This window comes from Rhizobium sp. BK418 (assembly GCF_004341105.1).
Lineage (GTDB): Bacteria > Pseudomonadota > Alphaproteobacteria > Rhizobiales > Rhizobiaceae > Rhizobium.
In genome coordinates this window covers 341,488-454,643 of the sequence record NZ_SLZK01000003.1, presented here as the reverse complement: position 1 = coordinate 454,643, position 113,156 = coordinate 341,488, and the positions used below count along the sequence as shown (strand labels likewise).

The 113,156-nt window shown below is 59.7% G+C and carries 112 protein-coding genes (2 of these 112 only partly in view); 60 read left to right on the top strand and 52 right to left on the bottom strand.

What is annotated here, in order from left to right; genetic code table 11:
• Positions 1–547 carry the 5' portion of a ubiquinol-cytochrome c reductase iron-sulfur subunit gene (gene petA / locus EV281_RS13690; RefSeq protein ID WP_132653640.1) on the bottom strand. It extends 29 nt beyond the left edge of the window, so the window shows 547 of its 576 coding nt (coding positions 1–547); the start codon lies at positions 545–547; its stop codon lies beyond the left edge, outside the window.
• A 287-nt stretch (positions 548–834) separates the two neighbouring features.
• Here petA and EV281_RS13685 point away from each other — a divergent pair, with 287 nt between their 5' ends.
• The gene (locus tag EV281_RS13685; protein ID WP_132653639.1) at positions 835–1,764 is read left to right on the top strand and encodes an endonuclease/exonuclease/phosphatase family protein; all 930 of its coding nucleotides are present in this window, start codon (positions 835–837) and stop codon (positions 1,762–1,764) included.
• Here EV281_RS13685 and EV281_RS13680 read toward each other — a convergent pair.
• The gene (locus tag EV281_RS13680) at positions 1,735–3,633 is read right to left on the bottom strand and encodes an ABC transporter ATP-binding protein (RefSeq protein WP_132654298.1); all 1,899 of its coding nucleotides are present in this window, start codon (positions 3,631–3,633) and stop codon (positions 1,735–1,737) included. The genes EV281_RS13685 and EV281_RS13680 overlap by 30 nt on opposite strands.
• A 162-nt stretch (positions 3,634–3,795) precedes the next feature.
• Here EV281_RS13680 and EV281_RS13675 point away from each other — a divergent pair, with 162 nt between their 5' ends.
• Positions 3,796–4,047: a ribbon-helix-helix domain-containing protein gene (locus tag EV281_RS13675; protein ID WP_132653638.1), complete on the top strand. Its 252-nt coding sequence runs from the start codon at positions 3,796–3,798 to the stop codon at positions 4,045–4,047.
• Between the two features lie 61 nt (positions 4,048–4,108).
• Here the strand turns inward: EV281_RS13675 and EV281_RS13670 are convergent, their stop codons facing one another.
• The gene (locus EV281_RS13670) at positions 4,109–5,965 is read right to left on the bottom strand and encodes an ABC transporter ATP-binding protein (protein ID WP_132653637.1); all 1,857 of its coding nucleotides are present in this window, start codon (positions 5,963–5,965) and stop codon (positions 4,109–4,111) included.
• Positions 5,966–6,344: 379 nt separating this feature from the next.
• On the opposite strand from EV281_RS13670, the gene EV281_RS13665 reads away from it, so the two are divergent.
• Together EV281_RS13665 and EV281_RS13660 are read left to right on the top strand one after the other, a co-directional pair.
• Positions 6,345–6,806, top strand: a complete 462-nt coding sequence (locus EV281_RS13665) for a tRNA (cytidine(34)-2'-O)-methyltransferase (protein WP_132653636.1) — start codon at positions 6,345–6,347, stop codon at positions 6,804–6,806.
• Between the two features lie 188 nt (positions 6,807–6,994).
• Entirely contained in the window at positions 6,995–8,641 is a 1,647-nt protein-coding gene (locus EV281_RS13660; RefSeq protein WP_132653635.1) for a Na/Pi cotransporter family protein, read from the top strand.
• 2 nt (positions 8,642–8,643) lie between these two features.
• Here EV281_RS13660 and EV281_RS13655 read toward each other — a convergent pair whose 3' ends face one another.
• Positions 8,644–8,904 carry a hypothetical protein gene (locus tag EV281_RS13655; RefSeq protein ID WP_132653634.1) on the bottom strand — a complete coding sequence of 87 codons (261 nt, stop codon included), beginning with the start codon at positions 8,902–8,904 and terminating at the stop codon, positions 8,644–8,646.
• Between the two features lie 133 nt (positions 8,905–9,037).
• Between EV281_RS13655 and hemF the strand changes: the two genes are divergently transcribed.
• The 3 genes from hemF (at position 9,038) to EV281_RS13640 (ending at position 10,722) form a co-directional block, all read left to right on the top strand.
• Complete coding sequence (gene hemF / locus EV281_RS13650) at positions 9,038–9,949, top strand: oxygen-dependent coproporphyrinogen oxidase (RefSeq protein WP_132653633.1); 912 nt, start codon at positions 9,038–9,040, stop codon at positions 9,947–9,949.
• A gap of 186 nt (positions 9,950–10,135) precedes the next feature.
• Positions 10,136–10,411 (top strand): hypothetical protein, encoded by a 276-nt coding sequence (locus EV281_RS13645; protein WP_132653632.1) that lies wholly within the window; start codon positions 10,136–10,138, stop codon positions 10,409–10,411.
• 125 nt (positions 10,412–10,536) lie between these two features.
• A complete protein-coding gene (locus EV281_RS13640) occupies positions 10,537–10,722 on the top strand; it encodes a DUF1059 domain-containing protein (protein ID WP_132653631.1) in 186 nt (61 codons plus the stop codon).
• A 2-nt stretch (positions 10,723–10,724) separates the two neighbouring features.
• Here EV281_RS13640 and EV281_RS13635 read toward each other — a convergent pair whose 3' ends face one another.
• From EV281_RS13635 to EV281_RS13625, 3 genes are read right to left on the bottom strand one after another with little or no spacing between them, the layout of a single operon-like run.
• Positions 10,725–11,978 (bottom strand): CCA tRNA nucleotidyltransferase, encoded by a 1,254-nt coding sequence (locus EV281_RS13635; RefSeq protein WP_132653630.1) that lies wholly within the window; start codon positions 11,976–11,978, stop codon positions 10,725–10,727.
• On the bottom strand, positions 11,975–12,625 hold the full coding sequence (locus tag EV281_RS13630) for a CoA pyrophosphatase (protein WP_132653629.1): 651 nt from the start codon (positions 12,623–12,625) through the stop codon (positions 11,975–11,977). Before EV281_RS13630 ends, EV281_RS13635 begins: the two co-directional genes overlap by 4 nt.
• Positions 12,622–13,245 (bottom strand): DUF1285 domain-containing protein, encoded by a 624-nt coding sequence (locus tag EV281_RS13625; RefSeq protein WP_132653628.1) that lies wholly within the window; start codon positions 13,243–13,245, stop codon positions 12,622–12,624. The genes EV281_RS13630 and EV281_RS13625 overlap by 4 nt, the downstream gene beginning before the upstream one ends.
• A gap of 160 nt (positions 13,246–13,405) precedes the next feature.
• On the opposite strand from EV281_RS13625, the gene EV281_RS13620 reads away from it, so the two are divergent.
• Genes EV281_RS13620 through EV281_RS13600 form a run of 5 tightly spaced genes read left to right on the top strand, consistent with a single transcriptional unit; the run spans position 13,406 to position 20,653 of the window.
• On the top strand, positions 13,406–14,416 hold the full coding sequence (locus EV281_RS13620; RefSeq protein ID WP_132653627.1) for a MoxR family ATPase: 1,011 nt from the start codon (positions 13,406–13,408) through the stop codon (positions 14,414–14,416).
• Positions 14,417–14,429: 13 nt separating this feature from the next.
• Positions 14,430–15,350 carry a DUF58 domain-containing protein gene (locus EV281_RS13615; RefSeq protein WP_132653626.1) on the top strand — a complete coding sequence of 307 codons (921 nt, stop codon included), beginning with the start codon at positions 14,430–14,432 and terminating at the stop codon, positions 15,348–15,350.
• Entirely contained in the window at positions 15,347–18,160 is a 2,814-nt protein-coding gene (locus EV281_RS13610) for a DUF4159 domain-containing protein (RefSeq protein WP_132653625.1), read from the top strand. Before EV281_RS13615 ends, EV281_RS13610 begins: the two co-directional genes overlap by 4 nt.
• 1 nt (position 18,161) lies before the next feature.
• Complete coding sequence (locus EV281_RS13605) at positions 18,162–20,234, top strand: hypothetical protein (protein ID WP_132653624.1); 2,073 nt, start codon at positions 18,162–18,164, stop codon at positions 20,232–20,234.
• Between the two features lie 2 nt (positions 20,235–20,236).
• Positions 20,237–20,653: a GNAT family N-acetyltransferase gene (locus tag EV281_RS13600; RefSeq protein WP_132653623.1), complete on the top strand. Its 417-nt coding sequence runs from the start codon at positions 20,237–20,239 to the stop codon at positions 20,651–20,653.
• 95 nt (positions 20,654–20,748) lie between these two features.
• On the opposite strand, the gene EV281_RS13595 is transcribed toward EV281_RS13600, so the two are convergent.
• Complete coding sequence (locus tag EV281_RS13595; protein WP_132653622.1) at positions 20,749–21,255, bottom strand: N-acetyltransferase; 507 nt, start codon at positions 21,253–21,255, stop codon at positions 20,749–20,751.
• Positions 21,256–21,533: 278 nt separating this feature from the next.
• Between EV281_RS13595 and EV281_RS13590 the strand changes: the two genes are divergently transcribed.
• On the top strand, positions 21,534–22,523 hold the full coding sequence (locus EV281_RS13590; protein WP_132653621.1) for a glutathione S-transferase family protein: 990 nt from the start codon (positions 21,534–21,536) through the stop codon (positions 22,521–22,523).
• A 3-nt stretch (positions 22,524–22,526) separates the two neighbouring features.
• Here the strand turns inward: EV281_RS13590 and EV281_RS13585 are convergent, their stop codons facing one another.
• On the bottom strand, positions 22,527–23,006 hold the full coding sequence (locus EV281_RS13585) for an NUDIX domain-containing protein (RefSeq protein ID WP_132653620.1): 480 nt from the start codon (positions 23,004–23,006) through the stop codon (positions 22,527–22,529).
• Positions 23,007–23,074: 68 nt separating this feature from the next.
• On the opposite strand from EV281_RS13585, the gene EV281_RS13580 reads away from it, so the two are divergent.
• The 4 genes from EV281_RS13580 to EV281_RS13565 all read left to right on the top strand — a co-directional run bounded on the left by EV281_RS13580 (position 23,075) and on the right by EV281_RS13565 (position 26,269).
• Positions 23,075–23,983: a metallophosphoesterase gene (locus tag EV281_RS13580; protein WP_132653619.1), complete on the top strand. Its 909-nt coding sequence runs from the start codon at positions 23,075–23,077 to the stop codon at positions 23,981–23,983.
• 159 nt (positions 23,984–24,142) lie between these two features.
• Positions 24,143–24,703 carry a hypothetical protein gene (locus EV281_RS13575; RefSeq protein WP_132653618.1) on the top strand — a complete coding sequence of 187 codons (561 nt, stop codon included), beginning with the start codon at positions 24,143–24,145 and terminating at the stop codon, positions 24,701–24,703.
• 211 nt (positions 24,704–24,914) lie between these two features.
• Complete coding sequence (locus EV281_RS13570) at positions 24,915–25,427, top strand: RNA polymerase sigma factor (protein ID WP_132653617.1); 513 nt, start codon at positions 24,915–24,917, stop codon at positions 25,425–25,427.
• A gap of 5 nt (positions 25,428–25,432) precedes the next feature.
• Positions 25,433–26,269: an anti-sigma factor gene (locus EV281_RS13565; protein WP_132653616.1), complete on the top strand. Its 837-nt coding sequence runs from the start codon at positions 25,433–25,435 to the stop codon at positions 26,267–26,269.
• Positions 26,270–26,272: 3 nt separating this feature from the next.
• On the opposite strand, the gene EV281_RS13560 is transcribed toward EV281_RS13565, so the two are convergent.
• A complete protein-coding gene (locus EV281_RS13560) occupies positions 26,273–27,250 on the bottom strand; it encodes a zinc-binding dehydrogenase (RefSeq protein WP_132653615.1) in 978 nt (325 codons plus the stop codon).
• A gap of 96 nt (positions 27,251–27,346) precedes the next feature.
• Here EV281_RS13560 and EV281_RS13555 point away from each other — a divergent pair, with 96 nt between their 5' ends.
• Positions 27,347–27,736 (top strand): helix-turn-helix domain-containing protein, encoded by a 390-nt coding sequence (locus EV281_RS13555; RefSeq protein WP_132653614.1) that lies wholly within the window; start codon positions 27,347–27,349, stop codon positions 27,734–27,736.
• Positions 27,737–27,745: 9 nt separating this feature from the next.
• On the opposite strand, the gene leuA is transcribed toward EV281_RS13555, so the two are convergent.
• The 4 genes from leuA to EV281_RS13540 form a co-directional block, all read right to left on the bottom strand.
• The gene (leuA, locus tag EV281_RS13550) at positions 27,746–29,470 is read right to left on the bottom strand and encodes a 2-isopropylmalate synthase (RefSeq protein ID WP_132653613.1); all 1,725 of its coding nucleotides are present in this window, start codon (positions 29,468–29,470) and stop codon (positions 27,746–27,748) included.
• Positions 29,471–29,627: 157 nt separating this feature from the next.
• On the bottom strand, positions 29,628–29,753 hold the full coding sequence (locus EV281_RS32000) for a hypothetical protein (RefSeq protein WP_281026354.1): 126 nt from the start codon (positions 29,751–29,753) through the stop codon (positions 29,628–29,630).
• Positions 29,754–29,797: 44 nt separating this feature from the next.
• On the bottom strand, positions 29,798–30,982 hold the full coding sequence (locus tag EV281_RS13545; protein WP_132653612.1) for a benzoate/H(+) symporter BenE family transporter: 1,185 nt from the start codon (positions 30,980–30,982) through the stop codon (positions 29,798–29,800).
• A gap of 202 nt (positions 30,983–31,184) precedes the next feature.
• On the bottom strand, positions 31,185–31,772 hold the full coding sequence (locus EV281_RS13540; protein ID WP_132653611.1) for an ATP-dependent Clp protease proteolytic subunit: 588 nt from the start codon (positions 31,770–31,772) through the stop codon (positions 31,185–31,187).
• A gap of 158 nt (positions 31,773–31,930) precedes the next feature.
• Between EV281_RS13540 and EV281_RS13535 the strand changes: the two genes are divergently transcribed.
• Together EV281_RS13535 and EV281_RS13530 are read left to right on the top strand one after the other, a co-directional pair.
• Positions 31,931–32,641, top strand: a complete 711-nt coding sequence (locus EV281_RS13535) for a hypothetical protein (protein WP_132653610.1) — start codon at positions 31,931–31,933, stop codon at positions 32,639–32,641.
• Between the two features lie 99 nt (positions 32,642–32,740).
• On the top strand, positions 32,741–33,493 hold the full coding sequence (locus tag EV281_RS13530) for a DUF2076 domain-containing protein (RefSeq protein WP_132653609.1): 753 nt from the start codon (positions 32,741–32,743) through the stop codon (positions 33,491–33,493).
• A 138-nt stretch (positions 33,494–33,631) separates the two neighbouring features.
• Here EV281_RS13530 and queF read toward each other — a convergent pair whose 3' ends face one another.
• Both queF and emfA read right to left on the bottom strand, forming a co-directional pair.
• Positions 33,632–34,096, bottom strand: coding sequence for a preQ(1) synthase (gene queF, locus EV281_RS13525; RefSeq protein ID WP_132653608.1), 465 nt, complete (start codon positions 34,094–34,096; stop codon positions 33,632–33,634).
• Positions 34,096–35,010, bottom strand: coding sequence for a CDF family cation efflux transporter EmfA (gene emfA, locus EV281_RS13520; protein WP_132653607.1), 915 nt, complete (start codon positions 35,008–35,010; stop codon positions 34,096–34,098). Before emfA ends, queF begins: the two co-directional genes overlap by 1 nt.
• Positions 35,011–35,263: 253 nt before the next feature.
• Between emfA and EV281_RS13515 the strand changes: the two genes are divergently transcribed.
• The 4 genes from EV281_RS13515 to EV281_RS13500 all read left to right on the top strand — a co-directional run bounded on the left by EV281_RS13515 (position 35,264) and on the right by EV281_RS13500 (position 37,317).
• Positions 35,264–35,758 carry a MarR family transcriptional regulator gene (locus tag EV281_RS13515; protein ID WP_132654296.1) on the top strand — a complete coding sequence of 165 codons (495 nt, stop codon included), beginning with the start codon at positions 35,264–35,266 and terminating at the stop codon, positions 35,756–35,758.
• Complete coding sequence (locus EV281_RS13510) at positions 35,755–36,435, top strand: GNAT family N-acetyltransferase (protein WP_132653606.1); 681 nt, start codon at positions 35,755–35,757, stop codon at positions 36,433–36,435. Before EV281_RS13515 ends, EV281_RS13510 begins: the two co-directional genes overlap by 4 nt.
• A gap of 95 nt (positions 36,436–36,530) precedes the next feature.
• Positions 36,531–37,052: a hypothetical protein gene (locus EV281_RS13505; RefSeq protein WP_132653605.1), complete on the top strand. Its 522-nt coding sequence runs from the start codon at positions 36,531–36,533 to the stop codon at positions 37,050–37,052.
• Positions 37,053–37,152: 100 nt separating this feature from the next.
• Entirely contained in the window at positions 37,153–37,317 is a 165-nt protein-coding gene (locus tag EV281_RS13500) for a DUF1328 domain-containing protein (RefSeq protein WP_132653604.1), read from the top strand.
• Between the two features lie 69 nt (positions 37,318–37,386).
• Here EV281_RS13500 and EV281_RS13495 read toward each other — a convergent pair whose 3' ends face one another.
• The 3 genes from EV281_RS13495 to EV281_RS31120 form a co-directional block, all read right to left on the bottom strand.
• The gene (locus EV281_RS13495; protein WP_132653603.1) at positions 37,387–39,576 is read right to left on the bottom strand and encodes an anthranilate synthase; all 2,190 of its coding nucleotides are present in this window, start codon (positions 39,574–39,576) and stop codon (positions 37,387–37,389) included.
• 244 nt (positions 39,577–39,820) lie between these two features.
• Entirely contained in the window at positions 39,821–42,052 is a 2,232-nt protein-coding gene (locus EV281_RS13490; RefSeq protein ID WP_132653602.1) for a TonB-dependent hemoglobin/transferrin/lactoferrin family receptor, read from the bottom strand.
• On the bottom strand, positions 41,937–42,353 hold the full coding sequence (locus tag EV281_RS31120) for a hypothetical protein (RefSeq protein ID WP_165911877.1): 417 nt from the start codon (positions 42,351–42,353) through the stop codon (positions 41,937–41,939). Before EV281_RS31120 ends, EV281_RS13490 begins: the two co-directional genes overlap by 116 nt.
• Between EV281_RS31120 and EV281_RS13485 the strand changes: the two genes are divergently transcribed.
• Positions 42,332–43,249 (top strand): extensin family protein, encoded by a 918-nt coding sequence (locus tag EV281_RS13485; protein WP_132654294.1) that lies wholly within the window; start codon positions 42,332–42,334, stop codon positions 43,247–43,249. The two genes, EV281_RS31120 and EV281_RS13485, sit on opposite strands and share 22 nt — an antisense overlap.
• A 206-nt stretch (positions 43,250–43,455) precedes the next feature.
• Here EV281_RS13485 and EV281_RS13480 read toward each other — a convergent pair whose 3' ends face one another.
• Positions 43,456–45,135 (bottom strand): formate--tetrahydrofolate ligase, encoded by a 1,680-nt coding sequence (locus tag EV281_RS13480; protein ID WP_132653601.1) that lies wholly within the window; start codon positions 45,133–45,135, stop codon positions 43,456–43,458.
• A gap of 156 nt (positions 45,136–45,291) precedes the next feature.
• Between EV281_RS13480 and EV281_RS13475 the strand changes: the two genes are divergently transcribed.
• Positions 45,292–45,819, top strand: a complete 528-nt coding sequence (locus EV281_RS13475) for a TIGR00645 family protein (RefSeq protein WP_132653600.1) — start codon at positions 45,292–45,294, stop codon at positions 45,817–45,819.
• A gap of 86 nt (positions 45,820–45,905) precedes the next feature.
• On the opposite strand, the gene EV281_RS13470 is transcribed toward EV281_RS13475, so the two are convergent.
• Together EV281_RS13470 and putA are read right to left on the bottom strand one after the other, a co-directional pair.
• The gene (locus EV281_RS13470) at positions 45,906–47,582 is read right to left on the bottom strand and encodes a hypothetical protein (protein WP_132653599.1); all 1,677 of its coding nucleotides are present in this window, start codon (positions 47,580–47,582) and stop codon (positions 45,906–45,908) included.
• Between the two features lie 93 nt (positions 47,583–47,675).
• The gene (gene putA / locus EV281_RS13465; protein ID WP_132653598.1) at positions 47,676–50,792 is read right to left on the bottom strand and encodes a bifunctional proline dehydrogenase/L-glutamate gamma-semialdehyde dehydrogenase PutA; all 3,117 of its coding nucleotides are present in this window, start codon (positions 50,790–50,792) and stop codon (positions 47,676–47,678) included.
• 112 nt (positions 50,793–50,904) lie between these two features.
• Between putA and EV281_RS13460 the strand changes: the two genes are divergently transcribed.
• From EV281_RS13460 to EV281_RS13450, 3 genes are all read left to right on the top strand, one after another.
• Positions 50,905–51,366, top strand: a complete 462-nt coding sequence (locus EV281_RS13460) for an Lrp/AsnC ligand binding domain-containing protein (protein ID WP_007824522.1) — start codon at positions 50,905–50,907, stop codon at positions 51,364–51,366.
• Positions 51,367–51,511: 145 nt separating this feature from the next.
• The gene (locus EV281_RS13455) at positions 51,512–52,237 is read left to right on the top strand and encodes a LuxR family transcriptional regulator (protein WP_132653597.1); all 726 of its coding nucleotides are present in this window, start codon (positions 51,512–51,514) and stop codon (positions 52,235–52,237) included.
• Positions 52,238–52,283: 46 nt separating this feature from the next.
• Positions 52,284–52,745, top strand: a complete 462-nt coding sequence (locus EV281_RS13450) for a diguanylate cyclase (protein ID WP_132653596.1) — start codon at positions 52,284–52,286, stop codon at positions 52,743–52,745.
• An 11-nt stretch (positions 52,746–52,756) separates the two neighbouring features.
• On the opposite strand, the gene EV281_RS13445 is transcribed toward EV281_RS13450, so the two are convergent.
• The 3 genes from EV281_RS13445 to EV281_RS13435 all read right to left on the bottom strand — a co-directional run bounded on the left by EV281_RS13445 (position 52,757) and on the right by EV281_RS13435 (position 55,778).
• Complete coding sequence (locus EV281_RS13445; protein WP_132653595.1) at positions 52,757–53,878, bottom strand: DUF2333 family protein; 1,122 nt, start codon at positions 53,876–53,878, stop codon at positions 52,757–52,759.
• 150 nt (positions 53,879–54,028) lie between these two features.
• Positions 54,029–55,102: a hypothetical protein gene (locus tag EV281_RS13440; RefSeq protein ID WP_132653594.1), complete on the bottom strand. Its 1,074-nt coding sequence runs from the start codon at positions 55,100–55,102 to the stop codon at positions 54,029–54,031.
• Between the two features lie 73 nt (positions 55,103–55,175).
• Positions 55,176–55,778: a thymidine kinase gene (locus EV281_RS13435; RefSeq protein WP_132653593.1), complete on the bottom strand. Its 603-nt coding sequence runs from the start codon at positions 55,776–55,778 to the stop codon at positions 55,176–55,178.
• A 236-nt stretch (positions 55,779–56,014) separates the two neighbouring features.
• Between EV281_RS13435 and EV281_RS13430 the strand changes: the two genes are divergently transcribed.
• From EV281_RS13430 to EV281_RS13410, 5 genes are all read left to right on the top strand, one after another.
• Positions 56,015–56,971: a choline ABC transporter substrate-binding protein gene (locus EV281_RS13430; RefSeq protein WP_132653592.1), complete on the top strand. Its 957-nt coding sequence runs from the start codon at positions 56,015–56,017 to the stop codon at positions 56,969–56,971.
• Positions 56,972–57,048: 77 nt separating this feature from the next.
• Positions 57,049–57,894: a choline ABC transporter permease subunit gene (choW, locus tag EV281_RS13425; RefSeq protein ID WP_132653591.1), complete on the top strand. Its 846-nt coding sequence runs from the start codon at positions 57,049–57,051 to the stop codon at positions 57,892–57,894.
• Positions 57,891–58,937, top strand: coding sequence for a choline ABC transporter ATP-binding protein (gene choV / locus EV281_RS13420; RefSeq protein WP_132653590.1), 1,047 nt, complete (start codon positions 57,891–57,893; stop codon positions 58,935–58,937). Before choW ends, choV begins: the two co-directional genes overlap by 4 nt.
• A gap of 139 nt (positions 58,938–59,076) precedes the next feature.
• Positions 59,077–59,826, top strand: a complete 750-nt coding sequence (locus EV281_RS13415; protein ID WP_132653589.1) for a pyridoxamine 5'-phosphate oxidase family protein — start codon at positions 59,077–59,079, stop codon at positions 59,824–59,826.
• A gap of 114 nt (positions 59,827–59,940) precedes the next feature.
• The gene (locus tag EV281_RS13410) at positions 59,941–60,258 is read left to right on the top strand and encodes a metalloregulator ArsR/SmtB family transcription factor (protein ID WP_113208129.1); all 318 of its coding nucleotides are present in this window, start codon (positions 59,941–59,943) and stop codon (positions 60,256–60,258) included.
• Between the two features lie 241 nt (positions 60,259–60,499).
• Here EV281_RS13410 and EV281_RS13405 read toward each other — a convergent pair whose 3' ends face one another.
• Positions 60,500–62,470, bottom strand: a complete 1,971-nt coding sequence (locus EV281_RS13405; protein WP_132653588.1) for a PhoX family phosphatase — start codon at positions 62,468–62,470, stop codon at positions 60,500–60,502.
• A 248-nt stretch (positions 62,471–62,718) separates the two neighbouring features.
• Between EV281_RS13405 and EV281_RS13400 the strand changes: the two genes are divergently transcribed.
• The 3 genes from EV281_RS13400 (at position 62,719) to ade (ending at position 67,669) form a co-directional block, all read left to right on the top strand.
• Positions 62,719–64,047, top strand: a complete 1,329-nt coding sequence (locus EV281_RS13400) for an aspartate aminotransferase family protein (RefSeq protein WP_132653587.1) — start codon at positions 62,719–62,721, stop codon at positions 64,045–64,047.
• Between the two features lie 703 nt (positions 64,048–64,750).
• Positions 64,751–65,854 (top strand): branched-chain amino acid ABC transporter substrate-binding protein, encoded by a 1,104-nt coding sequence (locus EV281_RS13395; RefSeq protein WP_132653586.1) that lies wholly within the window; start codon positions 64,751–64,753, stop codon positions 65,852–65,854.
• 117 nt (positions 65,855–65,971) lie between these two features.
• Positions 65,972–67,669 carry an adenine deaminase gene (gene ade, locus EV281_RS13390; RefSeq protein ID WP_132653585.1) on the top strand — a complete coding sequence of 566 codons (1,698 nt, stop codon included), beginning with the start codon at positions 65,972–65,974 and terminating at the stop codon, positions 67,667–67,669.
• A gap of 4 nt (positions 67,670–67,673) precedes the next feature.
• Here the strand turns inward: ade and EV281_RS13385 are convergent, their stop codons facing one another.
• On the bottom strand, positions 67,674–69,323 hold the full coding sequence (locus EV281_RS13385; protein ID WP_132653584.1) for an alpha-glucosidase family protein: 1,650 nt from the start codon (positions 69,321–69,323) through the stop codon (positions 67,674–67,676).
• A 272-nt stretch (positions 69,324–69,595) separates the two neighbouring features.
• On the opposite strand from EV281_RS13385, the gene EV281_RS13380 reads away from it, so the two are divergent.
• The 6 genes from EV281_RS13380 (at position 69,596) to EV281_RS13355 (ending at position 76,074) form a co-directional block, all read left to right on the top strand.
• Positions 69,596–71,176 (top strand): peptide ABC transporter substrate-binding protein, encoded by a 1,581-nt coding sequence (locus EV281_RS13380; protein WP_132653583.1) that lies wholly within the window; start codon positions 69,596–69,598, stop codon positions 71,174–71,176.
• A 48-nt stretch (positions 71,177–71,224) separates the two neighbouring features.
• Complete coding sequence (locus EV281_RS13375) at positions 71,225–72,148, top strand: ABC transporter permease subunit (protein ID WP_132653582.1); 924 nt, start codon at positions 71,225–71,227, stop codon at positions 72,146–72,148.
• Positions 72,145–73,062 carry an ABC transporter permease subunit gene (locus tag EV281_RS13370; RefSeq protein WP_132653581.1) on the top strand — a complete coding sequence of 306 codons (918 nt, stop codon included), beginning with the start codon at positions 72,145–72,147 and terminating at the stop codon, positions 73,060–73,062. The genes EV281_RS13375 and EV281_RS13370 overlap by 4 nt, the downstream gene beginning before the upstream one ends.
• The gene (locus EV281_RS13365; RefSeq protein WP_132653580.1) at positions 73,063–74,070 is read left to right on the top strand and encodes an ABC transporter ATP-binding protein; all 1,008 of its coding nucleotides are present in this window, start codon (positions 73,063–73,065) and stop codon (positions 74,068–74,070) included.
• Positions 74,063–75,049, top strand: coding sequence for an oligopeptide/dipeptide ABC transporter ATP-binding protein (locus EV281_RS13360; protein WP_132653579.1), 987 nt, complete (start codon positions 74,063–74,065; stop codon positions 75,047–75,049). Before EV281_RS13365 ends, EV281_RS13360 begins: the two co-directional genes overlap by 8 nt.
• 113 nt (positions 75,050–75,162) lie before the next feature.
• Positions 75,163–76,074: a sugar kinase gene (locus EV281_RS13355; RefSeq protein ID WP_132653578.1), complete on the top strand. Its 912-nt coding sequence runs from the start codon at positions 75,163–75,165 to the stop codon at positions 76,072–76,074.
• A gap of 90 nt (positions 76,075–76,164) precedes the next feature.
• On the opposite strand, the gene EV281_RS13350 is transcribed toward EV281_RS13355, so the two are convergent.
• On the bottom strand, positions 76,165–76,356 hold the full coding sequence (locus EV281_RS13350; protein ID WP_132653577.1) for a DUF2735 domain-containing protein: 192 nt from the start codon (positions 76,354–76,356) through the stop codon (positions 76,165–76,167).
• 425 nt (positions 76,357–76,781) lie between these two features.
• On the opposite strand from EV281_RS13350, the gene EV281_RS13345 reads away from it, so the two are divergent.
• Both EV281_RS13345 and EV281_RS13340 read left to right on the top strand, forming a co-directional pair.
• Positions 76,782–77,822, top strand: coding sequence for a glutamine synthetase beta-grasp domain-containing protein (locus EV281_RS13345; protein WP_132653576.1), 1,041 nt, complete (start codon positions 76,782–76,784; stop codon positions 77,820–77,822).
• Between the two features lie 245 nt (positions 77,823–78,067).
• Entirely contained in the window at positions 78,068–79,252 is a 1,185-nt protein-coding gene (locus EV281_RS13340) for a glycosyltransferase family 1 protein (protein ID WP_132653575.1), read from the top strand.
• A gap of 129 nt (positions 79,253–79,381) precedes the next feature.
• Here the strand turns inward: EV281_RS13340 and der are convergent, their stop codons facing one another.
• The 3 genes from der to EV281_RS13325 form a co-directional block, all read right to left on the bottom strand.
• A complete protein-coding gene (der, locus tag EV281_RS13335; RefSeq protein WP_132653574.1) occupies positions 79,382–80,806 on the bottom strand; it encodes a ribosome biogenesis GTPase Der in 1,425 nt (474 codons plus the stop codon).
• A 15-nt stretch (positions 80,807–80,821) separates the two neighbouring features.
• The gene (locus EV281_RS13330; RefSeq protein WP_132653573.1) at positions 80,822–81,505 is read right to left on the bottom strand and encodes a tetratricopeptide repeat protein; all 684 of its coding nucleotides are present in this window, start codon (positions 81,503–81,505) and stop codon (positions 80,822–80,824) included.
• Positions 81,506–81,607: 102 nt separating this feature from the next.
• A complete protein-coding gene (locus tag EV281_RS13325) occupies positions 81,608–82,201 on the bottom strand; it encodes an NnrU family protein (RefSeq protein ID WP_132653572.1) in 594 nt (197 codons plus the stop codon).
• A 122-nt stretch (positions 82,202–82,323) separates the two neighbouring features.
• On the opposite strand from EV281_RS13325, the gene EV281_RS13320 reads away from it, so the two are divergent.
• Positions 82,324–83,331, top strand: a complete 1,008-nt coding sequence (locus EV281_RS13320; protein ID WP_132654292.1) for a polysaccharide deacetylase — start codon at positions 82,324–82,326, stop codon at positions 83,329–83,331.
• 105 nt (positions 83,332–83,436) lie between these two features.
• Here EV281_RS13320 and sbmA read toward each other — a convergent pair whose 3' ends face one another.
• The gene (gene sbmA / locus EV281_RS13315) at positions 83,437–84,702 is read right to left on the bottom strand and encodes a peptide antibiotic transporter SbmA (protein WP_132653571.1); all 1,266 of its coding nucleotides are present in this window, start codon (positions 84,700–84,702) and stop codon (positions 83,437–83,439) included.
• Between the two features lie 122 nt (positions 84,703–84,824).
• Complete coding sequence (locus EV281_RS13310) at positions 84,825–86,006, bottom strand: MFS transporter (RefSeq protein ID WP_184326811.1); 1,182 nt, start codon at positions 86,004–86,006, stop codon at positions 84,825–84,827.
• 161 nt (positions 86,007–86,167) lie between these two features.
• On the opposite strand from EV281_RS13310, the gene EV281_RS13305 reads away from it, so the two are divergent.
• A complete protein-coding gene (locus EV281_RS13305) occupies positions 86,168–86,773 on the top strand; it encodes a PadR family transcriptional regulator (protein WP_132653569.1) in 606 nt (201 codons plus the stop codon).
• 44 nt (positions 86,774–86,817) lie between these two features.
• Here EV281_RS13305 and EV281_RS13300 read toward each other — a convergent pair whose 3' ends face one another.
• The gene (locus EV281_RS13300; RefSeq protein WP_132653568.1) at positions 86,818–87,408 is read right to left on the bottom strand and encodes a TetR/AcrR family transcriptional regulator; all 591 of its coding nucleotides are present in this window, start codon (positions 87,406–87,408) and stop codon (positions 86,818–86,820) included.
• A gap of 192 nt (positions 87,409–87,600) precedes the next feature.
• Here EV281_RS13300 and EV281_RS13295 point away from each other — a divergent pair, with 192 nt between their 5' ends.
• On the top strand, positions 87,601–87,999 hold the full coding sequence (locus EV281_RS13295; RefSeq protein ID WP_132653567.1) for a RidA family protein: 399 nt from the start codon (positions 87,601–87,603) through the stop codon (positions 87,997–87,999).
• Between the two features lie 48 nt (positions 88,000–88,047).
• Here EV281_RS13295 and greA read toward each other — a convergent pair whose 3' ends face one another.
• The 5 genes from greA to EV281_RS13260 all read right to left on the bottom strand — a co-directional run bounded on the left by greA (position 88,048) and on the right by EV281_RS13260 (position 92,490).
• Complete coding sequence (gene greA / locus EV281_RS13290) at positions 88,048–88,530, bottom strand: transcription elongation factor GreA (protein ID WP_132653566.1); 483 nt, start codon at positions 88,528–88,530, stop codon at positions 88,048–88,050.
• 281 nt (positions 88,531–88,811) lie between these two features.
• A complete protein-coding gene (gene map, locus EV281_RS13275) occupies positions 88,812–89,561 on the bottom strand; it encodes a type I methionyl aminopeptidase (protein WP_132653564.1) in 750 nt (249 codons plus the stop codon).
• Between the two features lie 39 nt (positions 89,562–89,600).
• On the bottom strand, positions 89,601–90,662 hold the full coding sequence (locus EV281_RS13270) for an LLM class flavin-dependent oxidoreductase (RefSeq protein WP_132653563.1): 1,062 nt from the start codon (positions 90,660–90,662) through the stop codon (positions 89,601–89,603).
• Between the two features lie 194 nt (positions 90,663–90,856).
• Positions 90,857–92,119: an RNA polymerase sigma factor gene (locus EV281_RS13265; RefSeq protein WP_132653562.1), complete on the bottom strand. Its 1,263-nt coding sequence runs from the start codon at positions 92,117–92,119 to the stop codon at positions 90,857–90,859.
• Positions 92,116–92,490, bottom strand: coding sequence for a YciI family protein (locus EV281_RS13260; RefSeq protein WP_132653561.1), 375 nt, complete (start codon positions 92,488–92,490; stop codon positions 92,116–92,118). Before EV281_RS13260 ends, EV281_RS13265 begins: the two co-directional genes overlap by 4 nt.
• 204 nt (positions 92,491–92,694) lie before the next feature.
• On the opposite strand from EV281_RS13260, the gene EV281_RS31620 reads away from it, so the two are divergent.
• From EV281_RS31620 to EV281_RS31610, 3 genes are all read left to right on the top strand, one after another.
• Positions 92,695–92,871: a hypothetical protein gene (locus EV281_RS31620; protein WP_245508263.1), complete on the top strand. Its 177-nt coding sequence runs from the start codon at positions 92,695–92,697 to the stop codon at positions 92,869–92,871.
• A gap of 84 nt (positions 92,872–92,955) precedes the next feature.
• The gene (locus EV281_RS31615; RefSeq protein ID WP_245508262.1) at positions 92,956–93,456 is read left to right on the top strand and encodes a hypothetical protein; all 501 of its coding nucleotides are present in this window, start codon (positions 92,956–92,958) and stop codon (positions 93,454–93,456) included.
• Positions 93,453–93,656: a hypothetical protein gene (locus tag EV281_RS31610; protein WP_245508261.1), complete on the top strand. Its 204-nt coding sequence runs from the start codon at positions 93,453–93,455 to the stop codon at positions 93,654–93,656. The genes EV281_RS31615 and EV281_RS31610 overlap by 4 nt, the downstream gene beginning before the upstream one ends.
• Positions 93,657–93,711: 55 nt before the next feature.
• Here the strand turns inward: EV281_RS31610 and EV281_RS13250 are convergent, their stop codons facing one another.
• The gene (locus tag EV281_RS13250; protein WP_132653560.1) at positions 93,712–94,353 is read right to left on the bottom strand and encodes an HD domain-containing protein; all 642 of its coding nucleotides are present in this window, start codon (positions 94,351–94,353) and stop codon (positions 93,712–93,714) included.
• Positions 94,354–94,470: 117 nt separating this feature from the next.
• On the opposite strand from EV281_RS13250, the gene EV281_RS13245 reads away from it, so the two are divergent.
• Positions 94,471–95,442 carry a helix-turn-helix domain-containing protein gene (locus EV281_RS13245; protein WP_132653559.1) on the top strand — a complete coding sequence of 324 codons (972 nt, stop codon included), beginning with the start codon at positions 94,471–94,473 and terminating at the stop codon, positions 95,440–95,442.
• 4 nt (positions 95,443–95,446) lie between these two features.
• On the opposite strand, the gene glpK is transcribed toward EV281_RS13245, so the two are convergent.
• Complete coding sequence (gene glpK, locus EV281_RS13240) at positions 95,447–96,940, bottom strand: glycerol kinase GlpK (protein ID WP_132653558.1); 1,494 nt, start codon at positions 96,938–96,940, stop codon at positions 95,447–95,449.
• Between the two features lie 184 nt (positions 96,941–97,124).
• Between glpK and EV281_RS13235 the strand changes: the two genes are divergently transcribed.
• From EV281_RS13235 to xdhC, 4 genes are all read left to right on the top strand, one after another.
• Complete coding sequence (locus tag EV281_RS13235) at positions 97,125–97,901, top strand: 3-hydroxybutyrate dehydrogenase (RefSeq protein ID WP_132653557.1); 777 nt, start codon at positions 97,125–97,127, stop codon at positions 97,899–97,901.
• A gap of 28 nt (positions 97,902–97,929) precedes the next feature.
• Positions 97,930–99,396 (top strand): xanthine dehydrogenase small subunit, encoded by a 1,467-nt coding sequence (gene xdhA / locus EV281_RS13230; RefSeq protein WP_132653556.1) that lies wholly within the window; start codon positions 97,930–97,932, stop codon positions 99,394–99,396.
• A 181-nt stretch (positions 99,397–99,577) separates the two neighbouring features.
• Entirely contained in the window at positions 99,578–101,914 is a 2,337-nt protein-coding gene (gene xdhB / locus EV281_RS13225) for a xanthine dehydrogenase molybdopterin binding subunit (RefSeq protein WP_132653555.1), read from the top strand.
• Positions 101,915–101,916: 2 nt separating this feature from the next.
• A complete protein-coding gene (gene xdhC / locus EV281_RS13220; protein ID WP_132653554.1) occupies positions 101,917–102,768 on the top strand; it encodes a xanthine dehydrogenase accessory protein XdhC in 852 nt (283 codons plus the stop codon).
• On the opposite strand, the gene EV281_RS13215 is transcribed toward xdhC, so the two are convergent.
• Positions 102,744–102,941: a hypothetical protein gene (locus EV281_RS13215; RefSeq protein WP_132654290.1), complete on the bottom strand. Its 198-nt coding sequence runs from the start codon at positions 102,939–102,941 to the stop codon at positions 102,744–102,746. The two genes, xdhC and EV281_RS13215, sit on opposite strands and share 25 nt — an antisense overlap.
• A gap of 100 nt (positions 102,942–103,041) precedes the next feature.
• Here EV281_RS13215 and EV281_RS13210 point away from each other — a divergent pair, with 100 nt between their 5' ends.
• Entirely contained in the window at positions 103,042–103,938 is an 897-nt protein-coding gene (locus tag EV281_RS13210) for a LysR substrate-binding domain-containing protein (protein ID WP_132653553.1), read from the top strand.
• A 35-nt stretch (positions 103,939–103,973) separates the two neighbouring features.
• On the opposite strand, the gene EV281_RS13205 is transcribed toward EV281_RS13210, so the two are convergent.
• On the bottom strand, positions 103,974–104,306 hold the full coding sequence (locus EV281_RS13205) for a hypothetical protein (RefSeq protein ID WP_132653552.1): 333 nt from the start codon (positions 104,304–104,306) through the stop codon (positions 103,974–103,976).
• A gap of 481 nt (positions 104,307–104,787) precedes the next feature.
• The gene (locus EV281_RS31115) at positions 104,788–104,940 is read right to left on the bottom strand and encodes a hypothetical protein (protein WP_165911887.1); all 153 of its coding nucleotides are present in this window, start codon (positions 104,938–104,940) and stop codon (positions 104,788–104,790) included.
• 227 nt (positions 104,941–105,167) lie between these two features.
• On the opposite strand from EV281_RS31115, the gene EV281_RS13195 reads away from it, so the two are divergent.
• The 3 genes from EV281_RS13195 to EV281_RS13185 all read left to right on the top strand — a co-directional run bounded on the left by EV281_RS13195 (position 105,168) and on the right by EV281_RS13185 (position 108,953).
• Positions 105,168–106,406 carry a urate hydroxylase PuuD gene (locus EV281_RS13195; protein ID WP_132653550.1) on the top strand — a complete coding sequence of 413 codons (1,239 nt, stop codon included), beginning with the start codon at positions 105,168–105,170 and terminating at the stop codon, positions 106,404–106,406.
• Positions 106,403–107,725 carry a guanine deaminase gene (gene guaD, locus EV281_RS13190; RefSeq protein WP_132653549.1) on the top strand — a complete coding sequence of 441 codons (1,323 nt, stop codon included), beginning with the start codon at positions 106,403–106,405 and terminating at the stop codon, positions 107,723–107,725. The genes EV281_RS13195 and guaD overlap by 4 nt, the downstream gene beginning before the upstream one ends.
• 85 nt (positions 107,726–107,810) lie before the next feature.
• Positions 107,811–108,953 (top strand): alpha-hydroxy acid oxidase, encoded by a 1,143-nt coding sequence (locus EV281_RS13185; RefSeq protein ID WP_132654288.1) that lies wholly within the window; start codon positions 107,811–107,813, stop codon positions 108,951–108,953.
• 2 nt (positions 108,954–108,955) lie between these two features.
• Here EV281_RS13185 and EV281_RS13180 read toward each other — a convergent pair whose 3' ends face one another.
• The 8 genes in view from EV281_RS13180 to puuE are tightly spaced (at most 57 nt apart) and all read right to left on the bottom strand, a layout consistent with a single transcriptional unit that may run on beyond the window.
• Positions 108,956–109,696: a metallophosphoesterase family protein gene (locus tag EV281_RS13180; protein WP_132653548.1), complete on the bottom strand. Its 741-nt coding sequence runs from the start codon at positions 109,694–109,696 to the stop codon at positions 108,956–108,958.
• Between the two features lies 1 nt (position 109,697).
• Entirely contained in the window at positions 109,698–110,054 is a 357-nt protein-coding gene (gene uraH / locus EV281_RS13175; protein ID WP_132653547.1) for a hydroxyisourate hydrolase, read from the bottom strand.
• Positions 110,051–110,551: an ureidoglycolate lyase gene (locus tag EV281_RS13170; RefSeq protein WP_132653546.1), complete on the bottom strand. Its 501-nt coding sequence runs from the start codon at positions 110,549–110,551 to the stop codon at positions 110,051–110,053. Before EV281_RS13170 ends, uraH begins: the two co-directional genes overlap by 4 nt.
• A 4-nt stretch (positions 110,552–110,555) precedes the next feature.
• A complete protein-coding gene (locus EV281_RS13165) occupies positions 110,556–110,918 on the bottom strand; it encodes a HepT-like ribonuclease domain-containing protein (RefSeq protein WP_132653545.1) in 363 nt (120 codons plus the stop codon).
• The gene (locus EV281_RS13160) at positions 110,915–111,205 is read right to left on the bottom strand and encodes a nucleotidyltransferase family protein (RefSeq protein WP_132653544.1); all 291 of its coding nucleotides are present in this window, start codon (positions 111,203–111,205) and stop codon (positions 110,915–110,917) included. Before EV281_RS13160 ends, EV281_RS13165 begins: the two co-directional genes overlap by 4 nt.
• Before the next feature lie 57 nt (positions 111,206–111,262).
• Positions 111,263–112,285, bottom strand: a complete 1,023-nt coding sequence (alc, locus tag EV281_RS13155) for an allantoicase (protein WP_132653543.1) — start codon at positions 112,283–112,285, stop codon at positions 111,263–111,265.
• Positions 112,286–112,783 (bottom strand): 2-oxo-4-hydroxy-4-carboxy-5-ureidoimidazoline decarboxylase, encoded by a 498-nt coding sequence (gene uraD / locus EV281_RS13150; RefSeq protein WP_132653542.1) that lies wholly within the window; start codon positions 112,781–112,783, stop codon positions 112,286–112,288. It lies immediately after the preceding gene.
• A protein-coding gene (puuE, locus tag EV281_RS13145) for an allantoinase PuuE (RefSeq protein ID WP_132653541.1) crosses the window boundary here: on the bottom strand, positions 112,783–113,156 show its end. 550 nt of this gene lie beyond the right edge of the window; only the last 374 of its 924 coding nucleotides appear in the window; its start codon lies off the right edge, out of view; its stop codon occupies positions 112,783–112,785. The genes uraD and puuE overlap by 1 nt, the downstream gene beginning before the upstream one ends.

The following is a 113,156-nucleotide window of genomic DNA, read 5'->3' as shown; positions in this document are numbered from 1 at the left end:
CGAATGAAAAGGTCGGGATCGCCAGGTTCTGCGGCGCCGGACCTTTGCGGATGCGGCCGGCCGTATCGTAGACCGAGCCATGGCAGGGACAGAACCAACCATTGTACTCGCCAGCCTGACCGAGCGGAACGCAGCCGAGATGGGTGCAGGTGCCGATCATGACGATCCAATTTTCTTTGCCCTGGCCGCCAGAGCGGTCGGCACCGGTTGCCGGAGCGTCAGCAGGAAGGTTTGCATTGCGGGCGATTGGATCCTTGAGTTCCGAGAGCTGAACGTCAGCCGCGGCCTTCACTTCTTCCGGCGTACGGTTGCGGATGAAGATCGGCTTACCGCGCCACTTGACCGTCAGCGACATACCGGGCTCGAGGCTCGCGACATCGACTTCGATGGAAGCCAGTGCCAGCGTCGAAGCGTCCGGACGCATCTGGTCGATAAACGGCCAGGCAAACGAAACGGCCCCGACGGCACCCGCCATACCAGTAGTGAGATAAAGGAAATCACGGCGAGTGGGCTCTGAGGCCTCGCTTGTCGTTACGTGTTCGCTCACGGCTTAACCATCCTCTGCGCAATTGTCGCGGAAATCCGCCCTGCCCCTCCAGAGGCGACGAATCTATCACAACATATTTCGGCCATAGATTCCCCACCAATCCGGCGCGTTCTATGCTTGATCGCAAATTATGTCCAGCCTTGACAAGGGGACGAGGGCACAATGTCGCGGGAATTTTCAGTGAATTTTTTAAGGCAATCACTGGCTTGCGGCTTTGCTGCATTGCAACAAACCAAGGCCCGTGTTAGGCGCTGGTAAGTCTGCCATACGAATTTGGATTTGCGCCGATGAGGCATACAGTTTTCTGCGTATTGAGCGTCCTCATCACGATAATCCTGGCCCTCGTTTCGCTCCGGTATGTCACCGATTTCTGGCTGCTTTCCTTCGTTTACAGCTTCCAGATCCATCTGAGCCTCATCTGTGCCGTGGCCGCGGTCATTGCTCTGTTCGTCAAGCGGCACTGGTACGGCTTCCTGACGCTGGCGGTGGCGACCCTTCTGAATATCCACGGCGTCATCATGCTGCACGAATTCGCCGGCAGGACGCCTGCACAGGATGCCCCCCGGCTTTTCCGGCTAATGTCCTTCAATGTCGAGATCGACAATTGGATCAATAACGAAAAAATTGCCGATGCCGTGCTGGCATCGGGCGCTGACGTCGTCGACCTCATGGAAGCGGTGCCGATCTCCCCGCAGCTGCCACGGCTGCAGCAGATCTATCCTTACCGCATCGGCTGCGACACGATCGAGATCTGCGATACGCTGATCCTGTCAAAACGTCCTTTTACGCACTATGAATTTCAGGACCTCGGCAATCTCTGGAAGCGGCGGCTCGTGTCGGCGACGATCGATTTCGACGGAACGCCCGTCGATTTCCTGTTTGCGCACCTCACCAAGCCCTATTTCGATGATTTTCAGAATGAAGAGCTCGACGATTTGAAAACTGCCATGCAAAGCCACACGGGTGCATTGGTCGTTTCCGGGGACTTCAACTCGTCGATCATCGCACCGACCATCCAAAAACTGCTGCGCGGCACCGGCCTTACCACAGCCTTCCCCGAGCCGACGTCGTGGCCGGTTGCTGCCGGGCCGTTCGGTATCAGCATTGACCATATTTTCGCGAGACCGCCACTGCTCATCCGCTCGACGAGCCGGCTGGAAGACAGTCTCGGCTCGAACCACTACGGCCTAATCAGCGATTTCGTTCGCGAGTACTGAGCGGGTATCGTTGTCATCGGAAGCAAGGAAACCGCCTGACTGACGCGCCCAGAGCTCGGCATAAAGCCCGCCTTGCTTGAGGAGCGCATCATGCGTGCCTTCCTCGATGACCTTGCCGCGATCGATCACGACAAGTCTGTCGAGTGCCGCAATCGTCGAAAGCCGATGGGCGATCGCAAGAACTGTCTTGCCTTCCATCACACGGTTGAGGTTCGACTGGATCGCCTCTTCCACTTCCGAATCGAGCGCCGACGTCGCCTCGTCGAGAACGAGGATCGGCGCATCTTTGAGCATCACGCGCGCAATGGCGATGCGCTGGCGTTGGCCGCCCGAGAGCTTGACGCCGCGTTCGCCGACATGGGCATCGAAACCCTTGCGCCCCTGCTGATCCCGTAATTGCTCGATGAAATCGAGGGCCTCGGCGCGCCTGGCCGCTTCGATAAGCCGCCCCTCACCCGCATCCGGCCGGCCGAACAGGATATTGTCGCGCACGGATCGATGCAGCAGCGACGTATCCTGGCTGACCATGCCGATCTGCATGCGCAGCGATTCCTGCGTGACGGCAGCGATATCCTGACCGTCAATGAGGATGCGTCCGCTTTGAAGATCGTAGAGGCGCAGGAGAATATGCGCGAGCGTCGATTTGCCAGCGCCGGAGCGGCCGATGATGCCGACCTTTTCGCCAGGACGGATCGTCAGCGAAAAATTGTCGATGACCGCGTTTTCCTTGCCATAATCGAAGGACACATTCTCGAAGCGAATCCCCGGCTGCTTGACGACGAGTTCCGTCGCATCGGGGCGATTGACGAGATGCAGAGGCTGCGAAATCAGCTCGGCCGCGTTCTGAATGGTACCAAGATTGCGCATGATGCCATTGAACTGGGTCATCAGCCGCCCGAGCAGGAAGTTCAGCCTCAGGACCAGCGTCAGCGAAAAGGCGACCCCGCCCGAGCTGATCAGGCCGCGTAGCCACAAATCGACGCTGATCCCTCCCATGGTGACGATCATCAGACCCGACAGCAGCGCCATCGATGCGCGCACACCGGTGATGAAGCGCGTGAACTGCAACACCGTGTCCTGATAGGTGTTGAAGCCGTGAAGCATATAGCGATCGCTTTCTTCGTCGCGGGCGAAGAGCTTCAGCGTCTGGATATTGCTATAGGCATCGACGATGCGGCCATTGAGCAGAGAGGCTGCTTCTGCAGTTTCGCGCGAGTGATAGCGGATGCGCGGTACAAAATAGCGGGCAAGTACGCTGAAGGCCGCCAGCCAGAAGAGAACGACCGCCGCCAGTGAGAAATCGAGCTGCCCGACCAGAACGAGCGTAGTGGCGGCATAGATGCCAACGAACCAGACGCTTTCCATCAGCGACGTCACAAGATCGCCCGTCGCCTGCCCGGCTGACCAGACCTTGGTGACGATGCGGCCGGAAAAGTCGCTCTGGAAGAACGCAAGCGACTGGCGCGACACGTGCAGATAGGACTGCCAGCGCGCCAGGTTATAAAAACCCGGCGTGATGACCTGCTGGTCGATCAGCGCGATCAGAAAGGCGACAACGAAACGGACGATGCCAATCAGCGCCAGCATGCCGAAAAGCTCACCTCCATGTGCGGCAAGAAGCGTGCTCCAGCCGGCCCCGGGCTTGATCGTGCTGAGGATGTCGACCAGCCGCCCGACGAACCAGAAGAGGGCCGCCTCGATCGCCGCCGACATGCCGCCGAGCACCAGCATCGCGATAAAAGGCCACTTGGCTTGGCCGATGTAGAACCAAATGAATCCCAGTGTGTTGCGCGGCGGTTGAATATTGTCGCGGGCGCGGAACGGATCTATCCAGGTTTCAAACAGGCGAAGGATCGGAGTGAGCAGCATCACGGCGATATAGGCCCGTTCAGAATTGCGGCAAAGGGACCATAGGGCGGACGCAACCTAATATTTTCGTAATGATCGGTAATATCGGCGTCATCTGTCTTGATACGGGTAGAAGCGGCTACAATCTCGTGCCATGATCGCGTCTTACCGGAGACCGCAGATATGGAAACGAAAACGCTCAAGGCGCATCTTCCGCTTTCCCTTGCGGAAAAGCTCGACGCTCTGGCAGACGCGCTGGACGTGCCGCGCGACAGCATCGTGACGGAAGCCATAGCAAGCTGGATCGAACGTGAAGAGCGGCAGCGCATCTTCACGCTGCAATCGCTCGCGTCCAACTCGATTATCGTCGTGGAGCATCATCGCGTCATCGACTGGGCCGACAGCCTCTGCGCCGATCGGGGCCGCGCGCTCTGAACAGCAGTTCATGTTTCAGCCGAATAAAGCCCTCCCCACTCCTGCGGGGAAGGCTTTTTTGTTATTGGGCCGCCACCTCGGCCTCTTCCTCGTGATCGGCGAGGAAGCCGCCGGACTGGCGGTTCCAGAGGTCGGCATAGATGCCGCCGTGGCTCACCAGCTCGCTATGCGTGCCGCTTTCAATAATGCGGCCCTTGTCGAGCACGATTAGCCGGTCCATCTCGGTCAAGGTCGACAGGCGGTGGGCGATCGCGATCACCGTCTTGCCTTCCATCAGCGCAAAGAGGTTCTCCTGGATCGCCGCTTCCACTTCGGAATCGAGCGCCGAGGTCGCCTCGTCGAGCACCAGGATCGGCGCATCCTTCAGGAAGACGCGGGCGATCGCGATACGCTGCCGCTGGCCGCCGGAGAGCTTTACGCCACGCTCACCGACCTGCGCGTCGAGCCCCTTGCGACCCTGCATGTCGACAAGCCCTTCGATGAACTCCCAGGCATTCGCCCGCCTTGCCGCCTCGATGACTTCCTCATCCGTCGCATCAGGACGCCCATAGGCGATGTTGTCGCGGATAGAGCGGTGCAAGAGCGACGTATCTTGCGTTACCACTCCGATCAGCGCACGAAGGCTGTCCTGCGACACCTCGGAAATATCCTGGCCGTCGATTGTGATGCGGCCGGCCTCCAGGTCGTAGAAGCGCAGCAGCAGGTTCATCAAGGTCGTCTTGCCCGCACCTGAGCGCCCGACGAGACCGACCTTCTCGCCGGCCTCGATGTCGAGCGACAGGTTGTCAACGACGCCTTTGCCCTTTCCGTAGTGGAAGCCGACGCGTTCATAATGAATCGCACCCTTCTTCGCCGTCAGTTGCAGCGCCCCCGGCTTGTCGACGATATCGTGCTGCTTCGACATCATCTCCATGCCGTCATAGACCGTGCCGATGTTCTCAAAGAGCGCCGAAACTTCCCACATGATCCATTGAGACATGCCGTTGACGCGCATCGCAAGGCCGATAGCGATGGAAATTGCGCCGACCGAGATCGTACCGTTCAGCCACAGATAGATGGATAGGCTGGAAATGATGAACAGCGAGATGCAGTTGTTCATGTAGACGCTCATATGGAAGAGCGTCACCTTGCGCATCTGGCTGTGCACCGTATCCAGAAAGCTATCCATGCTTTCCCTGGCATAGACTTCCTCACGGCCTGCATGAGAAAACAGCTTTACGGTGGCAATGTTCGTGTAGCTGTCGACCACGCGGCCCGTCATCAGCGAGCGCGCATCCGCCTGTTGGGCAGCGATCTTGCGAAGCCGCGGCACGAAATAGGCGACAATGCCGATATAGACGCCGAGCCAGACAAGGATCGGCAGCATAAGTCGCCAGTCGGCAGCCGCGATAATGACTATCATCGACAGGAAATAGGTCACGACATAGACGAAGACGTCGAGGATCTTCATGACCGTTTCGCGCACGGCAAGCGACGTCTGCATGACCTTGGTGGCAACACGTCCGGCAAACTCATTGGCAAAGAAGGTCATGCTGTGGCGCAGAAGGAAGCGGTGCATCTGCCAGCGCGCAATCATCGGATAATTTCCGAGCATCATCTGGTGCATGATAAGCGAATCGAGACCGGCAACGAGCGGCAGGCCGATCAGCACCAGGGCGCCCATCCAAACGAGCTTATAGCCTTCATTTTGCAGAAAGGTCGCGCGGTCGGCGTTCGTCAGCCAGTCGACGATGTCGCCGAGAAACTGGAAAAGTGCCACTTCGCCGACGGCAATCAGCGCCGTCAGAAACGCCATGAGCGCAAGCCATCCCGCCGCCGGCTTTGTATAATGCCAGCAGAAGGCAAAAAGACCCTTCGGGGGAGCAACGGGCTCCTCGCTCGGAAAGGGATTAAGTCGCTGTTCAAACCAGCTAAACATGAAAATCGCTCCGGAACTCCGCGTTCCGGCCCCAGCTTCGCACCTCAAAGGCACATGCAAGCACATATGGGACCCGGAAGTTCAAGGGGCGAGGCCGTAGCGGCCGCGCAATGATCAAATGGGCAATGGGGAAGAAAAGCGCCTTACACGCGCCAGATCGCCAAGCGTCGTATCACGGGCGGGAGGCGCATCAGCACAAATATATCCATGTCGGCGCTCCCTGTTGGCGATTGAAGATATGCACCGATAACGCGAAAATGCCAGAATTTCCAGCCCTATCACACGGAAAGTGACTATTGAATATTCAAAAATCGTCTTGTTGCGTCAAAATCACAGTTCGGATAGGTCATTTTCGCACTATCGCAACGGACAACCTGTCATGGCAGCCCTTAGACTGGCGCTCTACCAGCCCGATATTCCGGGCAATACCGGCACAATCCTGCGCCTTGCCGCCTGCCTGGGCTTTGCGGTCGATATCATCGAGCCCGCCGGATTTGACATTTCGGACCGAAACCTGAAGCGCGCGGGCATGGATTATCTGGCCGCCGCCGCTTTCACCCGCCATGTCAACTGGGAGCGTTTCGAAGAATGGCGTGCCGGAACCGACCGCCGCCTGATCCTTGCCACAACAAAAGCATCACAGCGCTATACGGATTTCACCTTCCATCCCGACGACATCCTGTTGTTCGGCCGCGAAAGCGCCGGCGCGCCCGATCACGTCCACGAGCGCGCGGACGGGCGCATCCTGATCCCGATGGTGGAAGGCCAGCGCTCGATCAACCTTGCTGTCTCCGCCGCGATGATCGTTGGCGAGGCGATGAGGCAGATAGTCTGGGCGTGAACCGGCCCTTATGCCGATCCTCGACGCATAATATGTCGCAGACGCGGCTTTGAATTGGCGAAAAAGCGCTATATTAATTAGCCAAGCAATCAATAAATCTGCACAAGCAGTGAGATTCCAACGATTTACTCGACTACGAAAACGAATAGTTGAGTAAATGTTCTCAAGAAGAAGAAAAAAACAAGGCTATGGAATCCACGATCGTCATGATCAACCTGTTCGGCGCGATAGCGCTGCTGCTCTTCGGCCTCGCGCAGGTCAAGGACGGCGTCACGCGCGCCTTTGGAGCACGCCTGAGGACCGGCCTGGCAACCGGTACGGCAACCGGGCCGCGCTCGATATTGTCGGGCTTCCTGGCAACGATCGCCCTTCAGAGCTCGACCGCCACAGCCCTGATGACAGCCTCTTTCGTGGAACGCGATCTCATCAAGCCGCGCATGGCTCAGATTGTGCTGCTCGGCGCCAATGTCGGCACCGCGGTGACCGCCTGGATCGTCGCCACGGGCATTGAATGGCTTTCGCCTCTCCTCATCCTCGCCGGCATGGTGCTCTACCGAGGAAACTCCAGCGCCCGCCATGGCGGCGGCACGGCGTTGATCGGCATTGGCCTGATGCTGCTCTCCCTCTATCTGCTCGGCAGTGCGACGGAGCCGATGCGCAATTCACCGGCGCTGGCTGCCTTCATTGGGCTGCTCGGTGACGCGTGGCCCGTTGCCCTCGCTCTTTCGGCAGCACTTGCCTTCATCTCGTCGTCCAGCCTCGCGGTGGTCGTCCTGGTCCTCTCGCTTGCCGCGACAGGCATCGTATCGCCGGAACTCATCATCGTTCTCGTCCTCGGCGCCAACATAGGCGGCGCGATCCCGCCTGTCGTCGCCACCCTCTCCGGCCCCGCCTCAGCAAGGCGCGTCACACTCGGCAATCTGATCGTGCGAACCGTGGGCTGCCTGATCGCGCTGCCGCTTGCCGGTTACGCTGCACCGCTCCTGCAGATGCTGCCTTTCGGCCCGGCGAAACTGCCGGTCGATACGCATCTTATGTTCAACATCCTGCTCGCCGCCCTCGCCTGGCCTTTCTCCCGAGCACTCTCGACCCTGACCGCCCGCCTCGTGCCCGATGATGCGCAACTGGACCAGGGACCGAAATTCCTCGACATGCAGCAATTGTCGACGCCCGTCGTGGCGCTTGCGAATGCGACGCGTGAAGTGCTCGGCGTCGGCGACATCATCGAACGCATGCTGCTGCGCGCCTCGGACGCTTTCAAACACAACGACATGTCCATGCTCGCCGAAATTCCCGCGCTCGAAAAAAGAGTCGACCTGTTGCAGCAGGAAGTGAAGGTCTACCTTTCCAAGCTCGGACGTGGCGGTCTGAGCGATGAGAATGCGCGCCGCTCCATCGTCATCATCGACTATGCGATCAACCTGGAACATATCGGTGACATCATCGAAAAAGGCCTGCTGCAGCAGGTCGGCAAGAAGGCCTCGCTCGGCCTGAAATTCTCCGAAGACGGCTACAGCGAATTGCGGAAGCTGTTCGATCTGACGGTCGACAATCTGCGTGTGGCACAGACGATCTTTGTCACCCGCGATTTCAATCTGGCCCGGCAGATGATGGAAGTGAAGGTCGAGGTGCGTCACATGGAGAAGCAATCGGCCGAACGACATTTGGAGCGCCTGCGCGACGGTCGGACCGACAGCTTGCAGACGAGTTCGCTGCATCTCGACATGCTACGCGACCTGAAGCGCATCAATGCGCACATCGTTTCAGTAGCACATCCGATTCTCGACGAAAGCGGCTTACTGATCGAAAGCCGTCTGCGTGATGCGGCGGAATAGGTTCAGTCGGCAGATGGCAGGCGGCGCATGGTGAATTCGATCTGGTCGCCTTCGAGCTGGCGCCAGCTCTCGACTTCAGTCCAGTAGGCGGCTTTCGGATACTCGTCGAACCATTCGCGCGCCTTGGCACGGGCTTCGGTCAGCCCCATCCTGTAGGTTTCGCGGATGAAATGATCCTTCTGCCGGGCGGACGCTTCTGCCCGATGCCTTGCGATCCTGCGCTTCAAGCCTTCAAAGGGCGGAGGCCCTGGAATTTTCGCCATGAAACCTACCTCTGGATGGAAGGTAGTATCGAAATTCAGCCTTTGCGAGTCGAATCTTGCACGTGCCTCCTCTGCTGGCGGCCCTCTGCCTCACCTGCTAAACCAATGTTGAAATCAGGAAAGAGCGAATCGCATGGAAAGACCGGAACTGCCGATCGGCCTGCCCGAAGACATCGAGGACAAGAAAGCCGCCGCCCGAACATGGTTCGAAGGGCTGCGTAATACGATCTGCGCCTCCTTCGAAACGCTGGAAGATGAACTCGAAGGCCCTCTCTCCGATCAGGAGCCCGGCCGTTTCGTCGCCAAAGACTGGTCGCGCGAAAACGGCGCCGGCGGCGGTGGCCGCATGTCCATGATGGAGGGCCGTGTCTTCGAGAAGGTCGGCGTCCACACCTCCACCGTCTACGGCGAATTCGCCCCCGACTTTCGGGCGCAGATACCGGGCGCCAATGAGGATCCGCGCTTCTGGGCATCAGGCATTTCGCTGATCGCCCACCCCGTCAATCCCAACGTGCCGGCCGTTCACATGAATACCCGTATGGTCGTCACCACCAGCCGCTGGTTCGGCGGCGGCGCCGATCTGACGCCGGTACTCGGACGCCGCCGCACGCAGGAAGATGAAGACACACAGCTCTTCCACAAAGCCATGGAGATCACCTGCCGAAACCATGCGGTCGCCGATTATGACGTCTACAAGAAATGGTGCGACGACTATTTCTTCCTCAAGCATCGCAATGAAGCGCGCGGCGTCGGCGGCATCTTCTACGACTGGCTGCATTCTAGCGAGGAAGCCGGCGGCTGGGATGCCGATTTTGCCTTCACCCGCGATGTCGGCCGGGCCTTTTCCATGGTCTATCCCAAGATCGTTCGCTCAAACTTCAACAAGGAGTGGACCGAAGCCGATCGTGACGAACAATTGATTCGCCGTGGCCGCTATGTGGAGTTTAATCTGCTTTATGACCGGGGAACGATCTTCGGCCTGAAAACCGGCGGCAATGTCGAATCCATTCTCTCGTCCCTGCCGCCCGTCGTGCGCTGGCCCTAAGGCACGGCGCACAAACAGATTTAAGGGTGCATGTGCTCTGCAATAGTCGCGCCACATTCCGAGTTGGCGCGCGGCGTGCCGATAAAAATGAAATACTAATCCGGTAAAATCGCGTTGAAAGGCCTTCATCAGAGCTGAGTGCGTCCTAAGTTAGTCTCTGTGCGTTACAATCGGAGGAGGATTGTCATGACGGTACAAAGCGGCTCGTCTGCTTCTGCAGATATTCAGGAAACGTCCCGCGCAGTCGACGCGCCCGAGTTTCTAACGCGCATTGCCGAAGACCTAAGAGCGAAAAGCGGCTCCGACCTGCCGCTTTCCTGCTTTATCCAGCAGGTGAAATTGCAGCTCGCAGGCGGCAAGACTCCGGAAGAAATTCAAGAGCAGGCAACACGTGCTGCCAACAGCAACATGCCCGCTCACCTTTCGGACACCTACATGGCCTGGGCAATGCCCCACCCATAAGCAGAGCCTTTCGGCCGATGTCCAGTCGGCCGAAGTTTTTCCTCCTCGGAACCTTCTCCATTGCCGCACATTCGTCAATCGCGCGAAAGCGCGGTTGTTTGGCGTTCCAGAGACAGGAGAAGACCATGCGACTTTTCGAATGCGGTACACTCGTTCCCGGGTGCGACTGGCACACCAGGGCCGATAATGATGCTGAAGTCGTTCGCCGCGCCGTCGAGCATATGAGAACCACGCACGGTGAAACGATCATTCGCGAAAACATGGTGGACAATATCAAGGCACGCATCCGCGACGAAGCGAACGCGGCCTGATCTTATCTGGTAATCTCCGAAAGCCGGGCGAGCAGCGTCGCCCGGTCGGCGAAGAAATTCTCTTCCACCCACTGGTTTTCCAAGGTCGAGAGTATTTCGCCGACCTTCGGTCCGGCCTGTATGCCCGTAGCCACTACATCCCCGCCGTTCAGCGGAAACTGCGGCTTCTTCCAGGCACGTGCATGGTCCAGAAGCTTTGAAAGCCGCGCCGAACGGCTCATCTCCTCGAAACTGCCCTCCGCCTTGCCGCGAGCGATGCTAAGGGCCAGCTTCAGCCGTACGATGATCCCGTCGGTACCATTGCGATAAAGCAGCCGTTCGAAAGCGGCAGCGGAAATCTCGTCGTTGACGGGTGCAGCCTTAACCCACTCCTTGAAATAGCTCGCCTCCGCATTCGAAACTTTCAACCGCGAGGCCAGCGCCTCCACACGCGTCGGATCGGGCGGGATGATCGAAGCAAGTCGTAACAACGGATCAGGCGCCCAACCGAGCGCCTTTTCGGTCGCAACAAGCGCCGGAATGGTGTCGATGCCCCATTTCTCGGTTTCCGGCAGGATTTCCGTCAAAACCGCAACCTGCCGCATCCACAGAAGCGCACGCCCCGGATCTTCCGCCGACAGGAGCTTCCTGAGTTCGGACCAGACCCGCTCGGCCGACAGCGTTTTGAGCTTCGAGCGCGCAGCCGACGAAGCTTTCAGGCCTTCCGCGTCAGGCCGGCCGGAGCCGTACCAGGCAAAGAAGCGGAAGAACCGCAGGATACGCAGATAATCCTCGGCAATCCTTGTCGCCGCATCACCAATGAAGCGGATATTACGCTTCTCTATATCAGCAAGCCCGCCCACGAGATCGATCACCTCGCCCGCAGCATTTGCGTAGAGCGCATTGATCGTAAGGTCGCGCCGCTCGGCATCGGATTGCCAGTCCGTGCTGAAAGCCACCTTGGCACGACGACCGTCCGTCTCCACGTCCGTACGCAGCGTCGTCACCTCGAAGGGCCGGCCATCGATGACGAGCGTTACCGTGCCATGGGCAACTCCTGTCGGCACCGCCTTGACACCAGCAGCTTGCGCCCGCTCCATCACCACCTCCGGTAGCAATGTGGTGGCAATATCGATATCAGCGACTGCCAGCCCCATCAGGCTGTTGCGCACCGCCCCCCCGACCACACGCCCTTCCCCGCCATCGGCGTTCAGGAGCGCAAAGACCTGGCCGAGCGCCGGATCCTGAAACCATGCCTGATCGGCGACTGAAGTCATGCGTAAAGCCTTTCATAGAGCGTGCGGACGATACCCGCAGTGATGCCCCAGATCATTCGTGTTTTGTACGGCATGCGGTAGAAATGCCGGTCGATACCGTCGACCATGCGCTTGTCTCGCGTATGGTTGGCCGGGTCCATCAGGAAGGAAAGCGGCACCTCGAAAACATCGTCCACTTCGGTCGGATTGAGTTGCAGCGAAAAGCCGCGTCGTACGACGCCGAGAACGGGCGTGATCCGGAACCCGGTGGACGACAGGTAGTTGGGCAGCCGCCCGACCGTCTCGACGAAACCGCCAGCAAGACCGATCTCCTCCTCGGTTTCGCGGATCGCCGCCATCTCGGGGGAGACATCGTCGGGATCGATCGAGCCGCCGGGAAAGGCAATCTGGCCGGAATGCTTGCGCAGCGTCGCCGTGCGTTTGGTGAAGATCACCTTTGCCTCATCGCCATCATCGATGACAGGCACCAGTACGGCCGCGTCGCGCAGCTTGAAGGTCTCGACCAGCGCAACGATATCGGGATTGAGCGCATGATCGCCATGGTCACGCCAGGCATGATCGATGGGTGCGCCGATCTGGTGGAGCGCGCGCCGGCGGAACTCGGCAGCCGAAAATAAGGGGTAGGTCGTGCTGATCGCGTCACTCATCGGGAGGCAGCTTCCAGTTCGTCGGCCGGCATGATCGGAAAGGTCCCGCTGCCGGAGCGAACGACGAACATTTCCCGGCCGGCGACCTCGGCCACTTCGCCGAGTTCGACCAGTTCATACATCACGGCGCGCGAAACCAATGCTTCGAGCCGCCCCCGCACATGCAGGTATGGCTTCAGTTCACTATCTTTCGCATGCCTCGGGAAGCGTAAAGGGTGATCCTTGCCGGCCTCTATGACGTCGCCGACATTGGTGCGGAACGTCAGAACCTGCTGCCCATCCCGCTCGCTTGCATTCATCTCGACGGCGACAAAGGGCGCGTCGATGACCCTGATGCCGACCTTTTCCACAGGAGTTACGAGATAGGTTTTCCCGTCTTCGTCTTTCCTCAAGACGGTCGAAAAGAGCTGGACCAGCGGCTGCCGGCCGATCGGCGTGCCCATGTAAAACCACGTGCCATCCGCCCGGATCTCCATGTCGATATCGCCGCAAAAAGGCGGATTCCACTTGTCTACGGGCGGTAACCCGCGCTTTTTGCCGGATTTCGCCTCGGAGGCGCGCGAAATAAGCGCGGCAAGTCCCGCTGCATCCGCGCTATGCCTCATTTCCTCGGCTGCCATTCTTCCGTCTCGGTTTGCTCTTAACAAAATACAGTCACGAGATAGTCATTTGGAACAAACTTGTCAGCCCGCAACATCTTCATAACTGTATCGGGTATGAGGCACGCCTATTAAAGTCAGACGATTCGCAGCCGAATGATTTCAGCCGTTGGAGATGCCCATGGGTATGATCAAGACCGAAGCCAGCCTCGATGAACAGGCGATTGTCGCCGCCGCAGAAAGAGCGCTATCCGATATCGCCGCCGTCCGCGCGGAAGTTTCCAAGGTCATCTTCGGTCAGGAAAGCGTGGTTGAAAACACGCTTCTCGCCGTCCTTTCCGGTGGTCATGCCCTTCTCGTCGGTGTCCCTGGTCTCGCCAAGACGAGGCTGGTGACGACGCTAGGCGAAGTGTTGGGCCTTGCTGCAAACCGCATCCAGTTCACGCCCGACCTGATGCCATCAGATATTCTCGGTTCCGAAGTAATGGACCAGGACGAGAACGGTCGCCGCTCCTTCCGTTTCGTCAAGGGTCCGGTCTTCGCCCAGCTTCTGATGGCCGACGAAATCAACCGCGCCTCGCCGCGCACCCAGTCGGCGCTGCTGCAGGCGATGCAGGAATATCATATCACCATCGCCGGCCAGCGTTATGACCTGCCATCACCCTTCCACGTTCTGGCGACGCAGAACCCGCTGGAGCAGGAAGGCACCTATCCGCTTCCCGAAGCTCAGCTCGATCGCTTCCTTCTGCAGGTCGATGTCCACTATCCGGAGCTTGCGGCCGAACGTCAAATCCTGCTGGAGACCACCGGTCTCACCGAAGCCAAGCCCGAGCCGGTCATCAACGCCGCACGTCTGATAGAAATCCAGACGCTCGTGCGCCAGATGCCGGTCAGCGACACGGTTGTCGACGCCATCCTTTCGCTGGTGCGCTCCGCCCGTCCGGGTCAGGGAAATGCCTCCACCGACAAGCATGTCGCCTGGGGTCCTGGCCCACGCGCCGGCCAGGCGATGATGCTCTGCGCCCGCGCCCGCGCCCTCTATGAAGGTCGCCTGGCGCCCTCGCTCGACGATATCTATGCACTCGCCGAGCCCGTTCTCGAGCACCGCATGGCGCTGACGTTCGCTGCCCGTGCCGAGGGCATGTCGGTGCGAGACGTGATCGCCGGACTGGTGAAGCAGGCAAAGGGATAAGGAAGCGCTGCGCGTGGCATCTATCGGACAGATCGTCAATCCGACACCCGGCAGCGATGCCCTCCCCCGCGCAAGACAGCGGGCCTCCCTCGTGCCGGATTGTCTGGTCGAAGCCAAACGCATCGCCAATACCGTGATTGCCGGCTGGCATGGCCGCCGCAAACGCGGTATCGGCGAGAATTTCTGGCAGTTCCGCCCCTATAGCGAAGGCGAAAGCCTGTCGCGCATCGACTGGCGCCGCTCCGCTCGCGACGACCATACCTATGTGCGCGACCGTGAATGGGAAGCCGCCCACACGATCTGGCTCTGGGCCGACATGTCGCCGTCGATGATGTACCAGTCGACCTATGGCAGCGCGTCAAAGGAAAGCCGCGCGCTCGTCATCATGCTGGCGCTTGCCGAAATTCTTGCCCGTTCCGGCGAGCGTATCGGCTGCCCCGGTGTCATGGAACCGATCTCTGCCCGCAATGCTGCCGAGCGGCTTGCTGCTGCCCTGATGCACGCCCCTCTGACTGGCGGCCTGCCGGAAACCGTCATGGTGCGCGGCTGGAGCGATCTCATCCTCATCGGCGACTTCCTTGATGACGCGCCCTCCATTATGGCCCGCCTCGGCCCGCTTGCCCGCCGTGGTCTGCGCGGCCACGTCGTCGAGATCGCCGATCCGGCCGAGGAAATCTTTCCCTATAACGGCCGCACCGAATTCACCGATCCCGAGACCGGCGAACGGCTGACATCAGGTCGGGCCGAGAGCCTGCGTGAGGCCTATCGCAACGCCTACCTCGCCCGCCGCGAAAATCTCGGCCAGTCGTTGCGCCATCTCGGCTGGACCTTCGTCAGCCATCGTACCGATCATCTGGCATCCGAAGCGCTGGTCGCTGTCCATATGTATCTTTCCGGCATGCCGGCAAAGGCAACGCATGGAGGACAGTTTTGAGCGCGCTTCCCTTTGCCTTCGCCTACCCCGCCATCCTCGGCGCGCTGATTGCCCTTCCCGTTATCTGGTGGCTGTTGCGGTTGACACCGCCGCGCCCGCAGGCGGAAGTTTTCCCGCCGCTGAAAATCCTTGCGACAGTGCTGCGGCGCGAGGAAACGCCGGCACAGACCCCCTGGTGGCTTACGTTGCTGCGCATGTTGCTCGCAGCCGCCATCATCTTCGCGATCGCCGATCCGGTCGTCAATCCGCGTACCGGCACGGTCGCATCCGGTGGTCCGCTCGTCCTCTTCGTCGACAATAGCTGGGCTTCGGCGCCCGACTGGGAGCGCCGTGTCCAGACGGCCGACGCTCTGATTGCCGATGCCGAGTCCGCCGGCGCAGTCGTCTCCATTGCATTCACCGCCGATCCCACAAATGATGCGACACCCGGGACCGCCTCGGCCGCCCGCGAAAAGCTTCGCGCGGCCGAACCGAAGCCGCTCGTTCCGGATCGCCAGCGCGCATTCGAAGCTCTGCGCTCGGCTCTCAACGGCGCCCGTCCCGGCACGCTGGCCTTCCTCACCGATGGTACGGTAAGCCGCGACAACGATGCCACTGTACGTCAACTCTCCGAGCTCCAGCCCGCAGAACTACGCCTTATCGAAGGCGATGCAGCCCAGACGGTCGCCATTTCAGGCGCCACCAATACGGCAGATGCGATGACGGTGAAGGTCACCCGCCTCAGCCCCAGTGGCGCGGTCTCCGTCCCGATCAACGCACAGGATGCGCAGGGACGCGTGATCGCCACCGGCAGGGCCGACTTTGCGCCCGGCCAAACCAGTGTCAATGCCGGCATTTCGGCCCCCTTCGAAATGCGCAACGATTTTGCCCGCGTCAGCATCAACACCGGCGCCACCGCAGGCGCAGTGCATCTGCTCGACGATGCCTTCAAGCGCCGCCGGGTCGTGCTTCTCTCGGGCGAAAGCGGCGATGAATTCCAGCCGCTGTTGTCGCCGCTCTATTACATCCAGCGGGCGCTGGAACCCTATGCAGATCTGGTGCGCCCAAACGATGCCAATCTCTCGGTCGCCATTCCAAAGCTGCTCGCCAACAATCCCTCTGTTATCATCATGGCCGATATCGGCCGCCTGCCGGAGGATACCTACGCGCCACTGCAGCGCTGGATATCGAATGGCGGTATGCTCTTGCGTTTCGCCGGTCCGCGCCTTGCCGCCGCACCGGCCGAGGATCCGCTGATCCCGGTCATTCTACGCCAGGGCGAACGCGCCCTCGGCGGCAGCCTGTCTTGGAGCGAACCGCAGGCGCTGGCAGAATTTCCGAGCTTCAGCCCCTTTGCCGGCATACCGCGGCCGACCGACGTGACGGTCAACCGCCAGGTGCTGGCCGAGCCAACACCGGATCTCGCGGAGCGTACCTGGGCAAGCCTCACTGACGGTACGCCGCTCGTGACCATGAACAAGATGAATGCCGGCCAGATCGTGCTCTTTCATGTGAGCGCCGAGGCGACCTGGTCGAACCTGCCGATTTCGGGCACCTTCGTTGAAATGTTGCGACACCTCATCCAGATCTCGCGCTCCGGCGGTGTGACCTCGGAATCATCGGGCAGCGCGCGCATTGCCGAAACCCTGCCACCCTTCCGAATGCTGACGGCCAAAGGCACGCTGGTTACCGAAACCGGCAATGCCCGTCCGCTGATCCCGAATGCCAAGGCAGCGCCCATTGCCAATTTTGACAATCCGCCCGGCCTCTACGGCTCCGAGGACGGTTTTGCTGCACTGAACGTGCTCCCCGAAAATGCTGACCTGAAACCGCTCGATACGAGCGGCGTCAATGTCGTGCGTGCCGGCCTTATCGGTGGCGAAAGCTGGTCGGCCAAGCCGGCACTGTTCTTCATCGCCTTCCTGCTGCTTCTCGCCGACAGCCTGATCGTACTCTTCATGAATGGCGCTTTCTCCCGCATGCGCCCGCGCGCCCGCACTGCAGCAACGATCGCCGTTGCCCTCGCGGCCGGCCTCATGCTGCGACCGGATATCATGCATGCCAACGATACCCAGCCCGGTGACGACATCATCCTGCAGCGGCTCGATAATACCCATCTCGCCTATGTCGTAACCGGCGAACAGGATGTGGACAATATTTCCGAGCAGGGGCTCGATGGGCTGACGAAATTCCTGACCTACCGCACGACGCTGGAGCCGGCCCCACCCGTTGGCATCGACCTCAACAAGGACGAACTTGCCTTCTATCCGATCATCTACTGGCCGATTTCGGCAACCGCGCCCATGCCGTCGAACGCCGCCATCAGCCGCATCGACGCCTATATGCGCAATGGCGGCACGGTGCTGTTCGATACGCGCGACCAAATGGACTCGCTCGAAGGCAGCAACGACACGACCGCCAACGGCCAGCGTCTGCAAGAGATCCTTGCCAATCTGGACATTCCGCCGCTCGAGCCTGTTCCGCACGACCACGTGCTGACCAAGTCCTTTTATCTTCTGTCGAGCTTCCCTGGCCGTTACACCGGCAGCCCGCTCTGGATCGAGGCGCGGCAGAACGGCCAGAGCAACAGCAACAAGCCGGCCGCCGCCGCGGATGGCGTTTCGCCGATCCTGATCACGGCAAACGACTTTGCCGGTGCCTGGGCCATCGACGAGAATGAAATGCCGGTGCTTCCGACCGTGCCGCCGGATGAAACGCAGCGCGAATATGCCTTCCGCGCCGGCGTCAACATCATGATGTACATGCTGACCGGCAACTACAAGACCGATCAGGTCCACGTGCCCGACCTGCTCGAACGGCTGGGACAGTGACATGACGCTTGATTATTCGCCCTTCTTGCCCTGGCCCTATTTAGCGGTACTGACTGCCATCGTGCTGCTGATCGCCGCCTTCGCGATCTGGCGCGGCATGCGCGGCGCATGGATCCGCACGCTGGCAGCGCTTGCACTGCTCGCCGCACTCGCCAATCCCGTGCTGCTGCAGGAAGACCGCGATCCGCTTTCCACCATCGTGCCCGTCATCGTCGACCGCAGCCAGAGCCAGCAGACAGCCGATCGTATGACGATGACGGATGACGCGCTTGCTTCGCTGAAGACCCAGCTCGCCCGCTTCCCGCAGATCGAGCCCCGCTTCGTCGACGTGAACGAGGACCGCAATTCCGATATGCCTTCCACCCGCCTCTTCGAGGCCTTGGCCGCTTCCATCGCCGATGTACCCCCTTCGCGGGTCGGTGGGGCGATCATGCTGACGGATGGCGAGGTGCATGACGTGCCCGGCGTCAATCAGGCACTGGGCTTCGACGCACCGATCCATGGCCTGATTACCGGCAAACCGAACGAGTTCGACCGTCGCATTGAAGTCATCAAGGCGCCTCGCTTCGGCATCGTCAACGAGGAGCAGCAGCTTATGCTGCGTGTCTTCGACGACGGCCCGAGCCCTGGCGGCGCGGCAACCGTGACGGTACGTCTCAACGGCGACGAGATCGCCACGCTCCAGGCAACGCCCGGCCAGGATACGCCCTTCTCCTTCAAGGTGACGCGCGGCGGCGCGAATGTCCTGGAATTCTCTGTTGCCGGCATCCCCGGCGAGGTGACGGACGCCAATAACCGCGCCGTCCACATTATCGACGGCATTCGCCAAAACCTGCGCGTTCTCCTCGTCTCGGGCGAGCCGCATGCGGGCGAACGCGCCTGGCGCAATCTCCTGAAATCGGATGCGTCCGTCGATCTCGTACATTTCACCATCCTGCGACCGCCTGAAAAGCAGGACGGCACGCCGATTAACGAGCTGTCGCTGATCGCCTTCCCGACGCGAGAGCTCTTCGTCGACAAGATCAAGGATTTCGACCTGATCATCTTCGACCGCTATCAGGATCGCGCCAATGTGCTGCCGATGCTCTATTACGACAACATCGCCCAGTATGTGGAAAATGGCGGCGCATTGCTGATTGCGGCCGGTCCCGAACACGCGAGCCCGGAATCGATCGCCATGACGCCGCTCGCCTCCGTGCTGCCGGCCGAGCCGACCGGACGGATGATCGAACAGGCCTTCTACCCCCGCCTTTCCGAACAGGGTCGCAAGCATCCCGTCACCCGCGGGCTCGATGGTTCTGCCGACGAACCGCCGCATTGGGGCCGCTGGTTCCGCAGCGTCGATGTCGGCAGACCGCAGGGCCAGACTGTCATGGTCGGCGCCGATAATCATCCTCTGCTCGTTTTGAACCGTGCCGGCCAGGGCCGTGTTGCCATGCTGCTCTCCGACCAGGGCTGGCTCTGGGCGCGCGGCTTCGAGGGCGGTGGTCCGCATGTTTCCCTCTATCGCCGCATCGCCCACTGGCTGATGAAGGAACCGGCGCTGGAAGAAGAGGCGCTGACGGCTCGTGCGTCCGGCCGCACACTGGAAATCACGCGCCAGACGATCGGCGATGCGCCGGGCGACGCAATCGTGCGCTACCCCTCCGGCAGGACCGAAAACCTGCCGCTGACGCAGACCGAGCCCGGTCTCTACAAGGCGGAAAAGCGCATGGACGAGATCGGGCTTTTCGAGATTCGCAACGGGGACCTGACGACGCTCGCCCATGTTGGCGCGGTCGACGCGCCGGAATTCAAGGCGATGATCTCAACGACGTCGGCGCTGAAGCCGATCACCGACAAGAGCCGCGGCCTAGTGGCTCGCGTCGTCAACAATGCCGGTACGATCAACGTTCCGCCGATCCTGCCGGTGCGCGGCCAGGTGCGCGTGACAGATAATGACCGCATGCAGATCCGCATGACCAATGAGACCGTGCTGAAGGGCATCAATACCCTGCCGCTCTTCGCGGGATTTGCGGGTGTCGGAATTCTGCTTCTGGCCTTTGGCGCCATGTGGTGGCGCGAAGGACGCTAGCCGTGGCAGAGTTCGAGCTCACCGCCTCCCCTTCACCGGAAGAGCTTGCGGTCATCGCCGATGGGCTGACGGCTTTCAACACAGCCGATGTCGGCCCGTCGGAACGACAGCTGCTAGCCGTCCTGATCCGCGATACCGATGGAAAGGTCTCCGGCGGCCTGTCCGGCTTCACCGCCTGGGGCTGGCTCTTCGTGCAGATGCTGTACATTCCCGACATGCTGCGCGGCAGTGGCATAGCCGGCAAGATCCTTGCGAAAGCGGAGGAAGAAGCGGCCGCCCGTGGCTGTCGCGGTGCCTGGATCGACACGTTCAACCCGCATGCGCTCAGTGCCTACCAGCGTCAGGGCTACGAAGTCTTCGGCGAGTTGCCGGATTTTCCCGAGGGCCGCACGCGGACGTTTCTCAAGAAGATGCTCTGACGACAGCAATTCCAGCAAAACTGCGCAGCGGTTTTGCGTCCGGAAGTGCGTAAGAGATAGAGTGTGTCCGCGATTCGAAGACGAATGGAAATGCTTTATCGCCGCCAGGCGATCTTGCCCTTCAGCCGTGCATGCGTGTCCTCTGCGATCGGTACGACGAGCACGCGGCCCGGATCGACGGGGCCGGGAAAAATCAGGGCGCCATAAGCGACCTTCTCGAAGCCGAGCGGACAATAATAGGGCGGATCGCCGACGAGAATGACGGCCTCCGAACCCTTGCGCCTGGCAGCCTCAACCGCGATGCGCACCAGTTCACGGCCGATACCTCTGTTCTTGTGTGACGGCCGCACCGCAAGCGGTCCGAGCAGATGGCCCCTGACCGTTCCGGCCAAAACCGGCGTCATCCGTACTGAAGCGATCGTTTCGCCGTCGTCGGCGCAGATGAAGGAGAGCGACAGATCATGCGGCCCCTGCTCGCGGATACGGGCCGCGGCGCGCGTGTGCCGGCCAGGGCCGAAGGCTTCTTCATTGATGAGTTCGATAGCGGCGTCGTGAGACGCCTCCTCGGTGAGGTAGACGAGATCGTGCTTGTACATGAGCATGGAAACAGAGACCGGATAAACGCAGATATATGGTTCGCGAACACGCCCTCAGGCGTTCGGGAGCATCAGCGTCGTCGCAGGCCTCTGAGATTAGACATCAAGCAGGATTCCAGAAATTTGTGAGGAAGGCGGATAGCAGGAAAAATTTCCGCCGTCTATTGCAAAAATTCCGTCGGCATCAGGGCGACTAAGACGCAGTGTTCAATCTTTGTTGCCCTGCAAAACGCGGCGCGATGCGATATCTATCGCTGCAACGATCACTTTCAGAGGTGAAGCTCATGGGCATGCTGGTGGACGGCGTCTGGCATGACGTCTGGTACGATACGAAGGAAACGAAGGGCCATTTCAAGCGCCAGCCCTCGCAATTCCGCAACTGGATTACGGCAAATGGAGAAGCCGGCCCGAGTGGGAAAGGCAGCTTCAAAGCCGAGGCTGGCCGCTATCACCTTTATGTCTCCCTCGCCTGCCCCTGGGCGCATCGCACGCTGATTTTCCGCAAGCTGAAGAAGCTCGAAGATCTGATTTCCGTTTCGATCGTCGACCCGCTGATGGTGGAAAACGGCTGGGAGTTCAAGGTCGGCAATAGCGCAACGGGCGATCAGCTCTTTGGTTCAAAGACCCTATGGGAAGTCTATGTGAAAGCGGATCCGCATTATTCCGGCCGCGTCACGGTCCCGGTGCTCTGGGACAAGCATACGGGCACGATCGTCAACAACGAGTCGGCCGAAATCATCCGCATGTTCAACAGCGCCTTCAATCACCTGACCGGATCGACGGCGGACTATTATCCGGAAGACCTGCGGGCGGAGATCGATGCACTCAACGATGTTGTCTACGATACCGTCAACAACGGCGTCTACAAGGCAGGTTTTGCGACCACGCAGGCTGCCTACGAGGAGAATGTCGTCAAGCTCTTCGAAACGCTCGACAGACTCGACGCACGCCTCGGCAAGGGGCGTTACCTTTTCGGCGATCGGCAGACCGAAGCCGACTGGCGCCTCTTCACGACGCTGATACGTTTCGATTCTGTTTATGTTGGCCACTTCAAATGCAACATCCGCCGCATCGAAGATTACCCCAACCTGCAGGGCTACCTGCGCGATCTCTACCAGACGCCTGATGTGGCAGACACGGTCAATTTCAGCCACATCAAGCAGCACTATTACCGCAGCCATAAGACAATCAACCCGACCGGCATCGTGCCATCAGGTCCGGCGCTCGATCTCGACCGGCCACACGGCCGTGACAAGTTTGCAGCCGCCGCCTGAGCCTCACCAGTAATGCGCCGGCTCTGCCTCACCGCGGAGCTCGGCGAGCCTTCGCAGCGTCGCTTCAGTCGTCTCTTCGGGCAGATTGTCGATCTCGAAGAAGCCGCTTTCGGCAATCTCCCAGTCCGGCGGCCGCGGCGCGGTCTGCTCTACGGTGGCGCGGTAGAACACCACATGGTCGCGCCGAGTGATGTTGGTGTTGAAATAGACGTGAAAGAGCTGAGGTTTGCCGACGATCTTGAGATTGCCTTCCTCGCGCAATTCCTTGATCAGCGCCTCTTCTGCCGTCTCGTTTCGCTCAAGCCCGCCGCCCGGCATATGCCATCCTCCGGTATAGCTGTGACGAACGAGAAAGAGCCGACCCTTGTCGTCAAAACAGGCTGCGCGCACCCCCATCGTCATGCCGCGCACAAAGGAAAAATATACGTGCAGCAGCCTCAATGACACTTTCATGTGAAGGGGCCATGTTTGTTTATCTGCCATGGGTTCTTTCAGACTCTCATCGCCAAGATGTGTTTGAATTGTAAATAAGCTGGTCTATGTGTCGTTGCATGTTCAAGCTCGCGCATATCTCCGACGTCCATCTTGGACCCCTGCCACGCCTTTCCATTCACGAGCTTTTCTCGAAACGCATTACGGGCTTTGTGAACTGGCACCGCAACCGGCGCAAGCATCTTTTCGGTAGCACGCTCGATCTGCTGCTGGACGACATTCGCACTCATAAGGCCGACCATCTGGCGGTCACCGGCGACCTCGTCAATCTTGCAAGCGGCATTGAGATCCGCAGCGCGGCAGCCTGGCTGCGCGAACTCGGCGATCCCGCCGCCACCTCGGTCGTACCCGGCAATCATGACGCCTATGTGCCGGGTGCCTACGAGAAATCGATGCGCGCCTGGTATGATTACGTGCGCGGCGACCTCGCCCCACCGGAATGGGAAGAAGACCGCCACATCTTCCCTTACCTACGCATCCGCGACAAGGTCGCAATCGTCGGCTGTTCCACCGCGGTCGCAACCCCACCGTTCGCCGCGTCGGGATTCTTCGGCGCGCGTCAGGCACGCGATACGGTCAACATGCTGCGCGCTGCCGGCGAGGCCGGCCTTTTTCGCGTCGTCATGATCCATCATCCGCCGATCCGCGGTGCGACCTCTTTCTACAAGCGCATGATCGGCATCCGCCGTTTCGCGGCCGTCGTGTCGACGGGTGGAGCAGAACTCGTGCTGCATGGTCACACACATCTCAACACCCTTTACTGGCTGCGCGGACAGACCGGTCCGGTGCCGGTCGTCGGTATCGCTTCGGCCTCGCAGGGGCCGGGCGGCATCAAGCCCCGAGCCGCCTATAACCTCTTCTCGATTTCCGGCTCCCCGGGCGCCTGGGACTTGAAGGGCGAACGCTTCAGCATAAACGACGCAGCCGACGGCATGATGCCGAAAAGCGTTGATATTTTCGCACTTTAGAAGCGGTTGTGGAATCAATCTCGGCGCCAGTTCAATTAACTTGTGAAGAGCGGTCGCCGACGTCGCAACGGAAGCAATAAAGGCCGCCAGGCCTATTGGTATTTTTAAGCGTCGGCGTACAATTCGACCAATGCGTCGCCTCAAAACGGAGTATGCCTGATGACTGCTTCCCTTCATCGCCTGTGCAGACTTTCGCTTGTTTCCATCTTCGCTGTCGGGCTAGCCACATCCGCTTTTGCGGTCGGTGGCAGCAATGATGACACCTCACCGCCCCCAAAGACCGAAACGACCAAAACCTGCACCAAGGGCAAGGTCTGGGACGCCAAGAAGAAGGAATGCGTCGATGCCAAAAAGCAGAGCTTCAACGATGACGAGCTCTTCAACTTTGCCCGCGAATTCGCTTATGCCGGCCAGTATGAGAACGCGATCACGGTGCTCAACCTCGCCAAGAACCAGAACGATCCGCGCATCCTGAACTATCTCGGCTATGCCAACCGCAAGGCCGGCCGTGTGGAACTCGGCATGTCCTATTATAGGAAGGCGCTGCAGCAGGATGAGAATTATATCCTCGCCCGCTCCTACATGGGCATGGCGCTCGTCGAGCAAGGCGACCTCCAGGGCGCACGCGTCCAGCTCGTCGAGATCCGCGATCGCGGTGGCGAGAATACCTGGGCCTATCGTGCCCTTCTCCAGAGCCTGAACGGTTACAGGACATATTGAGGCAAGCTCCACGGGGTATGGTACGAAATCCCTTGGGAAGGGATGGATGAATTCAGATCCCCGCGCTTGCGAAATGCAGGCGACTTGTTCCATAAAGCCGCCTGCATGGCCGGGGTAAATACAAGGCTTCGTGCCCGCCGGGCAATGCCCGTACGCGGAGCCGGCTCGAATGCAAAGACGCCTGCCGATGTGAATGCTTCTTGGAACGACAATGCGCCAACCCGCCACCACCACCGATATCCGGCGTGACCTCGTCGGCCTCCTGCCCCGCCTCCGCCGCTTTGCTATTACGCTCGCGGGAGAGACGGCGACGGCCGATGAACTGGTCCAGGCGGTCTGTCTGCGTGCAATTTCCAAGGGAAACCAGTGGAACGGCGAAGGCCGGCTGGAAAGCTGGATCTATACGGTGGCCCGTCAGCAATGGGCCGAAGACAGCCGCAAGCGTAAGCCGCGGCCAGCCGCACGGGGCAACGTCACTGATATCCGCGACGCCATTCGCGACCGTAGCGCCGTCGTCGATACCGATGCGCTGCACCGCCTGCTCGCGGAAATGCCCGAAGGCGTCGCCAGTATTTTCCTGCTGATCGACGTAGAGGGCCATAGCTACCAGCAGGCGGCTGAGATCATGGGCATCGCGATCGGCAGCATCGCTGGTCAACTTGCCACAGCACGACTCCATTTCGCCGCATTGTCCGGTCACAATCCACCCGTCCACAGGTACTGACTGATTTGCTCGATTTCAAAAAACAGCCGCTTGAAGCCCAGCTTGCCGCCCTCCTCGACGGTGAAACGACACCGGAACAGAAGCTGGAGCTGGAAAACCGGCTCGCAATCGATGAAAACGCCCGCAAGCTCTACGACAAGCTCCGCCACGGTGTCGATTTTGGCCGCCGCAAGCTGGATGACATGCTGAAGGAACCGGTTCCCTTGTCGCTTGTCCGTTCCATCAAGAGCACGCAGCCACCGAAGACACCGATCGCCCAGCGCAACGCACGCCCGCAGCTCAAGCTCGCGCCAAGCGGCCGTCAGGCGCTTGCAGCTGCTCTCATCCTTTTCGTCATAGGCGGCGGCATCGGCTATTTCATCGGCAATGCGCCGGATACGGATGATGCCGCACCGGTCGCAACGCCCCAGATCAATACAAATGACTGGCTGGGTGACGTCACCGCCTTCCAGCGACTTCTGATGCGCCAGCCGCGTCATCTCGTCGAAGTCCCGGCCTCACAGGCCGAAGAAATCTCGTCATGGCTGACCACCGCAATCGGCGTGCCATTCCGCGTGCCGGATCTCTCGGCTAAATCCTGGACCTTCCAGGGTGCGCGCGTGATCCTCGGCGATAGCCGTCCCGTGGGTCAGCTCGTCTATTCCAATGCCGATGGCGATATTGTCTCGATCTGCTTCCGCAAGGATGCCCAGCCGCCGGCAACGGAAGACTTCAAGGAAACGATACGCGACGAGATCGGCTTGGTAACCTGGCACAATGCCGGCACTTCCTATGTCCTGGCAGGCCCCTCCGCCGAAGCCACGCTTAGCCAGCTTGCCATGGAAATCGCCGCCGCTATCTGACGGCTACGGCACCAGCACGACCTTTCCGCTGACCCGGCGCTCCTCCAGCGCGCGATGCGCCTCTGCAGCCTCATGGAGCGGAAAGCTTCCCCCTTGCACAACGCTCAAGGCTCTTGAGACAACAAGTTCGAAGAGCGCGGCGAGATCCCTTCTCCAATCGTCTGCAATCAGCGGCAGAAGCGAGAAACCCTTCAATGACTGGTTCAGATCGAGCATGGAACGGATTTCGGCGAGATCGAATGAAAACCGTCCCATCGCCGCCAGCAGCATCTCCCCGGCGGGAGCAAGCGCTGCGAGTGAAGCCTTGGCGAGATCGCCGCCGACGGTCTCATAAATAACGTCGGCGCCTTGTCCTGCAGTCGCCGCCTTCACCGAGGCCACCCAACCCTCCCTGGTATAATCGACCGCCAGATCGGCACCGAGCGACAATGCAAGCTTCCTCTTTGCCTCGCTGCCCGCACCGGCAATGACCATGGACGCGCCTTCAGACCTGGCTAACTGCACCAGTAGGGAACCCACACCACCGCCGGCAGCGTTGACAATTACGGCCTTTCCCTTGGGCGGGCTGCGGCGCACCATATGGAGAGCTGTCAGCCCCTGCACCATCAGCGCCGTGGCATCCGCAAAAGATACGCTGTCCGGCAGTCGCACCAACGAATCCGAATCCACGACCACATATTCCGCATAGCCGCCATAGCCGTGTCTGATGGCAAAAAGCGGCACGGCGACACGTCCTCCAACGAGCGAGGTATCAGCACCCGGTCCGGACACTTCGACAACGCCTGCCGCTTCCACGCCGGGAAACATCGGCAGCGACGGCGTCATGGCGTAGCGACCGCCGCGCATTAGAACCTCAAAAAAATTGACGCCGGCGGCATGGACGCGCACCAGCACCTCCCTCTCTTTCGGCTCGGGCGTCGGTACTTCGACAAGCTTGAGAACCTCTGGTGGACCGAATCGGCTAAACTGAATGGCTTTCATGGCGACCTCGCGTTTTGATGGCGTGGGGTCGTCTTAGCACTCGATTTCCAGCTCAAAATACACACATATCAGTGCCCTACCCACCAGGAGGTGTCCATGGCCGAGCCAATCAAGAGGCTGCCGAAACTGCCCGTAGAGCGGGCTCTGAAAGTGATCTCCGGGCGATGGAAGCCCGTCATTCTCTACTATATCTTTTCCGGCCCCAAACGGCTTTCGGAACTGAAGCGCATGATGCCTGACATCACCCAGAAGGTGCTGATCCAGCAATTGCGGGAAATGGAGGAACACGGCCTCGTGCGCCGCGAGGTCTTTGGCGAGGTGCCGGCGCGGGTGGAATATACGGTGACCGAACTTGGCCTCGGACTGGAGCCGATCCTCTTTGCGCTATGCCAATGGGGACAGGACCATGCTGAGGCGCAGGGCGAGCTCGATGAGCTCGCCGATTGCATCGTCAGGCCGCGTCACGCCGGAGCGATCGCGGCCTGATCACAACACTCAGGCCTTGCCGGCCTTCACGTCGAGCACGCGGTTGGCAGCCGACACGATCGCTTCGAGCGATGCGGCGACGATATTGGTGTTGATGCCCGCACCGAAGAGCTTTCCGCCCGGATAGGACGTCTCGACATAGGAGATAGCGGCGGCATTCGAGCCATGCTGCAGCGAATGCTCCGAATAATCCTCGACCGACATCTCGATGCCGAGATAATGCGACAGGGCATTGATGAAGCCGTCGATCGGCCCGTTGCCGCGGCCCTCGATACGCTTGATCTCACCATTGTCGGTGATCTCGGCCGCCACGATCCGCTGTCCCTTGTGCTCTGTATCGGGATAGGTGTGGTGGTCGACGAACTTGAGGCGGGCGCCCGGCTGGGTCACGTAACGCTCGATGAAGCGGTCGTGGATGCGCTTTGAGGGAAGCTCCTTGCCTTCTTCATCGGTGATGCGTTGGATGTCTTCGCGGAATTCGACCTGCAGGTTGCGCGGCAGGTTGAGCCCGTAATCCTGCTGCAGGATGTAGGCGATGCCGCCCTTGCCGGACTGCGAATTGATGCGGATGATCGCTTCGTAGGAGCGGCCGACATCGCGCGGGTCAATCGGCAAGTAGGGCACCTCCCAGACCGGATGGTTGGCAACCTGAGCGGCTTTCATGCCCTTGTTGATCGCATCCTGATGCGAGCCGGAGAAGGCCGTGTAGACCAGCTCGCCGACATAAGGATGACGCTCGGCAATTGCCATCTGGTTCGAATATTCGAAGACTTCCTTGATGCGTTCGATGTTCGAGCAGTCGATTTCCGGATCGACGCCCTGGGTGAACATGTTGAGCGCCATGGTGACGACATCGACATTGCCGGTGCGCTCGCCATTGCCGAACAGCGTGCCTTCGACGCGGTCGGCGCCCGCCAGCAAGGCCAGTTCGGCAGCGGCAATGCCGGTGCCGCGGTCATTATGCGGATGCAGCGAGATGATCAGGTTCTCGCGGTTGTCGAGATTGCGGCACATCCATTCGATCTGGTCGGCATAGACGTTTGGTGTCGCCATTTCGACGGTCGAGGGCAGATTGATGATGAGCTTGTTATCGGGCGTCGGCTTCACGACCTCAATGACCGCGTTGCAGATTTCCAGCGCCACGTCGAGTTCGGTGCCGGTGAAGCTCTCGGGCGAATATTCGAACCGATAACCACCGCCCGCCTTGGCCGCCATATCCGTGATCATCTTGGCCGCATCGACAGCGATCTGCTTGATGCCCTGCACATCCTTGGCGAACACCACGCGACGCTGCAGCTCGCTGGTGGAATTGTAGAAGTGTACGATCGGCCGGTTGGCGCCTTCCAGCGCCTCGAAGGTACGCGTGATCAGCTCGGGCCGGCACTGTACCAGCACCTGCAGCGAGACGTCGTCAGGCACATTGCCCTCTTCCACGCACCAGCGGGCAAAATCGAAGTCGGTCTGCGAGGCAGACGGGAAACCGATCTCGATTTCCTTGAAGCCCATTTCCAGCAGCAAGTGGAACATGCGCGCCTTACGATCATGGCCCATCGGATCGACGAGCGCCTGATTGCCGTCGCGCAGATCGACGGAGCACCAGATCGGCGCCTTGGTGATGGTCTTGGTCGGCCAGGTGCGGTCGGGAATGTTGACCTGCGGATAGGGCCGGTATTTGACGGCGGCGTCGGGCATGCCCTTGGCGCCTGCGGAGGATCGGCTGTTGGTCGTGTCCATTGTCTTGTCTCCTCGTCCCGGCATTTGCCCCGCGTCTTAGCCGATCATATCTGGCTTGGCGACAGCAAATGCGGACCTTTGATCGGTCGTTTGGTCAATTTTGAATGTGAGTCGCGAGGAGCGATGGCCGGGCGGGCTTTCGGCCGCCGGGCGCTCCTCAAAGGACCCGGCAACCGCGCGTAAGGCCGAGGAGAAGAAGCGAGGTCAGGGCACGCGTATTGTCACGCAGGGCCGTGCGGCCGCGTGCAATCGTCTCGGAAATCCGTGCGCTTGTGCTCTTCATGACCGCGCTTATAGCCTCCGCCGGAAATTCCGGCAACCCCTCGCCTACTTTTTCCTCGCCTGCACAATTCGCGACAGAACGAGCATCAGACCGCCGGCGATCAACCCCCAGAAGGCACCCGAAATACCGCCGAAGGAAACGCCAGATGCTGTGACGAGGAAGGTGATCGCCGCTGCTTCGCGCGACTCCGGCGCCTGAAAGGCAGCCATGGCGGAACCCGAGAAAGCGCCGACAAGCGCCAGACCGGCCACGGCCTCAATCAGGATCGGCGGCGCCAATGCCACAAAGGCAGTCACTGCCCCAGCCAGCAGACCGAGAACGACATAACCGATACCCGAGATCAGGGCCGCCCAATAGCGCCGTGAGGGATCTGGATGCGCGTCCTGCCCGGCGCACATTGCCGCCGTGATTGCCGCCAGATTGACTGCATGTCCGCCAAACGGCGCGGCGAGCAGCGAGAAAACGCCTGTAACGGCAAAGAGCGGCCCCGGCTTCGGATCATAGTGGTTGACCTTCAGCACAGCGATGCCGGGAATATTCTGCGAGGCCATCGTCACGATGAAGAGCGGCAGGGCGATGGACACAAAACCAGCGAGATTGAAAACCGGATGGAGGATGCCGATAACAGGGACCAGCGATTGTCCGATCGAGGCCGAGGCGCCCGCGGGAATATCGACGCCGAAGGCGAGGACCAGTGCGAAGGCCGCCAGCGCAGCCGGCACCGCCCACAGCCGCTTGAAGGCGCCGACCACGATCCAGGTCAGAATGATCGGCAGGCCGAGCAGCGGATTGAAGGCCACGGCCTTGACCGGGGCAAAGCAAAGACCGAGCAGCACGCCCGAGAGCATGGCATTGGCGAGCGGTGCAGGAATGGCGGCGACGGCCCGTCCAAGCGGCTTGAACAGCCCGGCAATGACGATCAGCACACCGCAAAGGATGAAGGCCCCGACAGCCGCATTGAAACCACCGTCGATCGCACCGATGCTGGCAAGCAGGGCGGCTCCCGGAGTCGACCATGCGATGCTGACCGGCAGGCGCGTGACGGCGCTGAGTACGACGGCGCAAAGCCCCATGGAAATCGACAGCGCCATCAGCCCCGACGCAGCCTGCGCATCGGTCGCACCAACCGCCTGCAGTCCGTGCAGCACGACAGCAAAGGAACTGGTGAACCCCACGAAAGCCGTCAGCAGACCCATGAACAGACTCTGCACGGAAAAATCTTTGATCAATGGAGCGACTCCCGGCTGCTAAGACTGCGCATGGAGCAACATAGGAGAATTGCGCGCAAGCCGAATTGCTGTGGGAAATGTTCTCCCGAGTGACAATTTCCGCAGAGATTGCCAACAGATTTCATGTGCCGCGCAAGAAGACATGAAACGCCCCGCCTGCAATCGGCAGACGGGGCGTGAATTCAGCAGCCTTGGCGAAGAATCAGACTTCGCTCTGCGAGGTCACGATACGGGAAACGAGACCGTAGGCGACGGCATCCTCTGCCGAGAGCCAGTAATCGCGGTCGATATCCTTGGCGATCTTTTCCTCCGCCTGGCCGGTTGCCTTCGAGAAGATCTTGATGAGGCGCTCGTTCATCTTGATGATCTCACGCGCCTGGATCTCGATATCAGAAGCCATACCGCGGGTGCCACCGGACGGTTGGTGAAGCAGGAAGCGGGTATTCGGCAGGCAGATACGGCGCTCCTTCGGAGCTGCGGCATAGATGAGCGCGCCGGCCGAGGCGACCCAGCCCGTACCGATCATCCACACCTTCGGCTTGATGAACTTGATCATGTCATGGATTGAATCGCCGGATTCGACATGGCCGCCGGGCGAATTCACATAAATGCGAATGTCTTCATCATTGGCGGCAGCAAGCGCCACAAGCTGGGTGCAAACCTTCTGCGCCAGTTCCTGCGTGATCGGCCCGTAGATGAAGATCGAACGCGACTTGAAAAGGTTCGCCTCCGTTTCCTTGCCGAGCGGCAGTTCCTTCGTCTTTTCGTCCTGTTCTTCTTCTTCGTTCATTCGAACCTCTCTCACGACCAATGCGGTTCCTCGCACATAGTGCGACTCAATGCGTAAAACAATGCGAGAAAAAGAGGAAGGCCGGAACCCGTGAAGATATTCTTATGACAAACGCACGATATCGTAACATCCTCTGAAAAGACCGGGAGACACATAAAATGACCTCCTTCCTGCTGCGCGCAGCCATCCGCAACAATGCATTCTGGTGCGACGCCGTCTGCAAGGCGCAGGGCTCGCCCGGGGAGTTTACGTCAACACTCTGGTTCCATCGCCGGGACACCCCGCCCTTCTATCCGGATGTCATAACGCTGACGGAGACGGACGGCGAAGCTGTGGAAGCGATCGTCACGGTGATCAACAGCGAGAAACGCGACTGGGCGGTCAAGGACAGCTACTCGGCTCTCGATCTCGCGCCCCTCGGTTTCACAATGCTGTTCGAAGCCGAATGGATCGGCATGTGGAGGCCGACCCTGACGCCATCCCCGTTTACATGGAAGCGCATGGAGAACGCCGCAGATCTTGCGCGATGGGAGGCGGAATGGGCAAAGGCGAACGGGCCGGTAACGCAGACGATCTTTACCGAGCCGCTGTTGCATAATCCGGAAATCGCTTTCCTGCTTGGCTTCGAACATGACCAGCCAGTCGGCGGCGGCATCCTCAATCACCACGGCGGCGTCGTCGGCCATTCCAATCTGTTCGCCGGGGGCGGGCGAGTCGAAGCCATACGTCGCGGGATGATCGCCCAGGCGGCCGAACTCTATCCGGGAGAACCGCTCGTCGGGTACGAACGCGGCGACGACCTGGATGAGGCGCTGCGCACGGGCTTCGAGCTTTTAGGCCCGCTGCGTGTCTGGCTGAAGGAGGCCTAAGCTAAACGAAATGTAAGCTGCCAAGGCTTTGAAATGCCCAAATTGCTTCCTAACTCACCCTTACACGGTCTTGCCGCAGAACTTTAAAGGAGACAGGACATGTCACCGGAAGAACGCCAATTGTTGACTGCCCTCTTCGATCGCGTCCGCACTGCGGGCGCAACACCGCGCGATCCGGAAGCCGAGGCGCTGATAACAGAAGCGACCCGTGCGCAGCCGTCTGCCGCCTACTACCTGGCGCAGGCCGTCATCGTTCAGGAAAAGGGTCTGGAAGCCGCCGCCAACCACATCAAGGAGCTTGAAGAGCGCGTCCATCAGCTTGAAGCGGGCGGAGGCGACCGCCGCCAGGCTGAACAAGGCGGCTTCCTGAGCTCCATCTTCGGCAATACGCAGACACAACAGCCGGCCCCTGCACCTGGCCCATGGGGTAGCGCACCGAGAGATAGCTACGAACAGCCGCGCGGATACGACAACACTCGCCAGATGCCGCAACAGCCTACCGGCCCCTGGACGCAACAGGCCTATGCGCCATCTGCCGGCGGCAGCTTCCTGCGCGGCGCCCTCGGCACGGCAGCCGGTGTCGCGGGGGGCATGCTGCTCGCCAACTCGCTTTCCGGCATTTTCGGCAACCACATGTCGTCGCTCGGCTGGGGCTCGCCCTTTGCCGGCGCCAACCCCTTCGGCAATGCCGGCAGCCCTGTCGAGGAAACCGTCATCAACAACTACTACGGCGACAACAGCCAGGCTGACGACGACCGGACCAATAATGACGACAATATCCAGCAGGCCGATTACACCGACGACAATGACGACTTTTTCGACGATTCCGGTAACGATACGACGGATGTTTGAAGGTGGGCGACTGTAGGTTTTAGACCGCCGCGGCCTTGCCCGGCCCTTCGCTTTAGGCTCAGGCCGTTCGCCGCTGCAATCGATTCACTGGATCGATTGCTCGGGCTGGGCCCGACCGCGGCTCACCCCAACCGCGGCTCACCCACGTCCACGATAGGTGGCAACACCCTGGTCCGGCAGCCAGACACCTTCCGGCGGTTTGCCGGTCTGCCAGAAGACGTCGATCGGAATGCCACCGCGCGGATACCAGTAGGCGCCGATACGCAGCCATTTCGGCTCGAGAAGCTCGACGATGCGCTTGGCGATGTAGATCGAGCAATCCTCGTGGAAGGCGCCATGATTGCGGAAGGAATGCAGGAAGAGCTTCAGCGATTTCGATTCCACCAGCCATTCGTTCGGAATATAGTCGATAACGATATGGGCGAAATCCGGCTGCCCGGTCATCGGGCAGAGCGAGGTGAATTCCGGTGCGGTGAAGCGCACGACATAGTCGGTGCCCGCATGATTGGCAGGCACCTTTTCCAGGACCGCCTCTTCCGGACTCTTGGCGGTTTCGGTGTGTTGGCCCAGCATCGAAAGGCTGGAAACGTCTGTCTTCGGCATTAGGTCTCCTTGATCACTTTGACGCGGATGCCATGGGCCTTTTCGCCCTCCGGCTCCACATGAATGGCAATGGTCGCGCCCGCATGCGCTGCTCGAATGGCATCTTCAAGGCGGTCGCAAATATCATGCGCTTCGCGAACCGTCATCTTTGCCGGCACGACAAGATGGAAATCCACGAAAGTCACTGAACCGGCACGCCGCGTTTTCAGATCATGCACGCCGATCGAGCCGGACGCATGGGTGGCGATCGCCTGCTTGATCGCCTCTTCCTCCTGCGGCTCGACAGCCTGGTCCATAAGCCCGCCGATCGAATGGGAGATGACCTTCCAGCCCTGATAGAGGATGTTGAGCGCAACGAGAATGGCGAGAATAGGGTCGAAGATTGCATAGCCCGTCGCAAGCGCCAGGAGCAGGCCAACGAGAACGCCAACGGAAGTGACCACGTCCGACATGATGTGCTGTCCATCCGCCGTCAATGCCGCAGAGCGATGCTTTCGCCCAGCACGGATCAAAAGCTGCGCCCAGACGGCATTGACGACACCGGCAGCGAAGTTGATCGCAAGACCGAGTACCGGCGCTTCGAGCATACGCGGATCGGCAAGTTGGCCGACTGCCGCCTCGACGATGAGCAAGGCTGCGACGACGATCATCACGCCTTCGGTGACGGCCGACAGATATTCCGCCTTGTGATGGCCGAAGGGATGGTCGTGGTCGGCCGGCTTCTGTGCATAGCGGATGACGAAAAAGGCGATGAAAGCCGCCACCACATTGACGAAGGATTCCAGCCCGTCCGAAAGCAGCGCGACGGAGCCCGTCACCCACCAGGCGACCATCTTCAGCCCCATCACACCGAGTGACACGGGAATGCCCCAGAACGCCAGTTTCCGAACCGTGAGATTGCCCTCGTCGCTCATGTCATCCCCCTGCGGATGCGAATGAATTGCAGCATCTAAGCCATTGAAACGCAAAACCGCCCACGCGGGAATCGCGCAGGCGGCCAATGCGGGTGATATGGGCAATCAGCCTCAAAATGTCAAAGGCCTTGGCGGAATAAAACAAAGGACGTTCTTCCCAAGTAATGGCGTGCCTTCTAAATCGACTCGCGTGATTGACGTCAGTTACATAACTATTTATATAACATGTTATGAAAATATGGAGGAGCCTGCTTTGGTTGAGGATGTCGTGAAATCGCTTGGCTACCTATGCCTTGGTAGCCGCTTCCGCCGGATCGGCGAACGCCTGCAAGCCGACACACAACAGGTGATCGAGGAACTGGGCGTCTCCATTCAGGCCGCGCAATATCCCTTCCTGGGTGCCATCTACAGGCTCGGCCCTCTCACTATCGGGGAGCTGGCGCAGGCCGTGGGTATCACCCAGCCCGGCGCGACTCGAACTGCTTCCCAGCTCATGGAACTCGGCTTTCTCGACATGCAGTCGTCGCCCGAGGATCAGCGGCGCAGGGTCGTTTCGCTGACACCGAAAGGGCAGGAACTGGTTGAGTATTCGAGACAAAAGGTCTGGCCACGCATCGCAGCCGCCGTCGCCGATCTCTGCCGGGATCTCGACGGCCCACTGCTTGAGCAGCTTGCCGCAATCGAAGACGGGCTGGCCGAAGCACCGCTGATGCGCCGCGCCGGCGCCGTACCGGAGAAAACACCATGAACCATGTTCTCGATCGACCGGTCTGGAACGCACTTCAGACGACACACGCAGATCTTGCCGAGGGGGGTAAACGCGCGATGCGCTATCCGCCCTCCATCGTTCCTTTCGCCGCAGCAGCCGACGACGGCCGAGAAAGCCTCGAAGCACTCGAAAACCTGCCGGCAGATGACGAGGTCATGGCAATTGTCGAAGCCGGCCCGGTGACCATTCCGGATGGCCTGACGGTCGTGTCCGAAGGCAAACTGGTGCAGATGATCGCCGAGCGGCCCTATGAGCGCATTTCCGACAGCAGGCTACAACGACTTACCGCTGATGATGCGGAAGAGATGCTCGCTTTGGCGACGCTGACCAAGCCAGGCCCCTTTACGCTTGGCGCCCAAAGGCTCGGAACCTTCTGGGGCGTGAAGATCGACGGCCGTCTCGTCGCCATGGCCGGCCAGCGCCTGCGACATCCCGGATTTGGAGAGCTCAGCGGCCTTTGCACGCACCCCGATTTTCAGGGGCGCGGCCTTGGCACTCTTCTTTTCCGCTTCGTTGCCGGAGAAATTTCCGCCAGAGGCGACACCGTCTTCCTGCACGCCTATTACACCAATACGCCCGCCATCACGCTTTACGAGGATCTCGGCTTCAAGCTGCGATCGGAAATGAATCTGCGCGTCGTCAAGCGCCGCGCATAGACCCGCTAAAACGCCGCAGGTTCGCTTTGTGCCATGATAGCGACGAAATTGCATGATGTTGACGGCTCGGCAGTCAATTGGGGACCGCGTGAGACATGCATTGGATCAATCGCTATATCGACCAACCGTTGCTCGACGGTGCGGCCAGCTTCTTGCGGGCCTGGCATATCCGGACCGGCCTGTCGCCCGAGCGTCTTGAGCCGATCTGGAACATTGTCGTGACCGGTCTGCTGGTCGTCGCAGCCAGCCATTTCCTCGCTGGCTCGGCGCTCCTTCTGTGCTACGGCGGTATCGTCATGCTTGCCCTCCCCTCGGCCTGGTCGCTGTTTAACGGCCGCGACGCGGATAGTTACGACGTCGTTGCCTACAAAAGGCTCAGGACCAAGGCTTTCCTGAAGCGCGAGGCCGAATGGGCCGTCCGGCTCGCCATCCTCTTCACCGCCATCTGCCTTCCCTTCATTACCCGTTCGGACGATCCGCCCGTTACCTATTTCATGATCGGCGCCTGCCTCTGGTTCGTGCTGACGGGACCGGCGAGGTCCTATCTGGCGGCAGCAGAACCGCCCATGCCGCGCGATGGGGACTGGTCTTTCAAGACCGATTTGCAGTTCGGCTGAAGAGAGTTCGTCAGCACGCAAATCCAATTGTTGCAGCCACAATGGAACGAAGCGCTCACGCTTCCGTTATCCTTGCCAGCAACCGCTGAAGGAGATCGCGATGCTGTATTATGCTCTGGTATTTCTCGTCGTAGCCCTGATTGCAGGCGTACTTGGATTTGGCGGCATTGCCGGCGCATCCGCTTCGATAGCCCAGGTTCTGTTCTTCATCTTCCTGGTGCTGTTCGTCGTGTCCATCGTTGTCCGGCTCATGCGGCGGGTCTAGGCCGACAACCTAACGCACCTAAAAAACCCGCCGTCTCCGGCGGGTTTTTTATTGGCTATGCCTTTGGTGTCAGGCCGCCTTGGTCTTTGCCCGGCGGGCAAGATGCGCAACCACATTCTCGATCATCCGCATGCCGGCATCGCCGCCAAGCGTCATGATCGATTCCGGATGGAACTGTACCGCCGCGATCGGTTCCTTGGCATGCTCGATGCCCATGATGGTGCCATCCTCGCTCTCCGCAGTGATGATGAACTCCCGAGGCAGTGTCGAAGGATCGGCAAAGATCGAGTGATAGCGGCCGACAGTGACTTCCTTGGCTAGCCCCGAGAAAACGATACCCGGCTCCAGCACGCGTATCCGCGATGGCTTGCCATGCATCGGCAGCGCCAGATGACGAAGCTCGCCGCCATAGGCTTCGGCGAGAGCCTGCAGGCCAAGGCAGACGCCGAAGATCGGCAGGTTGCGGGCGCGGGCCTTCTTGATCGTCGCCTTGCAGTCGAAATCCTTGGGATTGCCGGGACCAGGCGAGAGGACGACGAGATCCGGGTTCAGCCGGTCGAAAATCTCCTCCGGCACCGGCGTGCGCACGGTCGAAACCGTAGCGCCCGTCTGGCGGAAGTAATTCGCCAGCGTATGCACGAAGCTGTCTTCGTGGTCGATCAGCAGGATGTTGACGCCCTTGCCAACAGATGCAACATCGCGCTGGGTCTTGCCGGAATTGCCCGTCCTGGCATCACGAATTGCGGAAAGCATGGCGGAGGCCTTCAGTTCGGTTTCTGCTTCTTCTTCCTCGGGAATCGAATCATTGAGCAGCGTCGCGCCGGCGCGCACTTCCGCAATACCATCCTTGATGCGTACGGTGCGCAGCGTCAGGCCGGTATTCATATCGCCATTGAAGCCGACCATGCCGATCGCACCACCATACCATGCGCGCGGGCTCTTCTCATGCGATTCGATGAAACGCATGGCCCAGAGCTTCGGCGCACCCGTTACAGTCACGGCCCAGGCGTGGCTGAGGAAGCCGTCGAACGCATCCATATCGTCGCGCAGGCGGCCCTCGATATGATCGACCGTGTGAATGAGGCGCGAGTACATCTCGATCTGCCTGCGGCCGATGACCTTTACCGAGCCCGGCTCACAGACGCGGCTCTTGTCGTTGCGATCGACGTCCGAGCACATGGTGAGTTCGGACTCGTCTTTCTTGGAATTCAAGAGCTTCAGGATCTGCTCGCTGTCGGCGATCGGATCGTCGCCGCGCTTGATCGTGCCCGAGATCGGGCAGGTCTCGATGCGGCGGCCGGACACGCGCACGAACATTTCCGGCGAGGCACCGACCAGATATTCCTGGTTTCCGAGGTTAATGAAGAAGGAATAGGGAGACGGATTGATCGCCTTCAGCCGCTTGGAAATGTCGGATGGCTTGCTTTCGCAACGCTCCATGAATTTCTGGCCGGGCACGACTTCGAAAAGATCGCCTTTGCGGAAGCTCTCCTTCGCCTTGACGACAAGTTCAGCATATTCGCCCGGACGATGATCGCTCTTGGGCGGGATGGCATTGGTGCGCACGAAGGGCTCTGCCGCAATATCCTCGGCCTTGCCTTCGGTCGTCTTGCCATCCTTGGCGAAATCGTACCGATCGATCCATGCTTTGGCGGCGTAGTTATCGACGACGAGGATTTCATCCGGCAGGTAGAGAACCATGTCGCGCTGATCGGAAGGCCGTTCCAGCTTCAAATTGATCGCATCGAACTGGAAGGCGAGATCGTAGCCGAAGGCGCCATAAAAACCGAGGCTGGCATCGGCCTGCGAGTGGAAAAGATCGGTGATGGCGCGAAGGACGGTAAAGACCGTCGGCATTTTCGAGCGCTCTTCTTCGGTAAAGACGCGATCCGGCATCTTCACCGTAAGGTCGAGCCGGCGTGCGCTCGATGCGCCAAGCTCTAGCTCACGAACCGTCTTCAGCCGCTCGGCGATAAAGCCGAGGATAACCTCGCCGCGCTCGTTATGGGCCTCGATCCAGACATTGCGGCCGAAGGAGGAAACACCGAGCGGCGGATCAACGACGGCCGTATCCCAACGCGTATAACGACCCGGATATTCGTAATTCGAGGAAAAGACGGCGCCCCGCCGCTCGTCGAGCTTGTCGACATAGGACGAAACCGCATCGGCATAGGGAATGGCTCGCCTTTGCCTCGTGACGGTGATGCCGCCCCTGGTCTCGTAGATTTCCGCACCATCATCCCGCAGGATCGTTACCATAGTTCCACTCCGTTATCGGGCCCGGACGAAGGCGGCCTTTGAAACAAAAAAGCCGCCTCGAAGTTTCGGGCGGCTCGTTCGTCGTCTTTGGACACGATTGGTCGAGGCCGCCTCAGCGAGCCCACCACCAAACTGCAATGTTCAAGGACTTCTTCATGGGCAAAATTGTTAGCCTGAGATGAGGCCAAGCGCAAGGGGGCCATTCGCGCAGCAAAAAGGGCGGCCCAACGCCGCCCTGGGAATATTAGAAACGCTGGGTCAATGTGACCTTAAAAGTGCGCCCGGCATCGGAATAATATTCCGTCGGCTGTGCAGCCGGCACTGCAAGCGTCTGCGTATTGACCGCCTCGTAGTAAGTTTTGTCAAAGACGTTATAGACACCAGCTCGAAGCGTCATGCCCTTGATCTGTTCGGGCTCCCACCATGCAGTCAGATCAACGACGCCATATCCCGGCGCATCGAACGTCTTTGGGTTGCCGTCATCCTTCGCTCCGGTCGAAGCGTTGAAAGTGACATCGGTACCCCAGGTTTCGGCGGCATAACCGGCACTGGCAATCGCCTTGAAGGGTGTAACCGATCGAATGACTTCGTTGGTGTCTGTATCGATGCCGTTCATATAGCTGATACCGGCCGAGACATGGAAGCCATTGTCGAAGGTCTTATGCGCGTTGGCTTCAATACCGTAAATACGGACATGGTTACGGTTGAAGTACGAAGTAATGCCGAGGGGATATGTGCCGGTCGTGTCCGTGATAGACTCGGTATCGATGAAGTCGCGATACTTGTTGTAGAACAGACCGAGGTGACCACCGAGGTCGTCATCACCGAAATTCGCGCCGATTTCGATGCCTTGGCTGGTTTCCGGCTTCAGATCCGGATTTCCAAGGTTGAGGTAACTGCCCGGCGCGCCATAATCGAGATAGAGCTCCTGAACATCAGGCGCACGGAAGCCCATCGACCACTGCGCGTAGATTTCGACATCCTCGCGAGGCTCGAAGGATGCTCGCAGCTTCGGCGAGAGCTGGCTATCGCTCTGCCCAGCTGGCAGACCATCATAGGCAGGGTTCTCTTCATAAGCAGCCGTCTGCTTCGGGCTGTAATCATACCAATCGAAACGGACACCCGGTGTCAGCGAGAAGGGGCTGTCATCGACCGAGATCTTGTCATCGATAAAGAAACCAACCCTCTTGCCGTCGACGTCGGGCATATCGGATTGATTTGTATGCAGGAAGTTACACGCAGCGAACGGCGCGAACGGTCCTGGCCCGCAATTGTCCTCACCAGAGGAATACTGGCTTGCCGTCGAGAACGAAATATCCAGCCCGGCGGTTACTTTGTGATTGAAACCGCCTTCTTCGAAACTCTTCTCGGCATTTCCGGCAAAGCCGATCGCCCGCTGCTCGAATTCGTTGTCACGTTTAAAGATACCGATCGGCGAGGTGCTGCGAATGCTGTCATCGCCGGCGTTTTTTACAACATCCTGCCAGTAGAACACCGCATTTGCCCGATCGATCAGGCTATCCGCGTCCGTGGCTTCATATTTGTAATCCAGCGATACACGGTCGCGCTTGGCATCATTGAACGTATTGCGGTTGCCTGGACGATAGGTGCCGGTAAGCCCCTGCCCCGTCATAAGATCGATGTCGCGATCCTTGTCATAATGTTCGCCGGTCAGCCCGAAAGTATGGCCACTATCCGTATATTGACGAAGCTTGAAGAGGAAATTTTTCGAACGGTAGTCTTCCGGATTTTCCTCGGTGCGCGTCGCGCCGTATCCGCCAACGTCACCGTTGTTCTCAGACTCGTGGCCCTTCCGATAATCGCCCTGGAACAACATGGCAGTATTGTCGATGCGTTTCGCGACGGCGGCGGAACCTCCGAAGCTGCGATCCTTACTGTCGTAGCCAAACTTGAAAATACCGCCCCATGTCGCATTCGGATCGATAAGATCTTCCGGCTCCAGCGTCCGCAGAAGCAGTGCGCCGCCGAGAGCACCGGAACCGGCTCGGCTGGAGTCCCCTCCCCGCAAAACGTCAACTGTCGAAAGGGAATCAAAGTTGAAGGTGTTGCTTCCGCCTTCGGCACCGCGCGCGCCGTCGTCGAGATAAGGAATCGGAATACCGTCAATTGTCGTCAGCACGCGGCTCTGTTCGAGACCACGGATATTGACGCTCTCATTGTTGACGTTGAAGAAAACGCCAGGTTCGGTAGTGCGACCGAGATCTTCGATACTGGTGATCTGCTTCTGATCGATCTGTTCGGCAGTCGTCTCCGAGACCATCGGGCTGTCCGCTGCGCTGCCGGCATCCTTTACAGCACGAGAACCTTTCACGACGATCGGCGCCAACACGGTGGACTTTTCATCCGTCGTGGTCGCGGCGGGTGTGACGCTCTGCGCGAAGGCATGTGAAAGCGGAAAAGTAATTGCGGCTGCTGTGCAGACCAAAAGCGCGGAACGCCAACGTCCAAGAACCATGAAACCAACCCTTGAGTGATGAATAACCGGGCTGGCTGGTCGGCATCAGATGCACGAGGGGCTGGCTAGGCACGTAGAACGGCCCCAACGGCCGCCTTCTTTTTGCCGCATAAAAAACATGACTTTTATTGTCAATATATAGCGCCGATTTATCTTGAATAAGATCATCAAGTTTTAACGAAGTCAGCAAACGTTGCGCAATTGCAACGAATTCGCCGCTCTTGCGTTTCCTCTCCGCGCGATCGACGACGGGAAAGACATGTGAGAGAATTTCGGAAGATGGCGGTCCTTCTTGCCGCACTCGCCCTGCTCCCCGGAGCAAGACTGCCGCGAAACGGCCCGGTGCCGCAAGCAAAGCCAGAAACAGCAGTTGAGGCCCCCGCGGCCCCCGAACCGGAAAAGAAGCCGCAAGCGAAAGAAGCTCCCAAGTCTCCGCAGGAAGCAGCGCCCGAGCAGAAGCCGGAGACACCACTGCCAGCTTCGGAAGTTCCAGCGCCTCAGCCCAAACCTGCCGAAATCCCTCCCGCCCCACCAAGCGGAAAGGACGAGTTACCTCCTGCTCCGTCGGAAGAACAGAAGCCACCAACACCAGGCGAACAGACCCTTGAGGAACAGCACCTAACCATCGAGCCCGAAAGCGATGCGGACCATGCAGAATGTACTAGAGAATTGCAGGGCCTCGGCGTCGTCTTCAGAGAGACATCCCGTATCGATGGTGGCAACGGCTGCGGCATCGACAAGCCGATCGTTGTCTCTGAGGCCCTGCCCGGCATCAAACTGAAACCTGAAGCAACATTGCGCTGCCCGACGGCACTGGCGCTGGCGCGATGGATGAAGGGAAGCGTCATTCCCGCAGTCTCGGTCGCCCTGCCGGAAAGCGGCGGTATCACCACGATCAATCAGGCCTCCGCTTACATCTGCCGCCTGCGCAACAGCGCCGAAACAGGCAAGATTTCCGAACATGCCCGCGGCAACGCGATTGACATTGCAAGCTTCAGCTTCGAAAAGGGCGAGGATGTCGCCATCCGCTCACGCCGTGAGGATTCCACACTGACCGGCGCATTCCAGCGCACTGTGAGCGCGGCAGCCTGCCTTTATTTTACGACGGTACTCGATCCGGAGAGCGACGCAGCCCATGAGACTCATTTCCATCTGGACGTGATCGAAAGGCAAGGCAGCTATCGCTACTGCCACTAAATATTTCAGGCACTTGAGATAACAGCTTGAATCGGTTCCTCAGATCCCCAAATCAAAGTCTCAGGACGATGAGGTCGAGGATCGAAAGCGTATGAAGGCTATCGCAGCCTGTATCATCTTCTGCCTGCTTTGGGCTGCCGTGGGCTTGTTGTTTTCGGGAAACGCCGGCGTCATCTCGCCATCAACAGCGCGAACGCCACTGAGGATCAGAACAGCCCCTCAATGTAGCCCTGGTCATTCAGGAAAATTCGTTCCGCCGACGGTGATTTCGGCAGACCGGGCATGGTCATGATCTCGCCGGTGATAACGACGACGAAGCCCGCACCTGCCGACAAGCGCACTTCGCGCACGGATACCACGTGCCCCTCAGGTGCGCCGCGCAGGTTCGGATCTGTCGAGAACGAATATTGAGTCTTCGCCATGCAGACTGGCAGTTTGCCGTAGCCCTGCTCCTCCCAAGCCGCGAGCTGATCGCGCACGGCCTTGTCGGCCGTCACTTCGCCCGCGTGATAGATCTTCGATGCGACGATCTCGATCTTTTCGATAAGCGGCAGGTCATCACCATAGAGCGGCTCGAACTTCGCCTGCCCGGACTCGGCAAGTTCCACCACTTTATAGGCGAGGTCCTCGATGCCGGCCGAACCCTCCGACCAGTGGCGGCAGAGAATGGCTTCTGCGCCGTGGCGCGCGACAAATTCCTTCACAGCGGCGATTTCCGCATCCGTATCCGAAAGGAAGTGGTTGATCGCAACCACAACAGGCACACCGAACCGGCGCACATTGGCGATGTGGCGGCCAAGGTTGGAGCAGCCACGAAGCAGCGCCCCCACATTTTCCGTGCCGAGATCGTCCTTCTTCACGCCGCCATTCATCTTCAGCGCCCGGACTGTCGCGACAATCACGGCAGCGCTCGGCTTCAATCCCGCCTTGCGGCACTTGATGTCGAAGAATTTCTCAGCCCCGAGATCGGCCCCGAAGCCCGCTTCCGTCACGACATATTCGCCGAGCTTCAGCGCCGTCTTCGTCGCGATCACCGAGTTGCAGCCATGGGCGATGTTGGCGAAAGGCCCGCCATGTACGAAGGCCGGATTGTTTTCGAGCGTCTGCACGAGGTTGGGCTGCATGGCATCCTTCAGGAGCACGGCCATGGCGCCGTCCGCCTTGAGGTCGCGGGCATAGACCGGCGTCTTGTCGAAGCGGTAGCCGATAATAATGTCACCGAGCCGGCGCTCCAAATCCTTGAGATCGCTCGCCAGACAGAGAATTGCCATGACTTCGGACGCCACAGTGATGTCGAAGCCGTTTTGCCGCGGAAAGCCGTTGGACACGCCACCGAGCGAGGAGACCATGCTGCGCAACGCCCGGTCGTTCATGTCCATCACCCGCCGCCAGGTGATCCGGCGCAGATCGATATTCTGTTCGTTACCCCAATAGATGTGGTTATCGATCATCGCCGCGAGCAAATTGTGTGCCGAGGTGATCGCGTGGAAATCGCCCGTAAAATGCAGGTTGATGTCTTCCATCGGCACGACCTGCGCATAACCGCCGCCCGCCGCCCCGCCTTTCACCCCGAAGCAGGGACCGAGCGAAGCTTCGCGTATGCAGACGATCGCCTTCTTGCCGATGCGGTTCAGCCCGTCGCCGAGGCCGACCGTGGTCGTCGTCTTGCCCTCGCCCGCCGGCGTCGGATTGATGGCGGTGACGAGGATCAGCTTGCCGTCCTTCCTGTCTTCCTGTGCGGCAATGAACTCGGCGCTGACCTTGGCCTTGTCGTGACCGTAGGGAACCAGTTGCTCCGGCGGGATGCCGAGCTTGGCGCCGATCTCGAAGATCGGCTTCTTCGTTGCCGCACGCGCGATTTCGATATCGGACTTAATGGCAGCCATGGATCAGGTTCCCCGCTTTCTGAGCGCGTGACGGACTCGGGCGTTTATTCAACGAGATAGCGAAATATGCCCAAACTGTGAATAGAGCTGCGCTTGCGGCCCGCTTGTTCGGCTGCTTATTAGGAACAAGCGATTCTGGGCTTTACGGGGCCAACCATGAAATCACTCGAGCTCCTCGTCGAGCGCATCATTCTTTCCAGCCGCTGGTTGCTGGTGGTTTTCTACGTTGGCCTCGTGCTGGCGCTCGCCGTCTACGCCGTGTCCTTCGCTTTCAAGTTCCTGAAGGTCGCAGGAAGCGTGTTTGAGCTCGGCGAGGCCGAAATGATCCTCGCCATGCTCGGTCTCATCGATGCGGCACTCGTCGCAAGCCTCATCGTCATGGTGATGATCTCTGGCTATGAGAATTTCGTCAGCCGCTTCGACGAGGCTGAAAAGGAAGGCGAAGTCTCTTTCCTCGGCAAGCTCGATTCCGGCAGCCTGAAAATCAAGGTCGCCTCCTCCATCGTCGCCATTTCCTCTATCCACCTGCTGCAGGTCTTCCTCAACGTCAATCAGTATGAGGATGGCAAGATCATGTGGCTGACCTTCATGCATCTGGCCTTCGTCGTGTCTGCGGTCATGCTCGGCTTCCTTGAGAAGCTGATGAGCGTGACCTCAAAGAATGACCTGAAGGACAAGGAGTAAAGCGGCATAAAGCCGGAAATATTTAGCAAGGACGGGTTGCAACAAAGCGCCGTGTCGCGACGGCGCCTCTTTTCGGAGATCCGGTATCAGTTAACCGAAGCAGAACCCGGAACGATTACCGCCTCGGATTCTCTGGGGCACCGAACGCTTTCCTTCGCGTTCGGTCCGCAGAAGTGAAGGCCAGGCTCCTCATCGTAGGGGATCACGCCATCGATGATGTCAAGCTTGAGCGCTTGAGGCGGATATATATCGCCTCTCCCGAAAGACGGCGTTATCATCATCGTGTCGAAGGCCTCTGGACTAACGCCCATCTCGCTGAAATAGGCGATGAATTTTTCGCGGTCAGCCTCCGTAAGCCTGCTCGCCGGCTGACTGAGACCAAGAGCGGATGTCCTTCCCACGAGCCGCGACGTTCCGCCCATGAAGGCAAGGGTGCAGCTTGAAAAACAGTACGCACCACCAGCAAAGACTTCCCCCTCGGTCGGCCCGCTTTTGGCCATGCTCGCCGTGCAACGCGGATCCTCCATCGGACAATTCGGCAAGCGCGTTCTACCAATCGACGTATCGAGGCCTGCAGCTCGGATCATACGCCCCATTGCGAAGGCTGCATCCTTGTCGCCACCAAAGGACTGAAAGACGATCGGCAATTTTCTGTCGCCGAGCGTCTTCAAGATCGTTTCCAGCTGGCTCGGTGTATCTGGCATGATGTCGCCATCCGCCGAGATCCACTGTGTGCACTCTTCCTGGCAATTGCCATTGTACATCAGGAGAAAGTCCATCGGATGGGTTTTAGGCGCAGGATAGCTTGAGAATACGGTCGCAGGCTTAATCGGCGCCTCAGCGACAACCGCTTTGGGCCCCGGATGGCGGTAGCATACGGCATCCGCCGCTGCGTCCTGCGCGCAGAGCGGCATGCCCGGCCATTCGTTGTAAGCCAGCATATCCGTGATCAGACCCGTCCGAAGTGCTTCAGTCGGCGCGACCATCGCCATGCTGTCGGGTGCAGCACTCATCATCAACTCAACGATGTCGTCGCTGACTCCCATTTCTTTCAGATAGGCCTTCAGAGTCGCGGTAGCTTTTTTGCCTAGCTTGGTGGAGCTGCTTTGCCCGGTAACCTTGCGGCCAATCTCCTTGCGAGAGACTTCCTGCCTCTTCCCATTCACCATCTTATATTCAATGCGATAGGACACGCGCATCTTGCTGTAGACGGTGGTTATCTGATGAACGCCGATGTAGGCCCATTGGGACGAAACCCGCGTCGCACCACCCGCCAAAGCCAGCGGGCATGCAGAAACGCAATACGCTCCATACGAATACGTAGATCCTGCTGAAGCGCCATTCCGCGCCATGCCAGCAATGCAACGGAGATCCTCGGGTGGGCAGCCCTCAAGCCTCGTACCACCGACAGCGGTGTCCAGCCCAGCCTTGCGGATCATTCGTCCGATGGAATAGGCAGCGTTCACATCCCCGCCTTCCGAACGGAATACGACCGGCATTTTCCTGTTTCCGATCTTCTTGAGAATCTTTCTCATTTGGGCGGGTGTATCGGAAGTAATGCGTCCCTCGGCCGAGATCCATTCCGGACAGTCTTCCTTGCAAACAGAACTGCGCACAATGATGAAGCTCATGGCTGGATGTTCTGACTGCTTTTTCTCCGCAGCCTGCGAAAGCGCAGCACCGATTGGGAGGCTGGAAAGAAGTAAGACAAGTATTATTCGAGAAAACAGATACTTGATCGAAGAGAAAATTGCAAAACGCACGATTAGATCGCCTCAGTTGTATCTATTGATACGCTTAGCAACTGTATTAAGCGGCAGCAAGCGAGATATCGACGCTTGCTGCCGTACCCTACTTTACTCCCCCATTGCGATCAGGCTGGCATTGCCGCCTGCGGCAGCGGTGTTTACCGAGATCACTTGTTCAAGTGCAAATCGCTGCAGATAGGCCGGGCCGCCAGCCTTGAAGCCGGTTCCGGACAGGCCCGAGCCACCAAAAGGCTGGGTGCCGACGACGGCGCCGATCATGTTGCGGTTCACATAGACATTGCCGGTATCGAGCGCATCGGTGACGGTGCGGATCGTGGATTCGATGCGGCTGTGGACGCCGAGCGTCAAGCCGTAGCCGGAGGCTTGGATATCCTGCAGGACCTTCGGCAGCTCCTTCGCCTTCCATTTGACGATATGCAGGACAGGCCCGAAGACTTCCTTGGTCAAAGCCGCGGGCTTGTCGAGTTCGATAATATGCGGTGCGAAGAAGCTGCCGCCATCAGGCGCCTTGCCGGCATAGCGCACCTTCTGTGTTTTCTGCATATCGGCGATATGGGCTTCCAGCATCGCCTTCTGCTTCTCGTCGATGATCGGGCCGACATCGGTGGTTTCGAGTGCGGGATCGCCGAGCTGCAGCTCACGCGCAGCGCCCTCGATCATCTGCGTCATATGTTCGGCGACGTCCTCCTGCAGGAAGAGCAGGCGGAGGGCCGAGCAGCGCTGGCCGGCGGAACGGAAAGCCGAGAGGACGACGTCGTCGGCCACCTGCTCGCCGAGCGCGGTTGCATCGACCACCATGGCGTTGAGGCCACCGGTTTCGGCAATCAGCGGCACGATCGGCCCGTCCTTGGCGGCAAGCGCCCGGTTGATCGCCCAGGCCGTCTTCGTCGAACCGGTGAAGGCTACGCCAGCAAGGGCTGCATGCGCCGTGATCGCAGCGCCGACATCCGGACCGCCGGGGACAAAAAGCAGTGCCTCTTCCGGCACGCCGGCCTTGTGGAACAGCTTGACCGCCTCATAGGCGATCAGCGGCGTCTGCGGCGCAGGCTTTGCCAACACCGCATTGCCGGAAACAAGGGCTGCCGAAATCTGTCCGAGGAAGATCGCCAGCGGGAAATTCCAGGGCGAGATGCAGGCAAAGACGCCGCGCCCGCGCCAGAGGTAGCGATTGTCCTCGCCGGTCGGCCCCGGCATCTTGGTCACCGTGCCGAATAGACGTCGCGCCTCGCCGGCATAATAGCGGCAGAAATCCACGGCTTCGCGTACTTCGGCAACGCCATCATCGAGCGTCTTGCCGGCTTCTGCGGCCAGAAGCACCAGCAGCCTGTCGCGGTTTTCCTCCATAAGATCGGCCATGCGCTCCAGCGCCGATGCGCGCTCCTCGACGGAGCGGCGCGACCAGCTCTTGAAGCCCTTGCCTGCGACAGCGAAGGCCTTGTCGATATCCGCCGTAGTGGCGTTGCGGACAGAGCCGACGGTCTTCGAATGATCGGAGGGCGAGATGACGGGCACATCCGCACCACTGGCTGCGACGCCGGGGATGAGCGGTGTGGCCGAAATGGCGGCGAGGCCCTTGCTGATATTGCCCATCAGCTTCTCAAGCGTTGCGCGGTGGCCGAATTCCAGCCCGGCGCTGTTCTTGCGCTTACCATAGAGATGCAGCGGCATCGGAATCTTACTGTTACGCGCGCAGGCGCCGACATCGAATTCCAGCTTGTCTGCCGGACGCTCCAGCAGTGCCTTGATCGGCACGTTCTTGTCGCCGGCCATGGCGACGAAAGAAGAATTGGCACCGTTTTCGAGAAGCCGGCGCACGAGATAGGCGAGCAGATCGCGATAGCCGCCAACTGGCGCATAGATGCGGCAAGCGATGCGATCGTTTGAATTCAGCAGGTGATTGTAGAGGCTCTCGCCCATGCCATGCAGGCGCTGGAACTCGAAGCCGGAACGGTCATTGCCGGCAAGTTCCAGGATGGTGGAAACCGTCAGAGCATTATGGGTGGCAAATTGCGGGAAGATACGCGCCCGCTTGGCGAGCATGTGCTGCGCACAGGCGAGATAGGAAAGGTCCGTCGCCTGCTTGCGTGTCCAGACCGGATAATCGTCGAGCCCGCGCTCCTGCGCCCGCTTGACCTCGGTATCCCAGTAGGCGCCCTTGACAAGGCGCACCATCATGCGGCGGCCGTGCTTTGCACATAGCCCGTCGATATAGTCAATCACGGCGACAGCGCGTTTCTGATAGGCCTGGATCGCGAGACCGAAACCATCCCAGCCGGCGAGCGACGGATCGGAAAACACGGCCGCGATCACGTCGAGCGACAGTTCCAGCCGATCCGCCTCTTCGGCATCGATGGTAAAGTTGAGCTGGTGGGCCTTAGCCATCTGCGCAAGCTTCAGGAGATCGGGCACGAGCTCCTTTATCACCCGGTCGCGATGGGTGGCGAGATAGCGCGGATGCAGCGCCGAGAGCTTGACCGAGATGCCCATGCGGTCGGGCAGCTCCTTGGCCTTGCCGTTCTTCGCCATCCAGCCGCCGATTGCTTCGATCGCCATCGCGTAGGACTGCCAATAACGCTTGGCGTCCTCAGCCGTGCGCGCTCCCTCGCCCAGCATGTCGAAGGAGTGGCGATAGCCCTTCTCTTCGCTTTTGGCCGCGCGGTTCAGCGCATCCTTGATCGTCTCGCCGAGCACGAAATGATGGCCGAGGAAACGCATGGCCTGCTTGGTTGCATTGCGCACTGTCGGCAGACCCATGCGTTTGACCAGGCCGCGCACCACGCCTTCAGGCGTTTCGCCGGGGCGGATGATACGAGCCGAAAGGCCGAGCGCCCAGGCCGAGGCCGAAACGAACCAGCTGTCGGCCTTTCCCTCATGCTCGCTCCAGCCGCCCTCCTTGAGCTTGTCCTCAATCAGCTTGTCCTGCGTCAGCGCGTCGGGCACGCGCAACAGCGCCTCGGCAAGCACCATCAGTGCCAAACCTTCCTTGGTCGAAAGGCCATATTCCCGCAGGAAATCTTCCACGCCGCCGATCGATCCGGAATTGTTTCGGATCGCCTCGATCATGCCACTCGCACGGTTGTCGATCGCCATATCCTGCGCGGCTGAAAAGCGAAGGCCCTCGGCAAAACCATGCAGCAGACGATCGTCGTCACCGGCAAATGGAGCGTTGAATGGAGTAAAAGGCGTGGAAATCTGGGTCGACATGAAGGGTTCTCCGTGATTTCGGCAACATAGCTGTTCATTCGTGGCGTTTTTCACTAAACTGAAGCCAGCCAGCATGATCTTTGCCTACCGACCGCGTGAAAGGCCGCGAAAAATGAAAGAGCTTGACCGTCTCGACCGCAAGATTCTCCGCGCATTGCAGAAGGAGGGTCGGCTTTCGAACATAGAGCTCGCCGAGCGCGTCAACCTGTCGCCGACGGCAACGGCGGAACGCGTCAAACGGCTGACCCGGGATGGTTATATCACCGGCTACATGGCAATTCTTTCACCGGAAAAGCTCGGTCGAAATCTTCTCGTCTTCGTACAGGTTAAACTTGATCGCACCACACCTGACGTTTTTGATGCCTTTGCTGCCGCAGTAAAACGCAGCGACGACGTCATGGAATGTCACATGGTCGCAGGAGGCTTCGACTATCTGGTGAAGGCGCGCATGGCGGGGATGGAAGCTTATCGTCAATTCCTCTCTGAAGTGATTCTTTCTCTCCCCGGCGTACGCGAAACGCACACCTATGCAGTCATGGAAGAGGTAAAGGGCACCGCCCTTCTACCTGTATAGAGCAAAGACCAACTTAAACGCGTTTTTCGCCTGGTTAATTTTTCACGAAATGAATTAATCAGTGTGTGCTAAGTCAATTACCACTAGCATGCATACGGATTTATGTATTTGATAGCGGTAACATGAAGACTTGCGGGGGCATATAATGTCTTACATGACTACCTCTGAAAGGCAGTCCTTGCTGTCAAACGAATTGGCGGTGGCGCGTACGCGCGGCCTGTTTGCGCAAGCGCTTGGCAGGCTGGCGGCGGCTTTCGGTTTTGAATATGTCACTCTGCTGAACGCGCCCTCTCCGGAAGATCTGCTGCTCAAGCCGCTGATCATAGAGAGCTTGCTTCCAGCTTCTTACATCAGGGATTTCGACCGCGGACACATGTTGCGCGCCTGTCCCTTTGCCGCCCGCATGAGGGAATCGGCCGTACCGCAGGTCTGGCACCTCAGCGATCCGGGCCATGCCCAAGCCTTTCCTGGCGACATCAGAAATTTGATGCTCCAGCGCCGCATGATGGCGGGCCTCGCGATGCCGATCAATTCCGCCGATGGGCAACGCCTCGTCTTTTGGTTCGCTGGCGAGCGCGCACCCCTCGGCCAGAGCGAAATCAACGAACTCGCGATGATCGTTCTCTACGCCCTTGATACCTACAACGCTGTCAAGCGCAACGAGGAAAGCGCACATAATGCGCTTTCGGCGCGTGAGTTGGAGGTTGTGCGCTGGACCGCGCAGGGCAAGACCTCGATCGAGATCGGCCAGATCCTGGCGCTTTCGGACCATACGGTAAATGCCTATATGACCAACGCAATTAAAAAACTCGATTGCGTCAACCGCACCCAGTTGGTAGCAAAAGCCATCCGATTGAAGCTGATCAGCTGAGGAATCAGAAGAGAATCAGCGCGTCATCCCGAATTAGGGGGAAACCGTGCCTCTTCGTTTCGAACAGCCGGCCACCGAGCATCGGCCGCAATCCCGAGCCCATATCGATATTACCGATGCCGAAGCGCTGACGATGTTCGCCGCCTATCGCCTCTTCGGCTTCTGGCGTATGAACCTCGAGACGGGGCATTTCTTCGCCAGCGAAGACGTCCACCAGATTTTCGATCTTCCCTACAGCGAAGGCCCGGTCAATCTGACCGAACTCATGTCGCGCATTCATGAAGAAGACCGGTTGCTGATCGTCGAAACTTTCGAGCAGGCAAGCCTTTACAGGGTCGGCTTCCACTACGTCTATCGCGTCGACAACAGGCTCGGCGGCTACAAGATGGTGCGTACCGTCGGCCAGTTCCGCGACGATCTCAGCGGCGGCGGCATTGTCGGCATCACCTATGAATTCGTCGAGAAGATGCGCATCGTCGGCTTCGAGGACGGCGGCTCTCCGGCTTAAGCCGCATGGACCTAGCGGTCGAGCACGGCACGGATTTCCACGAGGTTCGAACGTACCCTCAATATATAGAAGCCCATCGTCGCAAGATGGCTCGGCATGATCCAGCCATCCTCGCGTCCGTTGGAAATGATCGCCGGCTGGACGCGAAGTGCCGCCTGGAATTGCCGTGTCGTACTAGCAAAAATTGCTCCGAGGTTTCGCTCCGACACAACCTGAGAGAAGTCCGACTGGGCCGCCGAAAGAATCGCGTAATACGCGTAGAGCTGGCCATAGGCGAACCAGAAGCGATCGTCGGCACGCGTGTCGAACCAGCCGCGATTGTGGTTTTCCGAGCGCTCAGCCAGCATGTCGGACGTGCTGCCTAGATCGTTGGCGATACGGTCGATAAACTGGATAAGGTTGTCGGCGCGACCGTCGAAGACCGCATTGCAGGCGGCCAGATCGGTATTGAACTTGCGCAGGCTGTTGATCGCTGCACGATAATAGGCTGGCGTCGGCGTCTTCGGTCCGAAAGGACTGAGGCCGAAATACCAGCTATATTCGTCGAACTGCAGATTGCCCCGCGCATTCTGCAGATCGTTGTTGATGCCGGACGTGCCGCGCACACGCCCCAGCGTATCGACAAGCTCCACCGATGTGCGGCGGACGGCCTGGTTGATGCCGCGCTGGAAAGATGCCTTGTTGTCAAGGAAGGGCGTGTGATCCCAGTCGACCCCGAAGAAGCCCATCTTATAGAGCACCATCGATGATATCCAGGCATTCTGGTTGACGTTGAAATCCGTCAGGTCCGCCGCGACATCGACGATTGCCGAGCGCTGGCAGGTCTTGGCAGCACTCCCGTCTGCCGCGGGAATTTCTTGCCCAGCCGGCACCTTACGATCAGAAAGACGATACTGATCGACGAAACTAGTGTTGAAATTTGACCAGATCTGCGTCTGCCATATGAAATAGCCGTAGAGAACGACGAGGAGCGCGAAAAACGCCAGGATCGGCAGCCGGATGAGCCACGTCCGCCGAGTGTACCATCCGTGCGCGGCCAGGAACGGCCAAAAGGCCCAGGCGGCAAAAAGGCGAACCCATCGGCTGATCGTCCGGCCGATCAGTTTGAAAAAACCGGCAATCCGGTCGAGCATCGTCGTCTCCTGTCAGGCGGCGAAACGGGGATATCTCTTTCCATCCACATATGCGCTCGATCGTCCAAGTACAACAACGGACAAGGATATTTCGGCCAAACGATGCGTGAGCCAGACACGACGATACAGGAGTGCCTCCCTCGTCGCCTGTCAGGAACGCAGCGAACGCAGGAATCCGAGCCCCAGCATGGGGGATTTGCGCACCACGTCGATTAGTGGTGCATCGGACCGTTCCTCGGCATAAACGGGGAATTTGCGGGCAAATTCCTGGTCGGCACGACTTTTGCGCTGAACCAGATCCTGGGGCACCAGCATGCCCTTCTCGAAAAGAGCGATGGAGGGAGCGATGTTCGGAAAAAGCTCCGGTCTGATCCTCATCTTTGTGCCCGGCCGCTCGGTATCGACCTGCGCCTGATAGATGATGAGCCGCTCCTCCGTATCGACCGAGAGCTTTCGGATGAGCACGTTGCAGCCGGCGATGCGGCTGTTCAGCCTGTCGACGAAAGCCTGGAACATGCCGATGAAGCGTTCGCGCCGCTGGCTCTCGTCGCGCATTGCATGTTCCTCGACGGAAATTCGCTCGGCTTCGGCGATCAGCGCCTGACGCTCCGTCTCCATCTGCTCCCAATGAGCCTTGTTGCCATAGACGCCGATACGGCCCTGTGCGTTCAATGCCTTGGCGTTGAGCTCCTTCATACGCATTCGCGCAATGTCGATCTTGTCGACCAGCCGCCGCCGATGCTCGACAATGTCGACGAGGCTGAGTTCCGCGCCCCTGTGACGCTCGACAAGGGACCGCCTCTGGCCTTCGAGCAGCATTGCCAGAAGATCGGATTTTGTCAGCAGATCGAGCAGCTGCTCCACGACCGGCGCCTCGCGCACCCGCGCGCTGTGCATGCGCCACATGCGCTGTCGAGAGAACCACCCGGCTATCTTTTCGCGTCGCGTTAGTCCGCGAAAACTGTCGAGATCGGCCGAAACCTTCGATGTCAACCGGTCGAGCGAAAAGACGAGTTCCGCAAGCAGCGCATCGAGCGTAGCGCTGTCGTTGAGGAAGGCCTGGAAGCGTGTATTCTGCTCGAGGAACGTCTCGTCGGATGAGCGCGTCCCATCGCCGTCGAAGCTCGAGATACAGGAGGCGCAATAAGCGGCCTCGCCGCCCATCGCCTCTGCAAGGTCTCGGGCAGCAGTATACTGGCTATCGAAGGGTGGGCTCTTGCGCACGGGGCACTCCCAGGGAATCTCCGTTTTCAAGATTAGTCATTTGCCACGGCAAAGAAAACAGGCGTCAACCTGCTCAGACCGGCTCGGCAATCCATTCGCCGTTCATTGCATCGTCCCAGTGGCGACGGCACAGCGAAACATATTTCTCATTCCCGCCGACATCGATCTGCGCGCCCTCGTGCAGCACCTTGCCATCGGCATCGAGCCGGACAACCATCGTCGCCTTGCGTCCGCAATGGCAGATAGTGCGCACCTCGCGCATCTCATCGGCAATCGCGAGCAGTTCCTGCGAGGCCGGGAAGAGTTTTCCCTGGAAATCCGTCCTCAAGCCGTAGACCATAACGGGGATGCCGAGCCTGTCGACCACACGCGCCAGTTGCCAGATGTGATCGCGCGTCATGAAATGCGCCTCGTCGACGAAAATGCAGGAGATCGGCTGCCCCTCAGCGCCGAGTTGCCGGATCAGCCCATAGAGATCGCTGTCGCTTTCGAAAGGGATGGCCTCCGCTTCAAGCCCGATACGCGATCCGATAACGCCGCTCCTGACCCGGTCGTCGAAGGCCGCAATCAAGAGAACCGTGCGCATGCCGCGCTCCTGGTAATTGTAGGAGGCCTGCAGCAGCATCGTCGACTTGCCGGCATTCATCGTCGAGTAGTTGAAATAGAGTTTTGCCATCGGATTCTCCTTGTCTGGCTTCTTGGAAGCTGGAGAACGCAAAGAAAAGCCCCGGCGAATCGATAATCACAGGAAATCCCGATGTTAAAATCGCCAAAAGCCTTGAAAACGAGGCATTCCCAAAAAACGCGAGTGCGTCGCAATCACATAGGCCGGAACGCCGCAAACGCGCCGAGATTGCTTGTAAAACTGGGCTAATGATGGTTGGCTTGGGAACGTAAGACTGGGAGTCTAAAATGAAAACAACAAGCGCATTCAAACTCGTTACCGCAACTGCTGTCGCTGCCCTCTCCGTTGCGACCGTCGCCTTCTCCGCTGATCCCGAAAGCTGCTCCACTGTCCATCTTTCCGACATCGGCTGGACGGACGTCACCTCCACCACTGCAACCGCTTCCCTGCTCCTCAAGAAGCTCGGCTATGAAACCGACGTCAAGGTTCTCTCATTGCCGGTCACCTATACGTCGATGAAGAACAAGGACATCGACGTCTTCCTTGGCAATTGGATGCAGTCCCAGAAGGGGGATATCCAGCCCTATCTCGACGACAAGTCTGTCGAGTCCTACGGTCCGAACCTCGTCGGCGCCAAGTACACCCTGGCGACCAATGCCAAGGGCGCCGAACTCGGCATCAAGGACTTCAAGGATATCGCCGCTCACAAGAGCGATCTCGACGGCAAGATCTACGGCATCGAGCCCGGTAATGACGGCAACCGCCACGTCATCGACATGATCGACAAGAACACCTTCGGCATGAAGGACATGGAACTTGTCGAATCCTCCGAGCAGGGCATGCTGGCGCAGGTCGCCCGCGCCGAAAAGGAAGGCAAGCCTATCGTCTTCCTCGGCTGGGAACCGCATCCGATGAATACCAACTTCAAGATCACCTATTTGTCGGGCGGCGATGATACCTTCGGACCGAACTTCGGCGGCGCTGAAGTCTATACCAACGTGCGTGCCGGTTACCTCGGCGAATGCCCGAATGTCGGGACGCTGGTCAAGAACCTGAAGTTCTCCCTGAAGATGGAGAATGAGATCATGAACAAGATCCTGAACGACGGTGAAGATCCGGAAAAGGCAGCGGGTGAGTGGCTGAAGGCTAATCCGTCAGCGGTCGAGCCCTGGCTTGCCGGCGTCAAGACGCGCGATGGCAGCGGTGATGGCCTTGCGGCTATCAAGTCCGGCCTCGGCCTCTGATGAGATGAACGGGGCGGACCTGCCGCCCCGTTTTCATTTTCATCCCGATCTTCGTTCTCAAAAGACAGGCGCGCCTCGTGAATTGGATCACTGACGCTAAAATTCCCATTGGCCCCTGGGCCAAATCATCAGTTGATTGGCTGACGACGAACGGCGAATGGTTCTTCAAGCAACTCTCCGCTCTGCTATCGCACGTCATCGACGGCCTGCTTTTCCTATTGCAGACGCCCAATCCGCTGATTGCCATCCTTATCATCAGCCTCGTCGCCTGGTGGCTGCGCCGATCGATAACGGTAGCGGTCTTCACCTGTCTTGGGCTGCTGCTCATCATGAACCAGGGCTACTGGAAAGAGACGACAGAAACGCTGGCGCTCGTGCTCGCCGCAACTTTCGTCAGCATGGTGATCGGCATTCCACTCGGCATTGCAGCTGCCCGTCGCGCCTGGATCTATGCGGCCATGCGACCCGTGCTTGACCTCATGCAGACCATCCCGACCTTTGTCTATCTGATTCCAGCCCTTATCCTTTTCGGCCTCGGCATGGTGCCAGGCCTGATCGCAACCGTCATCTTCGCGATCCCTGCCCCTATCCGCCTCACCCGTCTCGGCATCATCTCGACGCCCCCTTCCCTAGTCGAGGCCGCCGTCGCCTTTGGCGCGACGCCGATGCAGGTTCTTCGCAAGGTCGAGCTGCCCTTTGCAACGCCGCAGATCATGGCCGGCCTGACACAGACCATCATGCTCTCCCTCTCGATGGTTGTCATCGCCGCGCTCGTTGGCGCTCCCGGTCTCGGCGTACCCGTCGTGCGTGCCTTGAACACGGTCAACATCGCCAAGGGTTTTGAGGCCGGTTTCTGTATCGTCATCCTGGCAATCATTCTGGACCGCATGTTCCGCACCGCAGGCGAAGGAGATGGCGCATGACCGCGGTCAGTTTCAACGACGTCAGCATCATCTTCGGCGACCGGCCGGAAATCGGACTCGCCATGGTCGATAAGGGACGCACGCGCGATGAGATCAGCGCCGAAACGGGCCTCGTTCTCGGTGTGGCCAACGCGTCGCTGACGATACAGGAAGGCGAAATCCTCGTGCTGATGGGGCTTTCTGGCTCCGGCAAGTCGACACTTCTGCGCGCCGTCAATGGACTTGCACCCGTCGTGCGCGGCGACGTCGCCGTTTCGACGGCAACAGGGCCGGTGAACCCATACAAATGCAATGCCAAGGCGCTGCGCGATCTGCGCACGCATACCGTCTCCATGGTGTTCCAACAGTTCGCTCTCCTGCCATGGCGGACCGTCGCCGAAAATGTCGGCTTCGGCCTCGAACTCGCCGGCATGAAGGATGCGGAACGCAAGAACCGCGTCGGAGAGCAGCTCGAACTCGTCAACCTCACCAAATGGGCGGACCGCAAGGTCAATGAACTTTCCGGCGGCATGCAGCAGCGCGTTGGCCTTGCCCGGGCATTCGCCACCGGTGCTCCGATCCTGCTGATGGATGAGCCGTTCTCAGCGCTCGATCCGTTGATCCGCACGCGACTGCAGGACGAGTTGCTGGAATTCCAGCGGCGGCTGAAGAAGACCATCCTCTTCGTCAGCCACGATCTCGACGAGGCATTCCGCATCGGAAATCGCATTGCTATCATGGAGGGCGGACGGATCATTCAGTGCGGAACGCCGCAGGAAATCGTCAAGAACCCGGCCGACCAGTATGTCGCCGATTTCGTGCAGAACATGAACCCGATTAATATGCTGACGGCCTGCGACGTCATGCAGCCCGGGCTCGGCGATGCGGCAATCGGCATGTCGGTTAGCGCCACCGCACGCCCCACGACATCGCTTGTCGATATTCTCGATGCCCTCTCCCGGCAGCCCGGCAGCATCGGCGTGGTCGACAATGGCCAGGTCATCGGCACCATCTCGGCGCAGGATGTCGTCACCGGCCTGACGCGGCACAGGCGCAAGGAATAAGGCGCGTCACCGCAAAACTGTGCAGCGGTTTTGCAGTGACGGCAGCCGGAACAAGAACCTGAAGCGTGGCACCTGCATCCTGGAGATGACGGCGCGCTTTAGACTTGATCCATTCACTCCGCTTTGCAACATAGCGGATATGAAAGAACCGTCATCCACTTTGCGCGAAACCGACGACGAAGCCCGCAAGCTGGCACGCACCCTCCTGCGCTCCGCCCGCTTCGCGGCCCTTGCCGTTCTCGATCCTGAAACCGGCTTTCCCTTCGCAAGCCGGGTTCTTCTCGGCACCGACATTGACGGCGTGCCGGTCATTCTGGTTTCCGCGCTCTCGGCCCACACAAAAGCGATCGCCGCCGATGCCAGGGCGTCGCTGCTGACCGGCGAGCCAGGCAAGGGCGATCCGCTCGCCTATGCCCGCCTGACGACCCAATGCCGTGCGGAACTGGTGGACCGCGACACGCCCCTCCATACACGCATTCGCACCCGTTTTCTCGGCCGCCACGCCAAGGCGAAACTCTATATCGATTTTCCGGATTTCCGCTTCTTTCGCCTCATCCCGCAATCGGCCAGCCTTAATGGCGGCTTCGGTCGTGCCTACATTTTGGAAGGCAGCGATCTGGTGATTCACTCCCAATCAAACGACGACATCGCTGAAAAAGCTGACGCAGCAGTGCAAGATTTAGTAGCGCGCCATCCAAATCTGATGTCGGCGCTGATATCCAGGCTAAAGGTCTCTGAACCAGGCCCTTGGCGCATATGTGGGGTCGATTCTGAAGGTTTTGATATGATTTCAGGTGACTTATTGTTGCGTTACGAGTTCGACATACCCGCTGAGGATTTAGATCACATTTGTTCAAACATATCTAAAATAGCATACCTGGTACCTTAAATTTAGGTATATACAATCTTCGAGCCCAATTGCTAGTTTTCGCCGTCAGTCAAAGAACCGTCTGACGGCCTGTGCCTGTACGGATGATGTACGTTTCGCATTAGGAAGAAAAATATGGAAACCTCTGATTTGGCCGAGCACACCAATGTGGCGGCAGCTTTATTATCGGCCATGGCCAACCCCAAGCGTTTGCTGATCCTCACCAGCCTGGTAAAGGGAGAAGTGCCTGTCGGCGTTCTCGCCACTCAGGTCGGCTTGAGCCAGTCGGCCCTCTCCCAGCATCTGTCGAAATTGCGCGCTCAGAAGTTGGTCAAGACCCGTCGTGATGCACAGACGATCTACTACTCCAGCAACTCCGAACCGGTCATGAAAATCCTCGCAACACTCGAGGATATCTATGTGACCCAGAACCGCAGCAGGTCCGCTGCCTGATGTTCGCGCTGATATGATGTCAGCCTGAGCAGCGTTCCGAAGGAGACGTCTCCGCGGACGCCGCTTGCGCTAATCAGCACCTGAAGTCTGACAGACCGGCAATTCGCAAGATTTGCCGGTCTTGTTGCTTCAAGCATGTCGCGAAAAACGGCGCAGTGGTTTCGATCACGACATGCGGAACCAAGGACCTAAAGCGTGACAGCGAACCGAAGGATCGCGACACGTTCAAGGAAAGACGGGCCTAGCTGCCCACCACGCCGTTGTTGCCGCGCGTCAGCACGACGAGCGACGGACGGGCCGGTACGCCTGGTTTGAAGTCCGGCCAGCTGGTGCCGGCATCTTCCATCGAGGTCGCATCCTCATTGTCGGCCATGCGCAATTCACCCGGATGCTGAACCGAGAGGAATACGCTGGAACCATCAGAGGTAAAGGTCGGAGAGCAGGTCTCCGAACCGACTGGCGCGATATAGATGAGCTTCGGCAGGGCTCGGCCCGGACCTTCCGTATCCATGACATAGACGGAATCGGCGATGCCTTCCGGCGGCGGACCGTCGGTCGTTATCCAAAGACGGCCTGCCGGATCCACAGCGAGGTTGTCAGGATCAGTGAACCAGCCTGACGAGGTGGTCGCCGGGTGGAACATCGCCTGGTCTTCGGGTTTTGCCGGATCGCCGCAGAGGACGAAGACATCCCACTTGAAGCTTTCGGCCGCATAATCCGGCTTGTCAGGACTGCCGGGCGCCACGAGCTCCAGCAGATGGCCGTAGGGGTTCGGACCGCGCGGATTGGCGACGTTGACCTGTTCGCGCTCCTTGTCACCCTCGCCCTTCGGCAAGCGGTCCTCATTCTCTGTCATGGCGACGTAAAGCTTGCCGGTGCCGAGATGCGGGATGAAGCCTTCCGGCCCATCCATCGGTGTAGCACCGACGAGGTCCGCGGCAGCGCGGGTCGCCAGAACCACATCGGCCTGCGTCTTGAAACCGGCCTCCGCCGTCAGCGGGCCTTCGCCGGCAACGAGGGGAATCCAGCGCATCGTGCCATCGCTCTCGAACTTGGCGACCGATAGCGTGCCGTGGTCGAGCAGATCCTTGTTGGCCGCCCGATCATTGGGTTTCCACGGATCGCGGGTGACGAAGCGGTAGATATATTCGAAATCGTCATCATCGCCCATGAAGACCACGACGCGCCCGTCGGGAGCGACGCAACATTGCGCGCCTTCATGGGTCATGCGGCCGAGCGACGTACGCTTGACCGGCTTTGCCGTCGGATCGAACGGATCGATTTCGACCACCCAGTCGAAACGCATCCACTCATTCGGCTCCTCCTCGAACTTGAAACGCGGCTCGACGCGGCTGACGGAATAGATATCGTTTTCATCTTCATCCCAGCCCTGGCGTTCGACCAGTTCCTGGTTCGGTTTGGTATAGTCGCCGGCAAAAACGTCCATCGCGCCTTCTTCGCCCGAGAGCATCGTGCCCCAGGGCGTAATGCCGCCATTGCAGTTCGAGATCGTGCCGAACACGACCGTGCCGGTCGGATCGGCCTTGGTCTTGAGACGATCGTCACCGGCAGCCGGGCCGGAAATGCCGATTTCCGTGCTCATATGAATGCGGCGGTTATATTTGCCGTCCTTGACCACCTGCCACTGGTTGCCATCCTTGCGCACCTCGAAGACGGACACGCCGACAGCGGCCATGACCGCGCGGATCTGGTCCTCCGTCATCTTCTCGCGGTAATCCTCCGCTGTCAGACCCGGGAACATCAGGAAGGGCGTCGCATATTCATGGCTGACGACCATCAGCCCGTGATCAGAGCTCTTCTCGCCCCAGGGCAACGGCAGGAACTGCGTGAAGTCGTTATTGTAGCCGAACTGGCGCTCGGCCGCCTTGCCGTTGAGCTTGGTGACGTCGAATTCCGGGCTGTCGGCAAAGAGAGCGTCACCCCAGCGAACAAGGATCTGGCGCTCGTAACCTTCGGGCCAGTGATCGGTGGTGTCGCGCACGCGCTTTAGCTCGGGGAAAGTGAGCGTCGACTCGGCAGCCTCTGCTTTCGTTGCTTTGAGCGCTGGCGCAAAAGCAGCCGCCCCCACGGCTGCGATGAAGCCCTTGAGAACGGTGCGGCGACGAACGCCTTCTTCGAGAATGGTGCCGTAGCTCGGCGCAAATGCACGCCGCGGATTGGGACGCGGTCTGGTCTTCTGGCGGTCCGTCATGACTACCTCCGGTAAAAACGGTTGAATTTCAATGAAATGAAAAAATGCCCCTCGGCCATTGCGGCCATCGGTCTTTGTAGCCATGTCGGGCGAAGGATTGATGACGCATCAAGCATTCGGGAACGTCAGATGGCGACGCTTCTGCGGCTTGACGCTTTTCCGGGCGCTGATAATTTGACCGGGCAGTAAAAAATAATCGGCGCCAAGCCTAAAACGGGAACGGCCTCCCCAACGGCCAGGAGAACAGCATGTCCAACCGCCTGAATGCAACGCCAAACGACCTTCGCGCCTTTTGGATGCCCTTTACCGCGAACCGCCAGTTCAAGAAGGAACCGCGCCTCTTCGTGAGCGCGAAGGATATGTACTACCAGACCCATGACGGGCGTCAGGTTCTGGACGGTACGGCTGGCCTCTGGTGCGTCAATGCCGGACACTGCCGCCCGAAGATCACCGAAGCGATCCGTGAGCAGGCGGGCGAACTCGACTACGCCCCAGCCTTCCAGCTCGGCCACCCCAAGGCCTTCGAGCTTGCCAACCGGTTGGTTGATATCGCACCCGAGGGCATGAACCACGTCCTCTACACCAATTCCGGTTCTGAATCGGTCGAGACGGCTCTCAAGGTCGCTCTTGCCTATCACCGCGTCAAAGGCAATGGCTCGCGCTTCCGCTTGATCGGCCGCGAGCGCGGCTATCACGGCGTCAATTTCGGCGGCATCTCCGTCGGCGGCATCGTCACCAACCGCAAGATGTTCGGCACGCTGCTGACCGGCGTCGACCACATGCCGCACACCCACCTGCCCGGCAAGAACAATTTCACCCGCGGCGAACCCGAGCACGGCGGCGATCTCGCGACCGAACTCGAGCGCATCGTCACCCTGCATGACGCCTCAACGGTCGCCGCCGTCATCGTCGAGCCAGTCGCCGGCTCCACCGGCGTTCTCATTCCGCCGAAGGGCTATCTGCAGAAGCTGCGCGAGATCTGCACCAAGCATGGCATCCTGCTGATCTTCGACGAGGTCATCACCGGCTTCGGCCGCCTCGGCGCTCCTTTCGCTGCTCAATATTACGACGTGAAGCCTGATATCATCACCACCGCCAAAGGCCTGACCAACGGCGTCATCCCGATGGGTGCCGTCTTCGTGACCTCGGAAATCCATGATGCCTTCATGAACGGCCCCGAGCATATGATCGAGTTCTTCCACGGCTATACCTATTCTGGGAACCCGATCGCTTCGGCTGCCGCGATTGCGACGCTCGACACCTACAAGGAAGAAGGCCTGTTGACCCGCGCAGGCGAGCTTTCCGACTACTGGGCCGATGCGCTGCACTCGCTGAAGGATTGCCCCAACGTCATCGACATCAGAAATACAGGTCTCATCGGCGCCATCGAGCTTGACCCGATCGTCGGCGAACCCACCAAACGCGCCTTTACGGCCTTCCTTAAGGCTTACGAAAACGGCCTGCTGATCCGCACAACAGGCGACATTATCGCGCTATCGCCACCGCTGATCATCGAGAAGAAACACATCGACGAGCTCTTCGGCAAGCTGCACACGATCCTGCAGAACAACATCTAACTCGATCATCCCGACCGAATTCAAGGGCGAGGCTTCGGCCTCGCCCTCTCTTTTGATGTCGGCGACCTCAATCGCGTTATCGGCCTCCGTCGTGAGAAATTTCCTGCAGACGGGGCAAATCAGCCCAAGCTACCGGCCTGATTACTGACTTCCTGCGAAAGGCCCTCTCTCAGCAATAGCGCATCTCCCTCATCTCGGCGCCCCCTCGGCCACTGGGGATGAGGAAGCATTCCGGCTTGAGATAGGCCAGGGCCGGCGATCGAAATGCACCGCCCATAGATCTGGCGAAGCAGGTTTCGCTTCAGCTTTCTGCAAAGGTTGCAAGCGAAGCGCGATTGAACGCGCGCAATCGGGAAAACGTCACCTTTTGACTAAGGTTACCTGATATGAATATGGCAAGCCTGCGAGTGGCCGCACAGGCAGACCGAAAATTGCGGCAAATGGACTGAAAAATCAAAAAATCGGGCGCAATCTTTTCAAATTTGGCAAAGAGGCGCCCGATCTTGTTATCATCTTGCGGAACCTTACCGAAATTTCTAGAAATCTTGCCATGCGCTGCGCGAGCCAAACATGGACGCGAAGCTCATTGATCGCGCAGCTTTTCTTCGTCCTTGGCACGCTTCCGCAGGAAGCGCTGACAAAGAAACGGCCTGCGTGGCAAGCAACCGGTGGTCGAAGGCGACCCCACCCAAGGAGACAGAACATGACCCTGAAGACTCTGACGGCGACGCTTGTCGCCTCTCTGGTATTTGCGCCACTTGCGCATGCGGATATAACCATCGGCCTCATCGCTCCGCTGACGGGTCCGGTGGCTGCCTATGGTGATCAGGTAAAGAACGGCGCGCAGACCGCTGTCGATGAAATCAACAAGAAGGGCGGCATTCTCGGTCAGAAGGTCGTCCTCGAACTTGCCGACGACGCCGGCGAACCGAAGCAAGGCGTTTCCGCTGCAAACAAGGTTGTCGGCGAAGGTATTCACTTCGTCGTCGGTCCGGTCACCTCTGGCGTTGCTATCCCGGTTTCCGACGTTCTGGCGGAAAACGGCGTGCTGATGGTCACCCCGACCGCCACCGCGCCTGACCTTACCAAGCGCGGCCTGACGAACGTTCTGCGCACCTGCGGCCGTGACGACCAGCAGGCTGAAGTCGCCGCCAAATACGTTCTCGCACATTTCAAGGATAAGCGCGTCGCTATCATCAACGACAAGGGCGCTTATGGTAAGGGCCTCGCCGATGCCTTCAAGGCAACGCTGAACGCCGGCGGCGTCACCGAAGTCATCAACGACTCCATCACGCCCGGCGACAAGGATTTCTCCGCATTGACGACTCGCATCAAGGCCGAGAATGTCGATCTCATCTATTTCGGCGGCTATCACCCGGAAGGCGGCCTGCTCGCCCGCCAGCTGCATGACCTCTCGGTCAACGCTCAGATCATCGGCGGCGACGGCCTCTCCAACACCGAATTCTGGACGATCGGCACGGATGCGGCAGCCGGCACGCTGTTCACCAACGCCTCCGACGCCACCAAGAGCCCGGACTCCAAGGTTGCTGCCGACGCGCTCGCCGCCAAAAAGATCCCGGCTGAAGCCTTCACGCTCAACGCCTATGCCGCAGTCGAAGTGCTGAAGGCCGGCATCGAGAAGGCTGGCAGCGCCGACGACGCGGAAGCTGTCGCGGCTGCCCTGAAGAGCGGCGAAGAGATCCCGACTGCAATCGGCAAGCTCACCTACGGCGAAACCGGCGACCTCTCCTCTCAGAGCTTCTCGCTCTACAAGTGGGAAGGCGGCAAGATCGTCGCTGCCGAATAAGCGGAACGAATGAAACACGGGACCGGGCGCCATTGGCGCCCGGTTTCGTTTGCGGGCATCGAATCCGGAAACAGATGCGCTATAACTCGCGGAATCGATTGCATCGCGAGGATAGTTATGACCGCCAAGCTCGAACATCTCATCGATCAGGGTGTGGGTCGCATTCCGGCCGATATCGTGTTGAAAGGCGGACAGTTCTTCGATCTGGTGACAGGCGAACTCGTTCAGTCGGACATCGCCATCGGCGGCGACCGCGTTGTCGGTACCTGTGGCACCTACGATGGTGAGACTGAGATCGATATTTCCGGGAAGATCGTCGTTCCAGGCTTCATCGATACCCACCTGCACATCGAATCCTCGCTGGTCACGCCCCATGAATTCGACCGCTGTGTCCTGCCTTACGGCGTGACGACCGCGATCTGCGACCCCCATGAGATCGCCAACGTGCTCGGCAAGGAAGGCATCGAATTCTTCCTCGCTTCGGCGCTGGAAACCGTCATGGATATCCGCGTCCAGCTTTCCTCCTGCGTGCCGGCCACGCATCTGGAAACGTCAGGCGCCGACCTGCCGGTCGAAAGCCTCCTGCCCTATCGCGACCACCCCAAAGTTATCGGCCTTGCCGAATTCATGAATTTTCCCGGCGTGATTCATAAGGATCCCGTCTGCATGGCCAAACTCGACGCCTTCCAGGGCGGACATATAGACGGGCACGCGCCGCTTCTCTCTGGCAAGGATCTCAACGGCTATCTTTCTGCCGGCATCCGCACTGAGCATGAATGCACGAGCGCCGCTGAGGCACTGGAGAAAATCCGCAAAGGCGTGCATATCTTGGTTCGCGAGGGCTCGGTTTCGAAGGACCTGCATGCCCTGATGCCCATCATCACGGAGCGTCTGTCTCCCTATCTCGCGCTGTGCACCGATGATCGCAATCCACTTGATATCGCCGAGCAGGGCCATCTTGACTACATGATCCGCACGGCAATCGCCAAAGGCGTCGAACCGGTGGCGATCTACCGTGCTGCCTCGATCTCCGCCGCGCGCGCTTTCGGCCTGCGTGACCGCGGCCTCGTTGCCCCCGGCTGGCGCGCCGATCTTGTCATTATCGACAGCCTGGAGAATTGCCGGGCAGAGATGGTCTTCTCGGCCGGCCGCCAAGTTACCGACGCACTTTTTGCCACCCGAAAGCCCGTGTCACCCGTCGGCCTCGACAGTGTCAAGGCGCGGCCGGTCAATGCGGCCCATTTCGGCGTGCCCGTCTCGGAGGGCGAAACGTCCGTCATCGGCGTCATGCCCGGCAAGATCATCACCGAGCACCGTCGCTACCGCCTGCCGGCCAACGGCAATCAGACGACCGTCGACCTCGGCAACGATATCATCAAGGTCGCCGTCATCGAGCGCCATGGCAAGAATGGCAATCACGCCAACGGTTTCGTTCAGGGTTTCGGATTGAAGAAAGGCGCCATCGCCTCGACAGTCGGCCATGACAGCCACAATATCTGCGTCGTCGGTGTCAGCGAAGATGACATGGCGCTCGCCGCCAACCGTCTCGGCGAGATCAAGGGGGGCTTCGTGGTGGTCGAAAACGGCAAGGTCACGGGCGAGATCGCCCTGCCCGTCGCAGGCCTGATGAGCCTGGAACCTTACGAGACGGTGCGCGACACGCTGCACCATCTGCGCAAGGCCGCCTACGCCCTCGGCACGACACTGGAAGAACCCTTCCTGCAGGTCGCCTTCCTGCCCCTGCCCGTGATCCCGCATTTGAAGATTTCGGACAAGGGAATGGTGGATGTCGATCGCTTTATGTTGCTCGGCTGACCGCTTAGCTGATGCGGGCACAGAAAGCGTCGAGCGCACCGAGCTTCACCGCATGAGCGCCGGCAACAGCATGGAACCCCGGCATCGCCAGCGTAGCGCCCAACTTCATGCCTGCAGGAAGCTCAAATTCCGCAGGCTCACGGGTCAGGTTGAAGACAAAAAGCAACTTCTCGTCACCCTTTTCGCGGACGAAAGACAGGAGATTCTTGTCCGCACCGACGAACTCCATGCTGCCATCAAGCAGCACGGGCTGGCTCTTCCGGAATTCAAGTGTGCGCCGATAATGGTGCAGAACCGAGCCCTCATTATTTTCCTGCGTGTCGACGGCAAGCGCTGCCTGTTCATAGGGCACCGGCAGCCAGCTCTTCTCCGCGCTGGTAAACCCCGCATGCGCCTTGCCGGCCTCCCAGGGCATCGGCGTGCGGCATCCGTCGCGACCCTTGAAGGCCGGCCAGAAGCGGATGCCATAGGGGTCGCGCAGGTCTTCGAAGGCGAGTTCCGCCTCCGGCAGTCCCAATTCCTCGCCCTGATAGAGGCAGATCGATCCTCGCAAGGCCGCAAGCACTGAAATCGCCAGCTTGGCGATCACGGGACGTTCCTCTTCCGTCAGGGCGAAGCGGCTGACATGACGATTGACGTCATGATTGGAGAAGGCCCAGCAGACCCAGCCGTCCTTCACCATGCGCTGGAAGGTCTCGACACAGCCGCGAATATGATCGGCGGTGAAATCCGGTCCGAGCAGATCGAACGTATAGCACATATGCAGCTTGTCGCCGCCGGTCGTATAGGCGGCAACGGTCTTCAGTGAGCGCGCTCCATCACCGACTTCACCGACGGTCGTGCGCCCCTCGTATTGATCGAGCAGAGCCCGGAAACGCTTGAGGAATTCGAGGTTCTCCGGCTGCGTCTTGTCATAAAGATGGTTCTGCATGCCGTAGGGATTGGTGTCGGGCGCATCGAGACCGACCTGATCCGGGTCGGGCTCGTGCGGCGGATTGTCCCGAAGCAGCTTGTCGCAAAAGTAGTAATTCACCGTGTCCAGGCGGAATCCATCCACGCCGCGGTCGAGCCAGAATTTCACGGTCTGCAGAACTGCGTCCTGAACCTCCTTGCTGTGAAAGTTCAGGTCAGGCTGCGAGGTCAGGAAGTTGTGCTGATAATATTGCCGGCGCACGCCGTCCCATTCCCAGCCGGGGCCGCCGAAGATCGACAGCCAGTTGTTCGGCGCCGTCCCGTCCGGCTTCGGATCGGCCCAGACATACCAATCGGCCTTCTCATTCGTACGGCTGGAACGGCTCTCCACGAACCACGGATGCCGGTCGGATGTATGGGAAATCACCTGATCGATGATGACCTTGATGCCGAGCCTGTGGGCCTCTGCCATCATCGCGTCGAAATCGTCGAGCATGCCGAAAATCGGATCGACGTCGCAATAATCGGAGACGTCATAGCCCATGTCGGCCATGGGCGACTTGAAGAAGGGAGAAAGCCAGATCGCATCGACGCCGAGGCTTGCAATATGGGAAAGACGCCGGGTTATACCTCTGAGATCGCCGAGCCCATCGCCGTTCGTATCCTGAAACGAGCGCGGATAAACCTGATAGATCACCGCACCGCGCCACCAATCCGCGTTCCCACCTCTCTGCAATGCCATTGCCGCCATCTCCCGCTTCATTTCGAACGCCAGACTAATGGCGACGAAGCAAAAGACAACAGCGCAATCTCTATTCTCAAGCAAAGATCGCGCAGTCGCGATCGGACAAAAGGGGGCCGTTTATAAGCTTGTCCACACCCGAATGCTACCCACTGGTTTAGGGGTTGCAACGCCAAACCTTTGCGTTAAGGTGCCGTTGACCTGCACGTAACAGGTCAAACCGGGAACAAATGACTAAGAAAAGGCGAAAAGCCTAGAAAGGTGGACCCACCATGTCCTTTTTCACGAAAAAATTTCTCGCGTCCGCAATGGTTGGCTCATTGCTCGCATTTTCGGCCCAAGCGGCCACGCTAAACATCCATAATGGTGGCGACCCCACCTCGCTGGATCCGCAAAAACTCTCAGGCGACTGGGAAAACCGTATTGCCGGCGACATCTTCGAAGGCCTCGTCACCGAAGACGCCAAGGACAACCCGGTTCCGGGTCAGGCCGAAAGCTGGACCATTTCCCCCGACGGCAAGGTCTACACTTTCAAGCTGCGCGACGGCATCAAGTGGTCTGATGGCCAGCCGGTAACCGCAGGCGACTTCGTTTTCGCCTTCCAGCGCCTCGTGGACCCCAAGAATGCGGCCGACTACGCCTATCTGCAGTTCACCATCAAGAACGCTGAGAAGATCAACAAGGGCGAGATCACTGACCTGAACGAGCTCGGCGTCAAGGCGATCGACGACAAGACGCTGGAGATCACCCTCGAGAACCCGACCCCCTATTTCATCAACGCCCTGATGCACTATACGGCGTATCCGCTGCCGAAGCATGTCGTCGAGGCCAAGGGTCAGGACTGGGTCAAGATTGGCAACATCGTCACCAACGGTCCGTACAAGCCGGTCGAGTGGGTTCCCGGCTCGCACGTCACCACCGTCAAGAACGACCAGTATTACGGCGTCAAGGATCTGAAGATCGACGGCGCGAAGTTCTTCGTGCTTGAAGACCAGGAAGCCGCGCTCAAGCGCTACCGCGCTGGCGAATTCGACATCATGACCGACTTCCCAACCGACCAGTATGAATGGATGAAGAAGAACCTGCCGGGCCAGGCGCATGTCGCCCCCTTCTCCGGCCTCTACTATTACGTCATCAACTCCACCAAGCCGCCCTTCAACGACAAGCGCGTCCGCCAGGCGCTCTCCATGGCGATCAACCGCGAAGTCATCGGTCCGCAGATCCTCGGCACCGGCGAACTGCCGGCATATTCCTGGGTCCCGCCGGGCACGGCAAACTACGGCGAACCCGCCTATGTCTCCTGGAAGGATCTTCCCTATAAGGACAAGGTTGAAGAAGCCAAGAAGCTGCTGAAGGAGGCCGGTTTCGGTCCTGACCATCCCCTGACGACCGAACTCAAGTATAATACCAACGACAATCACAAGCGCATTGCCGTCGCAATCGCCTCCATGTGGAAGCCGCTTGGCGTGAACGTTGAACTCGTCAACGCTGAAACGAAGGTCCACTACGACCAACTGCAGCGCGGTGAAGTGCAGATCGGCCGTGCCGGCTGGCTCGCCGACTACAACGATCCGGACAACTTCCTGAACCTTCTCGTAACCGGCGTTCAGATGAACTACGGCCGCTGGTCGAATGCCGAATACGACAAGCTGATCAAGGAAGGCAACGCTCAGACCGATCTGACGAAGCGCGCCGAGATCTTCAAGAAAGCCGAACAGCTCGCGCTCGACGACACCGCCGCCCTGCCGATCTACTACTACGTCTCCAAGAACGTCGTCTCGCCCAAGATCGAGGGCTTCGTCGACAACGTTCAAGACATCCATCGCACGCGCTGGCTGTCCATCAAGGAATAAGGATGAAAGGCTCTTCCCGGCCGGTCCGGGAAGAGCCGCTCCACGACCATGATCAAATACGCCCTCCGTCGATTGCTGTCGACGATCCCCGTCCTGTGGATCGCCGTCACAGCTTGCTTTTTCGTTTTGCGCCTTGCTCCCGGCGGCCCCTTCGATGGCGAAAGGCCATTGCCGCCGGTGATCCTGAAAAACCTCGCGATCCACTACAATCTGGATAAACCGCTCATTCAGCAGTACCTGATCTATGTCGGCGACCTGCTGAGAGGCGACCTCGGCCCCTCCTTCGCGAGTGAGGACTTCACCGTCGCTCAGCAGATCGCGATCGGTCTGCCCTACACCTTCACCATCGGTACGGCTGCCTTCCTGATCGCCATCATCGTCGGCGTCGCCGTCGGCTGTCTCGGGGCGCTCTATCAGAACAAGGCACCAGACTATATTCTGGGCGCTCTCATCCTGGTGGGCGTCGTTCTCCCGAACTTCCTGATCGCACCGATCATGCAACTGATCTTCGGCATCCACCTCGCGTGGTTCCCCGTCGGCGGCTGGGGTGACGGTTCGATCAAATATCTCGTTCTGCCGATCGTCGTTCTGGCCCTGCCGCATGCCGGGCGCATCTCGCGCATCACCCGCGGCTCGATGATCGAAGTGATGAACCAGAACTTCATCCGCACAGCCAAGGCCAAGGGCATCGGCCCGCGCCTGACGGTCATGCGCCACGCGTTGAAGCCCGCGATGATGCCCGTCGTCTCTTATCTGGGACCGGCGGCAAGTTACCTTCTCACCGGCTCGCTGGTTGTCGAGAGCATCTTCGGATTGCCCGGCATCGGCCGCTATTTCGTCAATGCGGCGCTGAACCGCGATTACGGCATGGTTCTCGGCACGGTCATCTTCTACATGGTGCTGATCGTGTTCCTGAACCTTCTGGTCGACATCGCCTATGCCTGGCTGGACCCGAAAGTGAGAAACCGATGATCCTCAATCCCGCGAAAAGAGAGCTGCTCGCAGCCGAGCTGCTGGAAGCGGAGGGCCTTGCGCCGGAAGGCCGCTCGTTGACCAGAGACGCACTGCGCCGGCTCTCGCGCAACAAGGCCGCGGTCATATCGATCGGCGTGCTGGTGCTGCTGATCCTCGCCGCCTTCCTCGGCCCGAACTTCATTCCCTTCAACTATGAAGATCCGGACTGGGCCGCCTTCAAGGATCCGCCCTCTTTCGCCACCGGACATTTTTTCGGCACCGATCCGAACGGTCGTGACCTTCTCGCCCGTGTTCTCTACGGCACGCGCGTCTCGCTTGCCGTGGCGTTGACGGCTACGGTCGTGTCCGTCGTCATCGGTGTGCTCTACGGCGCGATCTCGGGCTATATCGGTGGCCGGCTGGATGCGATCATGATGCGCTTCGTCGACATCATGTATGCGCTTCCCTACATCCTCTTCGTCATCCTGCTGATGGTGATCTTCGGCCGGAACGTCTACCTTCTGTTTGCAGCGATCGGCGCGCTTGAATGGTTGACCATGGCCCGCATCGTCCGCGGCCAGACCCTATCGCTGAAGCACCGCGAATTCGTGGAAGCCGCTCGCGCCTCGGGTCAGAAGCCTTTCAAGATCATCACCAAGCACATTATCCCAAATCTCGTCGGCCCCGTCGTCATTTTCGCAGCGCTGACGGTGCCGGAAATCATCGCCACCGAGAGCTTCCTGTCCTACCTCGGCTTCGGCGTGCAGGAGCCGTTGACCTCGCTCGGCACTCTGATTGCCGAAGGCACCGACGCGATGGAAAGCATGCCCTGGCTGCTGATTTTCCCGGCAAGCTTCCTTGTGGCCCTGCTCCTCAGCCTGCTGTTCATCGGCGACGGGCTGCGCGATGCGTTCGACCCGAAGGATCGATAGATGTCCCAAGAAAAACAAAAAGATACCCTTCTCGAACTGAAGGACTACTCGATCACATTCGAGACCCCCGAAGGTCAGGTGAAGGCCGTCTCGAACATGAACCTGACGGTTCGCCGCGGCGAACGTATCGCCATCGTCGGCGAATCCGGCTCCGGTAAGAGCCAAACCTTTCTCGGTATCATGGGGCTGCTCGCCAAGAACGGCAAAACGAACGGCCAGGCCTTGCTCGAAGGAAAGGACGTGCTGGCGCTGAAACCGCGCGAGCTCGACAACGTCCGCGGCAAGGACATGGCCATGGTCTTCCAAGATCCGATGACGGCGCTCAACCCGTCGCTCCGGATTTCCCGGCAACTGACGGAACAGCTCGAGATCCACCGTGGCTTTACCGCCAAGGCGGCATCGGCCGAAGCACTCGACATGCTGAAACGTGTCGGCATTCCTGACCCGACCCGCCGTTTCAACCTCTATCCGCATGAGCTTTCGGGCGGCATGCGCCAGCGCATCGTGATCGCCATGGCGCTGCTCACCAAGCCGAAGCTGCTGATCGCCGACGAGCCGACCACCGCACTCGACGTGACGATCCAGGCGCAGATCCTTGATCTCTTCAACGATCTGACGGCGGAAATGAACACCGCGCTCATCATGATCACCCACGACCTCGGGGTTGTGGCGGGCCTGGCTGACAAAGTGGCCGTCATGTATGCTGGCCGCATCGTCGAAGAAGCCCCTGTCGACGAACTCTTCGAAAACCCGGCACACCCCTATACGGCAGCGCTGCATGCTTCGATCCCGCGCCCGGATCAGGACGTCGATGATCTCGTCGTCATTCCCGGCCGCCCGCCGAACCTGCAGCACCTGCCGAAGGGCTGCAATTTCTCGCCGCGCTGTTCGCAGGTTCAGGACGATTGCATCGACCACCCGCCGCAACTCGAACAGCAGGGGGCAAACCACTGTGCCGCCTGCTTCCATCCCTTCCCCCGCCGCGAGGAGTTGCTGAGCCATGGCTGAACGCTCGCTTCTGAGGGTCGAGAACCTGACGACCCAGTTCGAGATCCCTTCGAAATCTCTCTTCAAGCCGCCGGTGATGCTGACGGCCGTCAACAATGTCAGCTTCGATCTTGCCGAAGGCCGCACGCTCGGCATCGTCGGCGAATCCGGCTGCGGCAAGTCCACGCTCGGCCGCTCCATCCTGCGCCTCTTGAAGTCGCAGAAGGGGCGCATCCTCTGGCAGGGCCGCAATCTGCTCGACCTGTCGGATGAAGAAATGCGTGCCGCACGCCGCGACATGCAGATCATCTTCCAGGATCCGATCGCCTCGCTCGATCCACGCATGACGGTCGGCGACATCATAGCCGAGCCGCTTACCGTCTTCGAACCGAAGCTGACCAAGGCCCAACGTCTCGACCGCGTACGTGAGATCATGGCCGCTGTCGGCCTGGTGCCGGAGATGATCAATCGCTATCCGCACGAATTCTCGGGCGGTCAGGCGCAGCGTATCGGTATTGCCCGCGCCGTTGTCACGAGACCGAAGCTTATTATCTGCGACGAACCGGTCTCGGCGCTCGACGTGTCGATCCAGGGCCAGGTCATTACGCTGCTTCGCAAGCTGCGCAAGGAGTTCGGCCTGACGCTGATCTTCATCAGCCACGACCTCTCCGTCGTGCGCCTGATCTCGGATGACGTGCTCGTGCTTTATCTCGGCAAGGTCGTCGAGGCCGGCGATTGCGCCACGGTCTTCGAACATCCGGCCCATCCGTACACCCAGGCGCTCTTTTCGGCCGCTCCGATCCCGGACCCGAAGCTCGCCCGCCTGCGCACCCGAATTCGCCTGCAGGGCGACCCGCCCTCGCCGCTGAATCCGCCGAAAGGCTGCGTCTTCTCGCCGCGCTGCTGGAAGGCGACGGATATCTGCCGCACCGAAATGCCGCCGACGGAACTGGTCCGTCCTAGCCAGACGGCCGCCTGCTATCATATGGACAGGCCCTGACCTGAATTTCCCATCGCCCCGGGACTGGGGCGATGGACTTTCAACTCTCCTTGACTTGTCTCCTCCCGCCTCTTCGCGTATCCGCAAGAGCAGAAAAATTCCGGGAGGAAAGCTTGAGCGGACGGTTTCTGTCGATCGGCGAATGCATGGTGGAGCTCTCGCAGGCAGGTGAAGGCCTGCTGCGCAAAGGCTTTGCCGGCGATACTTTCAACACCGCATGGTATGCCCGCGCCTGCCTGCCGCCCGCCTGGTCGGTCGACTATTTCACTGCGCTCGGCGATGATCCGATGTCCGACGAAATGGTTGCCTTCATGGGCAATGCCGGCATCGGCACCGATCTCATCCAGCGCATCAAGGGCAAGACGCCTGGTCTCTACATGATCAATCTACGGAACGGCGAGCGCTCCTTCAGCTACTGGCGCGACAGTTCGGCGGCTCGCAGCCTCGCCGCCGATCCGGACCGCTTGCGCGAAGCGGTGGAAAGTGCCGATGTCGTCTATTTCTCCGGCATCACGCTCGCGATCCTCTCCCATGACGACGCGGATGCGCTGCTGGCAGAAATCCGTCGTGCCAAGGCGGTTGGCAAGTTCGTTGTCTTCGATCCGAATATCCGCCCTCGCCTCTGGTCGAGCTACGACATCATGCACACGACGATCAGCGAAGGCGGGCGTGCCTCCTCGCTCGTCATGCCGAGCTTCGATGATGAGGTTGCCCATTTCGGCGATGCCTCTATCGAAGCCACCATCGCGCGCTATCACGGGCTCGGTGCCTCGCATGTGGTCGTCAAGAACGGCGCAGAAGGCGCAACGCTGAGCTTTGCTGACGAGCAAATGCATGTGCCGGCGGAAAAGGTCGAAAAGGTCGTAGACACCACCAGCGCCGGCGACAGTTTCAACGGCGCCTTCCTGGCTCATTATCTTGAAAATCGGGATGCTCCTGCAGCCGCCCGCTTCGGGGCTAAAATCGCCGCGCGCGTGGTCAGCGAGCATGGCGCACTGGTGCCGAAGGAAAAGCTCGGCCTCTGACATTTTGGTTGAAGCCTGCGCATGTCGCTTGTCGAGCGGCCACGCGCAGGCTCGCCCCCGCCTCAGCGGCATTCAAGTCAGATCGCGAGATCAGGAATTGGTTTTCTTGTCGTCTGTGCGCACGGCTTCGTCATGGTACCAGCAGCTGTCGAACGCAGCGTCACACATATCGGCGGCCTCTCGCTCCATGAGGCGCAGGCGCTCGAAACGGTTCGGACCTTGCGCAGCTTTGATGGGGAACTTGTAGATCGTTGCGGATTCACGATGGAAACCGATTGCCATGAGATAGCCTTTCTTCTGCTCGGCCTATCAACATTCACGGTCGCGACAATAGCATAATGCACATAGTTTACGCAAATTGCATAAAATAAAGGCAATGTCGCAATTATAAACGTACGAAGCAGCATTTCCTGATTAAGAGCGTGCCGATGTGTTCAAAACTTCATCGATCCGGCTGAACGCCGGAATTTGATCCGATTCCAGCTTCGAAATGGCTGCTGCAAACCAAGATAGCTACAGCGCCCGCCGCTTCGCCAGCTATCGGCGCCACCCGAAAATCAGCTGCGATCCGGTGATTCGTAAATTTTTATGTCAGCAGCCCGAACTGGCACGCTACGTGCTTTAGCTTAGACATCCCCTGGCGGGAAGGCGCGTGCTTGCGTCTTCTGCCTCAGGATTTGCTCAAGTTCGCAGCAGAGAGAGTCGCGATGACAAAGTATAAGCTCGAGTATATTTGGCTCGATGGGTACACCCCGGTACCGAACCTGCGTGGCAAGACGCAGATCAAGGAATTTGATAGTTTCCCGACGCTCGAACAGCTCCCGCTCTGGGGCTTCGATGGTTCGTCGACGATGCAGGCCGAAGGCCGCAGCTCTGACTGCGTGCTGAAGCCGGTTGCCATCTACCCCGATCCGGCACGCACCAACGGCGTGCTCGTCATGTGCGAAGTCATGATGCCCGATGGCGTGACACCGCACCCGAGCAACTCTCGTGCAACCATTCTCGATGACGAGGATGCCTGGTTCGGCTTCGAACAGGAATATTTCTTCTTCGAAAACGGCCGCCCGCTCGGCTTCCCCGAGTCCGGCTACCCGGCTCCGCAGGGCCCATACTACACCGGCGTCGGCTATTCGAACGTCGGCTCGATTGCCCGCGAAATCGTTGAAGAGCACCTCGATCTCTGCCTCGCAGCCGGCATCAACCACGAAGGCATCAATGCCGAAGTGGCCAAAGGCCAGTGGGAGTTCCAGATTTTCGGCAAGGGCTCCAAGAAGGCCGCCGACCAGATCTGGATGGCACGCTACCTGCTGCAGCGCCTGACTGAAAAGTACGGCATCGATATCGAGTATCACTGCAAGCCGCTCGGAGACACCGACTGGAACGGCTCTGGCATGCACTGCAACTTCTCGACCAAATACATGCGCGAAGTCGGCGGCAAGGCCTATTTCGAGGCGCTGATGGCCCAGTTCGAAAAGAACCTGATGGACCACATCAATGTCTACGGCCCCGACAACGACAAGCGCCTGACCGGCAAGCACGAGACGGCTCCGTGGAACAAGTTCTCCTATGGCGTCGCTGACCGTGGTGCTTCGATCCGCGTTCCGCACTCCTTCATCAAGAACGACTATCGAGGCTACCTCGAAGATCGCCGCCCGAACTCTCAGGGCGACCCCTACAAGATCGCGTCGCAGGTTCTGAAGACGATCTCGGAAGTCCCGACTTCTGGTTTCGCTTCGGCCGCAGCATAAGTTTCACAGCGGCGCCGGCCTCCCCGCCGGCGCCGTTTCTTTTCAAGACACTCCCGCCTTCCGGCTTTTTCCTGCCGACACAATTCCCGGCCGCAGCGGCCGTAAAGTCCTGTAAACACTCGCACAGGGCTGTAATATTTCCATCATGCACTTCCGCCAAAATAAGAAAGCGGGAATCGCCATTCCGGAACCCCGCCAGGGGTGGTGCGTTGCCAGAACCATGCGACGCTGATGGAAATGGAAGCATGCTGCAACGTCCGTCAAATTCATATAGCGGCGAAAGCTGGGCCAGTGCCGCAGCCGCCGGAGCCGTGCCCGAGCGGCTGGTGATCGTGACTGACGCCTGGCATCCGCAGGTCAACGGCGTCGTCCGCTCGATCGAAAATACCAATCGGGAACTCGCCAAGATGGGCGTCGAAGTTTCGATGGTAACGCCGGAGCGCTTCGCCAGCGTGCCCTGCCCTACTTATCCTGAGATTCGCCTGTCGATCGCCTGGTACAGCCGCGTTGCGCGCGAGATCGAAAAGCATAACCCCTCTTACGTCCACATCGCGACGGAAGGTCCGCTGGGTTTGACGGCGCGCCGCTGGTGCCTCAGGAAGCGCATGCCTTTCTCCACCAGCTACCATACCCGTTTTCCCGAATATGTCTCTGCGCGGCTGCCGATCCCCGAAAGCTGGCTCTATGCCTTCGTGCGTTGGTTCCACAATGGCGGCGCAGGCTGCATGGTGGCAACGCCGAGCCTCGCCCGCGAGCTCTCTGCAAAGGGCATCAAGAATCTCATGCCTTGGAGCCGCGGCATCGATGCCACGCAATTCCATCCGATGCCCCTTGAGGAAAACCCCTTCGGCCTTCCCCGCCCGATCTTCATGACAGTCGGCCGCGTGGCGCTGGAAAAGAACCTGCCGGCTTTCCTCGATCTCGACTTGCCCGGTTCGAAGGTGGTGGTCGGCGACGGCCCGGCACGCGCCGAGCTGGAAGAGCGCTATCCGGACGCGCATTTTACTGGCGTGAAATTCGGTGAGGACCTGGCGAAGACCTATGCGCAGGCCGATGTCTTCGTCTTCCCGTCGCTGACGGATACATTCGGCAACACCATTCTGGAAGCGCTTGCGTCAGGCGTTCCGGTCGCAGCCTATCCGGTCACCGGTCCACTCGATATCATCGGCGAGGATAGCCTCGTCGGCGCGCTCGACGACAATTTGCAGGCCGCCTGCCTTGCCGCCCTCTCCTGTTCGCGGGAGAAGGCGCGCGAGCTTGCAATGCAATATTCCTGGGAAGCTGCGACGCTGCAGTTCATCAACAATATCCGCGCCGCCAATGGCGTCATCACGCCGAAATGGAAGAAGGCCTGGCAATACGCCACCAAGTCTCTCCCGAGAAGCAGAAAGCCCGGCGAACGCGCCGGACCGCTTTCGCCCACGGACTGAGCCTTCAGGCGTGAGAGACGGCACGTAGTGGCTCGTTGAGACAGTCGCACGGTAGCGCTACGAAATCGCCGAGCGGGAAGCGGACCCGACATTACCCGTTGTGTTAACCCGGCAGGCGACAGAAGCGGATTATGTCCGCTTCTTCTTCCCCTCATAGGGGTTGTCCGGCGACCGGTAGTGGATCCGGATCGGCACGCTCGGCATATCGAAATCCGCACGCAACCCGTTGATCAGGTAGCGGGTGTAGGATTCCGGCAGGGCATCCGAGCGGGTGCAGGACACCATGAAAGCCGGGGGGCGGGCCTTAACCTGCGTCATATATTTGAGCTTGATGCGGCGGCCGGAAACGGCGGGCGGCGGATGCTGCACCTGCTGCTGCTCCAGCCAGCGATTGAGCTTGGCGGTCGAGATGCGCTTGTTCCAGACACGATCCGTATCGATGATCGACTGCATGAGCTTATCAAGGCCCCAGCCGGTCTGTCCGGAAATCGGCACGGCCCGGATGCCGCGCGCCTGCGGCAGCAACCGGTCGGTCTTTTCGCGCAGGTCGGCAAGCACGGCCTGACGATCCTCGATCATGTCCCACTTGTTGAAAGCAAGAACGGCCGCGCGACCTTCGCGCAGCACGAGGTCGACGATATGCAGGTCCTGCTTTTCAAAGGGGATCGTCGCATCGAAGACGATAACGACGGTTTCGGCAAAGCGGATGGCGCGTAACGCATCGGCGACGGAGAGCTTCTCCAGCTTCTCGATCACCTTGGCCTTGCGGCGCATGCCGGCCGTATCGAACATTTTGATCGTGCGGCCGCGCCATTCCCATTCCACCGAGATGGAATCGCGCGTGATCCCGGCTTCCGGCCCCGTCAGCAGCCGGTCTTCGCCGAGGAAGCGGTTGATGAGCGTCGACTTGCCAGCATTCGGGCGGCCGACGATGGCGACACGCAGCGGCTTGCTGTCGTCATAGACCGGCTCTTCGTCTTCCTCTCCCCCTTCGTCCGATGACTGCGGCAGGTCGACATCGGTGACGGCGACATCTTCCTTCGGCGGAAAGGCAATCTCCTCGCCGACTGCAGCTACGATGGCATCGCGCAGATCGAGCATCCCCTGGCCGTGTTCGGCCGAAATCGGCACGGGTTCGCCGAGCCCAAGCGAGAAAGCATCATAGAAACCGCTGTCGGATCCACGCGCCTCGGACTTGTTGGCGACGAGCACGACGGGTTTGCCGCGGCGGCGCAACATCTCGCCGAGAGCGGTGTCGACGGGCGTCAGACCGGTCTTGGCATCGACGATGAAGAGCGACAGGTCGGCCTCATCGATCGCCGCTTCCGTCTGCTGGCGCATGCGGCCCGACAGGCTCTCATCCGTCGCCTCTTCCAGGCCGGCGGTATCGACGATCGTGAAGCGCAGGTCCACAAGACGTGCTTCACCTGGCCGGCGATCGCGGGTCACGCCCGGCGTGTCATCGACAAGCGCAAGCTTCTTTCCAACCAGCCGATTGAAAAGCGTCGACTTGCCGACATTCGGGCGACCGACGATGGCGACCGTAAAGCTCATTCTTTTCCCTTAAACTCAGCCCTGCGCGGCGGGCGCCTTGCCGGATGCGGTGATGAGATCAAGCATCATATGGGCACGATTGGCAACACCCCGCGGGCTCTCCACATCGTCGACGATCGACTGGAACCACTGCCGCGCCTGGGCCGTGTTTCCGGCCTTATAGGCAGCAAGACCGAGAGCCTCGCGTGCCGAATGGCGGAAGGCATTGCCCGGCACCGCCATTTCCTCGACGGCGGCGGAAACCTGCTCATAGGTGCCGTTCTCGATCAGCAGCCAGCCGGCGCGCATCTTGGCGGCATCCTGCACGGCAGCCGGAACGGATTTGTCCTTGGCGATGCTCTGGAAGGAAGCAATCGCGCCAGCATTGTCGCCTTTTTGCGACTGGACGGTCGCTGCACGCATGCGCGCCAGAACCGGGTAAGCGCCGTGGCCTTCCTTCTCCAGCTTGTCGAGCGCGGCCAGCGCCTCATCAGTCTTGTTCTCATCGGCCAGCTTCATTGCCGCCAGAAACTGGTCACCGGCACCGGAGGATGCATTGTTGTCCCAGTAGTCGTAAGCGACCTTGCCGATGGTCCCGAGCACGATGAGAATGGCAACGGCAATGATGTAGCGGCCGAACCGGCGCCAAGCGCCCTTCATCTGGTCGGAACGCAGTTCCTCATTGACTTCACGAATGAAGCTGTCGTCGTTGAATGCCATTCTCGTCTCCGGCCGGGGATTACCCATACACAGTGCAAAACGCACATTGTCGGGCCTTCTACTCCATTTTGCGGCGGTTGTAAGGGGGATATCGCAGAATCGTCACGAAGCGAGCATCGGCAATGGCGCAACGCCGATCAGCCATTCGTGAACGCGCCAGATGATCAGCGCCCAGACAACCGCGCCGATGATGACGGCATAGAGGTCATACCTGGCCGAAACGAATACTGGCAGGGTGATCTCGCCACGCTTCTGGCGCCGCTTGAGCGAAATGCGCATGATGACGCCCCAGGCGAGAAAGGCCGCAAACAGCAAGACCGACGACGTCTCGCCATTGGCGAGAAGATGCGCCAGCGCCCAAATCTTCACCGACAGCACCATCGGATGTTTGGTCTTCGTCGCGATATGTCCCGCCGGCAGCAGCGAAGCGACAAGACAGATCATGGCGATCAGCATCAGCGCGACCGTGATATGCGCCATCCAAACCGGCGGATAATAGAGCATGCCGGTCACCTGCCGTGCCTGCCCGAAACCATAGATCAACAGGATGAGCGTCGCGATACTCGCGATCGAATAGCCGGCTCGCCAGCCCTTCTCGCCGAGGCTTGCGATCATCGAGCGGCGGAAGTCCGGAGCTACGACCCGCACGAGATGCACCCCAAGGAAAAGTACGATGCCGATGATAAGCAATGTCATTGCGGATCCCTTCCGTGCCGTTTGCCATGGCTTACCGGCTGGCGGGAAAAAATGCCAGTAAGACCGCAGCTTCGCCGCATTTCTGTAACAGGAAAACCGCAATGCAAATTGTCGCGGTGCCCATGTTTCGTTCTATTTTTTTCGCCTCCCTTGCCCTCTCGCTGATTTTTCCTATCGCGGCTGACGCCGCCGACAAGCCAGAACAGCTCGTCATCATCTCCTTCGACGGCGCTCACGATAATGCGCTCTGGCAGAAGAGCCGCGAAATGGCGGCAAAGAACGGCGCGCATTTCACCTATTTCCTCTCCTGCACCTTCCTGATGAATCAAGAGGCGAAGAAGGACTATCAGGCCCCGCATCAGAAACGCGGAAGGTCCAATGTCGGCTTTGCACAAAGCGACGATGAAATCCGCGAGCGCCTCGGCAATATCTGGCACGCCCATCTCGAGGGCCACGATATTTCCAGCCATGCCTGCGGCCATTTCGACGGTCGACAGTGGAGCGAGGCCGACTGGTCGGCCGAATACGCGACCTTCAAGTCCACACTGAAGAACGCCTGGAAAAGCGTCGGCCTTCAGGAACCAGCCGGCTGGCAGGATCTCGTAGACCGCGGCATCAAGGGCTTTCGCGCCCCTTACCTATCGACCGGCGGCGGTGCTGACATGATCGCAGCCGAAAGGAAGGCCGGCTTCACTTATGACGCAAGCCTCGTGACCAAGGGGCCGGCCATGCCCGTCGAGGAAGAAGGCGTCCTCCGCTTCGGTCTGCCGCTCATTCCCGAAGGCCCGGGCGAAAAGCCTGTTATCGGCATGGATTACAATCTCTTCGTCCGACACTCCAAGGGCGAAGAAGATGCCGCCGATAGCGCCGCCTTCGAGGAGCGAGCCTATACGGCCTTTAAAGAGGCGTTCGACAAGCAATATGCCGGCAGCCGCATTCCCCTACAGCTCGGCTTCCACTTCGTGGAAATGAACGGTGGCGCCTATTGGCGCGCGCTCGATAGGCTGGTCAGCGACGTCTGCCACAGATCGGATGTTGCCTGCGTCAGCTATTCGGAAGCGATCCCGATGATCAAGGCACGCGGCCAGTTGGAACAGGCATCAGGGTTGCAAGCCCCTGACGCCTCTTAATATTGAATATACAACGTCTGCCTGTACGCACTCGCCCGAACTGACGGTTCTCGACTGAATCTCAAAATAAAAGGGCCACCGCAATGATGGCCCTTATGTTTCGTATCAGCCGTCGGCGTGTACGACACCAACCTCATGCTCCAGATAGTGCCGATCGATATCCGGCAGCGGCTCATTGTCGATCGCCGCCTCGAAGGTCTTCAGGCGCTTGTGGATGGAGAGCAGTTCGATGATCGTCGACCAGGAGTTGACAAGATATTGGAAGGAATTGCTCACCTGGCCGAAAGCAGTCGCGATCTGTTGGAAAATACCGTAGGTGATAGCGCCGGCAACGAGGGTTGGTGCCATAAAGAAATAGACGAATAGATTGTCCGCCTGCAGGTAAAACGAGCGGGCAATATTGAAATACATATAGTGAAAATAAAGCGTGAAATAATTCGCTCTCACCCTTGAGAATAGCTCCCGGACCGTTAGCGGCTGCGCTCGGTCGGCATGATCCTCGCCATAGACCAGTTCCTTACGGTAGGCCGCCTCCACACGCTGATTCTTGAAATTCAGCCCGGGCAATTTGATGCCGGCGACAGCAAGTAGGACTGTGCCGAAGACCGACCAGAAGATCGCCAGCCAGAAGAGAGAGTTCGGCACTTCACCGAGCACCGGAAGCGTCGTCACGTAATGTGATAGCGCCAGCATGATCGGCAGGAAGACGACGAGCGTCATCACCGAATTGATCAGGTTGATGCCGAGACCTTCCAGGGTGCTGGAAAAGCGCATCGTGTCTTCCTGAACACGCTGGGATGCGCCTTCGATATGGCGGAGCTTTTCCCAATTCGCCATATAGAAATTGTTCATCGCCGTCCGCCAGCGGAAGATGTAATGGCTGGTGAAAAAGTCAGTCAGGACCGACACGAACATACTGAGGAAAGCGATTTGCGCGAAGATCAGAAATAGATCGTAGAAGTTCTCGACGGTGATACCCGGCTTCTTCGTTAGCGCATTTTGGAGCAGATCCCCGAAAGGCCGGCGCCAGTTGTTGATGACGACTGTGATCTGCACTCCAAAATAGGTCACAAAAATGATGAGCGCCGAGCCCCAGATGGACCACATCTTCCACGGATGGCTGAGCGCCTTCAAATGCCAGAAACCGCAAAAGATCAGCGTGGCAAAAAAGAAGTAGCCGTAAAACCAGAGATTCTCGGGTAGCAGGAAGAACGAGAGATCAATCGGCTGCTGCTCCTCGGGAACCGGCGTAAAGCCAAGCGAAGCACCGAGATCGGCGGCGAAGAAATACCAGCCGAAAATTGCAGCCAGCGTCCAGACTACGAGCGAAGTAAAGAACGCCTTTGGCTGGGGGAAGAAGGAGTGAAACACGGGGAATTTGCTTTCCTGAACTCGAGTCACGGAAGAGTGGCGAACCACTGATTGCCCGGAAATTAAGGCAGTTCAAAGAAAGCGGCAATGGGCTCCCCCCATTGTTACGCACTTGTAACCACTTAAGGGATTTTCTTCATCACCGGCATGACCAGAAGCGCGCAGAAAACCAGCACAATGGCGGCGATGATGGTCGGCAGCACGAAATTTCCCGTCACCTGCGCAATCCAGCCGGCAACAATGGGGCCGATGATCTGACCGATGCCGAAGGCGGCTGTCATCATCGCCAGAATGCGGCGCGGGCTTTCAGGTGAAAGCCGCCGGCCGATCTGCAATCCATAGGCGGTGATGGCAAGAAAGGTCGCGCCGAACAGCGCACCGCCGATCAATGGCGCCATTGAATGCGGCAGCTCCACCGTTGCGAGCACGCCGATTGCCTCTATGACGAGCGCCGCGACATAGACACCGCCGATCCCGAGCGAGCGCACAAAGGGCCTCCACGTGAACAGCGCGACCGTCGCCGTCAACCCGGCAATGAACCAGCAAAGAAACTCAACGATCGGCCCGGACGCGTTCATGCGTGCGATGGCGACCAGGAAGGTTGCAGTGATAACGTAGCCGAAACCGAAAAGGCCATAAGACAGCGTCAGCAACACCATCGGGCGGTTCCAAGCCAGAGGCGGCTCCTTCGCCTGCCCATTGCGCACCGGCTCTTTCGGCAGCAATGCCCAAACGATGACGAGGCTCACGATGCAGAAGAGCGCGCCGCCGATCCAGTCCGCACGCCAGCCGCCTGCCGCATCGTCGAAGGCATAGCCAAGCGCGAACACCATGACAGAAGAAATCGCGATCCCTGCTCCCGGTCCGCCGAAATGCGCCGCCTGAACGTGGTCATTGCCGGCAGCGGCCCCATGGCTCAGCACGATTGCGGATGCGAAAACCAGCGTGAAGGCGCTCGCCACACCGGCCAGGAAGCGGATAACGGCAAAGAGCATCACCGAGTCCGTCGCCGCCATGGCAGCCAGCAGGATTGCCGTCGCAGCCAAGGAAAGAAGCGCCACCAGCCGCTCGCGCCCCGCCGCCCAACCATAGGCGCCGAGAACCGCACCGACGAGATAACCGACAAAATTGGCGGAGGCGATGAAACCAGCGTCGGCTGCAGAAAGCGGCACGCCGACCATCATGCCTGGCAGGATCGGGGTGAAGGAAAAGCGCCCAAAGCCCATGGCCGCCGCCATGGCGACGGCGCCTGCAAGCGCTGTGGTTAGGAGATTGACCTGGCGGTCGTTACTGGGAGCCAACATGGTCCGTTTATCGCGCTGCAGCATGCTCGCCACAAATGAGTAATTCTGATGCATCCTTCAATTTCGCGAACAGATTTTCCGTCGCCCCTCTTGAACGACATATCTTACGATATATGTTTCACGACATAGTGAGCGATACAACGAAACAAAAGGAGTGTGGCATGAGAGGTTTTCGAGGTGGCTTCGTCGGTGAAGCGATGCGTATGGGAATGGGCCGCAGGTTTTCAGCGGGCGAATTGCAGGTAATCCTTCTGGCACTGCTGGAAGAGCGGCCGCGCCATGGCTACGAGTTGATCAAGACGTTGGAGGAGCGTTCCGGTGGCTTTTACATGCCGAGCCCAGGCGTCATCTATCCGGCCCTGACCTATCTGGAAGAGACCGGACTGGCGGAAGTGGAAAACGAAGGGACAAAGAAGCTCTACAAGATCACCGAGGCCGGTCGTCAAAAGGTGGACGATAACCGCGCTACGATCGACCAGGCGCTTGCCAAGCTGGAGCGCATTGCCGAAGGCATGGCCTTCGTCAATCGCATGTTCGACCCCGAGCAGGCCCAGGGTGGAGGCGGCGGGCGGCACCGTCGCGACGAGGAAGACGAGGATTTTGGTCGCGATGACGGCAATGTCCGCGCTGCCCGTCAATTGCTGCGCTCGGCGCTGCGGATGCGCTATCCCTGGTCGGCAGTTGAAGCCGCGCGGATTTCCGGAATCCTGGAACGCGCCGCCATGGAAATCCTGCAAGGTGGCAAAGCCGACTCGCAGCGGGACTAAAATTGCCAGAACGACTGGCGGCGGGAACCGCCGCCACGTCAATGTCAGGTCTTCAGCAGGCCGGTCGCAAGACCACGGAAAGCCTCGACAACCTTTTTCAGAAGGCTGTGCGGATCATCCGCCGCGGCAATCCAGAGCGCAGCACTGAGCGACGCTCCATTGAGCAGGCGAGCGGCAGCCTCGGCATCGACGGGCTTGACCGTGCCTTCGTCGATCAGCGCCTGAATCGTCTGGGTCGTCGTTTGAAGACAGGCATTCTGGGTGGGCCACTGCGAGGGATCGCCAAGCACCGCCGGCCCGTCGAGCAGCATGATACGCTGGATTTCTGGCTCCAAAGCCATTTCGATATAAGCAGTATATTCCGCCAGAAGGCCGAGCCAGGCCGTCTCGGCCCGGTCACGCGCGATGCGCAACCGCTCCCCCATCTCGGCGTCGATCTCATCGATTACGGCCTGCAGCAAGCCCTTCTTGTCACCGAAATTGTGGTAGAGCGCCCCACGCGTCAACCCGACATCGGCGGTCAGATCATCCATCGACGCAGCTGCATAGCCTTTAATGGCGAAGGCTTTCCGGCCAGCCTGAATAAGCTTCGCCCTCGTCTCCTCCATCATCTGCGCCCGGGTCTTTGCGGCCATCTGCTTCCTCATAATACACATACGCTTCGTATGCGTATTGACATACGCACCGTATGTCTGATTATATCTACATACGGAGCGTATATCAATTGCGACTCCGAATAACGGCTAACTCGTACCCACACCCAGCTACCTCATTCGACGGACGAAGGTTCGGCGACGGGTACCCTTTTGCCTAAACAGGAGAAAACAATGACCAAACGCGATGCGATTTTCCCCGCCGGCCGTCAGGCCCTCTACGAAATCAACCGCTATTCGGCGGCGATCCGCTCCGGCGACCTGCTCTTCGTCTCTGGCCAGGTCGGCAGCCGTGAAGATGGCTCCCCCGAGCCCGATTTCGGAAAGCAGGTCCAGCTCGCCTTCGACAATCTGAAATCCGTACTCCACGCCGCCGGCGCCACTTTCGATGATGTCGTCGACGTCACCACCTTCCACACCGATCCCGAGGCGCAGTGGCCGATAATCTCCGGCATCAGAATGAAGGAAATCGGCGAGGCGCCCTATCCGAACTGGACGGCAGTTGGCGTGAACTGGCTGGCCGGTTTCGATTTTGAAATCAAGGTCATCGCACGCCTGCCACATGCCGCCTGATTTCAAGGTCAACTGAAAGAGCGCCGCGTCTGAAGACGATGTGGCGCTCTACGCGATCTCGATGATTTCAAGCTCCTGCTGACCGACGGTGACGACATCGCCAACGGCCTTACCCACAAGAATCCGGGCAACCGGCGAGACATAGGAGATCGATCCCGCCTTCGGATCGGCCTCATCCTCTCCAACAATACGATAGGTCTGGACCCGTCCATCATCACGGCTGAACGTGACGGTGCTTCCGAAGGCCACGACCTCCGTCGAGGTCGGATCAGGGACGAGCTGGGCAGTGCGGATGCGTTCGACGAAATAGCGCAGGTCGCGCAACGGATTTGCCTGCTGGCGCCGTCTTTCGTTGACATCCTCGATCATGCTTGCGGTGTCATAGGCCTCGCGCGCCTGCTGCACTTGCAGCTCCAATGCCTTCAGCCCGGCTTCCGTCACAAGATTGGGATGAGGCGAAATCGCACGGTCGGGCAGCAGCGTTTCAGCAGCCGTTTCGGCACTTTCTTCCTTGGTGAAGGCAACAGCCATTTAGAGCCTTTCCTGGTTAGATTGCAGGATTCTGCCGGAGCAGGTTTGTGTCAGGGCAAAGGCGATTGGCGAAGGGCATACCCCAAGGTACGTCCGAGCCGAACGCCTTTGATCCTGGTGCAAAGATGCCCGGCCCTAGCTGGTTTGCAAGCAAACCACCGGGGTTGGCTGAAACGGGCCGCCTGATCGACCGGTCGACCATCCGACTCCGTTTGAGCCAACAGAATGCATCAATCTAACCAGGAAAGGCTCTAAACCTCCAGCAGCGAGGGTTTTGACCCTCAAGCCGCCAATGTCAAAATAATCGGCCCGTTGCGGGTTGCAACGACAGTATGTTCATACTGCACCGTCGGGGCCTTGGGATCGGCATAAAGCGTCCAGGCGTCATCGCCGCCTTCCGCCCAAGTGGCGCCAAGAGAGAGGAAGGGCTCGACCGTAAAGACGAGGCCTTCGGTCATCATGCGCCGTTCGGACGGATCAGGCCAGGTGGAAAGCTCGGCCGGCTCCTCATGCAGCGAGCGGCCGACGCCGTGGCTGGCGAGATTGGTGACGAGCGTATAGCGGTTCTTCTGCGCGAAGGCACCGACGGCATTGCCGATCTTGGCCAGCGGCTCGCCCGCCTTGATTTGGTTGAGACCGACCCAGAGCGCTCGCTTGCCATCCCGGCAGAGCTTCTCGATCTTCGATTTCACCGGCGGCATAGCGAAGGAAGCGCCGGTATCGGCAAAGAATCCGTCCTTTTCCGCTGAAACATCGATGTTGACGAGATCGCCGGCGCGAATGACGCGCGGGCCGGGAATGCCGTGGGCGATTTCCTCGTTGACACTGATACAAGTCGCCCCCGGGAACTGGTAACAGAATTCAGGTGCCGAACGTGCACCCGCATCTTCCAGCGCCTTGCGGCCGATCTGGTCGAGCTCCAGCGTCGTCATACCCGGCTCCATCGCCGCTGCCATCACCTGTATGGCGTTGGCGCAGATGCGGCCGATCTCCTTGAGCTTGGAAAGTTCTTCGTCGTTCTCGATAACCATAGACACGTTCCGGCGTTGCCGAGAGCGACAGGCTCTTCGTCAAGCGGTGGCTTTCGCGCCTTCGGCAGCCCCAGTCAATGCCTTTCTCACGATCGGCGCCACTTTTGTACCGTAGAGTTCGATGCCCCGCATGATCTGGTCGTGAGGCATCTGCCCGATCGCCATTTGCAGAAGGAAACGGTCATTGCGGAAAACCTTGTGCGCAGCAATGATCTTCTCGGCCACCAGTTCCGGATCGCCAAGGAAGAGATTGCCGGTCGGACCGCGCGACATGTCGAAATGCGCTCGGCTCGTCGGACCCCAGCCGCGCTCGCGGCCGATGCGGTTCATCACTTCGGCCTGCGGACCGTAGAACTGGTCTGCAGCAGCCTCCGTCGTATCGGCGATGAATCCGTGCACATTGATGCTGGTCTTCAGCTTCGCCGCATCCTGCCCTGCCCGGCGGGCAGCTTCGCGATAGAGGTCGAAGAGTGGCGCAAAGCGCGGATATTCGCCGCCGATGATGGCAAGCGCCACCGGCAGGCCGAGCGCACCGGCACGCGCCACGGACTGCGGCGTGCCGCCGACCGCGATCCACAGCGGCAGCTGATCCTGCAGCGGCCGCGGATAGACGCCGCGTCCTTGGATCGGCGCGCGCAACTCGCCCTTCCAGCTGACGACCTCGTCGTCGCGGAGAGCTAGAAGAAGATCGAGCTTTTCCTCGAAGAGCTGGTCGTAATCTTCGAGATTGTAACCAAAGAGCGGGAAGGATTCGATGAAGGAGCCCCGCCCCGCCATGATCTCGGCCCGGCCGTTGGAAATCAGGTCGAGCGTCGCAAACTGCTGGAACACCCGCACCGGATCGTCGGAGGAGAGGACGGTGACCGCGCTGGTGAGGCGAATGTTCTTCGTCTTTGCAGCAGCGGCAGCAAGCGCAACCGCCGGCGCCGAGGCCACATAATCAGGCCGGTGATGTTCGCCGAGCCCGAAGACATCGAGCCCGACCTGGTCGGCAAGCTCGATCTCTTCGATCAGATGGTTGATCCGCTCGGCCGCTTCCACTCCCCTGCTGCGGGAAGGATTGGGATTGACGTCTGCGAATGTATATAGGCCCAGTTCCATCGTCGGCATCCTGTTGAATTCAGCCCGGAGATAAGGATGCGGTGGGCGAAGAGCAAACGGAAATTCTGGAACGATATCTTCGAGAAAATCGATAGTTTGAAATCTCTTCAGCATGACCGCCTGTCGGCCAGAATACCCATGATGAGCGCGCGCTGATAGTCGCATCGAACAGGTGCCGATAGCTTGAGCTGCAATCAGGTCTTGGCGCTCTGCCGTCCTGCCTCTTCCTGCATCTTGTCGATCTCACGACGGATATGGGCAGCCTCAGCCGCCGAATGGGCAAGCGCGATTGCGCGGTCGAAGGCGATGCGTGCCTGGCCGATCTGGCCGAGCTGCTTCAAGAGATTGCCGCGCAGGCCATGGTAATAGAAATAGCCGTCGAGCTTCTCACCAAGCTGCTCAACCAGGTTGAGCGCCTCCTGCGGACCATTCAACTTGCACACCGCGACGGCGCGGTTGAGCGTCACCACGGGCGAAGGCTGGACACGTTCGAGAGCCCGATAAAGCAGATCGATCTCCACCCAGTCGGTATCCGCAGCGCGTTTGGCGCGGGAATGGACCGCGGCAATCGCCGCCTGCAGCTGATAGGGACCCGGCCTGCGGTGGCGCAGCGCCTTGTCGAGCAGCGCCACCGCCTCGTTGATGAAAGGCTGGTTCCAGAGAGAGCGGTCCTGATCTTCGAGCAGCACGATCTCGCCTTCGGCGCTGAAACGCGCCTGCCGGCGGGAAATCTGTAAGAGCATCAGGGAAAGCAGCCCCATCAGTTCCGGCTCGGCAGGAAAGATGTGCAGCATCAATCGCGCCAGGCGGATCGCCTCGTCGCTGAATGCGGCCGCTTCCTGTTCCGGATCGGCCTGGCTGTAGCCCTCATTGAAGATCAGGTAGATCATCGTGCTGACGATCGCCAGCCGCTCGGCCCTCTCCTGCGGGCTCGGCGTTTCGAACGGCACGCCGGCCTTTGCCACACGCGCCTTGGCCCGCGTAATGCGCTGTTCCATGGCGGTTTCCGAGACGAGGAAGGCACGGGCAATCTGCGAGACCGAAAGGCCGGAGACGATGCGTAACGCCATTGCAATCTGCTGGGTCGCCGGCAGATCCGGATGACAGCAGATGAAGAGCAGCCGCAGGATGTCGTCGCGATAATTGGAATCGTCCAGCCGCTCTGCAATATCGCTTTCGGCATCCTCCTTGTCCGAAATCTGGTCCTCGTCCGGCAGCGCCTGGATCTTCGCCCGCTTGCGCACCGCGTCGATGCCGCTGTTGCGGCCGACGAAGATCAGCCAGGCCGTCGGATCACGCGGCGGCCCCTTTTCCGGCCATGTCCGGATCGCCCTCAGGCACGCCTCCTGAAACGCTTCCTCCGCAGTGTCGAGATTGCGGAAATAGCGCAACAGTGCGCCGAGCGCCTTCGGCCGGGCCGAGGCAAGCGCAAGGTCGATCCAGGCAATGTCTGTCATGATGCGATCTCTCCCGGCCTGAAGGTGTAGAACGGCCGTATTTCGTAAGAGGTGGAACCCGGATTGACCGCCGAAAGCTCCTTGGAAAAGGCGATCGCCTCATCCAGCGTTTCGAAATCAACCGTATAGAAGCCGAGAAGCGCCTCTTTCGTTTCCGCAAATGGACCGTCGACGACGAAGGCCTCATCCTTCCCCTTGCGCACGGTCGTGGCGGCCGTCGTCGGCATCAGCCGGCCGGTCGGGCCTAGCTTGCCTGCCGCGGCAAGCGGCTCGATCGCGGCATAGAGCTTTTCCATGACGGTGGCCTCTTCCTCCTTGGTCCAGGCGAAGACGGTTTCCTCATTGGCGTAGCAAAGGATTGCATAAAGCATCGGTCACTCCTCTTTCCGAATGACGAATGAGTAACCGTTTGGCCGACAGGCCGCATCAAAAAATTATGGCTGGAAGGCCGGCATACCTAATTGAAGCATCCCGATTAACTATGCGCACTGGCTCCGCAATCGCCGCCATTGAGTTGCCCAATTTGATCCGGAGACCTGTCGGCGTTTTCCATCACCATTCCATTCGAGAACCCCATGAACATATCTCAAAGACTTCTCGTCGCACTTGCCGCCCTCGTGCTGCCGATACAGGCTGCCCATGCTGCCTCCGCCCCCGAAAACTTCCTCTATACGAGCTCTGGAAATCTTGCCGCCGCAAAGGCCACGCTCGCCCGGCCGGATATCGGCGGCGTCCAGGTCGTCTATAACTAGAAAAGCCTGGAACCGGCGAAGGGCCAATATGACTTCTCCGCGATCGAGCAGGATTTCGCCATTGCCAAGGGCCTGAACAAGAAGATGTTCATCCAGGTGCAGGATCGCTTCTTCAATCCCAAGGCCCGCAACATTCCCGACTATATGCTGACCGAACCGGAATATGACGGTGGCCCCACGCCGCAGTTCGACAATCCCGGCGAAAACAAGCCTGTCGGCTCCGGCTGGGTCGCCCAGCAGTGGAATCCGGCGGTGCGCGCCCGCTACCAGGCGCTGCTGAAGGCACTCGCTGAAAAGTTCGACGGCCAGGTCTATGGCATCAATCTGCCGGAGACATCGATCGATCTCGATCCCAAGAACGAGCCGAAGGGCTTTTCCTGCGACACCTATTTCTCAGCCGAGATGGAAAACCTCGCCTTCGCCCGCAGGGTCTTCGAAAAGTCACTGGTCGTGCAATATGTGAACTTCTGGCCCTGCGAATGGGAGAACGACCATAATTACATGAGCCGCCTCTTTGATTATGCCGAGAAGAACAATGTTGGCCTCGGCGGTCCCGACATCGTGCCGACCGCAAGGCGCAGATGAAGAACTCCTATCCCTTCTTCAACAAATACAACGGCAAGCTTTCCTATGTCGGCCTCGCCGTGCAGGAGCCGACGCTGACCTACAGGAACCCTGCAACCAAGAAGCCCTTCACCAGGGAAGAATTCACCGCCTTCGCCCAGGATTATCTCGGTGCCAACGTGATCTTCTGGAGCACGGCGACGCCCTGGCTGAAAAAATAGGGAAATCAGGCAGGCGGCGCCAAAGCCGCCTGTCTCGGAATTTGGCGACTAGGATCTAGCCGACCCAGGCAGAGTTACGAATCACGCTACAGAAATTGCCGCGGTGGAAATGCGGCTCCTTGTCGGCCAGCACATCCGCCTTGACATTGCCAAAGGTCGTTTCCGGCTTGTGTTTGATGCCGTCGTAGAAGGTTTGGATGATATTCTCTTTGAAATGCGGCGTGCGCGGATGGGCATGCACCACCGCCTCGCGGTCGGCATCGCCGAATCCGTGATAATCGATCCCGAGCACATCCATCTCGACGCCTGCCGTCACCAGTGCCACGACCGGATGCATGTGCTGCGGAATGCCGGGCGTCGTATGCAGCGCGATCGCTGTCCAGACCGTATCGATATCGGCCTGTGAGATGCCATAACTCCTGAGGAAATCCCGGGCGGCATTGGCGCCGTCGACCTCGAAACGCTCATGTTCCGAACTGTGCTGATGCGTCAGCCCCATGTCGTGGAACATGGCGCCGGCATAAAGCAGTTCGGGGTCGAAATTCAGCCCGCGGCGTTTGCCCGAGAGCGCACCGAAATAATAGACGCGGCTGGAATGGTGAAAGAGCAGAGGCGATTCCGTATCCCGAACCAGTTCGGTAATGTCTCGCGCCAGCTTGCTGTCGGGAATGCTGATGCCACCAATCGTCAATGTCATCGTCTTTCTCCTTGATGGTTGATGTCAAGGAGAGTAAAAGCGGCGAAGTTTGTCAGCAATCGACGGAATCAGGCAATTTCTGCCAAAATCATTCCGTTGCAGACATGAGGCCAGCAGATGAAACCGAAGACCATTGCCATTCTTGCCGTTCCCGGCGTTCAGCTTCTGGATGTCTCTGGTCCGCTCGACGTTTTCGCCGAAGCCAATCTCCAGAGCGGCAGGGAGGCCTATCGCCCCATCGTGATCTCAGTCACGCACGGCCATATCCGCTCCTCCTCCGGTGTCCGGCTGGTCGCCGATTACACGATCGGGAACGAGATGGGACCGCTGGATACGCTGCTCGTGGCCGGTCGTCCGAATGCAGCAGAGACCGCGCCGGACACGAAACTGCTGACATGGCTCAGAAAGACGGCACCTAGTGCCCGACGCTATGGCTCCGTCTGCAGTGGCGCCTTCCTGCTTGCCGCCGCCGGCCTGCTCGACCACAGGCGGGTCACGACCCATTGGGCCGTTGCCGAGAGACTGAGAGGGACCTACCCCTTGGTGACCGTCGAAGAGGACGCCATCCACGTGGCCGACGGCGAGCTACGGACGGCGGCCGGTGTGACCGCCGGACTGGATCTCGCCCTCTCTCTCGTCGAGGAAGATCTCGGCCGCGAGGTGGCGATGCGAACGGCTGCCCAGCTCGTCATGTTCTTCAAGCGCCCCGGCGGTCAGATGCAGTTCAGCCGCAAGGGCGAAGCCGCCCCCGCCGGGCGATCGGCCCTGCAGGAGGTACAGCGCTGGATTGCCGCCAATCCGGCGGCCGATCACCGCGTGGCGGAACTCGCCCGCCGGATGGAGCTCAGCCCCCGCCATTTCGCCCGCCTTTTCCGCGATGAAGTCGGCATGACGCCGGCGGCCTGGGTGGAATCTACCCGCATCGCCGCTGCCCGCCGATTGCTCGAAAGCGGTCACGCGCCGAAACAAGTGGCCAGCGAATGCGGCTTTGCCGACGATGACACCTTACGCCGGGCCTTTGCCCGCCATCTCGGCGTGACGCCTGCAGAATACCGCAAGCAGTACGCCCACATGAGTTCGGCGAGCTAACCGATCAAAGCTCGCTCAACGTCCGCTTCACAGCATTCTTCCAACCGCGTAGCTTCGCGGCGCGGGTTTTCTCGTCCATTGATGGTTCGAAGCGCCGCGCCCGCTTCCACGTCGAAGAGAACTTCTCGCGATCCGGCCACACACCGGCCCTGCTGCCGGCAAGCCAGGCAGCCCCGAGCGCCGTCGTCTCCAGGATCACCGGGCAATCCACAGGCGCTTCCAAGAGGTCGGCAAGCCGCTGCATCGTCCAGTCGGAGGCAACCATGCCGCCATCGACGCGCAGGACTGTATCGTCAGTGCCGTTCTTCCAGTCTTTCTGCATGGCCTCCAGGAGGTCGCGCGTCTGATAGCAGACGGCCTCCAGCGCGGCGCGCGAAAACTCCGCCGGGCCGCTGTTGCGCGTCAAGCCGTAGATCGCCCCGCGCGCCTTGGCATCCCAATGCGGCGCTCCAAGCCCGGTGAAGGCCGGCACGAGATAAACCTCCTGTGTCGGATCCGCTGTCTTTGCCAACTCATTGGTATCGGATGCTTTATCGATGATGCCGAGGCCATCGCGCAGCCACTGAACCGCCGCTCCTGCAATGAAGATCGAGCCCTCAAGCGCATAGGTCGTCTCACCATCAAGGCGATAGGCAATGGTGGTCAGCAGACGGTTCCTCGAGCGGACCATATCGCTGCCTGTATTCAGGAGAGCGAAGCAGCCGGTGCCGTAGGTCGATTTCAGCATGCCCGGCTGGAAACAGGCCTGACCGATCGTTGCCGCCTGCTGGTCGCCGGCAACGCCGAGGATTGGGATAGCGGCGCCGAAAAGCTCCGGATCGACAGTGCCGAAATCATCGGCGCAATCCTTGACCTTGGGAAGCATGGCGGCCGGCACGCGCAGGATGTCGAGCAGATCCTCGTCCCATTCATTCGTCGCGATATTGAACATCAGCGTGCGCGACGCATTCGTCGCGTCGGTAACGAAGCTCTTGCCGCCGGTCAGCCTCCAGATAAGGAAGGTGTCGATCGTGCCGAAGCAGAGGTCGCCGCGCGCCGCTCTCGCCCGCGCACCCTTCACGTTGGCAAGCATCCAGGAAAGCTTCGTTCCGGAGAAATAGGGGTCGAGAAGGAGGCCGGTCTTCTTCGTGAAGGTGCGCTCCAGATCCTGCCGCTTGAGATTGTCGCAATAGCTGGCCGTGCGCCGGTCCTGCCAGACGATGGCGTTCTGGATCGGCTTCCCGGTTTCGCGCTCCCAGACGACGACTGTTTCGCGCTGGTTGGTGATGCCGAGTGCTGCAATATCCTTTGCCGTCACCTTGGCCTCGCGCAGCGCCATATTAATTGTGGAAACCGCTGAATCCCAGATTTCCTCGGGATCGTGCTCCACCCAGCCGGAGCGCGGATAGAACTGCGTGAATTCCTTCTGGCCCATGCCGGCGATCTTCATGTCGCCGTCGAAGACGATCGCCCGTGTCGAGGTCGTTCCCTGATCGACCGCCAGAATATATCCACCCATGCGATTCCTCCCGCTCACATCCTGTTGTCGCGGCAAATCAATAGGGCAGGTCCGGCTGGCTTGGAAGGGCGTAAGTGTTGGCATTGCCCATCGACGACTTCCCGATTGTCAGCCTGCCGGCTTTGGGCATAACCTCGCTCCAACGCTGCGACGCAGCATCTCTCGCATCAACGGAGGAAGAAGCATGAGCAGAACAGTCGTCGTCACCGGCTCCACCAGCGGCATCGGACTTGCAATTGCCGCTGCCTTTGCCGCCAGGGGCGACAATGTCGTCATTAATGGCTTCGGAAAAGTTGAGGAAATCAACGATATAATCGAGCGCCTTGAATCATCGTCGAAGGCAAAGGCGATCTACCACCCGGCCGACATGACGAAGCCCGCCGAGATCGCCGACCTGATCGAAACCGCCGGCCAGACCTTCGGGACGATCGATGTTCTCGTCAACAATGCAGGCATCCAGCATGTCGAAAAGATCGAGGATTTCCCGATCGAGAAATGGGACCAGATAATCGCCATCAATCTGTCCAGCTCTTTCCATACGATGCGCGCTGCGATCCCGCTGATGAAAGCCAGGAAATATGGCCGCATCATCAACATCGCCTCAGCCCACGGCCTGGTCGCATCGCCCTTCAAATCTGCCTATGTAGCAGCAAAACATGGTATATTAGGCTTGACGAAGACGGCGGCCCTCGAGCTTGCCGAATTCGGTGTGACGGTAAATGCCATCTGCCCCGGCTATGTGCTGACCCCGCTGGTCGAAAAGCAGATCCCGGATACGGCCAAGGCGCGCGGCATGACAGAAGAACAGGTGAAGACCGAAGTCATCCTCAAAGCGCAGCCGACGCATGAATTTGTCAAGGCCGAGGAGATCGGCGCACTCGCTCTCTACCTTGCAAGCGAGGAAGCCCGGCAGGTAACCGGCACGCATATCTCGATTGACGGGGGCTGGACAGCGGCATAACCATTTTGGAAAAACAACCGGGAATATCATGAACGACAGCATCCGCTTCATCCTCAATGGCGAGGACGTTTCCCTTGACAACGTCCGGCCGACTGAGACTCTCCTCGATTTTCTGCGGTTGAAGCGGCGGCTGACGGGTACGAAGGAAGGCTGCGCCGAGGGTGACTGCGGCGCCTGCACCGTGCTGGTCGGCCGGCTGATCGACGGCAAACTCTTCTATGAAACCGTCAATGCCTGTATCCGTTTCATCGGCTCTCTGCATGCGACCCATGTGGTAACGATCGAGCATCTCGCAGCCCGGGACGGCACGCTGCATCCGGTGCAGCAGGCCATGGTCGATTGCCACGGTTCGCAATGCGGCTTCTGCACTCCGGGCTTCGTCATGTCCCTTTATGGTCTCTGGCTCTCCAACGAGAAGCCGGACCGCGCGGAGATCGAAAAGGCGCTCCAGGGCAATCTCTGTCGCTGCACCGGCTATGAGCCCATCGTCAAGGCTGCCGAGCAGGTGAGCCTGCACCGTCCGAGCACGCTCTTCGATCCGCTTGCAAAGACCCGCGCCGAAATTATCGCCCGCCTCTGGGCCATGCAGGCATCCGAGACGCTGACGATCACATCCGAGGAGGGCCGGCTGATCGTGCCGCGCTCGGTCGAAGCGCTGGCGAAGATCCTCGCAGCCGAGCCGACGGCGACGATCGTCGCCGGCTCCACCGATGTCGGTCTTTGGGTGTCGAAGCAGATGCGGCAGCTGAACCCGGTCGTCTTCATCAATCATCTGACGGAGCTTCAGTCGATTGTCGCAGGCGAAACCGGCATCACCATCGGCGCCGGCGTCACCTATACTCGAGCCTTGGCGACGATCGCCCGGAAAATCCCGGCCGTTGCCCGCCTCATCACCCGCATCGGCGGCGAGCAGGTGCGCAACATGGGCACGATCGGCGGCAATATCGCCAACGGCTCGCCGATCGGCGACAGTCCGCCGCCGCTGATTGCGCTCGGCGCACAACTGACCCTGCGCTCCACCGCAGGCACGCGAACGCTGCCGCTCGAAGATTACTTCATCGCCTATGGAAGGCAGGATCGCAGGCGGGACGAATTCGTCGAAAGCCTTTTCGTGCCCTATCCGGCTGCAGACGCCAAATTCGCCGTCTATAAGATCAGCAAGCGCCGTGACGAGGATATCACCGCCGTCCTCGGCGCATTCCATCTGGTCCTGGATGAAACCGAGCATGTCGTTGACATCCGCATCGCCTACGGCGGCATGGCGGCAACGCCGAAGCGCGCCCGTACTGTCGAAACCGAACTGATCGGCAATCCCTGGAACGAAGCAACCATCGAGGCCGCCCGCCCCGCATTCGATGCCGATTTCCAGCCGCTGACGGACTGGCGCGCAACTGCCGAATACCGCCAGCTGACGGCCAAGAACCTGCTGACGCGCTTCTATCTCGAAACTGTCGGCGCGCCCGCCGAACTGAAGCGGTTCGAGGAGGTTGCCTGATGAAGATGGTACACGCTGGTTCCGTGTGGCCCCCTCATCCGCCCTTCGGGCACCTTCTCCCCGGGGGGAGAAGGGGGAAACGAGACCGCGCGGCATCCCTTTCTCCCCAGCGGGGAGAGGGTGGCGGCAGCCGGATGAGGGGGCCACACGGCACCACATCTCATCACGAAGGAGCCATCTGATGGACAAGTCCACCTTCGAGGATCGCAAGCTCATCAACGGCCAGATGCACGCCTCGCTGCGCCATGATTCAGCGCATAAGCATGTCATCGGAAGTGCCGATTATATCGACGATATTCCGGAACCGTCCGACCTGCTGCACGGTGCGCTCGGCCTGTCCGATCGCGCCCATGCCGAGATCGTCGCGATGGATCTCTCCGAGGTCCAGACCTATCCCGGCGTCGTTTGGGTCTTCACCGGCAAGGATATTCCCGGCGTCAACGACATCAGCTCGAACGGCAGTCATGACGAACCGCTGCTCGCCGAAACCAAGGTCGAATTCCACGGCCAGCCGATCTTCGCTGTCATCGCGCAAACCCGCGAGATTGCGCGCCGCGCCGCCCGCAAGGCGAAGATCGAATATCGCGACCTGCCGCACTGGAGCGACATCGACGGCGCGATTGACAATGGCAGCCCGCTCGTCATCACGCCGATGACGCTGAAGCGTGGCGAACCGGAAACGGAAATGGCCAATGCCCCGCGCCGGCTGACCGGCCGCATGCGCATCGGCGGCCAGGAGCATTTCTATCTCGAAAGCCACATCGCCATGGCAATCCCTGGCGAGGACGATGAAGTCGCCGTCTGGTCCTCCACCCAGCACCCAAGCGAAGTCCAGCACATCGTCGGCCATGTGCTGCACATTCCCTCGAATGCCGTCACCGTCAATGTGCGCCGCATGGGCGGCGGCTTCGGCGGTAAAGAAACGCAGGGCAACCAGTTTGCGGCCCTCGCTGCGATCGCAGCCAAGAAACTGAAGCGCGCCATCAAGTTCCGTCCGGATCGCGACGAGGACATGAGCGCAACCGGCAAGCGCCACGATTTCCGCGTCGATTATGAACTCGGCTTCGATGACGAAGGCCGCATCCACGCCGTCGACGCCACCTATTCGGCCCGCTGCGGCTTCTCCTCCGATCTCTCAGGCCCCGTCACCGACCGCGCCCTCTTCCATGCCGATTCCAGCTATTTCTACCCGCATGTGCATCTGACCTCGCAGCCCTTGAAGACGCACACCGTCTCCAATACCGCCTTCCGCGGGTTCGGTGGCCCGCAGGGCATGCTCGGTGCCGAGCGCTTTATCGAGGAGATCGCCTATGCCGTCGGCAAGGATCCGCTCGATATCCGCAAGCTGAATTTTTACGGCAAGCCTGGCTCCGGGCGCACGACGACGCCCTATCATCAGGAGGTCGAGGACAATATTATCGCCCGCGTGGTCGAGGAGCTCGAGGAAAGCGCCGATTACCGCGCCCGGCGCAACGCCATCGTCGCCTTCAACCGCGACAACCGCTATATCCGCAAGGGCATCGCGCTGACGCCGGTCAAGTTCGGCATCTCCTTCACCATGACCGCCTTCAACCAGGCCGGCGCGCTCGTCCATATCTATCAGGACGGCTCGATCCACCTGAATCATGGTGGCACCGAAATGGGCCAGGGCCTCTATACCAAGGTGGCGCAGGTTTTGGCCGATAGTTTCCAGGTCGATATCGACAAGGTGAAGATAACGGCCACGACGACCGGCAAGGTGCCGAACACCTCGGCCACCGCCGCCTCCTCCGGTTCGGACCTGAACGGCATGGCCGCCTTCGACGCCGCCCGCCAGATCAAGGAGCGGCTGGTCGCCTTTGCGGCGGAGAAATGGGGCGTCCCCGCCGACGAAGTCGTCTTCCTGCCGAACCGCGTTCGGGTCGGCGATCTGGATATCCCCTTCCCTGATTTCATCAAGCAGGCCTATCTAGCCCGCGTCCAGCTTTCGGCCGCAGGCTTCTACAAGACGCCGAAGATCCATTGGGACCGCAAGGCCGGCCGCGGCACACCCTTCTACTATTTCGCCTATGGCGCCGCCTGCTCCGAAGTTTCGATCGACACGCTGACCGGCGAATATCTCGTTGACCGCACCGACATCCTCCACGACGTCGGCCGCTCGCTGAACCCGGCAATCGATATCGGCCAGGTCGAGGGCGCCTTCGTTCAGGGCATGGGCTGGTTGACGACCGAGGAGCTCTGGTGGGATGACAAGGGCCGCCTGCGCACGCATGCGCCCTCCACCTACAAAATTCCGCTCGCCTCCGACCGGCCGAAGATCTTCAACGTGCGCCTGGCCGAGTGGTCTGAAAACGCAGAAGCCACAATCGGCCGTTCCAAGGCCGTTGGCGAACCGCCCTTCATGCTGGCCATATCAGTGCTGGAAGCGCTCTCCATGGCGGTCGCCAGTGTCGCCAACTACCGCGTCTGCCCCCAGCTCGATGCGCCTGCCACGCCCGAACGTGTGCTGATGGCGGTCGAGAGGATGAAGAGGGTGTAACAATGACGCGGCGCGAAATCCTTTCCGGTTTTGTGCTCAGCAGCGACTTCCGCTCCTTCCTTGCCTTGCAACCCGATGCAGTGCTCGTCGAGGTAACGGGTACGCAAGGTTCGACGCCGCGCGAGGCCGGCACCTTCATGCTGGTTTCGGCAAAGCGCGTCTGGGGCACGATCGGCGGCGGCCATTTTGAATTCATCGCCATCGGCAACGCCCGCCAGATGCTCGCTGGCACCGGCGGCACCGATGTCATGGACATTGCCCTTGGCCCCGAGATCGGCCAGTGCTGTGGCGGCCGCACGCAGCTGCGCTTCCGGCGCGTGACGGATGCGGTGAGCGATGAACTCGAGAAGAAACAGGAAGATGAAGCGGAACGTCTGCCCGAGGTCTATGTCTTCGGTGCCGGCCATGTCGGCCGTGCCCTAGCGGCAGCCCTTGCTCCGTTGCCGCTTTCGGTCACCGTCATCGAAACCCGCCGGGATGAGCTTGCCAATCTCCCGGTCTCGACGAAAAGCCTGTTAGTGCCGATGCCCGAGGCTCTGGTGAAGGATATCCCCGCCGGCGCAGCACTTGTCATCCTGACCCATGACCATGCGCTGGATTTCCTCATCGCCAGCGAAGCGCTCGCCCGAACCGATCTTGCCTATGTCGGCATGATCGGTTCGGCGACCAAGCGGGCGACTTTTGCAAACTGGCTTTCCCGTGAGGCAGGTGGCGAGCGTTCCTGGCTTACTCGTCTGACGCTGCCGATCGGCGGATCGGCTGTGAAGGACAAACGGCCCGAAGTGATCGCCGCCATGACCGCTGCCGAAATCCTCGCCGCGCTTGCGGCCTATCGCGAGCCATCTTCCTCATAGCGCGGTTCGCGCCCGTCGAGAAAACCAAGATCACGCTTGATACGATCGGGCGTGACGTCCATATCGAGCCGAGGCATCCGGCTGCCGATCCCACCGATCAACCGTCGGACAACGATGGTGATCAATGCCTCTCTTGCGGAAGAATTGCTCTCTTCGATAGTTTGGCAATTCATGACATCACCTCGATAGTTTGATGAGATGATTGCAGTTTGCCGAGAAAAATGCTGCAATTCCAATCGAACTTCCGTCTGCGCCCATAAAGAGAACTTATCCATGAAACTGTCGAAGCAGTTCCCGCTGAATGCGCTGCGCGTCTTCGAGGCCGTGGCGCGTCTCGGCAGTTTCACGAGAGCAGGTGATGAACTCGGCATGACGCAGACCGCCGTCAGCTATCAGATCAAGCTGCTGGAGGAGAACATCGGCGAACCCCTCTTCCTGCGCCGCCCGCGCCAGATCGAGCTGACGGAAGTGGGCGAACGGCTGGCACCAAAAGTGTCGGATGCTTTCGCCATTCTCGCCGAAGCGATGGCTTCGCTGCGCAAGACGACCGAGGAGACGCTGACGATCCATTCGACCGCGACCTTCGCCCAGCAATGGCTATCGCGCTACATTGGTGCGTTCCAGCTGCAGTTTCCCAATATTGCCGTCAGGCTTGTCACATCTGGCACAATCGTCGACTTCCAGAAGGAGGCTGCCGATGTGGCGATCCGCTGGGGCCGCGGCGATTGGCCGGGCCTGATCAGCCATCGGCTGATGAAACTCGATTACTCCCCTATGCTGAGCCCGAAACTCGCGGCCGAAATCGGCGGCATCCACGAGCCGGCGGATCTGTTGAAACTGTTCCTGATCAGCGCCGGCGATTCCTGGTGGGCCGAATGGTTTGCGGCGGCCGGCGTCAAGGATGCCGATCTCTCGCGCTATCCGAAAAGCGAATTCGGCACCCAGATCCTCGATGCCAGCATCGCGATCGCCGGCGGCGGTGTTGCGATGCTCAATCCCGGCCATTTTCAGGACGATGTCGCTGCGGGTCGGCTTTACCAGCCCTTCGAACTGACGGGTAATGACGGGCGCGACTATTGGCTCGCCTATCCCGAAAATAGACGCAACGTGCCGAAAATCAGAAACTTCCGGAAATGGCTGCTGGAGAAATTCAATGTCGAGCAGGATTGAGCTCGTCGCGCCAGGGCGACAGATCTAGATCTCGCTCAGAAGCCCATATCGGGCGCATAGAAACATCGCGGCGTATCCTCGTTAGGGAACAGGCAGAGGTGGTAATCGCTATCGCCCGAATGCATCGCCTTTGTCATCGGCAGCAAAAAGACATGATCGCGGGTAACAAGCCGGTGATCCCCGGGCTTCAACGTCAGCAGATAGCCATCGGGGGTGATGGCCACGGTCTTGGACGGGATCATCTGGCAATCGCCGTTATGGGCATTTCCGTTGCAACAATAGGGGTCGTAACTCCAACCTGTAGCGGCGTCGTGGGCTGTCGCAAACGACGCATATGCAATCATCACGCATGTCAGAATGCTTCGCATGGGCATCTTCTCCGTCGATGAATGCGCCGCCAGTGTCGTGCGGTTTCCACCTCATCCCGGCGGCCAAGGTTTAAAAACTGTAACCCAAATTTCACATTTCAAGGAATCGCCTGCTCCACGCCGGCGCATTCGCAGTGGATAAAATGTCGCAGAAATCCGCCATTTTTTAAGGCATGCCACTGACAATCCAGCGCCGCAGCGCAGCATTCAGCGCGATTGCGACCGCAAATTGCGTGGATATGAAAGCTCAGATGGAAGAGCCGATATGCCTTTGGCCGGTTCATGCGCGACCTCGGCAGTGGAATGCCGCAGCGGGATGGCCAGCCAGTCCCACTCAGCCAGCGCGCGATCGTTCTGCTCAAGGCGCTGCTCGACGCCAGTGGGCGCCCGTTCGGAGAGGGCGCCGGTAGCGATCGCGCGTCTGCGCAATGCACCCGGACAGCGGCGTCGACCGATGCAGCTGAACACCCTGATCCGTGGCCTAGTGCTTCTTCTGCTGCTGCTCGGCAGCCGCGACGCGGTTCAGCATCGCCACCATCTTTTTCTTGATGGAGCCGTAGGTGCCGAGCTCAAAATTGCAGCTGAAGCAGGTGATGATGTCGCTGTCGATCGGCTGCGGGCGCGGAAACTTCATGCGCGTGTTCCGGCATTTCGGGCAAGGGACTTCGATCTGCATATTTCAGCGGCTCCTTAACAGCGTCTTTGGCGATGCCTTAGCATAAATGCCGAACCCGGCAAGCTCTTCCTGCCCCGCATGCTCTTCCTGCAATGTCCACCGTGGCAAGAAACCCACGATCCCCCCTTTCCTCGCGCCGGAATTTCTCGCAATCTCACGAGTCGGAAAAAGAACAGGGGAACTGAATGTATGAATATGCCATAGCCTGGGAGTGGCTGGCCTTTGCGGCGCGCTGGTTCCATGTCGTCACCGCGATCGCCTGGATCGGGTCGTCCTTCTATTTCATCGCGCTCGACCTTGGTCTGGTGAAGCGCCCGCATCTGCCTGCGGGCGTCCATGGCGAGGAATGGCAGGTCCATGGCGGCGGCTTCTACCACATCCAGAAATATCTGGTGGCGCCGGCCGAGATGCCGGAACATCTGACCTGGTTCAAATATGAGAGCTATTTCACCTGGCTCTCCGGCTTCCTGATGCTCTGCATCGTCTATTATGCCGGGGCCGATCTCTTCCTCATCGACCGCCATGTGCTCGATATTTCGAAGCCGGTCGCCATTCTGATCTCGCTGGCATCGCTTGGCCTCGGCTGGATCATCTACGACCTGCTCTGCAAATCGCCGCTCGGCAAGAACACCTGGGGCCTTATGGCGGTTCTCTATGTCGTGCTGGTCTTCATGGCGTGGGGTTATACGCAGGTTTTCACCGGCCGCGCCGCCTTCCTGCATCTTGGCGCCTTCACCGCAACGATCATGTCGGCCAACGTCTTCATGATCATCATTCCCAACCAGAAGATCGTCGTCGCAGACCTGATCGCCGGCCGCACGCCGGACGCCAAATACGGCTATATGGCCAAGCAGCGTTCCCTCCATAACAACTACCTGACGCTGCCCGTCATCTTCTTCATGCTGTCGAACCACTACCCGCTGGCTTTCGGCACCGCCTTCAACTGGGTGATTGCCGCACTGGTCTTCCTGATGGGCGTCACGATCCGCCACTGGTTCAATACCACGCATTCCCGCAAGGGTCGGCCGACCTGGACCTGGATCGTCACCGTCGTGCTCTTCATCCTCATCATGTGGCTGTCGACCGCGCCGAAGATCCTGACCGGCGAGGATCAGAGTGCATCCGTGGCACCCGCCTTCCAGCAATTTGCCGGCGATCCGCATTTCCCTGATGTCAAGCAACTGATCAGCACGCGCTGTTCCATGTGCCACGCGGCAGAGCCGGCCTATGAAGGTATCGCCCGGGCACCAAAAGGCGTAATCTTGGAGAATGACGCGGAAATTGCCGCTCATGCGCGCGAAATCTATATACAGGCGGGCCGCAGCCATGCCATGCCGCCGGGCAACGTGACCGATATCACGCCCGACGAGCGCAAGCTGCTCGTCGCCTGGTTCGAAAGCGCAGTCGAAAGCAAACAAGAATGACCACAACACTCCTGCGCGGGCGCCTGCTCTCCTTCCGCCGTGCCCCGCTCAGCCTCGCCGATAGCGAAAGTTATTTCTATGAGACGGATGGCGGCCTGTTGATCGAGGACGGGATCATCGCCGCAGCCGGCACCTATGCCGATATCAAGGCGAAGGCACCTGAAGGCGTCAATGAGGTCGATCATCGCCCGCATCTCATCCTGCCGGGCCTGATCGACATGCACCTGCATTTCCCGCAGATGCAGGTGATTGCCTCCTATGCCGCCAATCTCCTTGAATGGCTGAACACCTACACCTTTCCGGAGGAATGTCGCTTCGTCGAAAGCGACCATGCCGAGAGGATCGCCACGCATTTCTACGACGAGCTGATCCGCCACGGCACGACGACGGCCGCCGCCTATTGCTCGGTTCACAAGACCTCAGCCGACGCCTATTTCGCGGAAGCCGTGCGCCGCAACATGCGCATGGTCGGCGGCAAGGTGATGATGGACCGCAACGCACCGCAGGGCCTGCTCGACACGCCGCAGATGGGTTACGACGAGACCCGCCAGGTGATCGCCGATTGGCACGGCAAGGGCCGCAACCATGTCGCCATCACGCCGCGTTTCGCTATCACCTCCACGCCGAAGCAGATGGAGGCGACGGCCGCCCTCGCCCGCGAATTCCCCGACCTGCACATCCAGACGCACCTCTCGGAAAACCACGACGAGATCAAATTCACCTGCGAGCTCTACCCCGAGGCGACCGACTACACCGATATCTATGCCCGCTATGGCCTGCTTGGGCCGAAGAGCCTCTTCGGCCATGCCATTCATCTGTCGGACCGCGAAGCAGACGCCATGAGCGAGAGCGGCGCAATCGCCGTCCATTGCCCGACCTCTAACCTCTTCCTCGGTTCCGGCCTCTTCCCGTTGAAGGCGCTCGCCCGCCGCGACAAGCCGGTCCGTATTGGCGTTGCCACCGATATCGGCGGGGGCTCCAGCTATTCCATGCTGCGCACGATGGACGAGGCCTACAAGATCCAGCAGCTTCTGGGCGAACGCCTGAACCCGCTCGACAGCTATTATTACATGACGCTCGGCAATGCCGAGGCGCTGTCGCTCGCCGATAGGATCGGCACGCTGGAATCGGGCACCGACGCCGACCTCGTCGTTCTCAACGCCGCCGCAACGCCGGCCATGGCGCTGAAGATGGACGTGGTGAAGACGCTTTCCGAAGAGCTGTTCCTGCTGCAAACCATGGGCGACGACCGTGCTGTGGCCGAGACCTACGTGGCTGGCGTGGCGATGAAGGCCAAGCTTTCCGAACCTGCCGCCTAATATAAAAACGGCCCTGAAATCAAATAGCAAAGGGCCGAAAAAGCATGGTACAGGAGAGAACCCTCCAGATATGAAGGTTCTCTTCATGGCCAAGCCGCTGACCATCGACGATCTCAAGAAAATGGCCCAGCGCCGCGTGCCAAAGATGTTCTTCGACTATGCGGACTCCGGCGCTTGGACAGAATCCACCTATGCAGCCAACGAGGCCGACTTCCGCGACATCAAGCTGCGCCAGCGGGTTCTCGTCGATATGACCAATCGCACGCTTGAGACGACGATGATCGGCCAGAAGGTCTCCATGCCAGTGGCCCTCGCTCCGACCGGCATGACGGGAATGCAGCATGCGGACGGAGAAATGCTGGCGGCGCGCGCGGCGGAAGAATTCGGCGTGCCCTTCACGCTGTCGACCATGAGCATCTGCTCGATCGAGGACGTCGCCTCGGTCACGACCAAGCCTTTCTGGTTCCAGCTCTATGTCATGCGCGACAGAGGTTTCGTGGTTGATCTCATCAACCGCGCCAAGGCCGCCAGATGCTCTGCGCTGGTGCTGACCGCCGACCTGCAGATCATCGGCCAACGTCACAAGGATCTGCGCAACGGCCTCTCGGCGCCGCCGAAATTCACGCCGAAACATATCTGGCAGATGGCGACGCGCCCCTTCTGGTGCGTGGAGATGATGAAGACGAAACGGCGCAACTTCGGCAACATCCTCGGCCACGCCAAGGGCCTTGCCGACCTTCCCTCGATCACGACCTTCGCAAACGAACAATTCGACCCGCAGCTGTCGTGGAAAGATGTCGCCTGGATCAAGGAACAGTGGGGTGGGCCGCTGATCATCAAGGGCATTCTCGATGTCGAGGATGCGAGGCAGGCAGCCGAAACCGGCGTCGATGCTATCATCGTCTCCAATCACGGCGGCCGCCAGCTCGATGGCGCCCCGTCTACGATCAGCATGCTGCCGCGGATCGTCGATGCCGTCGGCGACCGTGTCGAAGTGCATATCGATGGCGGTATCCGCTCCGGTCAGGATGTGCTGAAGGCCGTGGCGCTCGGCGCGCGCGGCACCTATATCGGCCGCCCCTTCCTCTATGGCCTCGGCGCCATGGGCAAGGAGGGCGTCACGCTGGCGCTGGAGATCATTCGCAAGGAGATGGACATCACCATGGCGCTCTGCGGCAAGCGCGACATCAAGGACATCGACTCCTCGATTATATTAGGACGCCAGTAGGATCAGGGCATTCGGCCGGTCGCGAGTGCAGCAGCCCATTCCAGGCGTCCATTGGCCTTTGCCAGCGCCGACATGGCCATATTGTCATAGCGGACGTTGCGGAATTGCGCTGTCCAGCCGGCAGCGGATCTTTCCAGCACCGCATAACTCGCCATCGCATGGCCGGTTTCGACCTTGTGCGGATACGGTTTGTCGTCGTCATAGGCTGGGCAGCCGACGCTGCCGGGATTGACGATGAGACGACCACCGGAAAGCGCCACCATGCGCGGAATATGCGTATGGCCGCAAAGGATCAGCGGCGCATCGATACCCTCTGCCAGCGCCTCGATCTCCGCCTGCGGCCGCAGCACGACGCTGCCATCGGCGATGGCCATATCCAGCCAGTAGAGATTATCGTCCGCAGGCGTCGCGTGGCAGAGATAGATTTCGTTCCTGTAAATCTGTTCAGCCGGCAGCGACCGCAGCCAATCAAGATGCTCACCATTGAGCTGTGCATGGGCAGCGGAGTCAGAGAGATGCATATCCTCCGGCCGCTTCTCGATCAGATATCGATCATGGTTGCCACGCACGGTCGGAATGGAAAGCGACAACAGCCGGTCCGCCACTTTGCCTGCCTCCAGCGGACCGCTGAAACAATCACCGAGATTGACGATATCGGTAATTCCGTGTGCCGCAATATCGGCAAGCACCGCTTCCAGCGCCGGATAGTTGCCGTGAATATCGGCGATGGCAGCAAAGCGCATGTCAGCTGCCCCGATAGGTGGAATAGCCATAGGGCGAGATCAGCAGAGGCACATGATAATGCGCCGACGTATCGGCAATGCCGAAGCGGATCGGCACGAGATCGAGGAAGGCCGGATGCGGCAGCGGCGTGCCGTTTGCCCGTAAATAGTCGCCGGCATGAAAGAGCAATTCATAGGTTCCGGCGCGAAAGCTCTCACCAATCAGCATCGGCCCGCCATCGACGCGGCCATCGGCATTGGTCTCGACGGACTTGAGATGGTGGCGAGCCTCACCCTCGATACGGAAGAGATCGATCCTCAGCCCCTGTGCCGGCTTGCCAAGAGCCGTGTCGAGAACATGCGTGGTCAGTCCGGTCATAGCTCTGGCTCTCTGATGATGAAGGGATCTTCGAAGAAAAATTCTTCCAGGTTGTTGCCCGGCCCGTCACGGTCGACAACCAGAAAATCGCTCGGCTCACCGAGAGCCATCAGCGGATGGTGCCAGACATTGCGGCGGTAATTCACGCCCTGATCCCCACGTGCGAGAAAGACCTGCGGACGGCCCGGACGACCACCTTCATCCTCAGAAACAACCACGAGGAAGGGGCGGCCCGATATCGGCGAGAAACTCTGGCTGCCGAAAGGATGTCGCTCCATCATGCCGAGCTCATATGGGAAAGCCCGCGGCTGGCCGCGAAAGAGATTGATGATGACCCGCGCACCCTCGCCCACGGCTTCAGGCGCCGCAAGCGCATGAAAACGCTCGGTATTGCCGCCATTGATATAGCGCATGGTCGTCGGATCGGCTCCGATCACCTCGCCGAACGGTGCGAAGGCGGATTTGGTAAGGGGCTGGATTTCGAGATATTGGGACACGGTGTTATTCGCCCTGAACGCGCCAGTGGCGAACATTTTCAAGTTGGGAAACCAGAGCCGGAAGGTCGGTTCTTACCGTCTGCCAGATGACGGGCAATTCTGCCCGATAATAATCGTGAATGATCAAATTTCGCATGCCCTTGATCCGGGTCCACGGAATTTCCTGATGATCGTGGATAAAGCCGGGGTCGCCTGCCGAAATTCGGGCTGCCGCTTCGCCGACGAGGACTAGCGACATCGTCACCGCCAATTGAGTGCGGATATCATGGAGAAACTGTTCCTGGCTCATGCCCTCTGTCAGGTTGAAGGCCTGTTGCGCGGCCTCCCGCATGCGATCCACATGTTCAAGAAGACGCTCGCGGCTCATATGGCGGAGGCTTCCGACAGGACACGATGTTTGATGCGCTCCGGCAATCCACCCGCAGTAACCAGATCCACCTTGATCCCCAGAATATCCTGCAATTCCTCCAGCAATCCGCCAAGATCGAATAGTGTCGTCCCTGGCAGTGCATCGACAAGAATGTCCAGATCGCTGTCCGGCCGATCCTCACCGCGCGCAACCGAGCCGAAGACACGCGGGTTCGCCGCGTTGAAGCGTTTGGTCGCTTCGCGGATCGCCTGCCTGTTCCTTTCCAATACTTCCGACGGTCTCATTGCGGCATCACTCCTGATGCCGCAAATATAAGGGACGGGGCTGAAAGAGGAAAGAACTCAAGCCTTCACCCCAAAGAGCCGAAGACGCATCGTGCCGCCGTCCGGATGCATAGCGTAACGCACGTGCGTGATCGAGCCGATATCGGCTATCGCATCGCTGCCATATTCGTGGATGTGATCCATCTGCAGCTTGCTGCGCGGCAGGATCGGCTTCCAGTTTTCCGATGCGGCGATATCGGCCTCAGACAAGGTGTCGCCGAGATCGGGCAGATACGCACCGAATAATTCGCAGGTGTCGGGGAAATTGCCCTTGAAGAAGGCGGTATCGACGATCACGCGCTTGATCGTGCCGGCATGGCCGAGGCGGATGATCGCCCAGTCGTGACCGGGGCCGCGGCGCCGCTTGGTTTCCCAGCCGTCGCCCATATTGAGGCCGCGGCCGGGACCGAGCATCTTGTCGGGATGGCCGTAATGCGCATCCGACCAGGCAAGCGATTTTGCACCGTTGAAGATATAGGCAAGATCGACCTCCTCGGTGGGACCGACCTTCGACCAGTCGAAATAGGCAGAGCCGTAGACACGAAGACGCGCCACGCCACCATCCGGATAGATATGCAGGCGCAGATGCGTCCAGATTTTTTGCTTGTCGGCATTTTCGAAGAAATGATGCGCGCTGGAGCCAAGCGGCGACTTCGGCAGAATTTCGATCCATGCCGTCGCATCGGTTGGATCGCCGCTCTCGACGAAGGCAGCTTCGATGGAGCAATGCGGCGGGTAATTGCCGGTAAAAAAGCTGGTATCGACATCGAAGCCGAAGATGCGGCCTGGCATGGCGAGCTTGACAATTGCCCAGTCGTGGCCGGGAACGCGCTTGCGGCGGCTTTCCCAGCCGTCCATGTACTTGCCGTTGTCGTCGTAAAGATCCGGATCGAAGCTTGCCGGCACATCCTGCAGCATGCGCTCTAGCGGCGCGAAGAACTCGTCCGTGGCATAAAGCCCCTTGGCGCCGAGACGGGCCGAGGCGAGGTTGATGGCGCCGTTGGCAAAGGCCGGCAGGCTGGTATCGGTCGTATCGGTCATTCAGGTCTCCGAAAGCATGGATGTCAGGCGCAGCAGCGCGATCTTTTCGACCTCGGCTGCCGCAGTCACGAATTCTTCGTCGCTGGTATTGTCGATCCGTTTTTCGAAAGCGGCGAGGATATCGTCCTTGTTCAGCCCCTTCACCGCGATGATGAAAGGAAAGCCGAATTTCTGCGTATAGGCGGCATTGAGCTCGGTGAAACGGGCGTGCTCTTCAGGGTTCAACCGGTCGAGCCCGGCGCTCGCCTGTTCCTTTTTGCTCTCTTCAGTCAATTCACCCGATATCGCCAGCCTCCCGGCAAGATCGGGATGAGCGCGCAAGACGCCGAGACGCTCCTCCTTGCTTGCCGCACGGAAAATGGCGACGAGCTCCGTGTGCACGCGGTCCACCGTCAGCTTTTCACCGACAAAGCCGTCATCATAGGCTCGCTCTGCGATGAAGGGCGAATGCTCGAAGACGCCGCCGAAGCGGGACACGAATTCACTACGCGAAATCATCAGATCGTCTCCGGCTTATGGTTCGCATGCCAGTGCTGTGCAATCTCGATGCGGCGCGGGATCCAGACCTTGTCGTGCTTCAGCACATATTCCATGAAACGCCTGAGCGACGCCGCACGACCCGGCCGGCCGACGAGACGGCAATGCAGGCCGACGGACATCATTTTCGGGCTGCCTTCCTTGCCCTCTTCATAGAGCGTGTCGAACGCATCCTTGAGATAGGTGAAGAACTGGTCGCCGGAATTGAAGCCTTGCGGCGTGGCGAAGCGCATGTCGTTGGTTTCAAGCGTATAGGGAATGATGAGGAAAGGCTTTTCGTCGATGCCTTTCACCCAATAGGGCAGATCGTCGGCATAAGAGTCCGACGAATAGA

Excerpts from the sequence above, each read along its gene's own strand:
- EV281_RS13685 (WP_132653639.1), top strand. The coding sequence starts at position 835 with ATGAGGCATACAGTTTTCTGCGTATTGAGCGTCCTCATCACGATAATC.
- EV281_RS13680 (WP_132654298.1), bottom strand. The coding sequence starts at position 3,633 with ATGCTGCTCACTCCGATCCTTCGCCTGTTTGAAACCTGGATAGATCCG.
- EV281_RS13675 (WP_132653638.1), top strand. The coding sequence starts at position 3,796 with ATGGAAACGAAAACGCTCAAGGCGCATCTTCCGCTTTCCCTTGCGGAA.
- EV281_RS13670 (WP_132653637.1), bottom strand. The coding sequence starts at position 5,965 with ATGTTTAGCTGGTTTGAACAGCGACTTAATCCCTTTCCGAGCGAGGAG.
- EV281_RS13665 (WP_132653636.1), top strand. The coding sequence starts at position 6,345 with ATGGCAGCCCTTAGACTGGCGCTCTACCAGCCCGATATTCCGGGCAAT.
- EV281_RS13660 (WP_132653635.1), top strand. The coding sequence starts at position 6,995 with ATGGAATCCACGATCGTCATGATCAACCTGTTCGGCGCGATAGCGCTG.
- EV281_RS13655 (WP_132653634.1), bottom strand. The coding sequence starts at position 8,904 with ATGGCGAAAATTCCAGGGCCTCCGCCCTTTGAAGGCTTGAAGCGCAGG.
- hemF (WP_132653633.1), top strand. The coding sequence starts at position 9,038 with ATGGAAAGACCGGAACTGCCGATCGGCCTGCCCGAAGACATCGAGGAC.
- EV281_RS13645 (WP_132653632.1), top strand. The coding sequence starts at position 10,136 with ATGACGGTACAAAGCGGCTCGTCTGCTTCTGCAGATATTCAGGAAACG.
- EV281_RS13640 (WP_132653631.1), top strand. The coding sequence starts at position 10,537 with ATGCGACTTTTCGAATGCGGTACACTCGTTCCCGGGTGCGACTGGCAC.
- EV281_RS13635 (WP_132653630.1), bottom strand. The coding sequence starts at position 11,978 with ATGACTTCAGTCGCCGATCAGGCATGGTTTCAGGATCCGGCGCTCGGC.
- EV281_RS13630 (WP_132653629.1), bottom strand. The coding sequence starts at position 12,625 with ATGAGTGACGCGATCAGCACGACCTACCCCTTATTTTCGGCTGCCGAG.
- EV281_RS13625 (WP_132653628.1), bottom strand. The coding sequence starts at position 13,245 with ATGGCAGCCGAGGAAATGAGGCATAGCGCGGATGCAGCGGGACTTGCC.
- EV281_RS13620 (WP_132653627.1), top strand. The coding sequence starts at position 13,406 with ATGGGTATGATCAAGACCGAAGCCAGCCTCGATGAACAGGCGATTGTC.
- EV281_RS13605 (WP_132653624.1), top strand. The coding sequence starts at position 18,162 with ATGACGCTTGATTATTCGCCCTTCTTGCCCTGGCCCTATTTAGCGGTA.
- EV281_RS13595 (WP_132653622.1), bottom strand. The coding sequence starts at position 21,255 with ATGCTCATGTACAAGCACGATCTCGTCTACCTCACCGAGGAGGCGTCT.
- EV281_RS13590 (WP_132653621.1), top strand. The coding sequence starts at position 21,534 with ATGGGCATGCTGGTGGACGGCGTCTGGCATGACGTCTGGTACGATACG.
- EV281_RS13585 (WP_132653620.1), bottom strand. The coding sequence starts at position 23,006 with ATGGCAGATAAACAAACATGGCCCCTTCACATGAAAGTGTCATTGAGG.
- EV281_RS13580 (WP_132653619.1), top strand. The coding sequence starts at position 23,075 with ATGTTCAAGCTCGCGCATATCTCCGACGTCCATCTTGGACCCCTGCCA.
- EV281_RS13575 (WP_132653618.1), top strand. The coding sequence starts at position 24,143 with ATGACTGCTTCCCTTCATCGCCTGTGCAGACTTTCGCTTGTTTCCATC.
- EV281_RS13570 (WP_132653617.1), top strand. The coding sequence starts at position 24,915 with ATGCGCCAACCCGCCACCACCACCGATATCCGGCGTGACCTCGTCGGC.
- EV281_RS13560 (WP_132653615.1), bottom strand. The coding sequence starts at position 27,250 with ATGAAAGCCATTCAGTTTAGCCGATTCGGTCCACCAGAGGTTCTCAAG.
- EV281_RS13555 (WP_132653614.1), top strand. The coding sequence starts at position 27,347 with ATGGCCGAGCCAATCAAGAGGCTGCCGAAACTGCCCGTAGAGCGGGCT.
- leuA (WP_132653613.1), bottom strand. The coding sequence starts at position 29,470 with ATGGACACGACCAACAGCCGATCCTCCGCAGGCGCCAAGGGCATGCCC.
- EV281_RS32000 (WP_281026354.1), bottom strand. The coding sequence starts at position 29,753 with ATGAAGAGCACAAGCGCACGGATTTCCGAGACGATTGCACGCGGCCGC.
- EV281_RS13540 (WP_132653611.1), bottom strand. The coding sequence starts at position 31,772 with ATGAACGAAGAAGAAGAACAGGACGAAAAGACGAAGGAACTGCCGCTC.
- EV281_RS13535 (WP_132653610.1), top strand. The coding sequence starts at position 31,931 with ATGACCTCCTTCCTGCTGCGCGCAGCCATCCGCAACAATGCATTCTGG.
- EV281_RS13530 (WP_132653609.1), top strand. The coding sequence starts at position 32,741 with ATGTCACCGGAAGAACGCCAATTGTTGACTGCCCTCTTCGATCGCGTC.
- queF (WP_132653608.1), bottom strand. The coding sequence starts at position 34,096 with ATGCCGAAGACAGACGTTTCCAGCCTTTCGATGCTGGGCCAACACACC.
- emfA (WP_132653607.1), bottom strand. The coding sequence starts at position 35,010 with ATGAGCGACGAGGGCAATCTCACGGTTCGGAAACTGGCGTTCTGGGGC.
- EV281_RS13510 (WP_132653606.1), top strand. The coding sequence starts at position 35,755 with ATGAACCATGTTCTCGATCGACCGGTCTGGAACGCACTTCAGACGACA.
- EV281_RS13505 (WP_132653605.1), top strand. The coding sequence starts at position 36,531 with ATGCATTGGATCAATCGCTATATCGACCAACCGTTGCTCGACGGTGCG.
- EV281_RS13500 (WP_132653604.1), top strand. The coding sequence starts at position 37,153 with ATGCTGTATTATGCTCTGGTATTTCTCGTCGTAGCCCTGATTGCAGGC.
- EV281_RS13495 (WP_132653603.1), bottom strand. The coding sequence starts at position 39,576 with ATGGTAACGATCCTGCGGGATGATGGTGCGGAAATCTACGAGACCAGG.
- EV281_RS13490 (WP_132653602.1), bottom strand. The coding sequence starts at position 42,052 with ATGGTTCTTGGACGTTGGCGTTCCGCGCTTTTGGTCTGCACAGCAGCC.
- EV281_RS13485 (WP_132654294.1), top strand. The coding sequence starts at position 42,332 with ATGGCGGTCCTTCTTGCCGCACTCGCCCTGCTCCCCGGAGCAAGACTG.
- EV281_RS13480 (WP_132653601.1), bottom strand. The coding sequence starts at position 45,135 with ATGGCTGCCATTAAGTCCGATATCGAAATCGCGCGTGCGGCAACGAAG.
- EV281_RS13475 (WP_132653600.1), top strand. The coding sequence starts at position 45,292 with ATGAAATCACTCGAGCTCCTCGTCGAGCGCATCATTCTTTCCAGCCGC.
- putA (WP_132653598.1), bottom strand. The coding sequence starts at position 50,792 with ATGTCGACCCAGATTTCCACGCCTTTTACTCCATTCAACGCTCCATTT.
- EV281_RS13460 (WP_007824522.1), top strand. The coding sequence starts at position 50,905 with ATGAAAGAGCTTGACCGTCTCGACCGCAAGATTCTCCGCGCATTGCAG.
- EV281_RS13455 (WP_132653597.1), top strand. The coding sequence starts at position 51,512 with ATGTCTTACATGACTACCTCTGAAAGGCAGTCCTTGCTGTCAAACGAA.
- EV281_RS13445 (WP_132653595.1), bottom strand. The coding sequence starts at position 53,878 with ATGCTCGACCGGATTGCCGGTTTTTTCAAACTGATCGGCCGGACGATC.
- EV281_RS13435 (WP_132653593.1), bottom strand. The coding sequence starts at position 55,778 with ATGGCAAAACTCTATTTCAACTACTCGACGATGAATGCCGGCAAGTCG.
- EV281_RS13430 (WP_132653592.1), top strand. The coding sequence starts at position 56,015 with ATGAAAACAACAAGCGCATTCAAACTCGTTACCGCAACTGCTGTCGCT.
- choV (WP_132653590.1), top strand. The coding sequence starts at position 57,891 with ATGACCGCGGTCAGTTTCAACGACGTCAGCATCATCTTCGGCGACCGG.
- EV281_RS13415 (WP_132653589.1), top strand. The coding sequence starts at position 59,077 with ATGAAAGAACCGTCATCCACTTTGCGCGAAACCGACGACGAAGCCCGC.
- EV281_RS13410 (WP_113208129.1), top strand. The coding sequence starts at position 59,941 with ATGGAAACCTCTGATTTGGCCGAGCACACCAATGTGGCGGCAGCTTTA.
- EV281_RS13405 (WP_132653588.1), bottom strand. The coding sequence starts at position 62,470 with ATGACGGACCGCCAGAAGACCAGACCGCGTCCCAATCCGCGGCGTGCA.
- EV281_RS13400 (WP_132653587.1), top strand. The coding sequence starts at position 62,719 with ATGTCCAACCGCCTGAATGCAACGCCAAACGACCTTCGCGCCTTTTGG.
- EV281_RS13395 (WP_132653586.1), top strand. The coding sequence starts at position 64,751 with ATGACCCTGAAGACTCTGACGGCGACGCTTGTCGCCTCTCTGGTATTT.
- ade (WP_132653585.1), top strand. The coding sequence starts at position 65,972 with ATGACCGCCAAGCTCGAACATCTCATCGATCAGGGTGTGGGTCGCATT.
- EV281_RS13385 (WP_132653584.1), bottom strand. The coding sequence starts at position 69,323 with ATGGCATTGCAGAGAGGTGGGAACGCGGATTGGTGGCGCGGTGCGGTG.
- EV281_RS13380 (WP_132653583.1), top strand. The coding sequence starts at position 69,596 with ATGTCCTTTTTCACGAAAAAATTTCTCGCGTCCGCAATGGTTGGCTCA.
- EV281_RS13375 (WP_132653582.1), top strand. The coding sequence starts at position 71,225 with ATGATCAAATACGCCCTCCGTCGATTGCTGTCGACGATCCCCGTCCTG.
- EV281_RS13370 (WP_132653581.1), top strand. The coding sequence starts at position 72,145 with ATGATCCTCAATCCCGCGAAAAGAGAGCTGCTCGCAGCCGAGCTGCTG.
- EV281_RS13365 (WP_132653580.1), top strand. The coding sequence starts at position 73,063 with ATGTCCCAAGAAAAACAAAAAGATACCCTTCTCGAACTGAAGGACTAC.
- EV281_RS13360 (WP_132653579.1), top strand. The coding sequence starts at position 74,063 with ATGGCTGAACGCTCGCTTCTGAGGGTCGAGAACCTGACGACCCAGTTC.
- EV281_RS13350 (WP_132653577.1), bottom strand. The coding sequence starts at position 76,356 with ATGGCAATCGGTTTCCATCGTGAATCCGCAACGATCTACAAGTTCCCC.
- EV281_RS13345 (WP_132653576.1), top strand. The coding sequence starts at position 76,782 with ATGACAAAGTATAAGCTCGAGTATATTTGGCTCGATGGGTACACCCCG.
- EV281_RS13340 (WP_132653575.1), top strand. The coding sequence starts at position 78,068 with ATGCTGCAACGTCCGTCAAATTCATATAGCGGCGAAAGCTGGGCCAGT.
- der (WP_132653574.1), bottom strand. The coding sequence starts at position 80,806 with ATGAGCTTTACGGTCGCCATCGTCGGTCGCCCGAATGTCGGCAAGTCG.
- EV281_RS13330 (WP_132653573.1), bottom strand. The coding sequence starts at position 81,505 with ATGGCATTCAACGACGACAGCTTCATTCGTGAAGTCAATGAGGAACTG.
- EV281_RS13325 (WP_132653572.1), bottom strand. The coding sequence starts at position 82,201 with ATGACATTGCTTATCATCGGCATCGTACTTTTCCTTGGGGTGCATCTC.
- EV281_RS13320 (WP_132654292.1), top strand. The coding sequence starts at position 82,324 with ATGTTTCGTTCTATTTTTTTCGCCTCCCTTGCCCTCTCGCTGATTTTT.
- EV281_RS13310 (WP_184326811.1), bottom strand. The coding sequence starts at position 86,006 with ATGTTGGCTCCCAGTAACGACCGCCAGGTCAATCTCCTAACCACAGCG.
- EV281_RS13305 (WP_132653569.1), top strand. The coding sequence starts at position 86,168 with ATGAGAGGTTTTCGAGGTGGCTTCGTCGGTGAAGCGATGCGTATGGGA.
- EV281_RS13300 (WP_132653568.1), bottom strand. The coding sequence starts at position 87,408 with ATGGCCGCAAAGACCCGGGCGCAGATGATGGAGGAGACGAGGGCGAAG.
- EV281_RS13295 (WP_132653567.1), top strand. The coding sequence starts at position 87,601 with ATGACCAAACGCGATGCGATTTTCCCCGCCGGCCGTCAGGCCCTCTAC.
- greA (WP_132653566.1), bottom strand. The coding sequence starts at position 88,530 with ATGGCTGTTGCCTTCACCAAGGAAGAAAGTGCCGAAACGGCTGCTGAA.
- map (WP_132653564.1), bottom strand. The coding sequence starts at position 89,561 with ATGGTTATCGAGAACGACGAAGAACTTTCCAAGCTCAAGGAGATCGGC.
- EV281_RS13270 (WP_132653563.1), bottom strand. The coding sequence starts at position 90,662 with ATGGAACTGGGCCTATATACATTCGCAGACGTCAATCCCAATCCTTCC.
- EV281_RS13265 (WP_132653562.1), bottom strand. The coding sequence starts at position 92,119 with ATGACAGACATTGCCTGGATCGACCTTGCGCTTGCCTCGGCCCGGCCG.
- EV281_RS13260 (WP_132653561.1), bottom strand. The coding sequence starts at position 92,490 with ATGCTTTATGCAATCCTTTGCTACGCCAATGAGGAAACCGTCTTCGCC.
- EV281_RS31620 (WP_245508263.1), top strand. The coding sequence starts at position 92,695 with ATGAACATATCTCAAAGACTTCTCGTCGCACTTGCCGCCCTCGTGCTG.
- EV281_RS31615 (WP_245508262.1), top strand. The coding sequence starts at position 92,956 with ATGTTCATCCAGGTGCAGGATCGCTTCTTCAATCCCAAGGCCCGCAAC.
- EV281_RS31610 (WP_245508261.1), top strand. The coding sequence starts at position 93,453 with ATGAAGAACTCCTATCCCTTCTTCAACAAATACAACGGCAAGCTTTCC.
- EV281_RS13250 (WP_132653560.1), bottom strand. The coding sequence starts at position 94,353 with ATGACATTGACGATTGGTGGCATCAGCATTCCCGACAGCAAGCTGGCG.
- EV281_RS13245 (WP_132653559.1), top strand. The coding sequence starts at position 94,471 with ATGAAACCGAAGACCATTGCCATTCTTGCCGTTCCCGGCGTTCAGCTT.
- glpK (WP_132653558.1), bottom strand. The coding sequence starts at position 96,940 with ATGGGTGGATATATTCTGGCGGTCGATCAGGGAACGACCTCGACACGG.
- EV281_RS13235 (WP_132653557.1), top strand. The coding sequence starts at position 97,125 with ATGAGCAGAACAGTCGTCGTCACCGGCTCCACCAGCGGCATCGGACTT.
- xdhA (WP_132653556.1), top strand. The coding sequence starts at position 97,930 with ATGAACGACAGCATCCGCTTCATCCTCAATGGCGAGGACGTTTCCCTT.
- xdhB (WP_132653555.1), top strand. The coding sequence starts at position 99,578 with ATGGACAAGTCCACCTTCGAGGATCGCAAGCTCATCAACGGCCAGATG.
- xdhC (WP_132653554.1), top strand. The coding sequence starts at position 101,917 with ATGACGCGGCGCGAAATCCTTTCCGGTTTTGTGCTCAGCAGCGACTTC.
- EV281_RS13215 (WP_132654290.1), bottom strand. The coding sequence starts at position 102,941 with ATGAATTGCCAAACTATCGAAGAGAGCAATTCTTCCGCAAGAGAGGCA.
- EV281_RS13210 (WP_132653553.1), top strand. The coding sequence starts at position 103,042 with ATGAAACTGTCGAAGCAGTTCCCGCTGAATGCGCTGCGCGTCTTCGAG.
- EV281_RS13205 (WP_132653552.1), bottom strand. The coding sequence starts at position 104,306 with ATGCGAAGCATTCTGACATGCGTGATGATTGCATATGCGTCGTTTGCG.
- EV281_RS31115 (WP_165911887.1), bottom strand. The coding sequence starts at position 104,940 with ATGAAGTTTCCGCGCCCGCAGCCGATCGACAGCGACATCATCACCTGC.
- EV281_RS13195 (WP_132653550.1), top strand. The coding sequence starts at position 105,168 with ATGTATGAATATGCCATAGCCTGGGAGTGGCTGGCCTTTGCGGCGCGC.
- guaD (WP_132653549.1), top strand. The coding sequence starts at position 106,403 with ATGACCACAACACTCCTGCGCGGGCGCCTGCTCTCCTTCCGCCGTGCC.
- EV281_RS13185 (WP_132654288.1), top strand. The coding sequence starts at position 107,811 with ATGGCCAAGCCGCTGACCATCGACGATCTCAAGAAAATGGCCCAGCGC.
- EV281_RS13180 (WP_132653548.1), bottom strand. The coding sequence starts at position 109,696 with ATGCGCTTTGCTGCCATCGCCGATATTCACGGCAACTATCCGGCGCTG.
- uraH (WP_132653547.1), bottom strand. The coding sequence starts at position 110,054 with ATGACCGGACTGACCACGCATGTTCTCGACACGGCTCTTGGCAAGCCG.
- EV281_RS13165 (WP_132653545.1), bottom strand. The coding sequence starts at position 110,918 with ATGAGCCGCGAGCGTCTTCTTGAACATGTGGATCGCATGCGGGAGGCC.
- EV281_RS13160 (WP_132653544.1), bottom strand. The coding sequence starts at position 111,205 with ATGAGACCGTCGGAAGTATTGGAAAGGAACAGGCAGGCGATCCGCGAA.
- alc (WP_132653543.1), bottom strand. The coding sequence starts at position 112,285 with ATGACCGATACGACCGATACCAGCCTGCCGGCCTTTGCCAACGGCGCC.
- uraD (WP_132653542.1), bottom strand. The coding sequence starts at position 112,783 with ATGATTTCGCGTAGTGAATTCGTGTCCCGCTTCGGCGGCGTCTTCGAG.